The 81,380-nt window shown below is 68.8% G+C and carries 81 protein-coding genes and 1 pseudogene (1 of these 82 only partly in view); 50 read left to right on the top strand and 32 right to left on the bottom strand.

Features of this window, described 5'->3' with window-relative positions; translation table 11 throughout:
• Window positions 1-215: 215 nt before the first annotated feature.
• The 4 genes from SCNU_RS16165 to SCNU_RS16150 all read right to left on the bottom strand — a co-directional run bounded on the left by SCNU_RS16165 (window position 216) and on the right by SCNU_RS16150 (window position 5,767).
• Entirely contained in the window at window positions 216-1,142 is a 927-nt protein-coding gene (locus SCNU_RS16165) for an alpha/beta fold hydrolase (protein ID WP_009680474.1), read from the bottom strand.
• 38 nt (window positions 1,143-1,180) lie between these two features.
• Entirely contained in the window at window positions 1,181-2,881 is a 1,701-nt protein-coding gene (locus SCNU_RS16160; protein WP_009680473.1) for a PHA/PHB synthase family protein, read from the bottom strand.
• A gap of 3 nt (window positions 2,882-2,884) precedes the next feature.
• Window positions 2,885-4,390 carry a long-chain-fatty-acid--CoA ligase gene (locus SCNU_RS16155; RefSeq protein WP_009680472.1) on the bottom strand — a complete coding sequence of 502 codons (1,506 nt, stop codon included), beginning with the start codon at window positions 4,388-4,390 and terminating at the stop codon, window positions 2,885-2,887.
• A gap of 117 nt (window positions 4,391-4,507) precedes the next feature.
• On the bottom strand, window positions 4,508-5,767 hold the full coding sequence (locus tag SCNU_RS16150; protein ID WP_009680471.1) for a PucR family transcriptional regulator: 1,260 nt from the start codon (window positions 5,765-5,767) through the stop codon (window positions 4,508-4,510).
• 80 nt (window positions 5,768-5,847) lie between these two features.
• Here SCNU_RS16150 and SCNU_RS16145 point away from each other — a divergent pair, with 80 nt between their 5' ends.
• From SCNU_RS16145 to SCNU_RS16100, 10 genes are all read left to right on the top strand, one after another.
• A complete protein-coding gene (locus SCNU_RS16145) occupies window positions 5,848-6,654 on the top strand; it encodes a thymidylate synthase (RefSeq protein WP_009680470.1) in 807 nt (268 codons plus the stop codon).
• Window positions 6,655-6,671: 17 nt separating this feature from the next.
• On the top strand, window positions 6,672-7,166 hold the full coding sequence (locus SCNU_RS16140; protein ID WP_009680469.1) for a dihydrofolate reductase: 495 nt from the start codon (window positions 6,672-6,674) through the stop codon (window positions 7,164-7,166).
• On the top strand, window positions 7,163-7,891 hold the full coding sequence (locus SCNU_RS16135; protein WP_009680468.1) for a class I SAM-dependent methyltransferase: 729 nt from the start codon (window positions 7,163-7,165) through the stop codon (window positions 7,889-7,891). Before SCNU_RS16140 ends, SCNU_RS16135 begins: the two co-directional genes overlap by 4 nt.
• Complete coding sequence (locus SCNU_RS16130) at window positions 7,892-8,299, top strand: helix-turn-helix domain-containing protein (RefSeq protein ID WP_009680467.1); 408 nt, start codon at window positions 7,892-7,894, stop codon at window positions 8,297-8,299.
• Window positions 8,300-8,376: 77 nt separating this feature from the next.
• Window positions 8,377-8,784 (top strand): VOC family protein, encoded by a 408-nt coding sequence (locus SCNU_RS16125; RefSeq protein ID WP_009680466.1) that lies wholly within the window; start codon window positions 8,377-8,379, stop codon window positions 8,782-8,784.
• Window positions 8,785-8,817: 33 nt separating this feature from the next.
• On the top strand, window positions 8,818-9,165 hold the full coding sequence (locus SCNU_RS16120; protein WP_040518658.1) for a nitroreductase/quinone reductase family protein: 348 nt from the start codon (window positions 8,818-8,820) through the stop codon (window positions 9,163-9,165).
• The gene (locus SCNU_RS16115; protein ID WP_009680464.1) at window positions 9,165-10,412 is read left to right on the top strand and encodes a winged helix-turn-helix domain-containing protein; all 1,248 of its coding nucleotides are present in this window, start codon (window positions 9,165-9,167) and stop codon (window positions 10,410-10,412) included. The genes SCNU_RS16120 and SCNU_RS16115 overlap by 1 nt, the downstream gene beginning before the upstream one ends.
• Before the next feature lie 10 nt (window positions 10,413-10,422).
• Window positions 10,423-11,649, top strand: coding sequence for a CaiB/BaiF CoA transferase family protein (locus SCNU_RS16110; RefSeq protein WP_009680463.1), 1,227 nt, complete (start codon window positions 10,423-10,425; stop codon window positions 11,647-11,649).
• Complete coding sequence (locus SCNU_RS16105) at window positions 11,646-12,584, top strand: beta/alpha barrel domain-containing protein (RefSeq protein ID WP_009680462.1); 939 nt, start codon at window positions 11,646-11,648, stop codon at window positions 12,582-12,584. The genes SCNU_RS16110 and SCNU_RS16105 overlap by 4 nt, the downstream gene beginning before the upstream one ends.
• Window positions 12,585-12,675: 91 nt before the next feature.
• The gene (locus SCNU_RS16100; protein WP_009680461.1) at window positions 12,676-13,437 is read left to right on the top strand and encodes an HAD-IIB family hydrolase; all 762 of its coding nucleotides are present in this window, start codon (window positions 12,676-12,678) and stop codon (window positions 13,435-13,437) included.
• Between the two features lie 86 nt (window positions 13,438-13,523).
• On the opposite strand, the gene SCNU_RS16095 is transcribed toward SCNU_RS16100, so the two are convergent.
• Window positions 13,524-14,348 carry a tyrosine-protein phosphatase gene (locus SCNU_RS16095; protein WP_009680460.1) on the bottom strand — a complete coding sequence of 275 codons (825 nt, stop codon included), beginning with the start codon at window positions 14,346-14,348 and terminating at the stop codon, window positions 13,524-13,526.
• 114 nt (window positions 14,349-14,462) lie between these two features.
• On the opposite strand from SCNU_RS16095, the gene thyX reads away from it, so the two are divergent.
• The 6 genes from thyX (at window position 14,463) to SCNU_RS16065 (ending at window position 22,731) form a co-directional block, all read left to right on the top strand.
• Window positions 14,463-15,212, top strand: a complete 750-nt coding sequence (gene thyX / locus SCNU_RS16090; RefSeq protein WP_009680459.1) for an FAD-dependent thymidylate synthase — start codon at window positions 14,463-14,465, stop codon at window positions 15,210-15,212.
• 38 nt (window positions 15,213-15,250) lie between these two features.
• Window positions 15,251-16,156, top strand: a complete 906-nt coding sequence (gene dapA, locus SCNU_RS16085) for a 4-hydroxy-tetrahydrodipicolinate synthase (RefSeq protein ID WP_040518628.1) — start codon at window positions 15,251-15,253, stop codon at window positions 16,154-16,156.
• Entirely contained in the window at window positions 16,156-18,006 is a 1,851-nt protein-coding gene (locus SCNU_RS16080) for a ribonuclease J (protein ID WP_009680457.1), read from the top strand. The genes dapA and SCNU_RS16080 overlap by 1 nt, the downstream gene beginning before the upstream one ends.
• Window positions 18,003-18,635: a TIGR03085 family metal-binding protein gene (locus SCNU_RS16075; protein ID WP_009680456.1), complete on the top strand. Its 633-nt coding sequence runs from the start codon at window positions 18,003-18,005 to the stop codon at window positions 18,633-18,635. The genes SCNU_RS16080 and SCNU_RS16075 overlap by 4 nt, the downstream gene beginning before the upstream one ends.
• A gap of 84 nt (window positions 18,636-18,719) precedes the next feature.
• Window positions 18,720-21,563: a DNA translocase FtsK gene (locus tag SCNU_RS16070; RefSeq protein ID WP_139026062.1), complete on the top strand. Its 2,844-nt coding sequence runs from the start codon at window positions 18,720-18,722 to the stop codon at window positions 21,561-21,563.
• 190 nt (window positions 21,564-21,753) lie between these two features.
• Complete coding sequence (locus tag SCNU_RS16065) at window positions 21,754-22,731, top strand: TerC family protein (protein WP_009680454.1); 978 nt, start codon at window positions 21,754-21,756, stop codon at window positions 22,729-22,731.
• A gap of 36 nt (window positions 22,732-22,767) precedes the next feature.
• Here the strand turns inward: SCNU_RS16065 and SCNU_RS16060 are convergent, their stop codons facing one another.
• Window positions 22,768-23,046, bottom strand: a complete 279-nt coding sequence (locus SCNU_RS16060; protein WP_009680453.1) for a YciI family protein — start codon at window positions 23,044-23,046, stop codon at window positions 22,768-22,770.
• A gap of 42 nt (window positions 23,047-23,088) precedes the next feature.
• Window positions 23,089-23,622 (bottom strand): amino-acid N-acetyltransferase, encoded by a 534-nt coding sequence (locus tag SCNU_RS16055; RefSeq protein ID WP_009680452.1) that lies wholly within the window; start codon window positions 23,620-23,622, stop codon window positions 23,089-23,091.
• 74 nt (window positions 23,623-23,696) lie between these two features.
• Between SCNU_RS16055 and pgsA the strand changes: the two genes are divergently transcribed.
• The 7 genes from pgsA (at window position 23,697) to SCNU_RS16020 (ending at window position 28,848) form a co-directional block, all read left to right on the top strand.
• Entirely contained in the window at window positions 23,697-24,290 is a 594-nt protein-coding gene (gene pgsA / locus SCNU_RS16050) for a CDP-diacylglycerol--glycerol-3-phosphate 3-phosphatidyltransferase (protein ID WP_050792850.1), read from the top strand.
• A gap of 172 nt (window positions 24,291-24,462) precedes the next feature.
• A complete protein-coding gene (locus SCNU_RS16045; protein ID WP_009680449.1) occupies window positions 24,463-24,783 on the top strand; it encodes a helix-turn-helix domain-containing protein in 321 nt (106 codons plus the stop codon).
• A 43-nt stretch (window positions 24,784-24,826) separates the two neighbouring features.
• Window positions 24,827-25,651, top strand: coding sequence for a PspA/IM30 family protein (locus SCNU_RS16040; RefSeq protein ID WP_009680448.1), 825 nt, complete (start codon window positions 24,827-24,829; stop codon window positions 25,649-25,651).
• Between the two features lie 14 nt (window positions 25,652-25,665).
• Complete coding sequence (locus SCNU_RS16035; protein ID WP_050792849.1) at window positions 25,666-26,871, top strand: glycosyltransferase; 1,206 nt, start codon at window positions 25,666-25,668, stop codon at window positions 26,869-26,871.
• A complete protein-coding gene (locus tag SCNU_RS16030) occupies window positions 26,862-27,056 on the top strand; it encodes a DUF3046 domain-containing protein (protein ID WP_009680446.1) in 195 nt (64 codons plus the stop codon). Before SCNU_RS16035 ends, SCNU_RS16030 begins: the two co-directional genes overlap by 10 nt.
• Before the next feature lie 233 nt (window positions 27,057-27,289).
• Window positions 27,290-28,333, top strand: a complete 1,044-nt coding sequence (recA, locus tag SCNU_RS16025) for a recombinase RecA (RefSeq protein WP_009680445.1) — start codon at window positions 27,290-27,292, stop codon at window positions 28,331-28,333.
• A gap of 11 nt (window positions 28,334-28,344) precedes the next feature.
• Window positions 28,345-28,848: a regulatory protein RecX gene (locus SCNU_RS16020; RefSeq protein ID WP_175284115.1), complete on the top strand. Its 504-nt coding sequence runs from the start codon at window positions 28,345-28,347 to the stop codon at window positions 28,846-28,848.
• On the opposite strand, the gene SCNU_RS16015 is transcribed toward SCNU_RS16020, so the two are convergent.
• Genes SCNU_RS16015 through SCNU_RS16000 form a run of 4 tightly spaced genes read right to left on the bottom strand, consistent with a single transcriptional unit; the run spans window position 28,849 to window position 32,173 of the window.
• Window positions 28,849-29,748, bottom strand: a complete 900-nt coding sequence (locus SCNU_RS16015; RefSeq protein WP_009680443.1) for an amino acid ABC transporter permease — start codon at window positions 29,746-29,748, stop codon at window positions 28,849-28,851.
• A complete protein-coding gene (locus SCNU_RS16010; RefSeq protein ID WP_009680442.1) occupies window positions 29,745-30,428 on the bottom strand; it encodes an amino acid ABC transporter permease in 684 nt (227 codons plus the stop codon). The genes SCNU_RS16015 and SCNU_RS16010 overlap by 4 nt, the downstream gene beginning before the upstream one ends.
• Window positions 30,429-31,442 (bottom strand): glutamate ABC transporter substrate-binding protein, encoded by a 1,014-nt coding sequence (locus SCNU_RS16005; RefSeq protein ID WP_009680441.1) that lies wholly within the window; start codon window positions 31,440-31,442, stop codon window positions 30,429-30,431.
• A gap of 2 nt (window positions 31,443-31,444) precedes the next feature.
• On the bottom strand, window positions 31,445-32,173 hold the full coding sequence (locus SCNU_RS16000) for an amino acid ABC transporter ATP-binding protein (protein WP_009680440.1): 729 nt from the start codon (window positions 32,171-32,173) through the stop codon (window positions 31,445-31,447).
• Window positions 32,174-32,312: 139 nt separating this feature from the next.
• On the opposite strand from SCNU_RS16000, the gene miaB reads away from it, so the two are divergent.
• Together miaB and SCNU_RS15990 are read left to right on the top strand one after the other, a co-directional pair.
• Entirely contained in the window at window positions 32,313-33,878 is a 1,566-nt protein-coding gene (gene miaB, locus SCNU_RS15995; RefSeq protein WP_009680439.1) for a tRNA (N6-isopentenyl adenosine(37)-C2)-methylthiotransferase MiaB, read from the top strand.
• Entirely contained in the window at window positions 33,875-34,552 is a 678-nt protein-coding gene (locus tag SCNU_RS15990) for an Rv2732c family membrane protein (protein ID WP_009680438.1), read from the top strand. The genes miaB and SCNU_RS15990 overlap by 4 nt, the downstream gene beginning before the upstream one ends.
• A gap of 70 nt (window positions 34,553-34,622) precedes the next feature.
• Here SCNU_RS15990 and SCNU_RS15985 read toward each other — a convergent pair whose 3' ends face one another.
• Entirely contained in the window at window positions 34,623-35,987 is a 1,365-nt protein-coding gene (locus tag SCNU_RS15985; RefSeq protein ID WP_040518627.1) for a DUF349 domain-containing protein, read from the bottom strand.
• Between the two features lie 186 nt (window positions 35,988-36,173).
• Between SCNU_RS15985 and SCNU_RS15980 the strand changes: the two genes are divergently transcribed.
• From SCNU_RS15980 to hflX, 4 genes are all read left to right on the top strand, one after another.
• On the top strand, window positions 36,174-36,962 hold the full coding sequence (locus SCNU_RS15980; protein WP_040518649.1) for a class III extradiol ring-cleavage dioxygenase family protein: 789 nt from the start codon (window positions 36,174-36,176) through the stop codon (window positions 36,960-36,962).
• The gene (gene miaA / locus SCNU_RS15975) at window positions 36,959-37,867 is read left to right on the top strand and encodes a tRNA (adenosine(37)-N6)-dimethylallyltransferase MiaA (RefSeq protein ID WP_009680435.1); all 909 of its coding nucleotides are present in this window, start codon (window positions 36,959-36,961) and stop codon (window positions 37,865-37,867) included. The genes SCNU_RS15980 and miaA overlap by 4 nt, the downstream gene beginning before the upstream one ends.
• A 4-nt stretch (window positions 37,868-37,871) precedes the next feature.
• Window positions 37,872-38,774 carry a diaminopimelate epimerase gene (gene dapF / locus SCNU_RS15970; protein ID WP_009680434.1) on the top strand — a complete coding sequence of 301 codons (903 nt, stop codon included), beginning with the start codon at window positions 37,872-37,874 and terminating at the stop codon, window positions 38,772-38,774.
• A gap of 74 nt (window positions 38,775-38,848) precedes the next feature.
• Window positions 38,849-40,348 (top strand): GTPase HflX, encoded by a 1,500-nt coding sequence (gene hflX / locus SCNU_RS15965; RefSeq protein WP_009680433.1) that lies wholly within the window; start codon window positions 38,849-38,851, stop codon window positions 40,346-40,348.
• A gap of 18 nt (window positions 40,349-40,366) precedes the next feature.
• On the opposite strand, the gene SCNU_RS15960 is transcribed toward hflX, so the two are convergent.
• The 4 genes from SCNU_RS15960 to SCNU_RS15945 all read right to left on the bottom strand — a co-directional run bounded on the left by SCNU_RS15960 (window position 40,367) and on the right by SCNU_RS15945 (window position 44,474).
• Entirely contained in the window at window positions 40,367-40,627 is a 261-nt protein-coding gene (locus SCNU_RS15960; protein ID WP_009680432.1) for an HPr family phosphocarrier protein, read from the bottom strand.
• Between the two features lie 48 nt (window positions 40,628-40,675).
• A complete protein-coding gene (locus tag SCNU_RS15955; protein WP_009680431.1) occupies window positions 40,676-42,697 on the bottom strand; it encodes a PTS fructose transporter subunit IIABC in 2,022 nt (673 codons plus the stop codon).
• A 62-nt stretch (window positions 42,698-42,759) separates the two neighbouring features.
• The gene (locus SCNU_RS15950) at window positions 42,760-43,707 is read right to left on the bottom strand and encodes a 1-phosphofructokinase family hexose kinase (protein ID WP_009680430.1); all 948 of its coding nucleotides are present in this window, start codon (window positions 43,705-43,707) and stop codon (window positions 42,760-42,762) included.
• Entirely contained in the window at window positions 43,704-44,474 is a 771-nt protein-coding gene (locus tag SCNU_RS15945; RefSeq protein WP_009680429.1) for a DeoR/GlpR family DNA-binding transcription regulator, read from the bottom strand. The genes SCNU_RS15950 and SCNU_RS15945 overlap by 4 nt, the downstream gene beginning before the upstream one ends.
• Before the next feature lie 121 nt (window positions 44,475-44,595).
• On the opposite strand from SCNU_RS15945, the gene SCNU_RS15940 reads away from it, so the two are divergent.
• Window positions 44,596-46,308: a phosphoenolpyruvate--protein phosphotransferase gene (locus tag SCNU_RS15940; RefSeq protein ID WP_009680428.1), complete on the top strand. Its 1,713-nt coding sequence runs from the start codon at window positions 44,596-44,598 to the stop codon at window positions 46,306-46,308.
• 12 nt (window positions 46,309-46,320) lie between these two features.
• On the opposite strand, the gene lexA is transcribed toward SCNU_RS15940, so the two are convergent.
• Window positions 46,321-47,001: a transcriptional repressor LexA gene (gene lexA, locus SCNU_RS15935; protein ID WP_175284114.1), complete on the bottom strand. Its 681-nt coding sequence runs from the start codon at window positions 46,999-47,001 to the stop codon at window positions 46,321-46,323.
• Between the two features lie 161 nt (window positions 47,002-47,162).
• Here lexA and SCNU_RS20900 point away from each other — a divergent pair, with 161 nt between their 5' ends.
• Together SCNU_RS20900 and nrdR are read left to right on the top strand one after the other, a co-directional pair.
• A complete protein-coding gene (locus tag SCNU_RS20900; RefSeq protein ID WP_238526464.1) occupies window positions 47,163-47,843 on the top strand; it encodes a LysM peptidoglycan-binding domain-containing protein in 681 nt (226 codons plus the stop codon).
• Window positions 47,844-47,876: 33 nt separating this feature from the next.
• The gene (gene nrdR / locus SCNU_RS15925; protein WP_040518625.1) at window positions 47,877-48,326 is read left to right on the top strand and encodes a transcriptional regulator NrdR; all 450 of its coding nucleotides are present in this window, start codon (window positions 47,877-47,879) and stop codon (window positions 48,324-48,326) included.
• Here nrdR and hrpA read toward each other — a convergent pair.
• A complete protein-coding gene (gene hrpA, locus SCNU_RS15920; protein WP_009680424.1) occupies window positions 48,323-52,048 on the bottom strand; it encodes an ATP-dependent RNA helicase HrpA in 3,726 nt (1,241 codons plus the stop codon). The two genes, nrdR and hrpA, sit on opposite strands and share 4 nt — an antisense overlap.
• 36 nt (window positions 52,049-52,084) lie before the next feature.
• Here hrpA and SCNU_RS20895 point away from each other — a divergent pair.
• Window positions 52,085-52,543 (top strand): annotated as a pseudogene (locus SCNU_RS20895) (YdeI/OmpD-associated family protein); the annotation flags it as partial.
• A 12-nt stretch (window positions 52,544-52,555) separates the two neighbouring features.
• Window positions 52,556-53,002 (top strand): SRPBCC family protein, encoded by a 447-nt coding sequence (locus SCNU_RS20890; protein ID WP_040518642.1) that lies wholly within the window; start codon window positions 52,556-52,558, stop codon window positions 53,000-53,002.
• An 8-nt stretch (window positions 53,003-53,010) separates the two neighbouring features.
• Here SCNU_RS20890 and SCNU_RS15910 read toward each other — a convergent pair whose 3' ends face one another.
• Window positions 53,011-53,589 (bottom strand): TetR/AcrR family transcriptional regulator, encoded by a 579-nt coding sequence (locus SCNU_RS15910; protein ID WP_009680422.1) that lies wholly within the window; start codon window positions 53,587-53,589, stop codon window positions 53,011-53,013.
• Between the two features lie 74 nt (window positions 53,590-53,663).
• Here SCNU_RS15910 and SCNU_RS15905 point away from each other — a divergent pair, with 74 nt between their 5' ends.
• Window positions 53,664-54,350, top strand: a complete 687-nt coding sequence (locus SCNU_RS15905) for a DUF899 family protein (RefSeq protein ID WP_040518640.1) — start codon at window positions 53,664-53,666, stop codon at window positions 54,348-54,350.
• 293 nt (window positions 54,351-54,643) lie between these two features.
• Here SCNU_RS15905 and SCNU_RS15900 read toward each other — a convergent pair whose 3' ends face one another.
• The 3 genes from SCNU_RS15900 to SCNU_RS15890 all read right to left on the bottom strand — a co-directional run bounded on the left by SCNU_RS15900 (window position 54,644) and on the right by SCNU_RS15890 (window position 57,008).
• On the bottom strand, window positions 54,644-55,609 hold the full coding sequence (locus tag SCNU_RS15900) for a hypothetical protein (protein ID WP_009680420.1): 966 nt from the start codon (window positions 55,607-55,609) through the stop codon (window positions 54,644-54,646).
• A gap of 213 nt (window positions 55,610-55,822) precedes the next feature.
• Window positions 55,823-56,362 (bottom strand): alkyl hydroperoxide reductase, encoded by a 540-nt coding sequence (locus SCNU_RS15895; protein WP_009680419.1) that lies wholly within the window; start codon window positions 56,360-56,362, stop codon window positions 55,823-55,825.
• A 58-nt stretch (window positions 56,363-56,420) separates the two neighbouring features.
• On the bottom strand, window positions 56,421-57,008 hold the full coding sequence (locus SCNU_RS15890) for a peroxiredoxin (RefSeq protein WP_009680418.1): 588 nt from the start codon (window positions 57,006-57,008) through the stop codon (window positions 56,421-56,423).
• A gap of 142 nt (window positions 57,009-57,150) precedes the next feature.
• Between SCNU_RS15890 and SCNU_RS15885 the strand changes: the two genes are divergently transcribed.
• A complete protein-coding gene (locus SCNU_RS15885) occupies window positions 57,151-58,107 on the top strand; it encodes a hydrogen peroxide-inducible genes activator (RefSeq protein WP_009680417.1) in 957 nt (318 codons plus the stop codon).
• Here SCNU_RS15885 and SCNU_RS15880 read toward each other — a convergent pair.
• Together SCNU_RS15880 and SCNU_RS15875 are read right to left on the bottom strand one after the other, a co-directional pair.
• Window positions 58,091-60,175, bottom strand: coding sequence for a DEAD/DEAH box helicase (locus SCNU_RS15880; protein ID WP_040518623.1), 2,085 nt, complete (start codon window positions 60,173-60,175; stop codon window positions 58,091-58,093). The genes SCNU_RS15885 and SCNU_RS15880 overlap by 17 nt on opposite strands.
• Window positions 60,176-60,201: 26 nt before the next feature.
• A complete protein-coding gene (locus SCNU_RS15875; protein ID WP_009680415.1) occupies window positions 60,202-61,191 on the bottom strand; it encodes a proteasome assembly chaperone family protein in 990 nt (329 codons plus the stop codon).
• A gap of 142 nt (window positions 61,192-61,333) precedes the next feature.
• Between SCNU_RS15875 and SCNU_RS15870 the strand changes: the two genes are divergently transcribed.
• A complete protein-coding gene (locus SCNU_RS15870) occupies window positions 61,334-61,978 on the top strand; it encodes a hypothetical protein (protein WP_139026060.1) in 645 nt (214 codons plus the stop codon).
• Between the two features lie 100 nt (window positions 61,979-62,078).
• Window positions 62,079-63,188, top strand: a complete 1,110-nt coding sequence (locus SCNU_RS15865; protein WP_009680413.1) for a DUF4192 domain-containing protein — start codon at window positions 62,079-62,081, stop codon at window positions 63,186-63,188.
• 13 nt (window positions 63,189-63,201) lie between these two features.
• On the opposite strand, the gene SCNU_RS15860 is transcribed toward SCNU_RS15865, so the two are convergent.
• The gene (locus SCNU_RS15860) at window positions 63,202-63,882 is read right to left on the bottom strand and encodes an iron-dependent transcriptional repressor DtxR (RefSeq protein WP_009680412.1); all 681 of its coding nucleotides are present in this window, start codon (window positions 63,880-63,882) and stop codon (window positions 63,202-63,204) included.
• Between the two features lie 125 nt (window positions 63,883-64,007).
• Between SCNU_RS15860 and SCNU_RS15855 the strand changes: the two genes are divergently transcribed.
• Both SCNU_RS15855 and SCNU_RS15850 read left to right on the top strand, forming a co-directional pair.
• A complete protein-coding gene (locus SCNU_RS15855; RefSeq protein ID WP_009680411.1) occupies window positions 64,008-65,252 on the top strand; it encodes an acetoin utilization protein AcuC in 1,245 nt (414 codons plus the stop codon).
• A complete protein-coding gene (locus SCNU_RS15850; RefSeq protein ID WP_009680410.1) occupies window positions 65,245-67,986 on the top strand; it encodes a bifunctional acetate--CoA ligase family protein/GNAT family N-acetyltransferase in 2,742 nt (913 codons plus the stop codon). The genes SCNU_RS15855 and SCNU_RS15850 overlap by 8 nt, the downstream gene beginning before the upstream one ends.
• A gap of 46 nt (window positions 67,987-68,032) precedes the next feature.
• Here SCNU_RS15850 and SCNU_RS15845 read toward each other — a convergent pair whose 3' ends face one another.
• Together SCNU_RS15845 and SCNU_RS15840 are read right to left on the bottom strand one after the other, a co-directional pair.
• Complete coding sequence (locus tag SCNU_RS15845; protein ID WP_009680409.1) at window positions 68,033-69,031, bottom strand: sigma-70 family RNA polymerase sigma factor; 999 nt, start codon at window positions 69,029-69,031, stop codon at window positions 68,033-68,035.
• 122 nt (window positions 69,032-69,153) lie between these two features.
• Complete coding sequence (locus SCNU_RS15840) at window positions 69,154-69,720, bottom strand: TetR/AcrR family transcriptional regulator (protein ID WP_009680408.1); 567 nt, start codon at window positions 69,718-69,720, stop codon at window positions 69,154-69,156.
• Window positions 69,721-69,752: 32 nt separating this feature from the next.
• On the opposite strand from SCNU_RS15840, the gene zapE reads away from it, so the two are divergent.
• On the top strand, window positions 69,753-70,700 hold the full coding sequence (gene zapE, locus SCNU_RS15835; protein ID WP_083812622.1) for an AFG1/ZapE family ATPase: 948 nt from the start codon (window positions 69,753-69,755) through the stop codon (window positions 70,698-70,700).
• On the opposite strand, the gene map is transcribed toward zapE, so the two are convergent.
• Window positions 70,684-71,472 (bottom strand): type I methionyl aminopeptidase, encoded by a 789-nt coding sequence (gene map, locus SCNU_RS15830; RefSeq protein WP_009680406.1) that lies wholly within the window; start codon window positions 71,470-71,472, stop codon window positions 70,684-70,686. The two genes, zapE and map, sit on opposite strands and share 17 nt — an antisense overlap.
• An 82-nt stretch (window positions 71,473-71,554) precedes the next feature.
• Between map and SCNU_RS15825 the strand changes: the two genes are divergently transcribed.
• Entirely contained in the window at window positions 71,555-71,824 is a 270-nt protein-coding gene (locus SCNU_RS15825; RefSeq protein WP_040518621.1) for a helix-turn-helix domain-containing protein, read from the top strand.
• A 10-nt stretch (window positions 71,825-71,834) separates the two neighbouring features.
• Here SCNU_RS15825 and SCNU_RS15820 read toward each other — a convergent pair whose 3' ends face one another.
• Window positions 71,835-72,275: a DUF3099 domain-containing protein gene (locus SCNU_RS15820; protein WP_009680404.1), complete on the bottom strand. Its 441-nt coding sequence runs from the start codon at window positions 72,273-72,275 to the stop codon at window positions 71,835-71,837.
• Window positions 72,276-72,311: 36 nt separating this feature from the next.
• Here SCNU_RS15820 and SCNU_RS15815 point away from each other — a divergent pair, with 36 nt between their 5' ends.
• Window positions 72,312-72,542 carry a DUF3039 domain-containing protein gene (locus SCNU_RS15815; RefSeq protein ID WP_009680403.1) on the top strand — a complete coding sequence of 77 codons (231 nt, stop codon included), beginning with the start codon at window positions 72,312-72,314 and terminating at the stop codon, window positions 72,540-72,542.
• Window positions 72,543-72,548: 6 nt separating this feature from the next.
• Here the strand turns inward: SCNU_RS15815 and SCNU_RS15810 are convergent, their stop codons facing one another.
• Complete coding sequence (locus tag SCNU_RS15810) at window positions 72,549-73,622, bottom strand: YihY/virulence factor BrkB family protein (RefSeq protein ID WP_040518619.1); 1,074 nt, start codon at window positions 73,620-73,622, stop codon at window positions 72,549-72,551.
• Between the two features lie 138 nt (window positions 73,623-73,760).
• On the opposite strand from SCNU_RS15810, the gene SCNU_RS15805 reads away from it, so the two are divergent.
• The gene (locus SCNU_RS15805) at window positions 73,761-75,548 is read left to right on the top strand and encodes a DEAD/DEAH box helicase (protein WP_009680401.1); all 1,788 of its coding nucleotides are present in this window, start codon (window positions 73,761-73,763) and stop codon (window positions 75,546-75,548) included.
• A 55-nt stretch (window positions 75,549-75,603) separates the two neighbouring features.
• Here the strand turns inward: SCNU_RS15805 and SCNU_RS15800 are convergent, their stop codons facing one another.
• Together SCNU_RS15800 and SCNU_RS15795 are read right to left on the bottom strand one after the other, a co-directional pair.
• Window positions 75,604-75,789 (bottom strand): DUF7455 domain-containing protein, encoded by a 186-nt coding sequence (locus SCNU_RS15800; RefSeq protein ID WP_009680400.1) that lies wholly within the window; start codon window positions 75,787-75,789, stop codon window positions 75,604-75,606.
• A 110-nt stretch (window positions 75,790-75,899) separates the two neighbouring features.
• A complete protein-coding gene (locus tag SCNU_RS15795) occupies window positions 75,900-76,538 on the bottom strand; it encodes a TetR/AcrR family transcriptional regulator (RefSeq protein WP_009680399.1) in 639 nt (212 codons plus the stop codon).
• Between the two features lie 158 nt (window positions 76,539-76,696).
• Between SCNU_RS15795 and SCNU_RS15790 the strand changes: the two genes are divergently transcribed.
• From SCNU_RS15790 to SCNU_RS15765, 6 genes are all read left to right on the top strand, one after another.
• Window positions 76,697-77,464: an SDR family oxidoreductase gene (locus tag SCNU_RS15790; protein ID WP_009680398.1), complete on the top strand. Its 768-nt coding sequence runs from the start codon at window positions 76,697-76,699 to the stop codon at window positions 77,462-77,464.
• Window positions 77,464-78,282, top strand: coding sequence for an SDR family oxidoreductase (locus SCNU_RS15785; protein ID WP_009680397.1), 819 nt, complete (start codon window positions 77,464-77,466; stop codon window positions 78,280-78,282). The genes SCNU_RS15790 and SCNU_RS15785 overlap by 1 nt, the downstream gene beginning before the upstream one ends.
• The gene (locus SCNU_RS15780) at window positions 78,279-79,265 is read left to right on the top strand and encodes an NADPH:quinone oxidoreductase family protein (protein ID WP_009680396.1); all 987 of its coding nucleotides are present in this window, start codon (window positions 78,279-78,281) and stop codon (window positions 79,263-79,265) included. Before SCNU_RS15785 ends, SCNU_RS15780 begins: the two co-directional genes overlap by 4 nt.
• Before the next feature lie 79 nt (window positions 79,266-79,344).
• Window positions 79,345-80,100 (top strand): 3-oxoacyl-ACP reductase FabG, encoded by a 756-nt coding sequence (gene fabG / locus SCNU_RS15775; RefSeq protein ID WP_009680395.1) that lies wholly within the window; start codon window positions 79,345-79,347, stop codon window positions 80,098-80,100.
• Window positions 80,101-80,135: 35 nt separating this feature from the next.
• Window positions 80,136-80,588: a MaoC family dehydratase gene (locus tag SCNU_RS15770; RefSeq protein ID WP_009680394.1), complete on the top strand. Its 453-nt coding sequence runs from the start codon at window positions 80,136-80,138 to the stop codon at window positions 80,586-80,588.
• Window positions 80,588-81,380, top strand: the 5' portion of a protein-coding gene (locus tag SCNU_RS15765) for a phosphotransferase family protein (RefSeq protein ID WP_009680393.1). It continues 239 nt past the right edge of the window; only the first 793 of its 1,032 coding nucleotides appear in the window; its start codon is at window positions 80,588-80,590; the stop codon falls past the right edge of the window. The genes SCNU_RS15770 and SCNU_RS15765 overlap by 1 nt, the downstream gene beginning before the upstream one ends.

The following is an 81,380-nucleotide window of genomic DNA, read 5'->3' as shown; positions in this document are numbered from 1 at the left end:
GAGCACCCCACCGCCGCTTGACAAACATAGAAGCGTCTCGCTCAATCAACGGGGTGGACGTTCCGCTCGCTCAATCAACGGGGTGGACGCTCCGCTCGCTCAACCCGGGCGGACGCTTCGCTCGCAATCAACGGGGAGCCTAGAGACGCGTAATCCAGCGACGGATGCGTTGTCCGCCGGACAACGCGTCCGTCGCCGGATTACGCGACTGTCCGCTACCCGCCGGGCGTGAACTTCACGTCGGCGGTCTTGCTCCACTTGCGCCGGTGCGGTTTGGCCGGGCCCAGGAAGTCGTCGATGACCGGACCGAAGACCGCGGCGTTCATCAGCAGGTCGATGTGGCCGCCGCCGTGCGCGTGCAGCGTAGCGCGGGGGAGCAGGGTGTTCATGATGCGGGCGTTCACCATCGGCACGATCGGGTCGTCGGAGCCGGCGATGATCAACGTCCGCTGCCGGATGGCGGGCAGCGCGAACAGCGAGGTCCAGACGGACCCGGCCATGAGCTGGTGGACGTAGCCCTTGAACGACCCGGCGTGCAGCTGCCGGACGAACAGTTCGGCCACTTCCTGCCCGCTGTCCCGGACGACGCCGCCGTAGAGATCTGCGGCGATGGTGGCCCCGTACGACGGGTCGCTGAACCGTTTGGGCGTCACCATCTTCGACAGCACTCGGGGATGGCCGGGCACCATGATCGCGCCGGTGCCCGTGCCGACCAGGATCAGCCTGCGGCACCGTCGCGGGTTCTGGAAGGCGAACTGCTGAGCGAGCGCGCCGCCCCACGACAGCCCGAGCACGTCGACGGCGCCGATCTCGAGTCGGTCGAGCACGCGGCCGAGCACCCACGCCAGATACGGGAAGCCGTAGGGCAGCGGGGACGTCGGGGACTCACCGGTGCCGGGCACGTCGAAGCGCACGACGGGCCGATTCGGATCGAGGTGTTCGACGAGTGGGTCGAGGACTTCCAGGCTCGCGCCGATGCCGTTGCACATGACGAGCGGAATGCCGATGCCCGGCCGATACCGGACGCGGATCCGCTGACCGCCGGTCGCCAGATACAGGTCGTGGGGATCGGTGTCGGTCGGCTCGGTGTCGGACAGATCGGTGTCGGGCGGCGTCGCAGGGCTGGGGACGGTGGTGGCCATGTGGCCCTTTCTGGTCGGTTCGCAGCGGAAGTGTCGCGTCAGGCTTCGAGAACGTACGTTCCGGGGGCCGGCGCCAGCGGTTCGAATCCCGCGGTGCCGAGGGCCGACGGTGCGTCGATCTCGGCGCCGCCGTGCTCCGCCAGCCACTGGATATGGTCGGGCCACCACGAGTCACTCTGCTTCTCCGCGGTCTTCACCCACTCGTCGGCCTCGACCTCGGCGTCGACGGCCGCGGTGCGGAACGAGGCCTTCGGGTTGCCCGGCGGGTTCACCAGCGAGGCGATGTGTCCGCTGGTGGACAGCACGTAGCGGTTGTTCTTGCTGCCGAGCAGCGCGGCGCTGCGGTAGGTGGCCTGCCACGGGCAGATGTGGTCGGCGATGCCGCCGATCACGTAGGCGTCGCACTCGACGGCTCCCAGATCGACCGGGGTGCCCAGCATCGTGGCCTTGCCCGGCGTCACGAGGTCGTTCCCGACGCCCATCATCACCATGTCCTTGTGCAGGGCGGCCGTCATCCGAGTGGTGTCGGCATTCCAGAAGAGGACGTCGAACGCCGCGGGGGCGCGTCCCTGGATGTAGTTGTTGACCCAGTAGCGCCAGACGAGATCGGTCGGCCGGAGCCAGGCGAACATCTCGGCCATCGCCCGGCCGTCGAGGTAACCCTTGGCCGACGACTGCCGGATGGCCGCCTCGGCGGCGCGCTCGCTGGTCAGCGACGACGCGAAGCCGGCCTGGTTCTGGTCGAGCACGGTGACGGCCAGGGACAGCGAGTTGATCTTGTCAGCCTGGCCGACGGCCGCGAGATGCGCGGCGACCATGGCGGCGAGGATGCCGCCGGAGCACGTGGCGAAGACGTTGGTCCCGTCCGCTCCGGTGATGGTGCGCGTGGCGTCCAGGGCCTCGATGATTGCCTTGCCGTACTCGTCGAAGCCCCAGTCGCGGTGGCGTGCTTTGGGATTCCGCCAGGAGATGGCGAAGACCTGCTGGCCCGACGCGACGTAGTTCTCGATGAGGCTGCGGCCCGGCGCGATGTCCATGATGTAGTACTTGTTGATCACCGGGGGAACCATCAGCAGGGGCACCTCGCTGACCTGCTTGGTCTGCGGCGCGTACTGGATCAGCTCGAACATCCGGGTCTTGAGGACCACGGTGCCCTTCGACGTCGCCACTGTCTCGCCGACGCTGAAGGCGTCGGGTTCGACCATCGCGGGCACCCGGGGCTTGGACGCCATATCGCGCACGAAGGCCTTGAAGCCGCGGTACGCCGAGACGCCGCCGGTGTCGATCAGAGCCTTCCAGCCGAGCGGATTCAGAAGAATGTTGTTGGTCGGGGCGAGGCCCTCGATGATGTTGTCGAGAGCGAACCGGACCTTCTCGGCGTCACGCCACTCGAGGTCGGCGTCGTCGTAGAGCTTCTCGACGGTGTCGGAGGCGGCGAGGTAGGCCTGCTCGACGCGGTGGAGCAGGGGGTTCTGCGTCCACGCCGGGTCGGAGAAGCGCTTGTCGGAGCGAGCCGGCGCCCGGTTCGATCGGCCGACGGTGATGTCTCCCAGCTCTTTCGCGAGGCCCGCGCCGCGTTCGGCGAGGGTGATCGGCTGCTTGGCCAGCGACAGCCCGAAGCGGGCCATCGCCGCGTTCGGGGTCATCCGGCTGGCGAACGACTTGGTGGAGTTGATCAGCAGCAGGTCGAGCGGTGCGGCGATCTCGCCTGCGGCGGCTTGGTTGGTGGCGATGGTCATGGTTCAGGCCTCCCTGGTCGCAGCGGTGGGAACGGTGATGTCGCGCTTCTGGATCTTGCCGGTGGCGCCGGTGGGGAGCGCGTCCAGGAACCAGATCTGGCGGGGGTACTTGTAGGCGGCGACGCGCTCCTTGACGTACTCGCGCAGTTCGTCGACGGTGACCTCGACGCCGGCCTTGAGCTCGACGGCCGCGCCGATGTCCTCGCCGAGGCTCTCGTGTGGAATGCCGATCACGGCGGCCGCGGCGACCGCCGGATGCTCGTAGAGCACTTCTTCCACTTCGCGGGGGTAGACGTTCATTCCGCCGCGGATGATCATGTCCTTGGTGCGGTCGACGATCCGGTAGTAGCCGTCGGCGTCCTTGGCGCCGACGTCGCCGCTGGAGAACCAGCCGTCGGCGTCGATGGCCTCGGCGGTGGCCTCCGGCAGGTTCCAGTAGCCCTTCATGATGTTGTGGCCCTTGATCTGGACCTCGCCGGGCTCGTCGACTCCGGTCTCGTTGCCCTCGGCGTCGACGATCCGCATCTCGACGCCCTCGATCGGGGTGCCGATGGTTCCCGGCTTGCGGGGACGGTCGGGATGGTTGAAGCAGGCGACCGGCGACGTCTCCGAGAGGCCGTAGCCTTCGAGGATGGCGGCGTCGAACGCGGCCTCGAAGTCGACGATCACCTGGGCCGGCAGCGCGGCACCGCCCGACGCGCACACGCGCAGCGAGCTCGCGTCGTCGCCGGGACGACGGGCGGCGACGAGGGCCGAGTACATGGTGGGCACGCCGAGGAAGATCGTGACCTTGTCGGCGGCGATGGCCTCGAGAACGCTGATCGGCTCGAACCGGGGGATGAGCGTCAGGCTCGCCTGCGCGATCACCGATGCGTTCAGCCCGCAGGTCAGACCGAACACGTGGAACAGCGGCAGGCAGCCCATCATGACGTCGTCGGATTCGGCCCCGAACAGGGTGCGGACGCAGATCTCCGCGTTCCGATGCAGCCCGATGTGCGTCAGCTCGGCGCCCTTCGGCTTACCGGTGGTTCCCGAGGTGTGGAGGATGACGGCGGTGTCGAAGTCGTCGCGGGCGACCGGCTCGCTCTGTGCGGCGGCCGCACCGATCGCCGCCGTGAGTTCCGCGTCGGCGAGGACGCACGCCGCACCCGCGGCCTCGGCGCCCGCCTTCGCCTCGTCGGCGAACGCCGGGACGGCGAACAACAGCGACGCGGTCGTGTTCGACAGGTAGTACGCGATCTCGCGCGACTTGAGCAGCGGGTTCATCGGCACGGCGACGGCGCCGGCCCGCAGGATGCCGTAGAACAGGATTGCGAACTCGGGGACGTTCGGCAGCATCAGGCCGACGCGGTCGCCGGGCTCGATGCCGCGGTCGGCGAGCAGGGTGGCCACCTTGGCGGCGGCCTGATCGAACTCCGCGTACGAGTACGTCGCGTCACCGCACTTGAGGGCGGTGTGTTCGGGCCGCGAGGCCGCTGCCTCGACGAGGTTCAGACTGAGGTTCGCCACGATCGGTTCGCTTTCGGGTCGGGTGCAATTCCTACTCTTCAATGGTGGCGGTTCTCACTCCCCGAGGCCATGGTGTGCGCACTAACGTACCCACGAGTACGGTGTGCACACGCACAATCACTCGGTCGCGCCGTGCTCGGGAACCCGGAGTCGGGCGTCGACCTCGAAGGCCAGACAGAGTTCGGCGAGCTGCCTCGGCGACGACGTCGACCGACCGGTCAGCTCCTCGATCCGGCGCAGTCGATGCCGAACGGTGTTGCGATGGACGAACAGTTCCTCGGCTGTCGCGGTGACGTTGCCGTCCGCGGTGACCCACGCGCGGAACGTCTCGACGAGGGGGTCCCGATCCTCGGGGGTGAGCGCGTAGAGCCGCCCGAGGACCGATGTCGCGAGGTCGACGCTCACCTCCGGCGTGCTGACCGCGGCGATGCTGAGCACCGAGTCGTCGAATTGGGTGACGCCGGTGCCGGGACCGTTGAGGGAGACGCGGGCGTACTTGAGCGACTTCGCGGTGTCCCCGAGTTCGGCGAACGGGGCGCTGACGCCGACCCGGCCCGTGGCGAGGCGCGTCAGCAACGACATCGCCGCGGTGCGGGCCTGGGCCGACGGGGTGTGGATGAGGCCGATCTGCTGGTCGGGGAGGAGTCGCCAGGCCGAGTAGAGGTCGAGCCCGCGGAGTTTGCTCTCCACGCCGGGCAGGGGCTGACGGCCCACGGTGGTCGCCGCCGCGGCGACGGCGAGGTACGGGCCGCGGGTCGGCACCGGACGGACCCCGGGGGCCGCCAGCCGCAGCATCGACGCCACCTCCCAGAGGCTCGCCTCCGACGAGATGCGGCCCTCGAGGAGGTGCTCGGTGAGTGCGGCGCGTTCGGCGGCGTCGTCCAGGATCTGCTCGGTGGTGTGCTCGCGGTGCGCGTTCGCCACCTCGGTGGCGAAGCGGTCGTAGCCGTTCCAGATCCGCTCCGTGGCGGCGAGCACCGCGTGTCGCGAGAAGGAGGTGTCGGACTCGGCGACGGACCGGAACTCCCGCCACACCATCTGGAACGCGATCCGGTAGGCGTGCATCAGGGCGGGCAGCGGCACACCGAGCGCGGCTCTGGACGAGCCGGTGTGGCGGGCCGACTCGGTGTCGAAGTCCACGTCGGAGGTGATCGCGGCGATCACGTCCAGCAGGTTCATCCGCACGACCGTGGCGGTCCGCTCGCGCGGCACGACCTCCGCGGTGGCGTAGTAGTCGATGTCGTGGTGGATCGCCGCCGTGACCCGGTCGATGAGGTCGTCGACACGCAGGGAGAGGATCTCGCCGATGCGGGCGAGTTCAGCGGTCGTCTCGGGTGACTCGGGGCTGGGCGGCGAACGGTGCGGAGTGGACGTCACACAGATGATTGTGGCCGGTCGAGGTCGACGGGTGCGCAGCTTCCGAGGTTGCCGGCCGCCGGCTCGCTAGACTCGGTCACGTGAGCGCTCCGATCCCCACCCCGTACGAGGACCTGCTGCGACTGGTGCTGGAGACCGGCACTCCCAAGGCCGACCGCACCGGCACCGGAACCCGCAGCGTGTTCGGTCATCAGATGCGGTTCGATCTGTCGGAGGGCTTTCCGGTGATCACCACCAAGAAGGTCCACCTGAAGTCGATCATCTACGAATTGCTGTGGTTCCTGCGGGGCGACTCGAACGTGCGGTGGCTGCAGGATCGCGGGGTGACGATCTGGGACGAGTGGGCGTCGCCGGAGGGCGAGCTGGGGCCGGTGTACGGCGTCCAGTGGCGCAACTGGCCGACGCCGTCGGGCGAGCACGTCGATCAGATCGCCGTCGCCCTCGAGACTCTGAGGAGCGATCCGGACTCGCGGCGCAACATCGTGTCCGCGTGGAACGTCGGCGAGATCCCGCAGATGGCGCTGCCGCCCTGCCACGCGTTCTTCCAGTTCTACGTCGCCGGCGGCAAGCTGAGCTGCCAGCTGTACCAGCGCAGCGCCGACCTGTTCCTCGGTGTGCCGTTCAACATCGCCTCGTACGCGCTGCTCACCCACATGATGGCGCAGCAGGCGGGCCTGGAGGTCGGCGACTTCGTCTGGACGGGCGGCGACTGCCACATCTACGACAACCACGTCGAGCAGGTCCGCGAACAGTTGTCGCGCGACGCGCTGCCGTACCCGACCCTGCGCCTTCGCAAGGCCGACTCGATCTTCGACTACGACTTCGACGACGTCGAGGTCGTGGACTATCACTCTCATCCGGCGATCAAGGCGCCGGTGGCCGTCTGACCGAGGAAGGAGCCGACATGACCATCACCCTCGTCTGGGCGCAGGACCGCGCCGGAGCCATCGGTCGCGGCGGCACCATTCCGTGGCGGGTGCCCGAAGACATGAGGCGCTTCAAGGAGCTCACCGGCGGCGGCACCGTGATCATGGGCCGGAAGACGTGGGAGTCGCTGCCCGCCTCGGTCCGGCCGCTGCCCGGCCGTCGCAACATCGTCGTCACCCGTGCGGTCGGCTACCGCGCCGAGGGCGCCGACGTGGTGAACGGACTCGACGCTGCGCTCGACGCAGCGGGCCACGTGGCCGCCGTCATCGGCGGAGGCGAGATCTACGCCGCGGTGATGGACCGGGCGACGTCGTTGCGAGTCACCGAGATCGACGTGCTGGTCGACGGCGCCGACGCGTTCGCCCCCGCCGTGGACCCCGACCGGTGGGAGTCGGCGGAGACAGGGGAGTGGCTGTACTCGTCCACGGGCACCCTGTATCGCTTCGTCGACTACGTCCGGCGTCATCCGTGACCTGGTTCACCGACGGTTCCGACTACTCGGCGTATCGGCCGACCTACCCGGCCGAGATCGCCTCTGCACTCGCCGCCGCCGCGCCGCGAACCGACTCGGCGGTCGATGTCGGCTGCGGCACAGGCCAGCTGACAGTCCTTCTCGCGCAGCATTTCTCCCGGGTGCTCGGGATCGATCCGTCGGACGACCAGATCCGGAACGCGACGCAGGCCGCCGGAATCGAGTATCGAGTGTGCCCGGCCGAGCGGCTCGACGTCTCAGACGGGTCGGCGTCGCTGATCACCGTCGCGCAGGCGGCGCATTGGTTCGATCTGCCCGCGTTCTACGCGGAGGCCCGGCGCATCGCCGCCGACGACGCGTTACTCGCGCTCATCACCTACGGCGTGGTCCATCTCGACGACGACCTCGCCGAGCGGTTCGACGTCTTCTACCGCGACGAGATCGGACCGTACTGGCCGCCCGAACGGCGCCATGTCGACAACGGCTACGCCGACCTGGACTTCCCGTTCGACCGGGTCGAGATTCCGCCGATGGCGATCGAGCGATCGTGGACGCTGGCGGAGTTCGTCGGTTACCTCGGAACGTGGTCGGCCGCCAGGCGTGCCCACGAGGCCGGGGCGGGCGGACTGCTGGACGCCCTCGCCGAGGATCTGGCCCCGGTGTGGGGAGACGGGCGCCGCACGGTCCGCTGGCCCGTCACCGTCCTCGCGGGCCGGGTGGCGTGAATGGCCCTGCAGTCGCCGGAGACGCTCGCGCACCTGCGCCGGGCGCGCGACCTGATGGACCGGGAGTACGCCGAGCCGCTCGACGTCCCGACCATGGCGCAGCGCGCCCTGATGTCGACGGCGCACTTCAGCCGTGAGTTCAAGACCGCCTACGGGGAGACGCCGTACGGCTATCTCGTGACCCGTCGCGTCGAGCGGGCGATGGCGCTGCTGCGGTCGGGGATGAGCGTCACCGACGCGTGCGTGGCGGTCGGCTTCACCTCGCTGGGGTCGTTCAGCAGCACCTTCCGCCGACTGACCGGTGAGACACCGAGCGCCTATCGCGCCCGCGACCACGACAGCCTCGAAGGGCTGCCGTCGTGCATGACGAAGATTCTGGTGCGCCCCATGCCGTTCGGGTCAGGATGACGGCGACAGGGAGCCGATCTGGAGAACGAGCAGATATGGAGAAGCGCCCGACTCCGATCGGCCCTAGCGTTGAGGGCATGACAGACATCGAACTGACTTACTGCCCGATCACCGTCGACGACATGGAGGCCGCACTCGGGTTCTACCGGGACGCGCTCGGCCTCGAAGTGGTGCGCGACGTCGCCAACGGCGACCACCACTGGGTGACCCTCGGCCTGCCGGGCCAGCCCGCCATCGAGATCGTGCTGTCGCAGCCGGGCGGCGGACGGTCGCCGGAGGACGCGGACGCCCTGCATCGTCTCGTCGCCAAGGGGATGATGCCGCCGATCGTGTTCCGCACCGGCGACCTCGACGCGATGTTCGAGAAGGTGTCCGCGTCGGGAGCCGAGGTGCTTCAGGAGCCGATCGAACAGCCGTGGGGACCGCGCGACTGCGCGTTCCGCGATCCCGCGGGCAACATGGTGCGGATCAACGCCGCCGGGTGACGTCCGCGCACGGCCACCATTAGGCTCGTGGACGTGAACACGTTCCAGCGAGTCGCCCGCGGTATCAATAAGCTCGTCGCACCCCTCCTGACGGCTCCGGTCGTCGGCGGAGCGCTGTCGAAGTCGATGACCGAGATCACCTACACCGGACGGCGGAGCGGCAAGACCTTCTCGCTGCCCGTCTCCTATCAGCGGCGCGGTGCCGACGAGGTGATCGTCGGCGTGGCGATGCCGGACAAGAAGAACTGGTGGCGCAACTTCCAGCCCGGACCGTCGCCGATCGGGATCCGGCTGGACGGCGTCGACCGGACCGGGTCGGCCGTCGCCAAGACCGGGGAGAAGGGCACGGCGGTGTTCATCACGCTCGACCCCGCGTCCTGATGGCGGCGGCCCGCCCCGATCTGTCACTGCCTCAGGCCCGCCGGATCGCGCTCGCCGCACAGGGATTCACCGATCCGCTGCCCACGGGCGAACCGACTCGACGACATCTCGCGAGGGTCGTCGACCGCACTCGGCTGATCCAGATGGACTCGGTCAATGTTCTGGCCCGCGCTCATTACCTCCCGATGTTCAGCCGTATCGGCGCGTACGACGACGCCCTGCTCGACCGTGCCGCATGGCGGCCGACGACGCGGAGCCCGCGGCTGCTCGTCGAGTACTGGGCCCACGAGGCGGCGCTGGTGCCGATCGACGACTGGCCGCTGATGGGCTGGCGAATGGAGGAGTACCGCGACGGTCGGTACCGCCACTCGCGAGAGATTCTGCGCCGCAACAGGTCTCAGGCGCACGACGTGCTCGCCGTGATCGCGGACAACGGGCCGTCGATGCCGCGGGACATCGAGGCGGAGCTCGGCATCACCCGCTCGGCTCACGAGCGGGGCTCGTGGTGGGCGCGCGGCGAGGTCAAGCATCTGTGCGAGGCGATGTTCGCGGCCGGCACCCTCTCGGCGGTGCGGAGCGAGCACTTCCACCGCCGGTACGACCTCGCCGAGCGCGTGGTCGGAGCCGACCGCGTCGATGCCCGAGTCGATCGACGAGACGCGCACCGGGAACTGGTCGCGCGGTCGGCGGCCGCTCACGGAGTCGGCACCGTCGCCGATCTCGCCGACTATTACCGGCTCAAGACCGCCGACGTCCGCGAGGTGCTGCCCGATCTGATCGACGCGGGCGAGGTGAGCCTTGTCGGAGTCGACGGCTGGGCCGAGCCCGCCTATCTGCACTGTGACGCACGAACGCCGCGGGCAGTCCGACGCTCGGCGCTGCTCTCACCGTTCGATCCGCTGGTCTTCTTCCGTCCGCGGACTCAGCGACTCTTCGACTTCCACTACCGAATCGAGATCTACGTTCCGGAGCACAAGCGCGTGCACGGTTACTACGTGCTGCCGTATCTGATGGACGAGGAGCTCGTCGCGCGCGTGGATCTGAAGGCCGACCGCGCCGCGGGGACCCTGCGCGTTCTCTCCGCTCATCTCGAACCCGGCGCCGACCCGAGCGCGGTGTCGGACTCGCTCGCGTGTGATCTCGGGCGGCTGGCCGCGTGGCGCGGCCTCGACACCGTGGATGTCTCCGGCGGCGGCGATCTGGCGAAGCGGCTGACGGCTGCGGTCGCGGCGCAGCGGGACGCATAGGCTGAGCCGTATGAACTCCCGACAACCGCGTCGTCTCCCGCTCGACGGCGTCCGTGTGCTGGAACTGGGCAATTACATCGCGGCGCCGACCGCCGGGCGCATGCTGGCAGACTTCGGCGCCGAGGTCATCAAGATCGAGCGCGAGACCGGCGATGAACTGCGCAACTGGCGGCTGTACGACGGCGAGACGTCGATGCTCTTCCGCACCATCAACCGGAACAAGAAGTCCGTGGTGCTCGACCTGCGCACCGAGGAGGGCCGCGACGACGTGACAGCGCTCGCCGCACAGTGCGACGTCGTTCTGGAGAACTTCCGGCCGGGCACTCTGGAGCGGTGGGGGATCGGCCCGGAACAGTTGAGCGAGGTCAATCCCGACCTGATCTTCGTCCGCATCTCGGCCTTCGGCCAGACCGGGCCGTACGCGGAGCGCCCGGGCTTCGCGGCGGTCGCCGAAGCCTATGGCGGCTTCCGCGAGCTCGTCGGTGATCCCGATCGCCCGCCGGTGCGCGTCGGGGTGTCGATCGGCGATTCGATCGCCGGGCTGTACGGGGCGTTCGGCGCGGTGATGGCGTTGTACGAGGCGTTGCGCCGCAGGGATGAGAGCCGGGCCGACGGCGAGCCCTCGACGTCGCTGCCGCTGAGCGACCGCATCGTCGACGTCGCGCTCAACGAGTCGATCTTCTCGATGATGGAGTCGCTGGTTCCCGACCTCGGCGCGTACGGCGTCAAGCGCGAGCGCACCGGCGGCCGGATGGAGGGCATCGCACCGTCGAACGGATACCTCTGCCGGGACGGGAGTTCGGTGGTCGTCTCCGGCAACGCCGACGCGATCTTTCCGCGCTACATGCGGGCGATCGGCCGTGACGACCTCGCCGACGATCCGGACCTGGCGACCAACGACGGCCGGTGGCGCCGCCGCGACGAGATCGACGACGCCATCGGTGAGTGGACCGGTGCGCGGTCGCGCGAGGAGGTGCTCGCCGCGCTCGACGAGGCGGCCGTTCCCGCCGGTCCGATCTACACCGCCGCCGACATCGTCGACGACGAGCAGTACAAGGCGCGCAACATGATTCAGGAGTTCGACGTCGACGCGGGCGGCCCCGATCCACGTCGGGTCGCGTTCCCCGGCATCGTCCCCGTCCTCGGCGAGACGTCGCTGCCGATCCGTTCGGTGGGACCCGACCTCGGCGAGCACACCGACGAGATCCGCGAACGGTTTCTGGGAGGGCGACGATGACCGGCCGATCACCGACTGACTACTCCCGGGTGGACCTGCGTGATGTGACACTGCGCGACGGTCTGCAGCTCACCGGCAAGGCGCTCGACGTCCCGACCCGCGTCGCCCTGGCGCGCACATTGCTGGCAGCGGGTGTGCCGGAACTCGAGATCGGCTCGATGGCCCGGCCGGATCTGGTGCCGCCGATGGCGGGCTCGCTGGAGGTCGTCGCCGGGCTCACTCCCGAGGAGCTCGAACGCTGCTGGATCTGGGTCGCGACGCCGCGGCACGTCGCGGCCGCGGCCGCGGCCGGAGTCCGGAACTTCCAGTACTGCCTGTCGGTGTCCGACGCGCACAATCGGGCCAACATCGGCCGCACCGCCGAGGACAGCGTCGCCGCGATGCCGGAGGCCATCGCGGCGGCGAAAGAGATCGGCGGCCGGATTCAGCTGTGCCTCGCCACGGCGTTCACCTGCCCGTTCGACGGCCCGGTGGATCCGGACCGGGTGCGCGCGATCGTCGCCGATCCGCGCACCGCAGACGCCGACGACGTGGTCCTCGCCGACACTCTCGGGCAGGCCCATCCCGATCAGGTCCGGGACCTGTTCGCCTCGGTGGCGGCACGGGATCGTCGGCTCGTCTTCCACGGCCACGACACCTGGGGGATGGGCGTGGCGAACTCGCTGGCAGCGGCCGACGGGGGCGCAGTCCTGGTCGACGGCGCGCTCGGCGGGCTGGGCGGATGCCCGTTCGCGCCCGGCGCCAGCGGCAACACCGCGAGCGAGGATCTCCTGTTCGCCACGCGACCGGACTACCTGACCCCGGCCGTGCTCGCCGATCTGGTCCGCGCCGGAGAGAATCTCCTCGGCGAGCTGGGTGAGGCGTCGAGATCGCGGACGGCGCAGGGCGCGCGGTCGAAGGCGGACGCCTTCGCCTGGGTGATCGACGGACAGTAGCGCGGCGCCGGGTGCTCGGTGCCGGGTAGTGGGTGCTCAGTCCGGCGCCGGGCTAGACTTCTGCGCGCACACTAAACGGAAGGGTGGACAATTGTCCGTCACGCACAACGGCAAGACCTACGAGCTCGTCATGTTCGATCTCGACGACACGCTGGCGCCGTCGAAGACCGCGATGAGCGATGAGATGGTCGAACTGTTCCGCGAACTGCTCGCAGGCAGCCTCGGCTGCATCATCTCGGGCGGACAGTACGGCCAGTTCCAGTCGCAGGTGCTCGATCGCCTCGGGGACTTCCCCGACAGGGCGAACCTCCACCTGATGCCCACCAACGGCACCCGCTACGTCCGGTGGTCGGAGGACTGGGAGACCGTGTACGCCGAGGATCTGTCCGACGACCAGAAGGCCCGTGCGATGCGCGTCGTCGAAGAGGGCGCCCGCGAGCTCGGTCTCTGGGAGAGCGAGACCTGGGGGCCGATCCTCGAGGACCGCGGCAGCCAGATCACCTTCTCGGCCCTGGGCCAGTCGGCACCGGTCGACGCCAAGTCCGCCTGGGACCCGGACGGCCGGAAGAAGGAGTCGCTCCGCGCCTACGCCGCCGATCGACTGCCCGACCTCGAGGTCCGCAGCGGCGGCTCCACCTCGGTCGACATCACCGCCAAGGGCATCGACAAGGCGTACGGCGCACGGCGGCTGATGGAGATCCTGAACCTGACCACCGACGACATCCTGTTCTTCGGCGATCGCCTGGACGAGGGCGGCAACGACCGTCCCGTCGCCGAACTCGGCATCGAATCGATCGCCGTTCACGGGTGGGAGGACACCTACGCGAAGCTCGGGGCGATCGTGCGCGCCTGACCGCTTCGCACCACCAACGCGTCGAACGCCGAAAAGTCGGACATTCGCTCGAGAAGATTCGATATACGCGTTGGTAGTGCGAGCGATCAGTTCTGCAGCAGGCTGGTGCGCAGCGAGGAGATGTCGGCCTGTGTCAGGCCGAGACCCTTGGTGAGGTAGCCGTCCATCGAGCCGTACACCCGATTCGCGGCGGCGAATGCGGAGTTCAGCATCGAGATGTTCACACCGTTGAACGGGTCGTTCGGCGAGGCGTTCCGGTAATGGTTGGACGCCAGGTAGTCGGCGTCGATCGTCGCGCGGTCGACGCCCAGGATCGTGAGCAGGGTGGCCGCGGTCCAGCCGGTGCGGTCCTTGCCCGCCGAGCAGTGGAACAGCGTCGTCTTGCCCGACGCGGCGGTGGTCTTGATCTCGAGGAGGGCCTTGCGGATCTGGGTGCGTGCATTCGCATCGGTGACGAACGCCGGGTACGCGGAGCTCACGTCGACGAGGGTGAGCGGGGAGACCTTGCCCAGGACGTCCGTCGTCACCTGGCGCGCACCCGGCACGGCCTTGTTCGGCTGGAGGGTGCGCTCGATGTCGGTGCGGAGGTCGACGATCGTGGCGAGGCCGCGGCCCTGCAGCTTCGCGACGTCGGACGCGGTCAGCTTGGACAGATTGTCGCTGCGCAGGACCAGGCCGTTGACCTGCTTGCCCGCCGCTCCGCGGTACCCCTCGAGCGTTCGGGTGTTGGTGGTGCCGGCCAGGCCGATCTCGCGTCCCGGGGTGATGACCGTCGACGAGAGGGCGGGCGACGCCGTCGCGGGGGCCGCGGACGCGGGCGCGGCGAGCGCGGGTGCGACCGCCAGCGGGGAGAGGAGAGCGGTGGAGAGGGCGATGACCGCGACGCGGCGGCGGGAAGATAGGTGTCTCACCCCACCGATAATGCACCACCGGCCCGCGCGTCGCAGGACGAAGCGGGTGCGCGACAATCAGAGCGCGACGCAATCGCAGCAGCCGTCCGCCATCGTTCCGAGGAGTTGACCTGAGTGTCTGAATTGGTGCCGTTGAAGGTGCAGCTGGTCGCGGCGACGCAGTTCACCGCGCCGGAGGTGGACTGGGAGACCGACGTCGACGGCGGCGAAGCGCTCATCGAGTTCGCCGGCCGGGCGTGCTACGAGAGTTGGCACAAGCCGAATCCGCGCACCGCGACGAACGCGGGATACCTCAGGCATGTGCTGGAGGTCGGACACACGTCCCTTTTCGAGCATGCGACGTGCACGTTCTACATCACCGGGATCTCTCGCTCGTGCACCCATGAGTTGATCCGCCATCGGCACTTCTCGTACTCGCAGCTGTCGCAGAGGTTCGTTCCCGAGCACGATTCCAATGTGGTCGCACCGCCGGCCATCCGGGGCGACGCACGCCTCGAGGAACTGTTCGTCCAGGCGACCGACGCCGCACGGAAGGCCTACGGCGAGCTGCTCGCCGAGCTCGAGGCCAAGTTCTCGGATGTGCCGAACGCGATTCTGCGGCACAAGCAGGCCCGGCAGGCGGCACGATCGGTGCTCCCGAACGCCACCGAGACCCGCATCGTCGTCACCGGCAACTACCGGGCGTGGCGTCACTTCATCGGGATGCGCGCCACCGAACACGCCGACGTCGAGATCCGGCAACTCGCAGTCGAGTGCCTGAGGCAGCTCCGCGAGGTCGCGCCGACGGCGTTCGGCGACTTCGAAATCGGCGAGCTCGCCGACGGGACCGAAGTCGCCACTTCGCCGTTCGTATTCGAGGGCTGATCGAGGTATTCGTCATGCCAGGCGGTAGCCTGAGCGGCATGAACTCCGCTGATTCGCAAAGCGCGGAACACCCGTTCGGGACTGTTTCGGTGGCCATGGTGACGCCCTTCACTCCGGAGGGGAAGATCGACCTCGACAAAGCCGCGGAGCTCGCCACCCATCTCGTCGACAAGGGATGCGACGCGATCGTCGTGAACGGCACCACCGGCGAGTCGCCGACCACCACGGTGCAGGAGAAGAACGATCTGCTGCGTGTGACCCTCGACGCGGTCGGCGATCGCGCGAAGGTCGTGCACGGTGCGGGCAGTTACGACACGGCGGAGTCCGCGCGCCGGGTCCGGGAAGCCGAGGACATCGGCGCCGACGGCGTCCTGATCGTCACGCCGTATTACAGCAAGCCGCCGCAGTCCGGCGTCCTCGCGCACTTCCGCACCGTCGCCGACGCGTCGAGCCTGCCGGTGATGCTCTACGACATCCCGCCCCGATCCGTGATTCCGATCGAGACGGACACCATCCTGAAGCTCGCCGAGCATCCGAACATCAAGGCCGTGAAGGACGCCAAGAGCGATCTGCACGCCGCGTCGAAGATCATGGCCGCGACCGATCTGGAGTACCTGTCCGGAGAGGACGCGCTGAACCTGCCCTGGCTGTCGATCGGTGCGACCGGATTCGTCAGCGTGATCGGGCATCTGGTGCCCGACCGCCTCCGCGATCTCCGCGCCGCGACCCTGGCCGGTGACCTCGCCACCGCACGTAGGCTGGCGGACTCGATGTCGCCCCTGGTGGACGCGATGGGACGGCTCGGCGGAGTCTGCATGGTCAAGACGGCACTGCGTATCACCGGTCTGGAGGTGGGGGATCCGCGATTGCCGCAGGTCGCGGCGGAACCCGCACAGATCGAGGCACTCATCTCCGATCTGCGTGCAGCCGAGGTGATCTCCTGATGGCAGACAACAGCAGTAACGAGAAGAAGTCGGGCGGCGGTCGTCGTCGCGCCTCGCGGAAGGCCGGCCCGCCCGCTGACCAGCCGCAGAAGAAGGCCGGGAAGAAGCAGCTCCCGCCGCAGGTGGCCGCCGCGACCGGCTCCGGCGTCACCGGCGACGTGATCGACCGGCTGCCCGCGCCGCCGAAGCTCGCCAAGGGCGGCCTGCGCGTCGTGGCGCTCGGCGGAATCGGCGAGATCGGCCGCAACATGACCGTCTTCGAGTACGACGGCAAGCTGCTGATCGTCGACTGCGGAGTGCTGTTCCCGGAGGATCAGCAGCCGGGCGTGGACCTGATCCTGCCCGACTTCGGCTACATCGAGGACCGCGTCGACGACATCGAGGCGGTCGTGCTGACGCACGGTCACGAGGACCACATCGGCGCCGTGCCGTTCCTGCTGAAGCTGCGCGGCGACATCCCGATCGTCGGCTCCCGCTTCACTCTCGCGCTGGTAGCGGCCAAGTGCCGTGAGCACCGGCTGCGCCCCAAGCTCGTCCAGGTGGCCGAAGGCGACCGTCAGGACTACGGCGTCTTCGACTGTGAGTTCTTCGCCGTCAACCACTCGATCCCCGACGCGGTCGCCGTCGCGATCCGCACACCCGCGGGTCTGGTCCTGCACACCGGCGACATCAAGCTCGACCAGCTGCCGCTCGACAAGCGGCTCACCGACCTCGCGGGTTTCAGCCGCCTGGGAGACGAGGGCGTCGATCTGTTCCTAGTCGACTCGACCAATGCCGAGGTACCGGGCTTCGTCACCCCCGAACGCGAGATCGGCGGGGTCCTCGACACCGTCATCGGCAAGGCCCGCCAGCGCGTCATCGTCGCGTCGTTCGCGAGCCACGTCCACCGCATCCAGCAGATCGTCGACGTCGCGCACCGCCACGGACGCCGGGTCACCTTCGTCGGCCGGTCGATGGTTCGCAACATGCAGATCGCCCAGGACCTCGGTTACCTGACCGTCCCGGACGGCGTGGTGGTCGACATGGACACCGCGGCCACCCTGCCCGACCATCGACTGGTCCTCATCTCGACCGGATCGCAGGGCGAGCCGCTGTCGGCGCTGTCGCGCATGGCGCGCGGTGAGCACCGGCAGATCAACATCCGGGCCGACGACCTCGTGGTCCTCGCCTCGTCGCTGATCCCCGGCAACGAGAACTCGGTGTTCGCCGTCGTCAACGGCCTCGCGAAGCGGGGAGCCACGGTGGTCACCCAGGCCAGCGCCAAGGTGCACGTCTCCGGTCACGCGTCGGCGGGCGAACTGCTCTACCTCTACAACGCGGTGCGTCCGTCGAACGCGATGCCCGTCCACGGTGAGTGGCGGCATCTGCGCGCGAACGCGGCTCTCGCCGTCGCCACGGGCGTCCCGGAGGACCGTGTGGTCCTGGCCGAGGACGGCGTCGTGGTCGACCTGGTCGACGGCCGCGCCCAGATCACCGGACGCGTTCCGGTCGGATACGTGTACGTCGACGGCCTGTCGGTCGGCGATGTCGGCGAGTCGACGCTGTCGGATCGCCTGGTCCTCGGTGAGGGCGGCTTCATCGCCATCACCGTCGCCATCGATGCGGCGACCGGTGCCACGGTCAGCAAGCCGACGGTGTCCGGTCGCGGCTTCTCCGACGATCCGGGCGCGCTCGCCGCAGCGGCGGACCTGGTGAACAAGGCGCTCACCGAGCTCGCGAACGAGGGCGTCACCGATACGCATCGCATCGCTCAGGGTGTGCGACGCGCCGTCGGCCGCTGGGTGGGTGAGAAATACCGCCGTCGTCCGATGATCGTGCCGACCGTCATCGCGGTGGGGGAGAGCCGGTGAGCCTGGCCCGTTCGGAGCGGGCGGCGCTGGTCGCCACGATGCGGGCGACCGGGCCGGACGCCCCGACGCTGTGCGCGGGCTGGAACAACCGGGATCTCGCGATCCATCTGATCGTGCGCGAGCGGCGTATCGACGCCACGGCGGGGATCTTCGTCGGCTCGCTGTCGGGGCACACCGCCGCCGTCACCGAGAGTTACGGCGACAAGCCCTGGGACGAACTGCTGGTGATGCTGGCGGAGGGACCCCCGTGGTACTCACCCTTCCGGGTCGCCGACCGCTACGTGAATCTGGCCGAGATGTTCGTCCACCACGAGGACGTGCTGCGCGGGGGAGCGGACCCCGCCGGTCCGTTCATGCCCCGGCAGATCTCGGCCGACCTGCAGAAGGCGCTGGAGCTCCCGCTCCGTACCGTCGGGCGCCGGATCATGTCCACGTCGCCGGTCCGGACCACGCTGAGCACGGGCGACGGGCGCGACCTGATGACGGTCGGTCGCGGGGAACCGGTGGGCGTCTCGGGCACCGTCGGCGAACTCCTGCTGTTCGCGTTCGGACGCGCACCGGTCGACGTGGAGTTCTCCGGTTCCGCGGCCGCGGTCGCCAGCCTGCGGAGCACCAAGCGAACATTGTGAGTCGGTTACGAAATCGACACGACCGTGACCTCACGTGTGTTGCCAGTGTGACTGTAGTGATTGGTGGGCACTAGGCTGGGGGCCATGGCTTCCAATGCATCAACGCGCAGCCGCTCGTCCAGTGCTTCGACCGGGTCGAAGTCGGGCAACGGCGGCCGGTCGCGCAGCGGCGCCGCACGCGGGGGGACCAAGGCGGGCGCTGCGGCGCGACCGAAGTCCGGTCAGGGCGGCGGTGCCCGCAAGCAGCCCGCGGGTTCGACGTCACGGCGGCCCGCACACTCGCAAGACCTGAAGCGTCGTCCGGCGGACCGGACCTCGGTCGGTCGGGGGATGGGACGCGCCGCGGTGGCGACATGGAATCTCGCAGCGCGCGGGCTGGGCGGGCTGGCCCGGATCGGCGCACACCGAGAGGACGATCCCGCCCAGGCACGCGACGGAGCGGGACTGGCGCTCACGCTCACGGCCGCACTGATCGCGATCGGCGTGTGGTTCCACGCGCTCGGTCCCGTCGGAGCGTTCATCGACACCCTGGTCAGGGCCGGATTCGGCGTGCTGGCCTACGGCATTCCGGTGCTGCTCCTGGTGATCGCGGTGCTGGTGATGCGTTTCCCGGCGAATCCGGAACGTCGTCTCCGCAATGTCGCGGGCTCATTGCTGGTGGCGGTTCCGGTGCTGGCGCTGACCCATTTGATGCACGGTGCCCCCACCGGTTACGACGCCCGCGCCGATGCCGCAGGCTTCCTCGGCTACGCCCTCGCCTCACCCCTCACCAATGCGCTCACGGTCTGGGTCACGGTTCCGCTGTTCCTGCTGCTCGGCGCGCTCGGTGTGCTCGCGCTCAGCGGCCGGACGCTCGCGGAGGTCGCCGGAGCGGTGTCGGATTACCTCGGACTGGGCGCCGGCGGGTACGACTACTACGACGAAGACGACGAGTGGGATCCGGAGTACGACGATTACGACGACGATCCCGCAGACGGATACGAGGCCGCCGAGTCCTTCGACGACTACGACCCCGGGCCGCCCGCTGACCCGGCGCAGTCGCACACCGACGGCGACTACGGCGACCCGTTCCGGAACTACCCGCCCGATACCCGACGCCGCCCTCGGGCGACCGACTCGGCGCGGCGGCGGAGCACCGCGGGTGAGGACCGGGACGCGCGCATGCCGGACCTGGTCACCGAGCCGCTGATCGATTCGCCCGCGTTCGACGAGGCGCCGTTCGACGTGCCGGTCGACGAGAACCCGACGCTCCGGTTCGGCGACGAGGACGCCGACGAATTCGCGGCGGACGACTACACCGACCCTGCACCGGAACCCGAGCCCGCGCCCCGACCACGGCGCAGGCCGGCCCCGACTCCGGCCGCGGCACCGAAGCCCGCGGCCGAACGGCCGGCCGTGCCCGCGGGCGGGTCGTTCCTGGACCGGACCCCAGACTCCGACTATCTGCTTCCGCCCGCGGACCTGCTGGTGCAGGGCGAGCCGGCGAAGACCGGCACCTCGGCGAACGACGAGATGATCGATCGGATCAACAGCGTCCTCGAGCAGTTCAAGATCGACGCCGCGGTGACCGGATACACGCGCGGCCCGACCGTGACGCGCTACGAGGTCGAGCTCGGCCCGGCCGTCAAGGTCGAGAAGATCACCCAGCTGCAGCGCAACATCGCGTACGCGGTCGCGACCGACAACGTCCGCCTGCTCGCGCCGATCCCCGGCAAGTCGGCAGTCGGCATCGAGGTCCCGAACTCCGACCGCGAGATGGTCCGACTGTCCGACGTGCTCGCCGCGCCGTCGACCCGCAAGGAGAACCACCCGCTGGTGATCGGCCTCGGTAAGGACATCGAGGGCGACTTCGTCAGCGCGAACCTCGCGAAGATGCCGCACCTGCTGGTCGCCGGTTCCACGGGCTCGGGCAAGTCGAGCTTCGTGAACTCGATGCTGGTGTCGCTGCTGACGCGTGCCACCCCCGACGAGGTCCGGATGATCCTCATCGACCCGAAGATGGTGGAGCTGACGCCGTACGAGGGCATTCCGCACCTGATCACGCCGATCATCACCGAGCCGAAGAAGGCTGCGGCAGCCCTGTCGTGGCTGGTGGACGAGATGGAGCAGCGCTACCAGGACATGAAGGCGTCCCGGGTCCGCCACATCAACGACTTCAACGCGAAGGTCCGGTCGGGTGAGATCGCCACGCCACTCGGGTCCGAGCGCGTGTACAAGCCGTATCCGTACATCGTCGCGATCGTCGACGAGCTGGCTGATCTGATGATGACGGCGCCGCGGGACGTCGAAGAGGCGATCGTCCGGATCACGCAGAAGGCGCGCGCGGCGGGCATCCACCTGGTGCTCGCGACGCAGCGGCCGTCGGTCGACGTCGTCACCGGTCTGATCAAGACCAACGTGCCGTCCCGGTTGGCGTTCGCGACGAGTTCGCTGACCGACTCCCGCGTCATCCTCGACCAGCCGGGCGCCGAGAAGCTGATCGGCATGGGCGACGGTCTGTTCCTGCCGATGGGGGCGAACAAACCGATCCGCATGCAAGGCGCCTTCATCACCGATGAGGAGATCGCGGCCGTCGTCGAGTTCACCAAGGAGCAGTCCGAGCCCGACTACACCGACGGCGTCACGACGGCGAAGGCGGGCGAGAAGAAGGACATCGACGCCGACATCGGCAACGACCTCGACGATCTCCTCCAGGCCATCGAACTGGTGGTGTCCAGCCAGTTCGGCTCCACCTCGATGCTGCAGCGCAAGTTGCGGGTCGGGTTCGCCAAGGCCGGGCGGTTGATGGATCTTATGGAGACTCGCGGAATCGTCGGCCCGAGCGAGGGGTCCAAGGCCCGCGAGGTGCTGGTGAAGCCGGAGGATCTGGCGGGCGTCATCGCCTCGATCACGGGCGGAGGCGACGACGCGGCCGATCCGCTAGACTGACGGAGATCTTGGAGGGGAGTATCCCCGTCTCGCAGGCGTTCCCGTCAATACGGGCCCGCTCTGCCGCATCCGCCGATCGGATGCGGCCGGGCCGGTCCCGGGGCCGTCGCCGGCAGCGCCGATCAGGGCGCACCGCCGGTGGGAGAGACCTCCGACATCGTCGCTTCGTGCTACGTGTTGGAGGATTCTCATGACTGTCTCGTTGGCGACCTGGCTGATCACCGGAGCGGTGATCCTGGGTCTGTTCGTCTTCGACTTCTTCGCCCACGTGCGGACGCCGCACGAACCCACTCTTCGGGAATCGGGATTCTGGTCCGCCGTCTACATCGGCATCGCGGTGCTGTTCGGCGGCTTCGTCTGGTGGAAGTGGGGCGGAACCTACGGCGGTGAGTACTTCGCCGGCTACGTGACCGAGAAGGCGCTCTCGGTCGACAACCTGTTCGTCTTCGTCGTCATCATGACGAAGTTCGCCGTGCCGCGCGTGTACCAGCAGAAGGTGCTGCTGCTGGGCATCGTGATGGCACTGGTTCTGCGTGGCGTGTTCATCGCCGTCGGTGCGGCGGCGATCGACGCCTACAGCTGGGTGTTCTACCTGTTCGGGCTGTTCCTGATCTTCACCGCCGTCAAACTGCTCCGCGAGAGCGACGAGCCGGCCGAGGCCGAGCGTGAGCGCGAAGGCCGGATGGAGCGGATCGTCAAGAAATGGTTCCGTGCCGCCGACCACTACGACGGCGACCGGCTGACCACGAAGATCGACGGCAAGCGCTACATCACGCCGCTGCTGGTGGTCCTGATCGTCATCGGCTTCACCGACGTGCTGTTCGCGCTCGACTCGATTCCGGCCATCTACGGTCTGACGCAGCAGCCGTACCTGGTGTTCACCGCGAACGCGTTCGCGCTGATGGGCCTGCGACAGCTGTACTTCCTGCTGGGCGGTCTGCTCGACAAGCTCATCTACCTGTCGTACGGGTTGTCGTTCATCCTGGGCTTCATCGGTGTGAAGCTGGTACTCCACGCACTCCACGAGAACACCTTGAGCTTCATCAACGGCGGCATGCCCGTCTCGGTCCCCGAGATCAGCACGGCGCTCTCGCTGGGGGTCATCGGCGGCACCCTGGTCGTGACGACGGTCGCGAGCCTCGCGGTCAGCAGACGACGAGCGGGCTGACCGCCTGCTCTGTCCGGGCCCGATCCAGCGGCTCGCTCAGTACGGTCCGTAGACCTGCGTGAGCTCCCGGACGGATACCGCGGCGATGGCCGACTCGCGAGCGAAGGGATCTCCGGTCAGGAACTCGCGCGCCGAGTCGGCGTCGTCGGCGGTGATCATCAGGTGGGCGCCGCTGCCGTCGGCGAAGGGGCCGACGAACTGCAGCCGACCGGCCTCGTGCTGGGCGCCGAGCCAGCCGCGGTGCTCGGGCCGGAACTCGTCGCGGACCGCGGCGGCCTCGGGAGCATAGGTGTACTCGACGGCGAACAGCGCCATGGTGATGGTCCTTTCGAACTGTCGGGTGCGAGCTGTGATGAGTTACAGGAGCGCGAGCATGCGAGTGTTGCCGAGCGTGTTCGGCTTGACGAAGCTCAGGTCGAGGAACTCGGCGACGCCCGTGTCGTACGACCGGCACATCTCATCGAAGACCTCGCGCGAGACCGGTGTCCCGTCGATCTCGACGAATCCGTGCCGGGAGAAGAACTGGGTCTCGAAAGTCAGCACGAAGACCCGCTCGAGCTCGAGTTCGCGCGCCACGTCCATCAGGCGCCCGACGATCTTGTGCCCGATCCCGTGACCGGAATGGGTGGTGTCGACCGCGACCGTGCGGACCTCGCCCAGATCGGACCACATGACATGCAGCGCACCGCAGCCGACCACGAGGCCGTCGAGCTCGCCGACCCAGAACTCCTGGACCGACTCGTACAGCGTGACCAGGTTCTTCTCGAGCAGGATCTTGCCCGCGTAGATGTCGATGAGCTCCTTGATCCGGGGAACATCCGACGTCCGCGCGCGGCGCACGAGCACCGCGGGGGGCTCGTCGGTGCGGGAGTCGGCGTGTTCGCTCAGCATGGGAACGAGAGTAGTCGCAGGTCCGAATGCGCCCTTCGGTAGTCGGGGAAACGGGTGCCGTTAGGCTTAACGGCGTGACTGACCCTGTGCGCCGCGCGATCGGCGATGACGCGGCCCCGGTGCCGGTGGTGAACATCGCCAACGCACTGACGGTGTTCCGCATCGTCCTGGTGCCGGTGTTCGTGGTCCTGCTGTTCGTCGACGACGGACATTCGACGGCGTGGCGGATCGCCGCCTTCGTGGTCTTCGCGGTCGCCGCGTTCACCGACCAGCTCGACGGTCGGCTGGCCCGGGGAATGAACCTCGTCACCGACTTCGGGAAGATGGCCGATCCCATTGCGGACAAGGCCTTGATCGGCGCGGCGCTGATCAGCCTGTCGGTGCTCGGCGATCTCCCGTGGTGGGTCACGGTCGTGGTCCTCGCCCGCGAGGTCGGCGTCACCCTGCTGCGCTTCTGGGTGCTCCGCTACGGCGTCATTCCGGCCAGTCGCGGCGGCAAGCTGAAGACCCTGCTCCAGTCGGTCGCCATCGGTCTGTTCGTGCTGCCGCTCAGCGGGGCGTGGCACACCGCGGCGTGGGTCATCATGATCGCCGCCGTGGTGGCGACGGTGGCCACCGGGCTCGACTACGTGTGGCGTGCGCTGGCGATGCGCCGGGACGCGGAATAGCGCGGGGGAGCACACGCGTTGAACCCGTGGTGGCGATGCACATCGGTGGGTCGTCGGCGTTCGGATGTGAGCGGCGGGCGATCAAGAATTCGGCTAGGGTCGACGGCACAGGCTTTGACGGAATCGACCGCCCGGAACGGGGCGTGGAGGAGAATCGTGAGGAGGTCCGGACGTGACACTGCTCTTGCGTGAAGCGATCGGCGACGAGTTGCGCCGTGTTCGGAACGGTCAGGGACGCACGCTGCGCGAGGTCTCGACCGACGCGAGGGTGTCGCTCGGCTATCTCTCAGAGGTGGAGCGCGGACAGAAGGAGGCGTCCAGCGAACTGCTGGCGTCCATCTGCGAGGCCCTCGACGTGCCGATCGGTGACGTGCTGTTCCAGGTCGCCGGAGTGATGCGACCGAACGTCCCGGATACTCTTGTCGAAGTCATTGCCCCCCAGGATGATTCGGTGGACGGCGCGGGTGCGCCCGCGGCTCTCGCCGCCGCGTGATCGACCGACGACGCGACCCGCGCAACGAGGAGTTTGAATACCGATGGCCAATCCGTTTGTGAAGTTCTGGAACTACATGATGGCTCTGGGCAACTCGAAGATCGACGAGCACGCCGATCCGAAGGTCCAGATCCAGCAGGCGATCGAGGACGCGCAGCGGCAGCATCAGGCGCTCTCCCAGCAGGCCGCCGCCGTGATCGGCAATCAGCGGCAGCTCGAGATGCGGCTCAACCGGCAGTTGGAGGAGATCGAGAAGCTGCAGGGCAACGCCCGGCAGGCACTCACTCTCGCCGACCAGGCCGCCGCAGCGGGCGACACCGCGAAGGCGGGTGAGTACACGAATGCCGCCGAGGCCTTCGCCGCGCAGCTGGTGACCGCGGAGCAGAACGTCGAAGACCTCAAGGTGCTCCACGATCAGTCGCTGCAGGCGGCTGCGCAGGCCAAGCAGGCCGTCGAGCGCAATGCGATGGCGCTGCAGCAGAAGCTGGCCGAGCGGTCGAAGCTGCTGAGCCAGCTCGAGCAGGCCAAGATGCAGGAGCAGGTCAGCGCCTCGCTGAACCAGATGAGCGAGTTGTCGGCCCCGGGCAACACGCCGAATCTCGAACAGGTTCGGGACAAGATCGAGCGTCGCTACGCGAATGCCCTGGGATCGGCTGAACTGGCCAAGGGATCGGTTGCCGGCCGGATGCAGGAGGTCGAAGCCGCAGGGGTGCAGTTGGCGGGCCACGCGCGGCTCGAGCAGATTCGCGCGAGCATGAACGGCGGTTCCCTCGCCCCCGGTCAGTCGGCGGGCGCACAGGGCGCGGCGGCGCCGCAGGTGGAGCAGGGCGGCGCAGCTCCGGCTCCGCAGACTCCGGAACAGAACTGAACACGCAGGCGCCGCTGACCGTCGCCATCGTGGCCGGGTCCGACGCCGGACATGCGTTTCCGGCGCTGGGCCTGGCCACTGCGTTTCTCGCGGCGGGCGACCGGCCGATCGTGTACACGGGCGAGCGCTGGATTCCGGTCGCTGCGGAGCGGGGGATCGAGGTTCGGCCGCTGCCCGGCCTGGCCGCCCGGCCCGGTGAGGACGACGATGACGCCGGGGCGAAGCTCAGCGTCCGTGCGGCGCGGATGGCGCTCGAATTGGCGCCGGAACTGGCGCTGACCGGTGTGGATCTTGTCGTCAGCGACGTGATCACGATCGCGGGCGGTTGGGCCGCCGAGCTGGTGGGCGTGCCGTGGATCGAGCTGTCGCCGCACCCGCTGTACGAGCAGTCGTCGGGCCTGCCGCCCATCGGCGCGGGCCTGGCGGCGGGCGAGGGGTTCCGCGGCCGACTGCGGGACACAGTGCTGCGATCGAGTTCGGCTCCCGCCGTCGCGAAGGGCAGACGCCAGCGCAGGCGGGCACGGGCGAGCATCGGGCTGCCGGCCGAGCCGTCGCCGATCGCACGGTTCGTCGCGACCCTGCCGGGGCTCGAAGTGCCTCGCCCGGACTGGCCGGCCCGAACGCATCTGGTCGGGCCGCTGCTGTTCGAGCCGACCGCCGAGTGCTTCGACCGACCGGCCGGCGACGGCCCGCTGATCGTCGTGGCTCCGTCGACCGCAGCGACCGGTGCGGGCGATCTCGGTGCCGAGGCGCTGTCGGCGCTCGCGGAACTGCAGGCGCGCCGTCCGGTGCGCGTGGTCTTCTCCGCTCTGCAGCCACCGAACGCGGCGGAGGCCCCGCGAGGTCTGGTGGCCGCGACGGCCCGGCAGGACGAATTGCTGCCGGACGCCGATCTGGTGATCTGCGGTGCCGGGCACGGCATGCTGGCGAAGACTCTGCTCGCCGGTGTTCCGGTGGTGACCGTGCCGGGCGGCGGCGACCAGTGGGAGCTCGCCAGCCGCGTGCAGCGGATCGGCTGCGGCCTGCTGGTGCGACCGGCGACGGCTGAGGCGTTGGCGGCGGCGGTCGTCGAGGTGCTCGACGACGATCGCTACGCGTCAGCGGCGCGGAGGGTAGCGGACACGGTGGCAGGCGTCGTCGATCCGGTGGCGACGGCGCACCGGGCGTACGCGCGGGAAGCGGCGGCCGGGCAGTCGTGGAGAATGGACTCATGCGTCTGACAGAGTTCGCCGAACTCACCGAAGCGGAGTTCGGCCGGAAGCGGGCCGACGGCCTGCTGGCGGATCTGGTGCTGATGGAGTTGGGCGGCCGGACGGGCCGGGAGGCGATCGACCAGGGGGTCGACCCGAAGCTGGTCTGGCGAGCGCTGTGCCGGGAGTTCGAGGTCCCGCCGGAACGCTGGTGACGGCGGGTCTGATCCAGGCTCCGGCGTGTCGAATTGCCATCGAACATCTGTTCGCTCATCATGAATGGGGAACCGGAGTGCGCTCTGGTGCGTCCAACTCAATGACCGCGCGAAGCAGAATTGTCAGACCCTGCTCCTAATGTGTGGTCACGACAGCGGAAACGTGTAAGACCACAGCAACGTTCGAACCCACAGCTTCACACCACACAGCAGAGCACCCGGAGGAGAGACCGATGGCACCCGTGACTGATCGGCAGAAGGCACTGGATCTGGCACTTGCTCAGATCGACAAGAATTTCGGCAAGGGCTCGGTGATGCGACTCGGTGAGGACGCCCGCCCGCCCATGGAGGTCATTCCGACCGGCTCGGTCGCCCTCGACATCGCGCTCGGCATCGGCGGTCTTCCGCGCGGCCGCATCGTCGAGGTCTACGGCCCGGAATCGTCGGGTAAGACCACGGTCGCCCTGCACGCCGTCGCGAACGCGCAGGCCGCGGGCGGCATCGCCGCGTTCATCGACGCCGAGCACGCACTCGATCCCGAGTACGCCGCCAAGCTGGGCGTCGACATCGATGCCCTGCTGGTCTCACAGCCCGACACCGGTGAGCAGGCCCTGGAGATCGCCGACATGCTGATCCGCTCGGGCGCGCTCGACATCCTGGTCATCGACTCGGTTGCGGCGCTGGTGCCGAAGGCCGAGATCGAGGGCGAGATGGGCGACAGTCACGTCGGCCTGCAGGCACGACTGATGAGTCAGGCGCTCCGCAAGATGACCTCGGGCCTGAACAACTCGAACACCACGGCCATCTTCATCAACCAGCTGCGCGAGAAGATCGGCGTGATGTTCGGTTCGCCGGAGACCACGACCGGTGGTAAGGCCCTCAAGTTCTACTCGTCGGTGCGTCTGGACGTGCGCCGTATCGAGACGTTGAAGGACGGTACCGACGCCGTCGGCAACCGGACTCGAGTCAAGGTCGTCAAGAACAAGGTCGCCCCGCCGTTCAAGCAGGCGGAGTTCGACATCCTGTACGGCCACGGCATCAGCCGTGAGGGTTCGCTGATCGACCTCGGCGTGGCCGAGGGATTCATTCGGAAGTCGGGGTCGTGGTTCACCTATGAGGGCGACCAGTTGGGGCAGGGCAAGGAGAACGCCCGCAAGTTCCTGATCGCCAACCCGGATGTCGCGAACGAGATCGAGGACAAGATCAAGGACAAGCTCGGCATCGGCCGTCCGCCTGCCGACGCGGACGAGATCGCGCCCGAGCCGGTCGATTTCTGATCGGGGACGCATTGACCGGTGGCCCGGCCCGGTCCGGACCGTCTCCCTGGGACGCCGCTCTGCGGCTCCTGGGGACGCGTGCCCGGAGCCGGGCCGAAATGCGTGAACGGCTCGTCGCCAGGGGCTTCACTCCGGACGAGGTGGATCAGACCATCCAGCGACTGGACGAGTGGAAGCTGCTCGACGATGCTGAGTTCGCCTCGGAGTGGGTGCGGTCCCGGCATGCGCACTCCGGCCGGGGCCGCTTGGCGCTGCAGCGGGAGCTGCGCACCAAGGGCATCGCGGAGGAGACGGCGTCGGAGGCGCTGGCGCAGATCGATCCGGACGCTGAGCGGGAGGTGGCCGTTCGACTCGCCGAGAAGAAGTTGAACGTGTCCGGAGAGCAACTACGGGATCACGAGGTGCGCGCCAAGGCGTATCGCCGCCTCGCGGGTGCGCTCGGCCGCCGCGGATTCCCGCCGGACGTCGTCGGTTCGGTCGTCAAGGAAGTCTTGGAGCGGGCGCGCGCCGAATGATCACCGACCGAGACCGGTGAGCCCGGGAAGGTTCTCCATGGTGTCGATCTCGGTGATCTCGGCGGCGGCGACCGCCGTCTTCCGGCGGCCCCGTCGCAGCCGTCCTTCGAGGTAGTTCGCGAGAGCCGTGAGGCAGAAGTTGATCGTGATCATGATCGCTGCGACCACCAGCAACGACGGCAGATAGTTGCCCCAGTACGACGCCGAGACGATGCCCGACCGGACGACTTCGATGTAGCCGAAGGCATAGCCGAGCGCACTGTCCTTCAGCGCGATGACCATCTGCGAGATCAGCGCGGGCAGCATCGCGGTCACCGCCTGCGGGAGCAGGATCATCCGCATCATCTGCGACTTCCGCAGCCCGATCGAGGAGGCCGCCTCCGATTGCCCCTTCGGTACCGCGAGAATGCCGGCGCGGAGGATCTCGGCGATCACCGAGCCGTTGTAGAGCGTCAAGCCGAACACGACCGCCGCGAACGACAGCTGAGACGACGGGACGACGGCGTACTTCGCGAAGAGGTAGTACGCGAAGAACATCAGGATCAGCACCGGGATCGCGCGGAAGACCTCGACGATGACTCCCGAGACGACCCGTACCCACCGGTGGTCCGACAGCCGCCCGATCCCGAGCAGGGCACCGAGGATCAGGGCGAGGACGATTGAGACGAATGCCGCCTTGATGGTGCCCCAGAGTCCGGGGAGCAGCCAGGTGGTCCAGGTGCCCGCGACCGTGAACGGGCTCCACATGTCGGCGTCGAGCTGCCCGTTGTCGGCGAGCACCTTGATCACATAGGCCGCGATCGCCACCAGGATCGCGATGAACACGACCGCCGTGATGAGATTGCGCCGCCGTGCACGCGGGCCGGGGGCGTCGTACAGGACTGTCGACTCGTCGCTCATCGCTTGACCGCCCATCGTTTGGCCGCCCAGCCGAAGACGGCGCCCTCGGCAAGGGTGATGATCATGAAGCCGACCGCGATGATCGCGAAGATCAACATGATCTGGTCACCGTGGGTCTCGAGTTCGGACTTCATCAGCAGCGACGCCTCGGCGACGCCGATCACGGATGCGATCGTCGTGTTCTTGGTCAACGCGATCAGCACAGACCCGAGCGGCGCGATCACGGTGCGCAGTGCCTGAGGCAGGACGATCAGCCCGAACACCTGAGTGAACGACAGTCCCAGCGACCGAGCCGCCTCTGCCTGACCGATCGGCACGGTGTTGAACCCGGACCGGAGGGTCTCGCAGACGAACGTCGCCGTGTAGAGGATGAAGGCCAGAACCGCGAGCCGGAAGTTGTTGGTCGCGATGAAGCTCGAGTTCTCCGGCGCGAGCGTGAGACCGAGGTTCTGGTAGAGCCCGATCGAGCAGAAGAGGACGATCAGCGTGAGAGGGGTGTTGCGGACGATGTTGACGTACGCGGTAGCGAAGCCCCGCATCACCGGAACGGGCGAGACCTTCATCGCGGCCAGCAGTACACCCCAGAGCAGCGCGCCGATCGCGGAGTAGAAGGTCAGCTTGATCGTGGTCCAGAAGGCGGGCCAGATCTGCGGGCCCATGCTCTGCCAGAGTTCATACATCTAGGCTCCTCCTTCGCAGGTGGTCGACGGAGCGGTGAGGAAGTCGAGATCGCCGACGTCCGGGTAGAGCTTGTACTTGGAGCCGGGTGCGTTCGCCCGGTCGATCCAGGTGTCGACGATCTGATCGCCGAGAGCCGAGCGCAGGTCCGTGCTCCATTCCGACTGATCGCTTCCGGGGAGCGGCGCGAGCATCGACTCGATCGCCTCGTTGACCGCGGCCACGGAGTCCGGATAGTCCTGTGCCATGCCGATGCCGTAGCGCTCGGTGGAGAACGGCTGGCCCTGCTTCTTCAGCGCGCCCTTGACGCAGGCGTCTTTCGGATACGTCATCGAGACGAGCTTGAACTCGCCGGGGTAGCGGTTCGCATAGCCGGCGAGGATGGTCTCATCGGTGGTCAGCGCGTCCACCTTGCCGCGGCGGAGGGCCTCGACGCACGAGGAGTAGGAGTCGTACTCCTGGAGCTGAACGCCGGGCAGCTGTGCCTTGACGTTCTGGGCCGGGGTGGAGCCGCTCACCGAGCACAGCTTCTTGCCGTTGTTCAGATCGGTCAGCGAGTTCAGCGTCGAATCGTCGGCCCGGACCAGCAGCCCCTGGTAGGTGACCAGATACGGGCCGGCGAACGAGACCTTCTTCGCCCGGGCCTCGTTGATCGAGTAGGTCGCGGCGATCATGTCGACCTCGCCGTTGCCGATGAGCGTCTCGCGCTGCGCCGACGGGGTCTCCCGCCAGGTGATCTCCGGGTGCGGGACGCCGAGCTTGTCGGCGATGTGGTCGACCACGTACTCCGACACCGAGGGATCGAATCCGACCACCGAGCCGTCGGGCTGCTGGAGGCCCAGTCCGGGCTGGTCGTACTTGGTGCCCAGGACGACCTTCCCGGACTTGATCGATTCGACGAGGTTGCGGGGTTCGGTGCTGCCGCACGCGGCGAGGACGCCTGCCAACAGTGCGACCGCCGCGGCCAGCGCGAACAGGGCGCGCCTGCGGCGTGGCGCTTGAGCTGAATCGGTCACGGTCAGTCTCCCAGGATCTTGGAGAGGAAGTCTTTGGCGCGGTCGGACTTCGGCGCGGTGAAGAAGCTCTCCGGATCGGTGTCCTCGACGATCTGCCCGTCGGCCATGAAGATCACCCGGTCGGCGGCACGCCGTGCGAAGCCCATCTCGTGGGTCACGACCATCATCGTCATGCCCTCCTTCGCGAGGGAGACCATGACGTCCAGGACCTCGCTGACCATCTCCGGGTCGAGTGCGGAGGTGGGCTCGTCGAAGAGGATCACCTTGGGGCTCATCGCGAGTGACCGCGCGATCGCCACGCGCTGCTGCTGACCGCCGGACAGCTGCGCCGGGTACTTGTCCTTCTGAGTCCCGATGCCGACGCGGTCGAGCAGTTCCTCGGCGCGTTTGCGCGCGTCGGCCTTCGACGTCTTCCGCACCTTGATGGGTCCGAGCGTCACGTTCTCCATGATCGTCTTGTGGGAGAACAGGTTGAACGACTGGAAGACCATGCCGACATCGGCGCGCAGTCGTGCCAGGTCGCGGCCCTCCTCGGGCAGCAGCTGTCCCTCCACCCGGATCTCGCCGCTGTCGATCGGCTCGAGGCGGTTGATCGTGCGGCACAGGGTCGACTTGCCGGAGCCGGACGGACCGAGCACCACGACGACCTGCCCGCGCGGCACTTCGAGGTCGATGTCGCGGAGGACGTGGAGGTCGCCGAAGTGCTTCTGCACGTTCTTCATCGAGATCATCGGTGTGGCGTTCGTGTCGGGCATACTCACAACGTAGTTGTGACGCCGGTCGCCGGTCGGCTTCTTCCGCACATCCAGCGTGTCGCCCGCGCGGTGAGTGTGACGCGGGCGGATTTGCCTCGGGACGTAACCTGGTCATGTGAGTGTTGAGGCCCCAGGCGAGGCGACGATCGAGGACGCGACCGGCGGTGTCCGCTCCTATTCGGTCCGGACCTTCGGATGTCAGATGAACGTGCACGACTCCGAGCGGATCGCGGGTCTCCTCGAGGACGCCGGTTACGTCGCCGCGGTCGACGGCGACGACGCGGACCTGGTGGTCTTCAACACCTGCGCGGTCCGTGAGAACGCCGACAACAAGCTGTACGGCAATCTGTCGCACCTCGCACCGGTCAAGGCCGACCGGCCCGGCATGCAGATCGCCGTCGGCGGATGTCTGGCGCAGAAGGACAAGGACACCGTCCGCAAGCGGGCACCGTGGGTCGACGTCGTGTTCGGCACCCACAACATCGGCTCGCTGCCGGTGCTGCTGGAACGCGCGCGTCACAACGACGAGGCCCAGGTGGAGATCCTCGACTCGCTGGAGCGCTTCCCGTCGACGCTGCCCGCCCGGCGCGACTCGGCGTACTCGGGCTGGGTCTCGGTGTCCGTCGGCTGCAACAACACCTGCACGTTCTGCATCGTCCCGTCGCTGCGCGGCAAGGAGGTGGACCGTCGACCCGGGGATGTGCTCGCCGAGGTGCAGGCGCTCGTCGACCAGGGCGTACTCGAAGTGACCCTGCTCGGTCAGAACGTGAACGCGTACGGCCAGTCGTTCGCCGATCCGGAGACGCCGCGCAATCGTGGCGCGTTCGCGGACCTGCTGCGCGCCTGCGGAACGATCGAGGGCCTGGAGCGAGTCCGCTTCACGTCTCCTCATCCGGCGGAGTTCACCGACGACGTGATCGCCGCGATGGCCGAGACCCCGAACATCTGCCCACAGTTGCACATGCCGCTGCAGTCGGGCTCGGACCGCGTGCTGCGCGCCATGCGGCGCAGTTACCGCCGCACCAAGTTCCTCGGCATCCTCGACCGGGTCCGCGAGGCGATGCCGCACGCCGCCATCACGACCGACATCATCGTCGGCTTCCCGGGGGAGACCGAGGAGGACTTCGCCGAGACGCTCGACGTCGTGGAGAAGGCGCGATTCTCGAGCGCGTTCACGTTCCAGTACTCGCCGCGGCCGGGGACTCCGGCCGCCACGATGCCGGACCAGGTGCCGCCGGAGGTGGTCACCGAGCGTTACCAGCGGCTGATCGCCCTCCAGGAGCGGATCTGTCTCGAAGGCAACACCGCGCTCGTGGGGACCGAGGCAGAGCTGCTGGTGGTCGCCGACGAGGGGCGGAAGAGTTCGTCGACCGGCCGGATGACCGGCCGTGCACGCGACGGCCGGCTGGTCCATTTCCGTGCCGATTCCCGATCGCAGGTCGAGCCGGGCGGAATCCGGCCGGGCGATCTGGTGACGGCGGTCATCACGGACGCGGCTCCCCATCATCTGATCGCTGACGCCGGGGTGCTGACGCATCGTCGCACCCGCGCCGGCGACGCGCACGAGGCGGGCACGCTGCCCACCACACCACCCGTCGGCGTCGGACTCGGGATGCCGTCGATCGGAGCGCAGCCGGTCCCTGAGTCGACGAGTGCATGCGGAACTGGAGGTTGTTCATGAGCAACAAGGACGATCTGGAGACGTTCGACAAGTACGAACGTGAACTCCGGAAGGCCGAGAAGAAGGTCGCGGGCGAGATCGATCCGGGCGCCCGCGCCGTGGTGGTCGCGATCTGCGTCCTGCTGGCGATGGTCTCGCTGATCCTGCCGCATGCGGGCGACGCCACCGGCCTCGACGTGCTGATGATGTCGGACAAGGCCCATGCCGAGCACATCAAACTGCCGTCGGAGGTCTTCGTCTACCTGCTGGTGATCTTCGGCATCGGGTTCTCGACGTTGGCCCTGGTGACTCGCCGCTGGGTGCTGGCATGGATCGCGTTGGCCGGTACGGCGGTCGACGCGGTCGCAGGCATGCTGGCGATCTGGACGCGCAACACGGTCGGCGTCGACGAGACGACGACGCCGTCGAGTGCCGGGGCGGGCCTGCTGCTCGGCTGGGCGGTGTCGATCGTGCTCGTCTTCCACTGGGCGCGCGTGGTCTGGAACCGCAACACCTATCAGCTGGCGTTGGAGCAGGAGCGGCGTGCCGAGGCGGCCAACCGTGAGGCCTTCGGAATGTCGTTGCAGCGTCCGGTGGCGCCGAGCGACAAGGCGGCGAAGGCCAAGCGGGCGCAGTCGGCAGGGGACGACAAGACGGGCGACGACAAGACCGGCGACGACGAGACCGGCGACTGAGAGTCGCCCACCCGGTGACACAAGCGAAGGGGCGACCGACTGGAAAGTCGGTCGCCCCTTCGCCTGCGGGCTAGCGGTCGGTCAGCGCCGAGTGGGCGGCGTTGGCCCACTCGCGCCACTGGTCGGCCTGCTGACGGAAGTCGGCCGCGTCGCGGTCCTTGCCCGCCGCGGCGGCCTTCTCGGCCTGCTCGTCGAGCTTCTCGGCACGCTCGGTGAACTGGGCGGCCCGGGCCTGCGCCTCGGGATCGGTCCGCGCCCAGTCGGCGTCCTCCTCGTCGCGCAATCGCTTCTCCAGAGCCCGCGCACGGCTCTCCAGCTTGTGCATCTGCTCGCGCGGAACCTTGCCGATCTCGTCCCACTTCTCGCGGAACGTCCGGAACTCGCGGCGTGCGGCCTCCAGGTCGGCGGTCGGATCGATCTTGGCCTCGGCCTCGTCGAGCAGCGCGATCTTCGCCGTGGCGTTCTCCGCGAACTCGGCGTCCCGCTCGGAGTTGACCGCGTTGCGGGCCTGGAAGAAGACGTCCTGGGCGGCCTTGAACCGGAGCCACAGCGCCTCATCGGTGTCGCGCGGTGCTCGCCCGGCGGCCTTCCACTCGGTCAGCAGATCGCGGAACTTCCCTGCGGTCGGACCCCAATCCGTCGAGTTCGACAGTGCCTCCGCCTCGGCGATCAGCTCCTCCTTGCGGGCCTTGGCGCCTGCGCGCTCGCGGTCGAGCTCGGCGAAATGAGCGCCTCGCCGCCGGTTGAACGCATCACGCGCCTTGGAGTACCGCCGCCACAGGGCGTCGTCGGTCTTCCGGTCGATGCCCTTGATCGTCTTCCACTCGTCCAGGATGGCGCGGAGGCGGTCGCCGCCGGCCTTCCACGACGTGCTGTCCGCGCCGATGCTCTCGGCTTCGGCGGCGAGCTGCTCCTTGCGTTCGATGGCCGACGAGCGGGCCGACTCGCGCTGGTCGCGAACCTCCTGCGCCACGTCGTCGGCACCGGAGACGATCACCGTCAGCCGTGCGGCCAGGCCGTCGACGTCACCGAGCACCTGGGCGTCGGGAAGGTCGGCCAGCAGGTGCGCCGCGCTGGCCTGAGTCTTCCTCGGGTCGCCGGAGCGGGCGGTGAGCCGTTCTTCGAGGATCTCGACCTCGGTCGCCAGATCCGCGAACTTGCGCGAGAAGTGAGCGAGTCCCTCTTCGACGGTGCCCGCCTGCCACGAACCGATCTGGCGTTCCCCCGACGAAGTCTTGAGCCAGACGGTGCCGTCGGCGTCGATCCGGCCGAACTCGTGCGGATCACCGACGGGCACCGGATGCACCGGCACCGCGGGCGTGGGACCGCCGACGGCGGGAGTGGTGGGACCTGGCCGAGGACCCGGACGCGGGCCGGGCTTGGGTCCCGGCTTGGGCGCGGGCACGGGAGCGTTCGAATCGGATGGGTTCGTCATGCGTCTACCTCTTGAATAGTCTTCGCCGCGCGTCACGGCTGCCAGATCACTACGTCGTTCATTCAAGCAGGCAACGGGACGCTTGTGGGCGCGGCCTGCAACATTCGCGCCGACATTCGTCGCGCGGCCCGTCACGCTCGCGCCCCGAACCGGCTGCGCCAGGCGGCGGGCGGTAGCGTCGACGGCGTGTTGTCCCTGGTTGCGATAGTCCCGAGCGCGCCCCTGCTCGTCCCCGAACTGGCCGGTCCCGAAGCGGTTGACGCCGACCCGGTGCGCGCCGCGGTCGTCGCTGCGGGCGAGCGCCTGGCCGCTGCGGCGACGTCGTGGATCGCCGTCGGTGCGGGAGAGCTGCCCCGATCCGGCATGGATTTCCGAACCTACTGCGGCGCAGGTGATTTCGGTGCGTACGGGGCGCCGGTGGAGATCTCGCTGGGCAATTCTCCGGGCACGCGACCGACCGGCGGGGCGGTATTGCCGCTGTCGATGCTGGTGGCGGGCTGGGTGCGCGGCCGGGCCGATCGGGACGATCGAGGAGTCGCGGTGACGCCCTGCGTCGTCGACCCCGGCGCGACACCGGGCGAGTGCGCCGCGATCGGCGCGGAGCTCGCCGGGCAGTTGAACGCCCTCGACGAGCCGGTGGGGCTGCTGGTGGTCGCCGACGGAGCCACCGCACTCACTCCGAGTGCGCCGGGCGGGGGCGAACGCGCCTCGGCGATCGAACTGCAGGCGCGGGTCGACGACGCGCTCGCGCACGCGGACACCGCGGCCCTCGCCGCACTCACCGCTGCCGAGTGCGCGGCCGAGGGCATGGCGGGACGGGCCGCCTGGCAGGTGCTCGCGGCAGCGTACGCCGCGGCCGGACCGAAACCGGGCGGAGCCGGGGGCCCGGGGGACGCAGTGGACGTCCTGTACCGCGCGGCACCGTTCGGCGTCGGCTACACGGTCGCACTCTGGAAGCCGGAGGCGACGTCGTGACGACCGCGCCGATCGCGGTCATCGGTCCGACGGCCGCCGGGAAGTCGGAACTCGCTCTCGATCTGGCCGAGCACTTCGGCGGCGAGATCGTCAACGTGGACGCCATGCAGCAGTACCGGGGCATGGACATCGGGACCGCGAAGCTCACGGTCGAGGAGCGGCGCGGGATCCCGCATCATCAGCTCGACGTTCTGGACGTGACGGAGACGGCGACCGTCGCCGCCTACAAGGCGGCGGCCACCGCGGACATCGAGGCGCTGCTGACCGCGGGCCGGACCCCGGTGATCGTCGGGGGATCGATGATGTACATCCAGGGTCTGCTCGACGACTGGGAGTTTCCGGCGACGGACCCCGACGTCCGCTCGCGATACGAGGCGATGCTCGCCGAGATGGGTCCGCTCGCGCTGCATCGGCGGTTGGCCGACGTCGACGCGCAGGCGGCGGCGACGATCCTGGACTCGGACGGCCGGCGGATCGTGCGTGCTCTCGAGGTGGTGGAGATCACCGGACAGCCGTTCGCCGCGTCGGCTCCGACGATCGGCGCGCCCCGCTGGGGGACGCGGATTCTGACCCTCGACCGCGACCGCGATGCGCTCGACGAACGGATCCGGCTCCGCACCGCCGCCATGTTCGACGGCGGCCTGGTCGAGGAGGTCGAGTCACTGTGCGAGCAGGGCCTGCGGTCCGGCCGGACGGCGTCGCAGGCGATCGGCTACGCACAGGTGCTTGCCTGCCTGGACGGCGTGTACGACGTGGCCGAAGCGCAGGAGCGCACCTTCTTCGGGACTCGACGGTACGTGCGGCGCCAGCGCTCCTGGTTCCGGCGCGACCCGCGGGCGGTCTGGCTGGACGCCGCCGACCCCGACCTGCTGGAGCAGGCGCTCCGGGCGCTCCGCGTAGCCTGATGGGGTGAAGAACTCTCCGGCGCTGGCCTTCGTCAAGGGCCACGGCACGCAGAACGATTTCGTGATCCTCCCCGACCGGCAGGCCCAGATCGAACTGACCGAGGAGCTGACCGCGGCGCTGTGCGACCGGCAGCGGGGGCTCGGCGCCGACGGCGTGCTCCGAGTGGCGACCGCGGGCTCGCTGGTCGCCGAGGGCGTCCTCGAGCGATTGCCGGACGGCGTCTCGGGTGTCGACTGGTTCATGGATTATCGCAACGCGGACGGCTCCATCGCGGAGATGTGCGGCAACGGGGTGCGGGTGTTCGCGCACTTCTGCCGCGCCGAGGGCCTCGTCGACAGCGACGAGTTCACCGTCGGGTCGCGCGCGGGCGCACGGCCAGTCCGGATCCACTCCGCCGACGAGACCGATGCGGAGGTGAGCGTCTCGATGGGGCCGGTGGTCCTGGAGGGAGCGGGCCGAGTCGGGATCGCGGGCCGGACCCTGACCGGTGAGGCGGTGGACGTCGGGAATCCGCATCTGGCCTGCGTCGTCGACGGATTGACGGTGGCCGACCTGGCCGGACTGGACCTGACCACCGGTGCCGAACTCGATGCGGCGCAGTTCCCGCACGGGGCGAACGTCGAGATCCTCACGCCGCTCACGGCGGCGTCCGACGGCGGATCGGCCGATTTCCACGCCCACATGCGGGTCTTCGAGCGCGGGGTCGGGGAGACGCGGTCGTGTGGGACCGGCCTGGTCGCGGCCGCCGCGGCGGCCCTGTCCGGCGCCGGACGAGAGTCGGGTGCCGTCGCGATCACCGTCCCCGGCGGCGACGTGCTGGTGACGGTCGCCGACGGCTCGGCGGTCCTGCGCGGCCCGTCTCGGCTGGTCGCCCGCGGCGAGTTGCTGGCGGGCTGGGCCGACTGAGGTCGTGCCGGAGCGCCGTCCGCCGGTAATGCGGATGCGTTCGACCGGGCGACGGGGGCACAATGGACCTACATATGACTGAATTGACCAATGACTCAGCACTGACCGAAGACGCAGCACTGACCGAAGAAGCAGCGACTGCCGACCGACCGACGGCGTCGCGGTTCTCCGTTCGCGACCTGTCGTCCGGCCCGACCACCGGCGAACTCCAGCTCGACGACCGTGCGTCACTGCAGCGCGTCGTCGGACTGTCGACCGAGCTCGAGGACATCACCGAGGTCGAGTACCGCCAGTTGCGGCTGGAGCAGGTGGTGCTCGTCGGCGTGTGGACGTCCGGCAGCGTGGCGGCCGCCCACGCGAGTATGGCCGAGCTCGCGGCGCTCGCCGAGACCGCCGGTTCGCAGGTGCTCGAGGCCCTCATCCAGCGGCGAAGCAAACCGGACTCGGCGACCTACCTGGGGTCCGGCAAGGCGGAGGAACTGCGCGAGGTGGTGCTGGCCACCGGTGCCGACACGGTGATCTGCGACGGTGAGCTGACGCCCGCCCAGCTGACGGCCCTGGAGAAGGTCGTCAAGGTCAAGGTGATCGACCGGACTGCGCTGATCCTCGACATCTTCGCGCAGCATGCGACGTCGCGCGAGGGCAAGGCCCAGGTGGCGCTGGCCCAGATGGAGTACATGCTGCCGCGGCTGCGCGGCTGGGGCGAGTCGATGTCGCGCCAGGCGGGCGGTCGTGCGGGGAGCAACGGCGGCGTCGGCCTGCGAGGTCCCGGCGAGACGAAGATCGAGACCGATCGACGCCGGATTCGTGAGCGAATGGCCAAGCTGCGCAAGGAGATCCGCGGCATGAAGACGGCGCGGTCGGTCAAGCGCGCGGCGCGGCGGCGCGGCGGCGTGCCCGCGCTCACGGTGGTCGGCTACACGAACGCGGGCAAGTCGAGCCTGGTGAACGCGATGACCGGTTCCGGGGTGCTCGTCCAGGACGCGCTGTTCGCGACGCTCGACCCGACGACCCGCCGGGCCCAGCTGGCCGACGGCCACGAGGTGGTCTTCACCGATACGGTCGGATTCGTCCGCCATCTGCCGACGCAGCTCGTCGAGGCGTTCCGATCCACGCTGGAGGAGGCGGTGGACGCGGACCTCCTGGTGCACGTGGTCGACGGTGCCGATCCGTTCCCGGCGAATCAGATCTCGGCGGTCCGCCAGGTCCTGGGCGACGTGCTCGCCGAGGAGAAGCGCCCGGCACCGCCGGAGATGTTGGTGATCAACAAGATCGACGCCGTCGACGGGCTCACCATGACCGCCCTCCGTGGCGAGTACCCCGATGCGCAGTTCGTCTCGGCCCGCACCGGGGAGGGGTTGGACGGTCTCTTCGCGGCGATCACCGAGTTCCTCCAGCGCGACGACGTGGACGCGGTACTGCAGGTGCCGTTCTCGCGGGGCGAGGTGATCTCACGGCTGCATCAGCAGGCGCATGTGATCGACACCGAGCACAACGAAACAGGCACCCGCATGCGAGTGCGGATGCCTGCTGCGCTGGCCGCCGAGTTCAGTGATCTGGTCGCGTCGGACTGAACTCCCCGACCGCGGGGTTCACTCGGCGTCGAGGTCCTGGGCCACGAGCGCCGCGATCTGATCGACGGCGGACTGATCGTCGCTCTCCACGGTGACCGCGGTGCCCTTCTCAGCGCCGAGGGTCATGATCATCAGCGCGCTGCCCGCGTCGACCGGGTCCCCGCCGTCGACGGACAACGTGACTGCGACGCCGAGGGCGGTCGCCGCCTCGGAGATGACGGACGCCGGACGGGCGTGCAGGCCGACGGCGGATCCGACGGTGACGGTGGTGCTTGGCATGGTGTGCCTCTCTCGTTTCATACGGGGGTTCGGTGCTGCTGGTGGAGCTCAGACCGTGGCGGGTTCGGGGGCCTTCTCCGCGTTCGGCTGGTACTGCTTGGCGGCCAGGACCGCGACGGCGGAGACGATCACACCCGCCACGATAGCGATCAGGAACTTCCACCACGTGCCGTTCATCGCGAACAGAACGAACACACCGCCGTGAGGTGCCCGGCACTGGACGCTCATCGCCATGGACAGAGCGCCGGTGACGGCGCCGCCGAGCATCATGGAGGGGATCACGCGCAGCGGATCGGCGGCGGCGAAGGGGATCGCTCCCTCCGAGATGAATGACGCGCCGAGCAGCCATGCGGCCTTGCCGTTCTCTCGTTCCGGCTCGGTGAACGCCGACGGGCGGAGAGTGGTGGCGAGAGCGAGCGCGAGCGGTGGCACCATGCCCGCGGCCATCACCGCGGCCATGATCTCCCACTGCGCGACGCCCGCGCCGGCCAGTCCGAGTCCGGCGACGCCGAACGCGTATGCGGCCTTGTTGACGGGACCACCGAGGTCGAAGCACATCATCAGGCCGATGACGATGCCGAGCGCCACTTTGGAGCTGCCGGACATCGAGTTGAGCCAATCCTCGAGCGAGGTGTTCACCCAGGCGAGCGGTCGTGCCAGGAGCGCGAACATCACGAACCCGGTGATCAGGGTGCCGACCAGCGGGATGATCACCACGGGCTGGAGTCCTCGGGCCCATTGCGGAAGCGGGATGCGGGACAGCCACAACGCAACCACGCCCGCGAGTAGACCACCGACCAGACCGCCGATGAAGCCGGCGTCGACCGCGACGGCGATCAGTCCCGCGGTGAAGCCGGGTGCGAGTCCTGGCCGGTCGGCGATCGCGTACGCGATGTAGCCGGCGAGGACGGCGACCATCAGGCCGATCGCGAGATTGCCGATCGCGAAACTGACGCCGCCGAGGTAGGCCATCAGACCGTCGGGCGGCAGATCCCACAGGCTGTAGTGCAGCGCGTAGTACATGCCGTCCGACATGCCCTTCTGGACGGTCGAATTGGCGATCTCGTAACCGGCCAGCAGGAAGCCGAGGGCCATCAGCAGGCCGCCGGCGGCCACGAACGGGATCATGTAGCTCACGCCCGTGAGCAGTGCCTGTTTGAGCTGTCCGCCGATGCCGACGCGCGACGCGGTCGGCGCGTCCGAGGCGGCGGCGCCGTCGCCGGAGACGGTGGCGGCGTCCGGGTCGGCGGCGGTTCGCACCGCCTCGGCGATCATGGCGTCCGGCTCATTGATCGCGCGCTTGACGCCGGAGGCGACCACCGGCTTGCCGACGAAGCGGTCTCGGCCCTTCACTCCGACGTCCGTGGCGAAGACCACGACGTCGGCCGCCGCGATCGTCTCGGGGGCGAAGGGGGTGGAGCCGGTGGACCCCTGAGTCTCGACCTCGAAGTCCACGCCCGCGCGTTCGGCGGCGAGTTTCAGCGCATCGGCCGCCATGTAGGTGTGGGCGATCCCGGTCGGACAGGCGGTGACCGCGAGGATCCGGGTGGTCGGCGCAGCCGCCGGAGCGGCGTCCTGACCGGCCGCGGCCGTGGCCGTGGCGGCAGGCCTGGGTCCACCGTCGACCGCGGTCTGGACGAGCTCGACGACGGCGTCGGCGTCGGGCGCGTCGCGCAGGGACGAGACGAACTCCGGCCGGACGAGGGCCCGGGCCAGCGAACTGAGGACCTTCATGTGCTCGCCCGCCGCACCGGCCGGTGCGGCGATGAGGAAGACGATGTCGGCCGGACCGTCCGGGCCGCCGAAATCGGCCCGCCGGCTCAGCCGGGCCATCGCGAGGGTCGGCGCGGTCACCGATTCCACGCGGGCATGCGGGATCGCGATCCCGCCGGGCAGTCCGGTCGCCGACTTCTCTTCACGCTCTCGTGCGGCGGCGGCGAGCTGGTCGGGATCGGTGCAGCGTCCCGATCTCGCGACGAGTGCGGCGAGTGCGGCGATCACGCTCGCCGAATCGGGACCGGCATCGGTGTCGAGCAGGACCAGCTCCGGGGTGATGATGGGTTCGGACATGATGGCTCCATCGGTTTCGAGATCAGTCGGTGGTCGGGATCGGCGGGTTCGGGACGGATCGGTCAGGAGAGGCGGGTGACGGCGATCCCCGTCTCGTCGACGAGGTCGGGTGTCGGCGGCGTGGTTCCGGGCAGCGCGGCGGCGGCGGATCCGTGGGCCACCGCGCTGCGAAGCAGGCCTTCTTCGTCGGCGCCGCGCAGGCTCGCGATGAGCAGGCCGGCCAGCGAGGCGTCGCCGGCGCCGACGGTGCTTCGCACGGCGACGCGCGGGGCGGAGGCGAACCAGACACCCGCCGGCGTGGTGAGCAGCGCGCCCGCCCCGCCGAGGGTGGTGAGCACCGACCCTCCGGTTCGATCGGACAGTGCACGCGATGCGCGGACGGCGCCTCCGGGATCGCCGTCGGCGGCCTCTCGTTCCATCGCCGTCGGATCGGCTCCGGTGAGTTCGGCCAACTCCTCGGCATTCGGCTTGAGGAGGTCCGGGGCCGCGTCGACCACGGCGGCCAGGGGAGCGCCCGAGGTGTCGACGGCGACCCGGCACCGGAGCTCGGACGTCGCGGTCAGCAGTTCGGCGTACCAGCCGTCGGGCAGCCCGGGGGGAAGCGAGCCGCACAGCGCGAGCCAGTCGGCGGATTCCGCCCGCGCCACGATCGCCGCGAGCAACTCGGCGGCGGTGGTGGTCGAGACGACGGTGCCGGTGTCGTTGATCTTGGTGGTCGTGCCGTCGGGTTCGGCGATCGTGATGTTGGTGCGGACGGAGCCGTCCACCGGGACCGCCTGGTGCGGCAGTGCGACTCCGCGGAGCCGATCGATGAACGGATCGTCTGCGCGCGAGGGGAGCACGGCCAGCGTGGGGAGCCCGGCGGCCCGGATCACCCGCGAGACGTTGATCCCCTTGCCGCCCGGCTGATCCACGACGCGGACGGCGCGGTGCACCTCACCGCGTTCGAGCCGGCCCGGAAGTTCGACGGTTCGATCGGTGCTGGGGTTGGCGGTGACGGTGACGATCATGCGATCACCACCTCGATCTCGCGAGCGCGCAGTTCGTCGGCGAACCCGCGATCGATCCCGCCGTCGGTGATGAGGACGTCGAAGTCGTCGAGACCGCCGAAGCTCATGAGTTCCTCCCGATTGATCTTCGATGAGTCGGCCAGCACGATGGTGGTCGCACAGGCGGCGAGCATCGCCCGTTTGGTCGCGGCCTCGTCGGGGTCCGGGGTGGACAGGCCGTGGGCCACCGACAGGCCGTTCGTGCCGAGGAAGCCGACCGATGCGCGCACACGGCCCAGCATGTCCACGGCTTCGGACCCGACCGCGGCACCGGTCTTCGGACGGAGTCGGCCGCCGGTGAGCAGCACCCCGGCCCCGGGGAGGTCGGCGACCACCCCGGCGATCTGGACGCTGTTGGTCACGTAGCTCAGCCGGGTGTCCGCGTGGATCGCGAGGGCGAGCTGCAGCGTGGTGGTCCCGGCGTCGATCAGAACGGAACCGCCGTCGGCGGGCAGGAATGCGACGGCGGCGGCGCCGATGGCGATCTTCTCGGCCCGGTGAGTCTCTTCGCGCACCACGAGGTCCGGTTCATCGACCACGGCGGCGACGTCGTGTCGCACGGCGCCGCCGTGAACGCGGACCAGGTGTCCGCTGCGCTGGAGGATCGCGAGGTCGCGCCGGACCGTCTCGCCGGTGACGGAGAATCGAGCGGCGAGATCGGCCACGGACACGCGTCCGCGGGACCGGACTTCGGTTGCGATCGCCGACTGGCGTTCTTCGGCGTACATCAGGCCTCCCGGTCGTGTGCCGCGCCACAGAATGTGGATATCTGTGGAATTAAGTTGATCTGTTTCTTTGTTTACATGGTTCCTTGTTGACGAGTCAAGGACTTCTTGTAATCTGTCTCACATGACCGAGGTGACATCCCGCGTGCAGGCCGACAACCCCTACGGAGCCGAAATGATCGTCTCCGGCACACCGGTCGTCGGAGGACTGGCGTACGGCCCGATCATCCGACCCGGCGCCCGCCCGGAGTTCGACGGAATCGACGACGCCACGGTGGTGGAGGATCTCCGCGAGGCCGAGATGCAGCGCTTCGCGGCCGCCGCCGGTGCGGTCGCGGATCGCTTGGCCGAGCGCGCCTCGCACAGCACCGGCGTGGCTGCCGAAGTCCTCACCGCGACGGCGGGTCTCGCTCGGGACCGCGGGTGGGCGTCGGCGGCGGAGAAGTCGATCAAACAGGGAGTGCCCGCACCCCTCGCGGCCATCGCCGCCACCGAGCAATTCGTCGAGATGTTCACCAAGCTCGGCGGACTGATGGCGGAGCGGGTGACCGATCTGAAGGACGTCCGCGACCGAGTGGTCGCCGAGATGCTCGGCCTGCCCGAGCCCGGCATCCCCAATCCCGAGGTGCCGTCGATCCTGCTGGCCGACGACCTCGCGCCGGCGGACACCGCCGGACTCGATCCGGAGCGGGTCATCGGGCTCGGCATGCGGCTGGGCGGCCCCAGCAGCCATACTGCGATCATCGCGCGCCAGCTCGCGATTCCCTGCGTGGTCGCGGCATCCGACCTCGACGAGATTCCGGCGGGTGGCCTCGGATACGTCGACGGCGACGCCGGCACGGTCGGCCTCTCGCCCGACGGTGCGGTCATCGCGGAGGCGGTGACCCGGGCTCGGGAGACCGCGGCGAGGATCTCCGCGTGGCGGGGACCGGGTCGGACGTCGGACGGGCATCCGGTCGCGATCCTGGCCAATGTGGCCGACGGAGTGTCCGCGCGGTCGGGTGCGCAGGCGCCGGTGGAGGGCGTCGGTCTCTTCCGCACCGAGTTGGCCTTCCTGGACCGGGCGTCGGAGCCTGCCCTCGACGAGCAGGTGGCGCTGTACCGCGAGGTCATCGATGCGTTTCCCGGCCAGAAGGTGGTGATTCGCACGCTCGACGCGGGGTCGGACAAACCATTGAAGTTCGTCAACCACGCCGAGGAGCCGAACCCGGCGATGGGTGTGCGTGGCAACCGGATCGTGCAGACGTATCCCGCGATCCGGAACAATCAGCTCGACGCCCTGGCCGAGGCCGCCCGGGGTGATGGTCGTGCCGTCCCGTGGGTGATGGCGCCGATGATCGCGACTGTGGACGAGGCGCGCGAGTTCGCGGCGCAGGTCCGTGACCGCGGGCTGATTCCGGGCGTGATGGTCGAGGTGCCGTCGGCTGCCATCCTCGCCGAGGCGATTCTGGGCGAGGTCGACTTCGTCTCGATCGGAACGAACGATCTGACGCAGTACACGATGGCCGCGGACCGGATGTCACCGGATCTCGCCGCGCTGACCGACCCGTGGCAGCCCGCCGTCCTCGCCTTGATTCAGCGAGTCGGCGACGCGGGGGTGAAGCTCGGCAAGCCGGTCGGCGTCTGCGGCGAGGCCGCAGCCGATCCGTTGCTCGCCTGCGTGCTGATCGGCCTCGGTGTGACCTCGTTGTCGGCGGCGCCCGCGGCTGCGGCCGCCGTCGGCCTGCGTGTCGGTGGTGTCAGCGTGGAGCAGTGCCGAGCCGCCGCGGTCGCCGCGGTCGCCACGGTCGATCCGGCGTCGGCGCGCGCTGCCGCGAGGTCGGTGCTGGACGTCTGAGTCGATCCGCCGTCAGATGCGGCGCATCACCGTGACGACCTTGCCGAGCACGGCGGCGTCGTCGCCCGGGATGGGTTCGAAATGCTCGTTGTGCGGCATGAGCCACACGTGGCCGTCGACGCGCTTGAACGTCTTGACCGTCGCTTCGCCGTCGATCATCGCGGCGACGATGTCGCCGTTCTCCGCGACGTTCTGCTGACGGACGACGACCCAGTCGCCGTCGCAGATCGCCGCGTCGATCATCGACTCGCCGACCACGCGCAGCATGAACAGCGAACCGTCGCCCACGAGCTCGCGCGGCATCGGGAAGACCTCTTCGACAGCCTGTTCGGCGAGAATCGGACCGCCGGCCGCGATCCGGCCCAGCACGGGAACAAAGGTCGGGGTGGGAAGTGCGTCGCCGTCGACCTCGGCGGCGCCGGCCGGTGGAGTCCGCTGATCGTCGCGCACGTTCACCGCACGCGGACGATGAGGATCGCGCTTGAGCAGTCCGCGGCGTTCGAGGGTGCGGAGCTGATGCGCGACCGACGACGTGGAGGTCAGGCCGACGGCCTCGCCGATCTCCCGGATGCTCGGCGGGTAGCCGCGCTCGCGGACCGACTTCCGAATGACCTCGAGCACCTCCCGCTGACGCTGAGTGAGCGACGCCTCCAGGGTGGCGGTCGAGAGCAGCGGATCGGGCGTGTCGGTCACGGTCGGGCCTTTCGTCAGCTGTGTTCGATCGATGTCCAAAGGTTAGTTGAGTAGGTCACAAAACTCAAACAATTGTTCGACGCGTGTCGGCGGTTGTCGGGCCCCTGGTGTTAACTATCGAACAAGAGTGCTTCGAACATATGAGCGATTGGAGACGAGTGATGAGCACCAGGACTGCGACAGCCCCGGCCCGACGGTCGGCTCGTGTGACTGCGGGTCGTCGTTCGACGGAGATCTCGCCGACGGAGGCGGCCATGACCTGCGATATTCCGGTGGTGGCCCTGCGGGATTCCGCCACGCCGGCAAGCGCCGCGGGGCAGGAGGTCTGCTTTCCGACAGGTCGGTCGGAGCGTCGCCAGGGCGGTGAACGACGCCGCCCCGTCGAGGTGCGGCGGAGCGTTCGTGTCGATCGTTCGAACTACGTCGATACCGTTCGCGTGTTCGAAGCGGAGAACGAGCGCACTGCATCCGAGGCGTTCACTGCTGCGCAAGTGTTCGATACGGCGAAGGCGCAGCGGCGGAGTCTTGTCGCACCGGAGTCCGTGGCGGTCTACCGCCGGCGCCGCTGGGTCGGCGCGCTCGTCGGCGGCGGGGTACTGGCGGGCATGGTGTGGTTGCTGGCAATCGTGGGAGCCGGCTACCAGGATGCGGCCACCCCGGCGACGCCCGGCGCGACGCAGGTGGTCTATGTCAGATCCGGTGAGTCACTGAGCGCACTGGCAGAGCGGATCGCGCCGAGCCTGCCCACCGACGGCGTCATCGCGCAGCTGCGTGAACTGAACGGACTCGAGACGTCGGGTCTGCATGTCGGACAGGCGATCATCGCGCCCCAGTACGGCTGAGGCCGGCGTATGGCGTGCGGGTATTCTCTTGGCATGCGCTGCCCGTTCTGCAAGAACGACGACACTCGTGTGGTCGATTCCCGAGTCGCCGATGACGGCCAGGTGATCCGTCGCCGCAGGTCGTGCAATGAATGCGGCCGTCGTTTCAGCACAGTCGAGTCGGCGGTGCTCTCCGTCGTCAAGCGCAACGGAATCTCGGAGCCTTTCAGCCGTGAGAAGGTCATGAAGGGTGTGCGGCGTGCATGCCAGGGCCGCCAGGTCGATGAGGACGCTCTCGCGAAACTCGCTGTGCAAGTGGAGGACACGGTCCGGTCGTCGGGATCTGCGGAGATTCCGAGCAATGAAGTGGGGCTCGCGATTCTCGGACCGCTGCGAGATCTCGACGAGGTGGCCTACCTCCGATTCGCGTCCGTGTACCGCTCGTTCGAGTCGGCGGACGATTTCCAGCGTGAGATCGACGATCTCCGGCGCGACCGGCACTAGAATTTCGCGATCGCCTTCACGATGCGCTGCTCGGAGACCGCTCCGCTGGTGCCGAGCTGCTGTGCGAACAGGCTGACCCGAAGCTCTTCGAGGCGCCACTGCACCATCTCGTTCAGGTCGTCCTGCCGCCCGGCGGGAACCTGGGCGGACCGTTGATTCCAGGCGACGATCACCCGGTCGATCGCGGCCATCGCGTTGTTGTCGCGGGAACCCGCGGACGGGAGCGCCTCCAGACGCAGTCGTGCTGCGGTCAGATAGCGGGGGAGCGACCGTAGATGTTCGAGCGGAGTCGCACCGACGAAACCGTCGAAGATCAAGTTCGCGAGCTGATCGGCGACGTCGTCGGCGGCGAGCGTTCCGGTGCGCGCGTCGATGGCCCGCCGCACTGGGCTGTACTCGGCGAGGGCGGCGACCGCGGCGTCGAAGTACTCCGGTGCCCGGGAGCGGACCACCGGTGCTACTCGCGCGGACAGCGCGTCGAAGTCGGCCGGCGTCCGGAGGTCTCCGACTGCCGTCTCGCCAGCCAGCACGTCATCGACGGCGCGGCCCGTGCAGTCCGACAGCAGGGCGTCGACGTCCGGGTACGGACTCTGGCTGAGCGACAGCTTGGCGGCCGGCGGAAGACTCGAGGCGACCTTACGGCTCAGAGGCGCGATGTTCTGCCGCAGCAGTTCGGCGGCGGCGGCACGGATCCCCGCGTCGCGTTCGGCGGCGCCGGCAGCCGTGGTGACCCGGACGCCTTGCCCGGGCACGACCGTCAGGGTCGGATACCGCGTGATGGTCTGGCCGGCGACCGTGGCGGTCTCCGAGTCGGCGAGCGTGCCGAGTCCCTCGGCATTCCAGACGCGGTGCGTCGGCGCGGCCTCTGTGCGGCCGGAGTCGCCCGAGAGCTCGTCACGGAGCGCCGCGAGGCGGTCTCCGCGGGCGATGATGGCGCCCTTGTCGTCGGTCACCGCGAAGTGCATCCGCAGGTGGGGCGGAAGCGAGCTCAGGTTGAAGTCGCGAGGAGCGAGGCTGACGCCGGAGATCGCCGACAACTCGCGTGCCAGTCCGGTCGTGATGGGCTCACTGCGGGCGGAGAGCCTGCCGAGGGCGAGGTCCGCGTACCGGGAAGCGGGCGACATCGATTTGCGCAGGCCCTTCGGCAGAGACTTGATCAGGGCGGTGGCGAGTTCGGCTCGCATTCCCGGCACGAGCCAGTCGAAGCCGCTGTCGCGGACGTGAACCACCAGCGGCCGCGGGATCACGACGGTGACGCCGTCGTCCGGCGCGCCGGGCTCGAAATTATAACGGAGCTCGAGTCGGGCCTCGCCCTGTTGCCAGGCGGCCGGGTAGTCGGCGGCGACCGGCGCATCGTCGGACTGCAGGTCCTCGGGTCGGAGGTTCAGCAGGGTCGGGTCGGTGCGCCCGGCCTTCTTCCACCATGAGTCGAAGTGCCTGGTAGACACCACATTCGACGGGACTCGCGCCGAGTAGAACTGGTGGAGGTCCTCGTCGGAGATTCGCAGATCCCGTCGTCGTGCGCGGTGTTCTGTCTCCTCAGCCTCGCGAAGCAGGTCGGCGTTGTGCGCGGCGAAGGCGTGCCTGTTGCGCCACCGGCCGGCCACCAGCGCCTCCCGAATGAAGATCTCGTGGGACGTCTTGGGGTCGATCGGGCCGTAGTTCACGCGGCGCTGGGCGACGAGCGGTACGCCGTAGAGGCTGACTTTCTCGTACGCCATCACCGCACCGCGTTTGGTGGACCAATGCGGTTCTGAGTAGGTGCGGGTGACGAGATCGCCGGCGATCTCCTCCACCCACGCGGGGTCGACCGACGCGACGGTGTGCGCGAAGAGCCGCGAGGTCTCGACGAGTTCGGCGGAGACGACGAACGCGGGAGGCTTGTTCGAGAGGAACGAACCGGGGAAGATCGCGAACTTGGTGCCGCGCGTCCCCAGGTAGTCGCGGGTATCGCCCTGCCGTGCACCGACATTCGTGAGCAGTCCGGACAGCACGCTGCGATGGACCGCCGCCGGATCGACTTCGGTCGCCGGTGTCTGCCACTTGAGATCGCCGACGGTTCGCTTGAGCTGGCGGTGCAGGTCGAGCCATTCGCGGATCCGCAGGTAGTGCAGGAACTCTCGCTCACACATCTTGCGGAACTGATTGCCCGAGAGCTCTGCGCGCTTCTCGGCGAGGTACTGCCAGAGCTTGACCTGCCCGAGGAACTCCGATCCGGGCACCGCGTGCCTACGGTGCGCCGTGTTCGCGGCTTCCCGTTTCTCGCTGGGGAACTCACGAACGTCGGGCAGCGCGAGCGCCGCGGTGATCACGAGCATGTGGTCGAGGCAACCGTTGTCGTGACCGGCCACCAGCATGCGTCCGAGGCGGGGGTCGACCGGCAGCCGGGCGAGTTCCTTGCCGACCTTCGTCAATCGAGCCGTCGCCGAGTCGGTCTCGGTGACCGCACCGAGTTCGGACAGCAGCGCCATACCGTCTCGAACGGCGCGGGGATCCGGAGCCTGGACGAACGGGAAGTCGTTGATGTCGCCCAATCGCAACGACAGCATTGAGAGGATCACCGCGGCGAGGTTGCTGCGCAGGATCTCCGGGTCGGTGTATTCGGGGCGACCGTCGAAGTCGTCCTCGGAGTACAGCCGGATGCAGATGCCCGGAGCGACACGACCGCAGCGGCCCGCGCGCTGGCGGGCACTCGCCTGCGAGACCCGTTCGACGGGAAGTCGGGTCACCTTGGTACGCGTCGAGTACCGCGAGATTCGAGCGGTGCCCGCGTCGATGACGTAGCGGATGCCCGGGACGGTCAGCGAGGTCTCTGCGACGTTGGTCGCCAACACGATCCGCCTGCCGTTCGAGGGTGCGAAGACCCGCTGCTGCTCGGCGACGGAGAGCCGTGCGAAGAGCGGGACGATGTCCGCGTCGGTCCGTCTGCGGAGGGCGTCGGCCGTGTCGCGGATGTCGCGCTCGGTCGGTAGGAACACGAGGATGTCGCCGCGGTCGTGCGACCAGAGTTCGCCGACGGCGGCGTCGATCGCGGCGATCTGATCGAGGTCGTCGTGGTCGGTGTCGGGGTTCTCGCGGGGGCGGTAGCGGATCTCGACCGGGTATGTCCGGCCGGAGACCTCGAGGATCGGCACACTCTGCTCGGCACCGGCGAAATGACGTGCGAATCGGTCCGGTTCGATGGTCGCCGAGGTGATGATCAGCTTGAGATCAGGACGGCGGGAGAGGAGCTGCTTGAGGTAGCCGAGGAGGAAGTCGATGTTGAGGCTGCGTTCGTGCGCCTCGTCGATGATGATCGTGTCGTATCCGCGCAACTGCGGGTCACGGCCGATCTCTCGCAGCAGGATGCCGTCGGTCATCACCTTGATCTTGGTGTTCTTCCCGGCCTTGTCGGAGAAGCGGACCTGATAGCCGACCGCGTCGCCGATCTCGGTGCCGAGCTCGTCGGCGATCCGGTTGGCGACGGACGTCGCGGCGATGCGCCGGGGCTGCGTGTGTCCGATCGACGTCCGTCCCAGCTCGAGGCAGATCTTCGGCAGCTGGGTGGTCTTGCCCGACCCGGTCTCGCCCGCGATGACGACCACCTGGTGCGTGGCGATCGCCTCGGCGATCTCGTCGCGGCAGGCGCTGACGGGCAGCTCCGGCGGGTACGAGATGTTGAGTGATGGTGCCGGGGACGACGGGGCCGGGGACTCGGCCGGTGACGAGATCGGGGAAGACATGGTGACTTCGATTCTACGGTGGACCACAATGCAGTTATGACCGACGAGACCGCTGTGCCGGATGGGAGCGCCCGATCGGGCGGATTGCGCATCGCCACCACGCTGGGGACGGTCGGACCGGCCACGGCGGTGGAACTGACCGACGATCAGGTCATCGAGCTCGGCGGCGGTCGTCGAGCCGCGGTCCGCGTGACCGTCGACGGCCGAACGGCCCGCCTGCGGCTGGCGCGGATGGGCGGACGCAATCTGATCGGCCTGTCGAAGGCGGCGCGTGCCGAGCTCGGCGTCGAGATCGGCGATCGGGTCGAGGTGCTGATCGAGCTCGACGACGTCGAGCGGACCGTCGAGGTGCCACCGGAGCTGGCCGCGGCGCTCGACGCACGGGGTGTGCGGTCGGCGTTCGACGGGCTGTCGTACACGCGGCGCAAGGAGATCGCGCGCGGTGTCGCCGACGCGAAGAGACCCGAGACGGTTCAGCGACGTCTGAGTGCGGCCGTCGACGCGCTGATCGCCGACCTGCCGCGGGTGGTGAGCGTCGAGCGGGTGATCGCCGCGCCGCGCTCCTCGGTCTTCGAGCTCATCGCCGACCCGGCCCGGCAGCCCGAATGGGACGGCAACGACAACCTGGCCGAGGCCGATCCCGGACAGCGCGTCCGCGCCGTCGGCGACGACTTCGAGATGCATCTGACGAAAACGGGCGCCGTGCGTGCGAATCGGGTCGTCGAGTTCGACGAGGGACGCCTGATCGCCTGGCGGCCGTCGGAGCCCGGCCGGCCCGAGCCGGGGCATCTCTGGCGCTGGGAGCTGTTCGACGTCGACGAGGGCGTCCGGGTGGTGCACACGTATGACTGGACTGCACTGCACGAGGAGAAACGCGAGGTCCGCGCTCGGGCGACGACGCCGGACCGGCTCGCCGCATCGATCGACCGGCTCGCGGCACTGGCCGAACGCTAGGTGTGATGTCACGGCGCGCAGACGCCGCGGATGATCGCGTCGACCGTCGCCTCGGCGTGCGACCACAGCTCGTCGCGGTCGGTCGTCTGCAGGGGCCCGCGCAACGCGAGTTCGGCGAAGCCGTGGACCGCCGACCAGCAGGCCCATCCCGCGGAGCGTCGGCGGTCGGCGGGGAGTTCGCCGGTGTGAACGAGGAGGTCCAGGCTCGACGTCAGCGCGCGGAAGGGCGGGGTGGCGGCGAGCTTCTGGCCGCCGGGCACGCCGTCGCCGAAGAACGACACGGAGAACCATCCGGGCTCGGTGAGGGCGAACGCGATGTAGCCGAGTCCGACGCCGCGGAGGCGTTCACGCGGTCCGAGTCCGGGGTCGGCGGCCGCCATCGCGTCGGCCATCCGCTGCTGCACGGCGTCGGAGACCGCGTCGAGGAGCGCGGACCGAGCGGGGAAGTGGCGGTAGGCGGCGTTGGGTGACACGCCGACCATCCGGGTCGCCGACCGGATGGTGAGCGCGTCGGGCCCGCCGGTGCGGGTGGCCTCCAGGCCTGCCTCGATCAGCGCGCGGGCCAGATCTCCGTGGTGATACGCCATTCGTTGCCTCGGGACTCGAGAATGTATACGCTGTGAACATAACAGATGTGGACGACGTGAACATGGAGGCCGAGATGACTGCACTGCCTCCGGTCGTAGACCGGGCCACCTGGCAGAACGATCTGGACGAACTGCGAATCCGAGAGAAGGCGGCGACGCGTGAGCTCGACGCGATCGCCGCACAACGACGACGAATGCCGGTGGTGAAGCTGCCGGAGTACCGGCTGACCGCCGAGGACGGCAGCGAACTCTCACTGGCCGAGGTGTTCGACGGTCGATCGCAACTGATCGTCTACAACCACATGTGGACCGACGGCAATGAATGGCAGTGTCCGGGGTGCACCGGCTTCACGTCGCAGTTCACCAGGCTCGACGCGCTCGACGCGTGGGATGCGCGCTTCGTGATCGTGAGCAACGGCCCCATCGACGAACTGGTCGCGTACAAGCGCCGCGTCGGGAACCGGATGACCTGGTACTCGTGCGCAGGGTCGTCGTTCGGCACCGAGGTCGGAGCGGCGCCCGGCGGCGGCTTCGCGCTCAACACATTCCTGCGGGACGGCGACGACGTCTATCACTCCTGGCAGACGTTCAGCCGCGGCATCGAGCAGGTGAGCCCGCTGTTCGGTCTGCTCGACACTCTGCCGTACGGCAGGCAGGAGGTGTGGCAGGACAGCCCCGACGGATGGCCGCAGTCGGCGACGTACTCCAAGTGGGCGTCGAGCAAGCAGATCGCGGATCTCTACGGCGAGAAGCCCCGATAAATCCGTTGCGACCACTCCGACGTGCGGCGTAGCGTTCGTGTCGTCAAGGGAAAGGAGGTGGTCCGAGAAATGATTTCTTTCAGGACTGAGGAGGTGGCCGCCGTCTGACTGACAGATTCTGTCAGGCGACGGTCGCCCACCTGAAGTAACGACAGGCCCCGAGAATGCGTGAGGTTCACGCGCTCGGGGCCTGTTCGCGTTCGAGGGCGAGGTTCTTACGCGCATCCGCGTAACTCGCCGTCAGAAGCTGCGTTCGGGACACAGCTTCTGACGGGTAGCTACGCGGATACACGTCACTGCCGAGAAGTCGGGAACTTCGCCGGGTGGACGTCGCCGTCTGCGAGCAGGCCGCTCTGAATGTCGCTGATGATTTGGTCTGTGAGTTCTTGGTGCGAGCCGACGGCCCAATCGAAACGATCGGTCGCCCAGAACCGCGCGTTCGTGGTTCCGCCGGGGTGGGTCCAAGCCTCGATGGACCTCGTCCGCCGCGCGAGGGTGAAGTGAAAGGCACCGTTCTCTGCGCTGAACTGAGCCTCGATGCTCTCGTCGTCGTGGCTCGTTCGCAGCCGGTCGGGACGGACCGTTGCGGTCAGATGCAGGGTGATCGGTTCCGGTGCGAGGTTCCGTCGAGCCCATTCGGCATCGTGCCGCCGCTTGGCTTCGAACTCTTCGCGGAGCCGTGCACTCCGATCTCCGCTTGATTCGCACGGGCCGTCCCACACGAAGAAGGTCACGTCGCGATGGGTGTCGACGGCGAACTCGGTGAACGAGACCGACGCGCCGTACGCGTCGTTCCGCCATTGCAGGGTCGCACCGGTTTCGGTGTCGACGACCATCTGCATGGGCGCAGGCTTGTGCGGCGGCGGCGCGAGCTCGACGTTCCAGCATTCGCGGCCGAGATACTCGCCGATCGTGATCGGCGAGTCGGTCGGGCGGGTGAAGTCGTCCCGTTTCCGGTCCATCGGGGACCGGATCGTGAGGATCTCGGCGCCCGGCCCGCGGTAGCCGAGGTGCGTGATCGGGTCCGACAGGAACTGCAGTCGACGATCGCGACTCCATCCGGTGATTCCGTCGCTGAGATAGCGGATCTCGCCGTCGGCGTCCTCGACGCGCATGCGGTGTCCGTCGCGCCAGACTGCGACGCGCTGTTCGTCGATCGGCCCGCGGCCGTCGGTCGCCGTTCGCGACACGATCGTGCCGCGGATCGGTGCCGTCGGTGGATCGAGCAAGCGGTACAGGATCTGATTCCACGTCACCATCGATACTCCTGGCGGACTCGTCGTTGCGGTGTCCGCCCGACCCTAGCCGCGTGGACTGACGTATCCGCGTAACTCGCCGTCAGAAGCTGTGTTCGGGACACAGCTTCTGCCGGGTAGTTACGCGGATACGACCGGCGCGATTTGGCGGCGTCGGATGAGACAGAAGTGCCCCACCGGAAACCGGTGGGGCACTTCTTGTTCTGGGGCTGCAGATCAGACTGCGGCGCCGGCGAGAGCCTCGGCGGCGGTGATCGCCTGGCCGACGCCTGCGACGATCGACGCGACCTTGAGGGCCTCGAACACGACCTCGCGGTCCTGGCCGCCCTCGCGGACGACGGCCTCGTGGGCGCCGACGCAGTGCTCACAGCCGTTGATCGCCGACACGGCGAGCGACCACAGCTCGAAGTTCACCTTGTCCACGCCGGGGTTGCCGATGATGTTCATCCGCAGACCCGGGCGCAGGTCGTCGTACTTGCCGTCGAGGAAGCCGCGGCCGCGGTAGAACACGTTGTTCATGCCCATGATCGACGCGGCGCCGAGAGCGGCGTTGTAGGCCTCCGCCGACAGATTGTCGGCGGCCTCGTCGGCGATCTCACGCAGCACCGTGGCGTTGCGGGTGGCTGCGGCGGTGGCCAGCAGCGAGCCCCACAGCTGCTCCTCGTTCAGCACCGTGGTGCGGCTGATCGAGGAGAGGTTCAGCTTGAGATCCTTGGCGTACTCGGGGAGTGCGTTCTTCAGGTTGTCGATGCTCATATCGATCGAGTCCTTCGAGTGTGTGAGACGGCTGGGGTGATCGAGGGAGGGCCCTGGATCAGACGCCCGCGCTCATGAGCTCGCCGGCGTTGATGGTCGGGTCACCCTTCTTCCAGTTGCAAGCGCACAGCTCGTCCGACTGCAGGGCGTCGAGGACGCGCAGGACCTCGTCGACGTTGCGGCCGACCGAACCGGCGGTGACCGAGACGAACTGGATCTCGTTGTTCGGGTCGACGATGAAGGTGGCGCGATCGGCGACGCCGTCGGCGTTCAGCACACCGGTGGCCTCGACGAGCTCACGCTTGAGGTCCGAGAGCATCGGGAAGGGAAGGGTCTTGAGCTCCTCGTGCTGTGCGCGCCACTGGAAGTGGACGAACTCCGAGTCGATCGAGGCGCCGAGGACCTGGGTGTCGCGGTCGGCGAACTCGTCGTTCAGCTTGCCGAAGGCGGCGATCTCGGTGGGGCAGACGAAGGTGAAGTCCTTCGGCCAGAAGAAGACGACGCGCCACTTGCCCGCGTAGTCGTCGCTCGTGACGGTGGTGAAGTAGTCGTCGGGCTGCTGTGCGTCGACCTTCGACAGGTCGCCGCCGATGACAGCGGTGAGGTTGTATGCCGGGAACTGGTCGCCGATGGTCAGCAGAGCCATGTAAATACTCCTTCAATGCGGGGATTGTGCTGCTACAGAAAGAATTCGGGCGGGAGGGCGGTGGCCTCTCCGGCCTGCACCATCTATTCTGCCGCAAACCCAGTGAAAAGCAAATGCGATAGTAGTCACTATATTGATAGGCATGAGCGATCAAAGTTATCAGCCGCCGCTGAATGCCCTGCGGGCGTTCGTGTCCGTTGCGAAGCATCTCCACTTCGGTTCCGCCGCAGCCGAACTCGGGGTCAGTCAGCCCTCCTTGTCCCAGGCCCTGGCAGGTCTCGAGAACGGGCTCGGCCTCAAGCTCGTCGAACGCACGACGCGCCGGGTCATGCTGACCGCGGAGGGGCGTCGACTGCTCGGTTCGGCGATCGCCGTGTGCGACACCGTGGACGACTTCCTGCTCGACGCGGCAGGCGATCTCGACCCGCTGTCGGGCACGCTGCGACTCGGACTCATCCCGACGATCGCGCCCTACATCCTGCCGCGCGTGCTGCACGGTCTCGCCGCGCGGCGCCCGGCGCTCGACCTGCTCGTCGTCGAGGACCAGACCGACCGGCTGCTCGGGCAGCTGCGCGACGGTGCACTGGACGCGGCCGTCCTCGCGCTGCCCGCGAACGCGTCGGGGATCGGTGAGATCCCCATGTACTCAGAGGATTTCGTGCTGGCCCTGCCTCAGGGGCATCCGCTGGCCGGGAGGAAGCGACTGGCGCCGAAGACCCTCGAGGATCTGCCGCTGCTGCTGCTCGACGAAGGTCACTGCCTCCGGGATCAGGCGCTGGAGGTGTGCCAGCTCGCCGGCGTGTCCCCGGACCTCCGGCAGACGCGCGCGGCGTCGCTGACGACGGCGGTGCAGTGCGTCGAAGGCGGTCTCGGCGTGACCCTGATTCCGCAGACCGCCGTCGCGGTCGAGACGGCGGCGGGCTCGCTCGCGACCGCCGAATTCGCCCACCCGCGCCCGGGACGGAAGATCGGCCTGGTGTACCGCGAGTCGTCGGGCCGCGGCGAGGCCTATCGGGCGCTCGCCGCCGAGATCGCGGAGCTGGTCGGGGAGAGCGGCGCGGTGACTCCGACGGTGCAGCCGCTCACGCCTGCGACGTGAGGGCCTCCCACTCGTCGATCAGACTCGAGTCGACGCCGCGGATCAGCTCGCCGAGTTCGTCGGTGATGTCCTCGATCTCGTCGGTGACGGCGGACATCGGCAGCCCGCTGTTCAGCGCACGGTAGCAGTCCGTCAGGTACCGCAGGACCACGCCCTCGCTGCGGGCGACGCCGAGGTCGGAGACCAGTTCGGCGAAGGTCATCGACCGTTCGCGCATGTAGCGCAGCACGGACTTCGGGGACGGCGGGGTGTTCGCCAGCCACGGGTGCCCGCGCCGATACGTCTCGTATGCGAAGCCGATCTCCTCGGCCAGCGGCTGCGGCCAGGTGATCTCCTCGAGCCGCTCCATCCGCTCCTCGTACTCGATCCCGTCGGCCTTCATCTCGGCGATGGCCGCGTCGCGAGCCTGTTTGCGCTGTGCGACGAGGATCGGACGGGGATCGTCGAGGGTGCACTCGAGGATTGAGATGACGTCGAGCGCGTAGGTGTCCGAGTCGGTGTCGAGCAGTTCGAAGGCGGCCACCGCGAACGCCGACAGCGGATTGGTCAGTGCGAAGTTCTCGGGGAGGTCGATGGACAGTTCGACGTGCTTGCCGTCGGCGGCCGGCTCATCGAGCTTGGTCACGATCCCCGTCTCGCACAGGTCGCGGTAGAGGGCGATCGTGTGCTTGATGTGCCGGAGCTGTCGCGCTCGCGGCTCATGATTCGACTCCAGCAGATGCCGCAGCGCGGCGAAGCAGTCGCCCGGGCGCTCCAGGACCTCCATGAGCATCGCGGTGGTCATCCGGAAATGGGACTTCAGCTCTTCGTCCGGTGCGTCGATCAGAGTCTCGAAGGTCTTCTCGCCCCAGCTGACGAAGCCTTCGGGGGCCTTGCGGCGCACCACTTTTCGCAACTTCTTCGGGTCGTCGCCCGCCTTGGCGACGGCCCGCGCGTTGTCGACGTCGTGCTCGGGGGCCTGCGCGACGACGTAACCGACGGTGTCGTACCCGGCACGCCCCGCGCGCCCGGCGATCTGATGGAACTCCCGCGCGCGCAGTCGTCGCACGCGATGCCCGTCGTACTTGGTGAGACCGGCGAACAGCACGGTCCGGATCGGCACGTTGATGCCGACGCCGAGCGTGTCCGTGCCCGCCACGACCTTCAGCAGGCCGGCCTGCGCGAGCCGTTCGACGAGCCTGCGATACCGCGGGAGCATGCCCGCGTGATGGACGCCGATCCCGGCACGCAGCAGTTTCGAGAGAGTGTTGCCGAAGCCCGTGCGGAACTGGAAGTCGCCGATGGCCTCGGCGATCGCCGCCTTCTCCTCCTTGGTGCAGATCTTCGCCGAGAGCAGTGCCTGCGCGCGCTCGACGGCCTGCTGCTGAGTGAAGTGCACGACGTACACGGGTGCCTGGCCCGCGTTGATGAGCTCCTCGATCGTCTCGTGGATCGGGGTCATCGCGTACCGGTGCTGCAGCGGCACCGGACGTTCGGCGCCGGTCACCGGAACGGTGGGGCGCCCGGTGCGTCGCGTGAGGTCGTCGATGAAGAAGTCCATGCTGCCGAGCGTCGCCGACATCAGCAGGAACTGAGTGTGCGGCAGCTCGATGAGGGGGACCTGCCAGGCCCAGCCGCGGTCGGACTCGCCGTAGTAGTGGAACTCGTCGGCGATGAGCACGCCGACATCGGACTCCGGGCCGTCGCGCAGCGCGATGTTGGCGACGATCTCGGCGGTGGCACAGACGACGGGAGCATCGGCGTTGACCGAGGCGTCGCCGGTCAACAGCCCGACGTTCTCCGCGCCGAACTGGTTGCACAGATCGAAGAACTTCTCACTGACCAGCGCTTTGATGGGCGCGGTGTAGTAGGCGCGCTGCCCGCGGCCGAGGGCGAAGTACACCGCGCCGGACGCGACGAGCGACTTGCCGGAGCCGGTCGGCGTGGCCAGGATGACGTTGCTTCCCGAGACCAGCTCGAGGAGGGCCTCCTCCTGGTGCGGATACAGGTCGATCCCGCGAGACGCCCACCACGTCGTGAATCGCTCGAATGCGAGGTCCTCGTCGGTGGTGGGCGTCAGGGGAGCGATGTCGCTCGGATCGGCCTCCGGTGCGGTCAGCTCAGATCACGTCCTCGGGTGTCGTCGTCGGGTTCGGTGTTCTCGCCGAGACCGTCGAACTCGGCGGCGTGCTCGGCCAGGAACTTCTCGAACTCCGCGCCCAGTTCGTCGCCGGAGGGCATCTCCTGGTCGGCCGCCAGCAGCGAGGCCTGTTCGTTCTTGGCGCGCATGTAGGCGTCGTACTGGTTCTCCAGCGAGGTGACCACCGATGCGACCTCCGCGTTCGATGCGACCTCGCCGTCGATCTGCGCGCGCATCTCCTCGGCGGCGTTCTCCAGCGCGGTCACGGGCAGGTCCAGTCCGGACGCCTGCCCGATCGCCTCCAGGAGCGCGGCGGACGCGCCCGGGTAGTTCGACTGCGCGAGGTAGTGCGGCACGTGGGCCGACAGGCCGACGGTCCGGTATCCGGCCTCGCCCAGCCGCAACTCGAGCAGCATCGACACGCTCGCGGGCAGCTTCATCGGATTGCCCCAGCGATTGAGGTCGCCGATCGAGTCCGAGTCGTTCCCGTGCGCGGTGATCGACGCGGGGCGGGTGTGCGGAACGGCCATCGGGATCGAGTTGAGTCCGACCACCTGCGAGACGTTGAAGCGCTCGGCGAGCGCGCTGATCGCCGTGGTGAACTGCTCCCAGCGCAGGTCCGGCTCGGGGCCGTCGAGCAGCAGGAACGGCACGCCCGAGTTGTCGCGCACCGCGTGGACGGTGAGCTGGTGCATCTCGATGCCGTCGAACTTCTCGCCGCTGAACGAGATCGTCGGCCTGCGGGAGCGGTAGTCGATCAACTCGTCGGCGTTGAACGTCGCCACCAACTCGGATTCGAGCGCTTCGCGCAGGTGCGTCGCAGCCAGTGCGACCGCGTGGCCCGCGTCGGCGTAGCCCTCGAGGGCGTGGATCAACACCGGACCGTCGCCGTCGGCGCTGTACACGGCGGGAGCCGGGAACTCGAGATCGTAGAGCTCGCGGGGGTCTTGGGACCGCTCGTCCATGGTCTCTCCCTTCGGATATGACTTTCTATTGTCCCGTACGGGACTCGACAGGTTCAACACGGCCCCGCGGCGGGTCATTCCCGGATCGGGCCTCCGCGAATGGCACAGTGGAGATGTGCGTCTTGTTACTGGTGTGAAAGCCGTGGCGGCTGTGATCGTGGTCGCCGCCGTCGCCTCGGCCTGTTCGGTCTCCGGCGAGGCGGTGCCGACCCCCGACCTCTCGTCCAAGGCCGTGCCGAGCTCCGACTTCCCGTACGGAGCCGGCCAGCCGGTGCCATCTGCGCAGGTACCGGGGATTCTCGCGGACATCACCTTTCGGCCGATGCGTGGCCGCAACGATCCGGCGGACTGCACCCCGGCGGCGGTCGACACCGCAACCGCGCAGGTGCGGGTCGGTCCGGGCGGACCGGCGCAGGGCACTTTGACGGCGATGGTCGTGCGCGCGACGGACAGCTTCGACGACTTCCTCTCCGAGGCCCGCCGGTGCACCGAGTTCGCTCTCGGCGGAACCGTGGGCACCGCCGTCGCGACGACGGTCGACGCCGCCGATCCGTCTGCGGGCACGGTCCAGCTCGAGCGCCGCCTGCGGATGGGGCCCGCACCGTCGGCGCAGGATCAGTCGGCGCAGCCGCCGAGCTCGTCGGTGACCGAGTTCGTCGCCCAGCAGGGCGACGTCCGCGTGTACGTCCAGAACCGGCGTCCGGGCGGTACCGCGCTGGGGGCTGACGAACTCGCCGCGACGCGCACGTTGTTCGACGCCGCCCGCGCGAGTGCCTTCGGCGGCTGATCGCGCATCGCCGCTGGTGGAATTGTGGATCGCCGCGCTCCCCATCAACAGTGGGCCGGGGCGCCTACCGGTCCGGCCGGCCACGGCTCAGCCTTGAGCCATGACGAACTCGCTCAGCATTCCCGCAGGTGGCCAGACCAACGGACGCCACGACCCCGACAAGCTGCTCGCCGCGGTCCCCGGACTCCTCGGCTTCGTGCCCGAGCGGTCCATCGTCCTCCTGGCGTTCAGCGGCGAACGCACGGTGGCCGCGACCATGCGGCACGACCTCTGTCTGACGAAGGCCGGTGCGCCCTCCGCGGGTATGCGCCAGCTCTTCATCCGGCTCGGCGCCCTCGCCGCCTCCTATCGGACGATCGGTACGGTTGCGGTGATCGTCGACGACCGGTTCCCGCCCGACGACCAGCGTTATCGGCGGGTGGCCGCCGCCGCGCACAAGGGGTTCCGGCCGGCAGGCGGTCTGTCGGCGGCGTTCGCGATGGCAGAGGCCGTCGCCGGAGCGGACTGGCACACCATCTGGCGTCCGCAGTCCGGCACGCCGCCGCATCCCTTCCCGGGTTCGGTGCCGGACCGCGGACTGCTCAGCGATCCGAATGCGTCACCGACGGCGCTGGAACGCGCCGTGAACTCCGGCCGGCGGATCCTGTCGCGGCGATCCGAGATGGAGGGGCTGCTCTCGCCGGTCCCACACTGCGCAGATCTGCTGTGCCACGCGGAGTTCCCGGTTCCGGTACGGCACCAGCCGGGTCGCGAGGACGCTCGTGGGCTGGAGATCGTGTTGGCGGCGGTCGATCGCTTCGGCGCGGGAGACCTGGATCTGCCGTGCGACGAGGTGAACCGCCTCGCGGCCGCGCTGGTGTCGGTGCACGTCCGGGACGCGCTTCTCGGACTGTCCCTGACGGCACGACGCGGCGCGGCCGAAGACCTGTGGCGGGCACTGACCCGTCGTCTGTCCGGACACGCGCGGGCCGCGGCCGCGACGTTGCTCGGCCACGTGCACTACATGGCGGGCGAGGGGGCATACGCCGGAGTCGCCCTGCGCGTCGCGCAGGATGCCGACCCCGACTACAACTTGGCGAACCTGCTCGACACCGCGCTCGCCAACGGCATGCGTCCGCGTGAGCTCGGCGGGCTCGCCGAACTCGCCTACGACATCGCCGAAGCGCTCGGCACCCGGCTGCCACCGCCGCTCTTCGAGGCGGCCGGGTGATCCGAGGGCGAGATCAGCTCTTGTTCACGAAGATCGCGTGCGAGATCTCCGATGAGAGGGTGAGTCCCTCGTGTCCGGGAGTGGTGATGATGACGGCCCGCGGGGTCACATTCACCGACACGCGAGCGTTCGGGACCACGCCTGCCTGACGCAGCTCGGAGATCAGTTCCGGATCGGCCTGCGCGTGCTCGGACATCCGCGCCACGACCACCGTGCTGTCGCCCTGGGGCAGGTCGACGAGCCGGACGGACTCGTCCTCCCGTGCGCTGAACTCGACGCCGAGCTGTTCGAGCCCGGGGATCGGGTTGCCGTACGGCGAAGTCGTCGGATTGTCGAGGACCGCGACCAGGCGTCGTTCCACGTTCTCGCTCATCACGTGCTCCCAGCGGCAGGCCTCGTCGTGGACCTCGTCCCAGGGCAGCCCGATGACGTCGACCAGCAGCCGTTCGGCCAGGCGATGCTTGCGCATCACGGACACCGCCAGATTGCGACCCTTGTCGGTGAGTTCGAGATGGCGGTCGCCCGCGACGCGGAGCAGCCCGTCGCGCTCCATCCGGGCCACCGTCTGTGAGACCGTCGGTCCACTCTGTTCGAGGCGCTCGGCGATGCGAGCGCGCAGCGGGATGATCCCCTCCTCCTCAAGGTCGTAGATCGTCCGCAGATACATCTCTGTGGTATCGACAAGATCGTTCACGAAGCCTCAATCCTTTCGCCTGCATACAGGCTACCCGGAAGGCGCTGCGGGCGGGGCACCCGATGCCGTGCCCGGGTGGCGTGAAACCGATAGCGTGACAGGGTGATGCGGAATGAGGCGAGGCGATGAGCGCGGCGATCATCTGGAGTGAGCACTTCATGGACTACAAGTGGGCGTACACCCACCCGATGAGTCCGGTCCGCCTGGCGCTGACGATGTCGCTGGCACGCAGTCTCCAGGTGCTCGACGACGTCGAGACCGTCGAGCCGCTGCCGGTGGACGACTCGGTGCTGAGAACGGTGCACACGCAGGGATACATCGAGGCCGTCCGGGCGGTGAGCTCGGGTTCGGCGTCGATGAACGCGCCGGTGCTGGAGCGGCTGTTCGGGCTCGGCAGCGCCGACAACCCGATCTTCGAGGGCATGCACGACGCCGGGTCCATGCTGGTCGGCGGATCACTGGCCGCGGCGCAGGCCATCACCTCGGGTCGGGTGACGCGCGCGGTCAACATCGGCGGCGGCATGCACCACGCCATGAAGGGCCACGCGGCGGGTTTCTGCATCTACAACGACTGCTCCATCGCGATCCGGTGGCTGCTGGAGAACGGCTACGACCGGATCGCCTACATCGACGTCGACGCGCACCACGGCGACGGCGTGCAGACGGAGTTCATCGGCGATCCCCGGGTGATGACCGTGTCGCTGCATCAGCACCCGGCCACCCTGTGGCCGGGCACCGGGTGGGCGACGGAGATCGGGGAGGGCGACGCGACCGGGACCGCGGTCAACGTCGGCCTGATGCCGGGGCTGCCGGACAGCTTGTGGCTGCGCGCCTTCCACGCGATCGTGCCGTCGATGGTGGAGGCCTTCAAGCCGCAGATCCTGGTGACGCAGATCGGCGTCGACAGCCATCGGGCCGACCCGCTCACCGACCTGGCGCTGACCGTCGACGGTCATGCCGCCGCGATCCGCGCGCTGCGTGATCTCGCCGATCGTCACTGCGAGGGCCGCTGGCTGGCCGTCGGCGGGGGCGGCTACGGCGTCGTCAACGTGGTGCCGCGGAGCTGGACGCATCTGATCGCCGCCGCGTTGGACCGCGACGTCGACCCGTCGACGAGGATCGGAGACGACTGGCTGGCCGGTGCGCAGGACCTGGCCAAGACCGTCCACCCCGACTACGCGCGCCCGCCGGAGGCCACCATGGGCGACGGGGGCGTCACCGACTTCGTCCGCTGGGACGGCGACGGCAGTGCCCAGCCGCCGCCCGGGGTCTCGGAATCGGCTCAGCGGCAGACCGACAAGGCCATCATCGCCACCCGCCGTGCGGTGTTCCCGCTGCACAGCCTGGACCCGGAGGATCCCCGTGACTGACTCGAACGACCTGCCGCGCGAGTACCCCCGGCAGTGGGCCGCCGACGTGCTGGCCTCGGACGGCGGCGTCGTGCACATCAGGCCGATCGTCCCGGCGGACGCGGACCTGCTCGTCGAGTTCCACAACGGGCTGAGCGAACGCACCCGGTACATGCGCTACTTCGGGCCGACGCCGACGCTCCCGCCTCGCGAGGTGGTGCGGATGACGACGGTCGACTACCGCAACCGCGTCGCGCTGCTGGCGTTCCTCGGCGACCGGGTGATCGCGATGGGCCTGTACGAGGGCCTGGCCGCGGATGGAAAGCCGACCTCGGCGGAGGTCGCCTTCGTGGTGGCCGACGACCATCAGGGCCGCGGTCTGGGACCGATCCTGCTCGAACACCTCGCGGGCGCGGCGGCGGAGAACGGCTTCACCCGATTCGAGGCGGAGGTGCTCTCCGAGAACCCGAACATGGTCGCCGTGTTCCGGGACGCGGGATATCAGATCAGCCGGGCCTTCGACGGCAGCACCGTCCACGTCGAGTTCCTGATCGACCCGACCGAGGCCCTGACCGTGGTGCGCAACGCCCGCGAGCGCGCCTCCGAGGCGCGGAGCATCGCGAATCTTCTTCGGCCGCAGTCGGTCGCGGTGATCGGTGCGTCGACCGACTTCAAGAAGGTCGGCAACGTCCTGCTCGCCAATGTGCTCGCCGCGGGCTTCACCGGCCCGGTGTTCCCGGTCAACGGATCCGGTGTGGCGCCCGAGCCGGACGGTGCCGCGGTCCGCGCCGGACATCGTCCCGGTCGTCCCGAGCGCACCCCACCGCCGTCGGTGCGCGGCATCCGGTCGTACCCGACCGTCCGCGACATCCCCGACCCGGTGGACCTGGCGGTCATCGCGGTGCCCGCGGAACGCATCGACCAGGTGCTCGACGACTGTCTGGCGAAGGGCGTCCGGGCCCTCGTCGTGGTGTCCGCCGGCTTCGGCGAGCGCGGTGAGGCGGGACTGGAGAACGAGAAGCGACTGGCCGAGCAGGTGCGTGCGCACGGGATGCGGCTGGTCGGACCGAATGCCCTCGGGGTGGTGAACAACCATCACGACATCGCGCTGAACGCCTCGCTGGCACCGCGTATCCCGGGCCCCGGGCGGGTCGGCTTCTTCTGCCAGTCCGGCGCCCTCGGCATCGCGATCCTGGACACCGCGGCGCACCGGCAGCTGGGACTGTCGACGTTCGTCTCCGCGGGCAACCGCGCCGACGTCTCGGGCAACGACGTGCTGCAGTACTGGGACACCGACGACGACACCGATGTGGTGCTGCTCTACCTGGAGAGTTTCGGCAACCCGCGGAAGTTCGGCCGGATCGCTCGACGGGTGGCGTCGCGGAAGCCGATCGTCGCGATCAAGTCGGGCAGCGGTGCGATGTCGCCGGTGCACGCGCAGCGGACCGGTCCGGTGCAGGACGACCGCGTGGCGCAGATGGTCCTCGAACAGGCGGGCGTGATCCAGGTCGAGACGATCGCCGAGCTCTTCGACTGCGCGACGGTGCTGGCCTATCAGCCGTTGCCCGCCGGGCCGCGGACGGCCATCCTCGGCAACTCGTCGGTGATCGCATCGCTGGCGGCGAACACGGCGCGGTCGTCGGGACTCGACGTGGTGTCGATCGTGGACCTCGGTCCGGCGGTGACGCACGACGAACTGACCGGTGCAGTCGGCGCTGCGATGACCGACGACTCGATCGACGCGGTGATCGTGGTGTTCGTCCCGCCGGTGGCGGTCGACTCCGCCGACTACGCATTCGGTCTGATGGAGGCCACGCGGCCGGCCGACGGCGGGGACGTGCCCGCCAAACCCGTCGTCACGACCTTCCTCGCCGTCGAGGGCGTGCCGCCCGGGCTGTCGCGCACCGGGCCGGACGGCGTGCCCGTCCGCGGCTCGATCCCGTCTTACCCGACGCCGGAACGCGCGGCCAGCGCCCTGGCCCAGGCGTGGCGGTATGCGCGGTGGCGGGCCCGGCCCGACGCACAGCCCGCGCCGATCCCGGACGCCCGTCCGGAGGATGCGCGCAGCTTCGTCCGCGAGGCCATGGCCGACGGGCCCCGTGTGCTGACCGCGCGTGAGGGGTCGTACGTGCTCGGCAATTACGGCATCGAGGTGGTGCGGTTCCGTGACGTCTCGACGATGCACGAGGCGTCGGCGGCCGCCCGCGAGATGGGCTTCCCGGTGGTCGTGAAGTCGACGTCGCCCGATTGGGTGGGCCGCGTCGACCGGGAGGGCGCGCGCCTGGACCTGTCGGACGCGACCGCCGTGATCACGGCGTTCAACGAGCTGACCGCGCTGACCGGCGACACGTCGCTGCAGGTGCAGCGGATGGCGCCGAAGGGCGTCGGGATGTACCTGCGGGTGGCGGACAGTCCGTCGTTCGGCCCGCTGATGTCGTTCGGGCTGTCGGGCAGGCTCTTCGAGGCGCTCGGCGACCGCAGCTTCCGGTCCGTGCCGCTGACCGAGTACGACGCGCGTGAACTCGTCGAGGACCCGAGCGTGCAGACGCTCCTGGCCGAGGACCGCACCGAGCCGGATGCGCTGGTCGAGTTGCTTCAGCGGGTGTCGGCGCTGATCGACGACGTTCCGGAGATCCGCGAGCTGACGCTCGACCCGATTCTCACCTCGCCGGACGGCATCGCCGTGCTCGGATCGCAGATACGCGTAGGCCCGGTGCCCACGTTGGCGGACACCGGGCCGAGGCGGCTGGGCTGACTCGGGGGATCATCGAGCCCAGCCGCCGGTCTGGGACGCGGATGCGTCAGCTGGCGTATGCGCGGAGCTTCTCGGCGCGGTCGCCCTGGCGGAGCTTGCCCATCACCTCGCGCTCGATCTGACGGACACGCTCACGCGACAGCCCGAACGCGCGGCCGATCTGATCGAGGGTGCGCGGCTGGCCGTCGTCGAGGCCGTAGCGCATGGTGATCACCTGCATCTCGCGCTCGTCGAGCGTCGAGAGCACCGAGCGGATGTCGGAGTGCAGCAGGTTCGCGATCACGACGGTCTCGGCCGACGTGGCCTCTGCGTCCTCGATGAAGTCGCCGAGCGGCGCCTCCTCGTCGTTGCCGACCGGCATGTCGAGGCTCACCGGGTCGCGGCTGTGGTCCATCAGATCGGCGATCTTCTCGGCCGGGATGCCGGACTCGAGGGCCAGTTCCTCGTCGGTGGCCTCGCGACCGAGCTGCTGGTGCAGCTCTCGGCGGATGCGGGCCAGCTTGTTGACCTGCTCCACGAGGTGGACGGGGAGACGGATGGTGCGGCTCTGGTCGGCCATGCCGCGGCTGATCGCCTGGCGGATCCACCAGGTGGCGTACGTGGAGAACTTGTAGCCCTTCGCGTAGTCGAACTTCTCGACCGCGCGGATCAGACCGAGGTTGCCCTCCTGAATCAGGTCCAGCAGCGGCATGCCGCGGCCGGTGTAGCGCTTGGCGAGCGAGACGACCAGGCGCAGGTTGGCCTCGAGAAGGTGCGCGCGGGCCTGCTCGCCCTCGCGGACGAGGATGGCGTAGTCGCGCTTCTTCGCGGGGGTGAGCCGCTTCTTGGTCGCGAGGAGATGCTTCGCGTACAGGCCGGCTTCGATGGCCTTGGAGAGATCGACTTCCTGCTCGGCGTTCAGCAGCGCGGTGCGGCCGATGCCGTTGAGGTAGACGCGGACGAGGTCGGCCGAAGGCGACTGTGCATCGAGATCCTGCTCGGTGAGAGCCGGACGAGTGCGAGTGGAACGAGCTTCGGACGGGCGGGCAATCGTCGAGTGAGCCATGCGACCTCCTGGAGATGCGAATTCATCAGTGCGTTCACCAGGTCCAACGCGGAGGGTGCCGGAAAGGTTCCCCGGCGTTGCTGAGAAGTTGCTTAGGATACGCGTCCGGCGCGCACTTCGCCTTATTGGACCAGGTCAGGAAAACAACGACCGACCGATTCGGATAGTTCCCGACGCCCGGTGGCGGACCCCGAGAACAGGGCGACAGCGGCGACGCCCTCGCAATAGACGACGAGATCGGCGGCCGATCCGGCCGGGTCCGCCGCGCCTCGTTCGGCGAACAGGTCTCGGGCGGCGACCGGGGAGAACAGGCAGTCGCGCAGAGCGGACGACGAGCCGAGGGCGGCGGCATCGGGGGCCAGTGCGAATCGGGCCCGGACGTCGCGGATCCGCCGGGTGGTGAGGTCGTGCAGGTACCCGGCGACGACGACGGCCGGTGCGTCGCCGCCCGATGCGGTACCGGCGAAGGAGTCGCGTGAGATCAGTGTCAGGTGCGCCACCGCGGCGGCCAGGAGGGCGACACGTGTGCGGAAGTAGTACGACGTCGAGCCCTTCGGGAGATCGAGGGCGCGATCGATCGCCGTGTGGGTCACCGCGCGGTTACCGCCGGTGGCGGCGAGGTCGAGTGCGGTCTCGCAGATCGCCGAACGGCGGTCGCGCTTCGGGGTGACGTCGGGCACGGTCTCCATTGAAGCAGACTCTATGAACGTAGAGTCGGGTCATGTGGCGACGTCATCGACGGGCAGGGGACGGGCGGCGGTCAGCATCGGGCACGACCGCCGCGGTACGGAAGTGGGCGGCTGTACACGGGGTGTCGCTGACCCCGGAGCAGAACGCGGCGCTCGACGTGCTCGCCGCGGGCCGGAACGTGTACCTGTACGGGCCGCCGGGGCGAGGGAAGACCCTGCTCGTCGACATCTTCGCGGCGGTGATCGGCGCTCGCCGGCGGCATCTGCAGGAGTTCTTCGAGGAACTGCACGAGGGGATGGCGCAGACCGGTCGGCTGCCGCTCGCCGTCGCGCGTCTGGTCGATGGGGTCGCAGTCCTCTGCCTCGACGAGTTCACGGTGCACGATCCGGCCGACGGCGTCTTCCTCGACCGGGTGTTGCGCGAACTCGATCGGCGCGGAGTCCGGGTGGTGGCGACATCGAACCGCGCCCCGGCCGAGCTGATGCCGAATCCGCTGTTCCATCCGGGATTCGAGCCGACCATCGACGTGATCGAGCAGTTGTTCTCGGTGATCCGGCTCGACGACGGACGCGACCTGCGCGAGGCGTCGGTCTCGCCGTCGCGCAGCGGATTCGGTGCGGGTCGGTGGATCGTCGGCGGCCGGCCGCGGGACGATGTCGACGAGGCGATCGCGAGCTTCCGATTCGACGATCTGTGCGATCGGCCGGCGCACGCGTCGGACTATCGGCGGCTGGCCCGAGACTGTCCACGGTGGCGGATCGTCATGCCGGGGATGTGCGTGGCGCACCCCGACGCACTGACCCGATGGGCGGCGCTGCTGGACGTCGCCCACGACCTCGGCGTCGAGGTGACGGTGTACGCCGACTATCCGCCCCAGCCGTTCGCGGACCTGCTCTGGGCGAATCTCCCGGACGCGGCTCGCGCGGTGAGCAGGATGGGAGCGTGGCCGGTGATCGGCTGCGCTACCCGCGCGAAGTGAGGACCAGCGGACCGTCGTCGGTGATGGCGACGGTGTGCTCGGAGTGGGCGGTCCGGCTGCCGTCGGCGGAGCGGATGGTCCAGCCGTCGGGGTCGTACACGATGCGGTCGGTGCCCGCAGCCCACCACGGCTCCAGTGCGAGGACCATGCCGGGACGAAGTCGCAGGCCGCGACCGGCGCGCCCGGCGTTCGGCACATGCGGGTCCTCGTGCATGGTCCGGCCGAGCCCGTGCCCGCCGAAGTCGGTGTTCACGCGATAGCCGTCGGCGGCGGCCACGGCGCCGATCGCCGCGGACACGTCCCCGAGTCTGCCTCCGGGGACGGCGGCGGCGATTCCGGCGTCGAGTGCGCGGCGAGTCGAGTCGATCAACCGAGCGTCGGGGTCGTCCGGGCGCGCGGCGACGTCGTCGTCGAATCCGACCTGGACGGTGACCGCGGAGTCGGCGACCCAGCCGTCGATGGACACTGCGAAGTCCATCGTCAGCAGCTCGCCCGGCGCGAGAACGTGGGGTGCCGGAAGGCCGTGCAGCACCGCATCGTCGACCGACAGGCAGATGACGTTTCGGAACGGGCCGCGGCCGAACGAGGGTGAGTAGTCCCAGTAGCAACTCTCGGCGCCACGGTCGGCCACCATCGCGCGGGCCCGGTGCTCGAGGTCCATCACGTCGACGCCGGGCCGGGCGAGTCGCGACAGTTCGGTGAGGACTTCGGCGACGAACCGTCCGGTCACCGCCATCTTCGCGATCTCGGCCGGTGTCTTGATCTCCATCATGGCGGGCTCCCCAGACTCATTGGTATTTTTATACCGACAACGGTAGCACTTCCCGGTATTCAAATACCGGTATGCTCGGGTCATGGTTCGGTTGCCCTTGAGTCCAGAGCAGGTCGCCGCCGGTCGCCGCCTCGGCTCACTGTTCCGCACGGCCCGCGGCGATCGAGATCCGGTGGACGTTGCGAACGCGGCGGGGATCTCCCCGGAGACGCTGCGCAAGATCGAGTCCGGCCGGATGCCGAGCCCGAGCTTCGGCACGGTGGTCGGGCTGTGCGAGGCGCTGTCGCTGTCGGTGGACGATGCGGTGGCGACCTGGCGGGCGGACGCGGCCGGCGGGCGCGCCGCGGGCTGAGAGTCCGGTCCTACTTCGAGTCGGTGTCCGGACCCGGTTCGTCATCGGGTCGGTCCCGGTCCGTCTCGTCGACCTCGGCGTCGATCACCGGATGGTCGGCGTCGTCGTCGTACCTGTCGCGATGCGGTTCGGTCGAGATCTCCGGCTGCACGGTCCGCGTGCTTCCGTAGTGATACATCGGGACCTCGCCGTGCTTGCGCGGCTCGCGGTCGTTGGCCTTGAGGACGGCGATCCACGGGATCGGGATCGAGACGACGATGATGGCGAGTGCGATCCAGCCGTTCTGCGTGACGCCGTAGACGATGGACGCGATGATCAGCGCCGGGATGCGGATCGACATCATGATGAAGTAGCGGCGTCGACGGGCCCGGTACACGGCGTCTTGATCGGGTTCAGCACTGGTGATCAGAAAACTGTCGCTGTTCCCGTCGTGTTCCCGTCTGTCCGCCATAGCACCTATTTTCGCACAGTGGGTCACAATGGATTCATGGCTACTCAGACGATCGAACGCCCGGACATCGACGAACGTACCGAACAGGACGACGACACCCCGAAGGTCTTCCACTACGTGAAGAAGGACCGGATCGCCGAGAGCGCGGTGATGGGCACACATGTCGTCGCACTGTGCGGCGAAGTGTTTCCGGTGACCAAGTCCCCGAAGCCGGGCTCGCCGGTGTGCGAGAAGTGCAAGAAGATCTACGCGAAGATGAAGAAGTAGCGCCCGTCACCGGTCGGTCGGGGCGTGGCCGTCGGAGTCGCCACCGCCTCGACCGTTGAGCGCCCGGTTGCGCAGCGTATCGGTCAGCTCCGTGGTCTGGCTGGTGACCCAGTTGCGCACGACTCCGCCGCCTCCCCGTGCCGGCCACAGCTCCTCGATCGACGCATTCATCTCCGCGCCGAGCACGATCGCGAAGCCGAGGAAGAACGTGAACAGCAGGAATGCGATCGGGGTCGCGAGTGCGCCGTAGGTGTATCCGGCGCGGGTGAGCGCGGTCAGGTAGAAGCGCAGCACGTATGTCGCGATCCAGAAGAAGACCCCGGCCAGGAGCGCGCCCGGGAGCAGGCGGTGCCACGGCATCGGATACGGCAGCGCGAAGCGGTACAGCGTGACGAGCGCGCCGATCAGCAGCACGCCGACGAACGGGAAGTAGCCCCAGTCCACGAGATCGCTCACCGCCGGATCCCATGCGTCGGGGAGTATCTCGTGGAGATAGGTGGGACCGAGCGCGACAAGTGGCAGCACGAGCACGCCGGAGACCAGGAAGACCATGTAGATCAGCAGCGCGAAGATCCGCTGCCAGACCGGATGCCGGATCTCGTGCTGCCCGTGTGCGTGGACGATCGACGACACGAAGCACGACATCGCCGACGAGCCGGCCCACAGCGACATGACGAAGCTCACGGACATGATGGTCACGCGCCCGCGACCGAGGACGTTCTCGACGGTCGGCTCGATCAGGTCGTTGACGACGCTGGGGGTGAAGGCGTGCGTCGAGAACGAGATGATCCGCTGCGTGATGATCTCCACGGTGTCGGGGCCGAACCAGCCGCCGATGTAGCCGAGGCTGCCGAGCACCGCGAGGAGCAGCGGAGGCAGCGACAGGGCCTGCCAGAACGCGGCCTGCGCCGCCCAGCCGATGATCGAGTCGTCCCAGGACTTCACCGTGGTCCGCCACGCGAGGCGGGGGACTCCGCGGACCACTTCACGCAGGCTCGGCCGGGTGTAGCGGTCGTCCTGATTCGCGGGTTCTCCGCCCTCGGGCGGTGTCGGGTCCTGGGTGTCGATGCCTATAAGCATGAAGGATGCGCGACGCGCCGGGCGCGAGTGCCCCACGGACGGGCGTGGCGGCAGGCGGGGTCCGCGAAGGTCCGGTGATGTCCGATCGGCGGGATAGACTCGTGGAGGTTTTTCTCGCGAGGAGGGTGCAGGAGCAGGGTGACCAGCGCGGAGTTGGAGAACAGCACGGGGTCGGAGAACGAAACGGTCGACGACGGCACCGCCCGGCGAGTCGGTTCGGGGGCGCCGCTGCGCGCCTGGCAGCGGCGAGCGCTGACCAAGTACCTCACGAGGCGGCCCAGGGACTTCCTGGCGGTCGCCACGCCCGGGGCGGGCAAGACGACGTTCGGCCTGCGGGTGGCGTCCGAACTGCTCGCCGACCGGACCGTCGAGCGGATCACGGTGGTGGCACCGACCGAGCACCTCAAGCACCAGTGGGCGCAGGCCGCGGCTCGGGCGGGTATCGCGCTGGACTCGAACTTCTCGAATTCGACGGGGTCCACGAGCGCGGACTTCGACGGCGTCGTCCTGACCTACGCGCAGGTCGCCGCACACCCGTTCAAGCATCGGGAGCGGACTGTCGCGTACCGCACGCTGGTGATCCTCGACGAGATCCATCACGGCGGCGACGCGAAGTCGTGGGGCGACGGCATCCGCGACGCCTTCGACGAGGCCGAGCGCAGGCTGTCGCTGACCGGAACGCCGTTCCGCTCGGACGACTCGCCCATTCCGTTCGTGACCTACGAGCCGGAGCCCGGCGGCGCCCAGCGGTCGAAGGCCGATCACTCGTACGGCTACGCCGACGCGCTGCGCGACGGCGTCGTGCGGCCGGTGGTCTTCCTCGCGTACTCGGGCCAGGCGAGCTGGCGGACGAGCGCGGGGGAGGAGTTCACCGCCCGGCTCGGTGAGCCGCTCTCCGCGGAGCAGACGTCCCGGGCCTGGCGCACGGCGCTCGACCCGCACGGCGACTGGATCCCCGCGGTGCTCAGCGCGGCGCATCGCCGCCTGATGAAGCTGCGGGACTCCGGTGTCCCGGACGCCGGCGGACTCGTGATCGCGACCGATCAGCAACACGCCCGCGACTATGCCGAACTGCTCCATTCGATGACCGGCAAGCGGCCTGCGCTGGTGCTGTCCGACGACCCGAAGTCGTCGTCGCGCATCGCGGAGTTCGCGGCGAGCCAGGACGAGTGGATGGTCGCGGTCCGGATGGTGTCCGAGGGTGTCGACGTGCCGCGACTCGCGGTCGGCGTGTACGCGACGAATGCGTCGACACCCCTGTACTTCGCGCAGGCGATCGGGCGCTTCGTGCGATCGCGGCGTCCCGGAGAGACGGCCAGCGTCTTCCTGCCGTCGGTGCCGGTGCTGCTCGACCTCGCCAGCAAGCTGGAGGCCGAGCGTGATCACGTGCTCGGCAAACCGCATCGCGAGTCGGAGGGGCTCGAGGACGGACTGCTGGCGGATGCGAACAAGCGCGAGGACGAGCTCGGCGAGGACGAGAAGACCTTCGAGTCCCTGCACGCGGACGCCGAACTGGATCAGGTGATCTACGACGGGTCCTCGTTCGGCACGACCACCCTCGTCGGTTCGGACGAGGAATCCGACTACCTCGGTCTGCCCGGGCTGCTCGACGCCGAGCAGGTGCGGACCCTGCTGCAGCAGCGGCAGGCGGATCAGGTGACGCGGCGCAGTGCGGCGGCCAAGGCCCGCCCGGCAGGCGACGAGCAGGCGCAGGCCGCGCCCAATGCGGCCGAGCGGCAGACCGGCGAGAACCTCCACGCGCTCCGAAAGGAGCTGAACACCTTGGTGGCGCTCCATCACCATCGGACCGGCAAGCCGCACGGGCAGGTGCACAACGAGCTGCGCACCCGGCTGGGTGGACCGCCGACGGCGATGGCGACGGCCGATCAGCTCCGCGAAAGGATCAAAGCCCTGCGGACCTGGTGAGGTCCGCAGGGCTTCGACGGGTGAGGCCGACGGTCGGCCGATCGGTTGGGGGAGGTCAGTCGACCACCGCTCCGATCTCGACGAGACGAGCCTCGTGGTCGTTGTAGTGGTGGAGGCAGAAGAGCAACTCTCCACCGGTAGGCAGGGTGGCGCGCACCTTGGCGGCAGCACTGCAGCGATCGCAGCGGTCAGCGGCCGTGAGCGGCTTCCGTGCGGGTGCGGTCGTGGCGATCTGGCTCATGTCGTCCTCCGTCCCATAGCCGGCGAACCGCGAATCGGTTCGTCGTCCTTCACTGTGTCAGACGAATACCGGCCTCGAAATGTTCCCGCGCCGTACCGGTGTGTCGCAAATCATTTGTTCGACTGGTCGTTCGTCGACTTCGGTGGGTAGCTCTCGGCGGCACCGACGATCCGCAGTGCGAGGCTCGCGTAGAAGTCGCCGATCTGCTGCGGATCGAGCGGGCCGCGATCGGAGTACCAGCGGGCGATGTCGATGCCCATCGACAGCAGGGAGTTGGTGGTGGTGCGCGGGTCGTCCACGTCGAAGGCGCCGGCATCGACGCCCGCATCGACGATCGCTCGAACGCGTCGGGTGATGTCGCGACGCAGTTCGACGATCTCGCTCCGATGGTCCGGCGCGAGCGCGGCGAGTTCGTAGTTCACGATCCGCGCGCTGGTGTGGCCCTCGGCGTGCCGTTCGGCGAAGGCTCGAATCACCGAGGAGAGTCGCGTCGCGGGTTCGGCGCCCGGCTCGTCGGCGCGCTCGACGGTCGCGATGGTCGCGAGGTGCCCGGTGCGGCAGAGTTCGAAGAGCAGGTCTTCCTTGGATCGGTAGTGGACGTAGACGGCGGCCGGACTCATCCCCGCGGCAGACGCGATGTCACGGGTGGTGGTGCCGTGGAAGCCGCGTTCGGCGAAGGCTTCGAGCGCGGCGTCGAGCAGCCTGCGCCGGGTGAGTTCGGATCTGGACGCGGTCGTTTCGTCGGTCACGTGGTCCTCCTGACGGGTTGCTCGTGGCTCGATCGACTATGAGTCGGATCTCTTGGCCGCACACTGTTGACGTGCGTCTCATTCTGGTGCAAGGTGGATCCTAACAGCTAAGCAAGCGCTTAGTCAGTGTTCAGAGTAGACCATCCGAAGGAGTCTTCGTGGTACAGATCGACCCCCGCCGGTTCGCCGGCCAGGCCGCCATCGTCACCGGAGCCAGTCGCGGCATCGGCTTCGCCATCGCCGAACGACTCGTCGCCGAAGGTGCGAAGGTCACGATCACCGCCCGCAAGCAGGAAGCGCTCGACGAGGCGGTCGCGAAACTCGGCGGCCCCGACGTCGCAATGGCGGTGGCCGGACGCGGCGACGATCCCGAGCATCAGGCGGACACGGTCGCCAGAACCATCGAGAAGTTCGGCAGCGCCGACCTGCTGGTCAACAACACCGGCATCAACCCGGTCTACGGTCCGCTCATGGACATCGATCCGGACGCAGCGCGCAAGATCATGGACGTGAACGTCATCTCCGCGCTGCGCTGGGTGCAGGCGGTGAACAAGGGCTGGCAGGGCGAGCACGGCGGCGCGATCGTGAACGTCGCATCGATCGCGGGCCTCCGTCCGGCGCCGGGAATCGCCTTCTACGGTGTCTCCAAAGCCGCCGTCATTCACCTCACCGAGGAGCTCGCGTGGGAGCTCGGGCCGAACATCCGCGTGAACGCGGTGGCACCGGCCGTCGTCAAGACGCGATTCGCGACAGCGCTGTACGAGGGCCGCGAAGAGCAGGTCGCGTCCGCCTACGCGCTCAAGCGCCTCGGCGAGCCCGATGACATCGGCTCGGTCGTCGCCTTCCTGCTGTCGGCCGACGCCGGCTGGATGACCGGCCAGACGCTGGTCGTCGACGGCGGTGTGCTGCTGGGCGGCGGCGTCTGATGCCGGCGTTCGATCCGGCGGGAAAGACGGTCGTCGTCACCGGCGCGGGCAACGGCATCGGTGCGGGTCTGGCCGTCGCGATGGGTGCACGCGGAGCGAACGTGGTGGTCGCCGATCTGGACGCCGCGGGCGTCGAGCGGACCGTCGCGTCGATCACCGGCGCGGGCGGCAGCGCGGTGGCGGCGCCCGGCGATGCGGCGTCGCAAGCGGGCGTCGACGCGCTGATCGCGAAGGCAGAGGACGCGTTCGGCCCGATCGACGCCTGGTTCGCCAACGCGGGCGTCGACCGTGGACGGGGCCTGGAGGCCACCGATGCCGACTGGGATCTGTCCTGGAACGTCAACGTGCTGGCGCACGTGCACGCCGCGCGCCGACTGGTGCCGCAGTGGGTCGAGCGCGGCGGGGGACGCTTCGTCGTCACCGCGTCGGCTGCAGGTCTGCTGACGATGCTCGGCGCCCCCGCGTACTCGGTGACCAAGCACGGAGCCGTCGCATTCGCCGAGTGGCTGTCGGCGACGTACCGGCACCGCGGCGTGGTCGTCCAGGCGATCTGCCCGCAGGGCGTCCAGACGCGGATGCTCGACGACTCCGGTCCCCTCGAGGAACTCCTGAGCCACGACGTCGCGCTGACCGTCGAGGACGTCGCCGCAGCCGTCGAGCGGGCTCTCGAGGGCGAGGACTTCCTGATCCTGCCGCATCCGGAGGTCGCCGGGTACTACCAGGCGCGAGCGACCGCGCCGGATCGCTGGCTGACCGGGATGAACCGACTCCAGCAGCGGCTCGACACGAAGCTCGCCGCGGAAGGAGACGACCGATGAAGGCATGGCAGGTGACGCGGCTCGGTGAACCCGCCGACGTCCTGGAGCTGGCGGACCTCGCGGTCCCGGCTCCGGCCACGGGGCAGGTGGTGGTGCGGGTGCTCGCGTCCGCGGCCAACTTCCCGGACGTGCTGATGTGCCGCGGGCAGTATCAGGTGCGGCCCGATCTGCCCTTCACTCCAGGGGTGGAACTGTGCGGCGAGATCGTCGAGATCGGTGACGGCGTCGACGGACTGTCGGTCGGCGACCGCGTGCTCGGAGGAGCGGCGCTGCCGCACGGCGGGTTCGGCGAGTTCGCGGTGATGGCGGCGGCCGAGGCGTTCGGGGCACCGGAGTCGCTCGACGACGCGCAGGCCTCGTCGCTCTTCATCGGCTACCAGACGGGCTGGTTCGGACTGCACCGACGGGCGAACCTCCAGCCCGGCGAGACACTCCTCGTGCACGCTGCCGCGGGCGGTGTGGGCAGTGCCGCCATCCAGCTCGGCAAGGCGGCGGGCGCCCGAGTGATCGGAGTGGTCGGCGGTCCGGCGAAGGCGGAGATCGCCCGTGCGCTGGGCGCCGATGTGGTGGTCGACCGGCACGCGCAGGACTTCGTCGAGGTGGTCAAGGCCGAGACCGAAGGACGTGGAGCGGACGTGATCTACGACCCGGTGGGCGGCGAGACATATCTCCGGTCGACCAAATGCATCGCCTTCGAAGGTCGGATCCTGCTCATCGGCTTCGCGGGCGGCACGATCACCGAGACCGCGCTCAACCACGCACTCATCAAGAACTACTCGATCGTCGGCCTGCACTGGGGCCTGTACAACAAGTTCGCGCCGGAACTGGTGAGCCGCTGCCATGCGGAACTGACCGCACTGGCCGACTCGGGTGCGATCGCTCCGCTGGTCAGCGAGCAACTCGCCCTCGGCGATATCCCGGACGGGCTGCAGCGACTGGCGGATGGAAATACCGTCGGACGCGTCGTCTATCAGGCTGACTGACTGTTTCACCGGTCGCCGTGCGGCGACCGATCCCGATCTGACCGATGTCAGATTCGACAACCGTTGAAGGAGAACATTCATGACCACCCAGCGCATCGCGATCGTCACCGGCGCGGCTCGAGGCATCGGCGCGCAGGTCGCCCGCCGACTGGCGGACGACGGTCACGCCGTCGCGGTCTTCGACCTCGACGAGGCGGCCTGCCAGGCCGTCGCCGATGAGATCAACGCTGCCGGCGGTAAGGCGATCGGCGTCGGCGTCGACGTCTCCGACGAGGTGAAGGTCGAGGCAGGCGTCAGCCGGGTCGCCGCAGAGCTGGGCGCGCCGACCATCCTGGTCAACAACGCGGGCATCATCCGCGACAACCTGCTGTTCAAGATGACGTTGTCCGACTGGGACTCGGTCATGGCCGTGCACCTGCGCGGCGCCTTCCTGATGGCGCGCGAAGTGCAGCAGTACCAGACCAAGGAGGGCTGGGGCCGCATCGTGAACCTGTCGAGCACCTCGGCGCTCGGCAACCGCGGTCAGGCCAATTACTCGGCGGCCAAGGCAGGCATGCAGGGCTTCACCAAGACCCTGGCGTTCGAACTGGGACGGTTCGGCGTCACCGCCAACGCGATCGCCCCCGGCTTCATCGCCACCGAGATGACCGCCGCGACCGCCGAGCGCATGGGGATCACGTTCGACGACTTCAAGGCGGCTATCGCCAAGGAGACCCCCGTCCAGCGCGTCGGGGAGCCGGACGACATCGCGCACGCCGTCAGCTTCTTCGTCAGCGAGGGCGCGGGCTACGTGTCCGGTCAGGTCCTGTACGTGGCCGGCGGGCCCAAGGCCTGACGACCCAACCCAACCGGAAGATCAGGAGAGACATCATGGCTGACATCAACAGCGCCGAGGATCTCGTCGCGGCGGTCGGGCAGCACCTCGGCTACTCCGACTGGTATGAGGTGACCCAGGAGAAGGTGAACCTGTTCGCCGACGCCACCGGTGATCACCAGTGGATCCACGTGGACCCGGAACGGGCCGCGGCGGGTCCGTACGGCGGGACCATCGCTCACGGCTATCTGACGCTGTCGCTGATCCCGGTGCTGCGTCAGACCGCCTGGCGTTCGGAGAACGTGAAGATGGGCGTCAACTACGGCGCCAACAAGGTGCGTTTCCCCGCACCGGTGCCGGTTGGCTCGAAGGTGCGCGCCGGCTTCGAGCTCCTCGAGGTGAAAGCGGGCGCCGCCGGTCACCGGGTGATCGAGAAGGTCACCGTCGAGATCGAGGGCGGCGACAAGCCCGTCTGCATCGCCGAGACCGTCTCGGTGCTGGTGTTCTGATGAGCGCCGCGGAGTCCGGTGCACGCGAGCTTCCGGGTCTGGACCTGGACCGTCTCACCCCGTGGTTCATCGAGCACGTCGCGCCGATCGAGGGACCGCTCGACGCGGAGCTGATCGCCGGCGGGAAGTCGAACCTGACCTACCGCCTCACCGACGGTTCCAGTCGCTGGATTCTGCGGCGACCACCGGTCGGCAAGCTGCTGGCCACCGCCCACGACATGGGACGCGAGTTCACCATGATGTCGGCCCTGGCCCCGACAGACGTACCGGTGCCGCAGATGCACGCCATCTGCGACGACACCGACCTGCTCGGCGCCCGCTTCTACGTGATGGAAGCCGTCGACGGCACGCCGTACCGGAAGGCCTCCGACCTCGAGAAGCTGGGACCCGAGCGGACCCGGACCATCTCGGAGCGACTCGTCGACACCCTCGCGGCCCTCCACCGCGTCGACCCGGCTCAGGTCGGGCTCGGCGAGTTCGGTCGGCCGGAGGGCTTCCTGGCGCGTCAGGTCGCACGGTGGCGCAAGCAGTTCGACGCCGCGCACACGCGGGATCTGCCGGAGATGGAACGGCTGCACGCGCTGCTCGCCGATCGGGTGCCGGCCGACGCCGCGCCCGGCATCGTGCACGGCGACTACCGCCTCGACAACGTCCTCGTGGACGACGACGATCAGGCGCGCGCGGTGCTCGACTGGGAACTCTCGACGATCGGCGACTCACTCACCGATCTGGCCCTGATGTGCGTCTATCACCGGCTCGGCGAGGCGGGCGGCGCGGTCACCGACGTGTCCG

This window comes from Gordonia neofelifaecis NRRL B-59395, assembly GCF_000192435.1.
GTDB classification, from domain to species: domain Bacteria; phylum Actinomycetota; class Actinomycetes; order Mycobacteriales; family Mycobacteriaceae; genus Gordonia; species Gordonia neofelifaecis.
This window is presented reverse-complemented; position numbering and strand designations above follow the sequence as displayed.

Excerpts from the sequence above, each read along its gene's own strand:
- SCNU_RS15780 (WP_009680396.1), top strand. The coding sequence starts at position 78,279 with ATGAAGGCATGGCAGGTGACGCGGCTCGGTGAACCCGCCGACGTCCTG.
- dapA (WP_040518628.1), top strand. The coding sequence starts at position 15,251 with ATGAACTCCGCTGATTCGCAAAGCGCGGAACACCCGTTCGGGACTGTT.
- SCNU_RS15985 (WP_040518627.1), bottom strand. The coding sequence starts at position 35,987 with ATGACGAACCCATCCGATTCGAACGCTCCCGTGCCCGCGCCCAAGCCG.
- hflX (WP_009680433.1), top strand. The coding sequence starts at position 38,849 with ATGACTGAATTGACCAATGACTCAGCACTGACCGAAGACGCAGCACTG.
- SCNU_RS15950 (WP_009680430.1), bottom strand. The coding sequence starts at position 43,707 with ATGATCGTCACCGTCACCGCCAACCCCAGCACCGATCGAACCGTCGAA.
- map (WP_009680406.1), bottom strand. The coding sequence starts at position 71,472 with ATGATGGAGATCAAGACACCGGCCGAGATCGCGAAGATGGCGGTGACC.
- SCNU_RS16105 (WP_009680462.1), top strand. The coding sequence starts at position 11,646 with ATGACCGGCCGATCACCGACTGACTACTCCCGGGTGGACCTGCGTGAT.
- SCNU_RS16055 (WP_009680452.1), bottom strand. The coding sequence starts at position 23,622 with ATGCTGAGCGAACACGCCGACTCCCGCACCGACGAGCCCCCCGCGGTG.
- SCNU_RS15885 (WP_009680417.1), top strand. The coding sequence starts at position 57,151 with ATGAGCGATCAAAGTTATCAGCCGCCGCTGAATGCCCTGCGGGCGTTC.
- SCNU_RS15910 (WP_009680422.1), bottom strand. The coding sequence starts at position 53,589 with ATGGCGTATCACCACGGAGATCTGGCCCGCGCGCTGATCGAGGCAGGC.
- recA (WP_009680445.1), top strand. The coding sequence starts at position 27,290 with ATGGCACCCGTGACTGATCGGCAGAAGGCACTGGATCTGGCACTTGCT.
- SCNU_RS15875 (WP_009680415.1), bottom strand. The coding sequence starts at position 61,191 with ATGGACGAGCGGTCCCAAGACCCCCGCGAGCTCTACGATCTCGAGTTC.
- SCNU_RS15990 (WP_009680438.1), top strand. The coding sequence starts at position 33,875 with ATGAGCAACAAGGACGATCTGGAGACGTTCGACAAGTACGAACGTGAA.
- SCNU_RS15905 (WP_040518640.1), top strand. The coding sequence starts at position 53,664 with ATGACTGCACTGCCTCCGGTCGTAGACCGGGCCACCTGGCAGAACGAT.
- SCNU_RS15800 (WP_009680400.1), bottom strand. The coding sequence starts at position 75,789 with ATGAGCCAGATCGCCACGACCGCACCCGCACGGAAGCCGCTCACGGCC.
- SCNU_RS15960 (WP_009680432.1), bottom strand. The coding sequence starts at position 40,627 with ATGCCAAGCACCACCGTCACCGTCGGATCCGCCGTCGGCCTGCACGCC.
- SCNU_RS16015 (WP_009680443.1), bottom strand. The coding sequence starts at position 29,748 with ATGAGCGACGAGTCGACAGTCCTGTACGACGCCCCCGGCCCGCGTGCA.
- SCNU_RS15845 (WP_009680409.1), bottom strand. The coding sequence starts at position 69,031 with ATGGCTCACTCGACGATTGCCCGCCCGTCCGAAGCTCGTTCCACTCGC.
- SCNU_RS15820 (WP_009680404.1), bottom strand. The coding sequence starts at position 72,275 with ATGGCGGACAGACGGGAACACGACGGGAACAGCGACAGTTTTCTGATC.
- SCNU_RS15855 (WP_009680411.1), top strand. The coding sequence starts at position 64,008 with ATGAGCGCGGCGATCATCTGGAGTGAGCACTTCATGGACTACAAGTGG.
- SCNU_RS15815 (WP_009680403.1), top strand. The coding sequence starts at position 72,312 with ATGGCTACTCAGACGATCGAACGCCCGGACATCGACGAACGTACCGAA.
- SCNU_RS16140 (WP_009680469.1), top strand. The coding sequence starts at position 6,672 with ATGACCATCACCCTCGTCTGGGCGCAGGACCGCGCCGGAGCCATCGGT.
- SCNU_RS16160 (WP_009680473.1), bottom strand. The coding sequence starts at position 2,881 with ATGACCATCGCCACCAACCAAGCCGCCGCAGGCGAGATCGCCGCACCG.
- SCNU_RS16040 (WP_009680448.1), top strand. The coding sequence starts at position 24,827 with ATGGCCAATCCGTTTGTGAAGTTCTGGAACTACATGATGGCTCTGGGC.
- SCNU_RS16080 (WP_009680457.1), top strand. The coding sequence starts at position 16,156 with ATGGCAGACAACAGCAGTAACGAGAAGAAGTCGGGCGGCGGTCGTCGT.
- zapE (WP_083812622.1), top strand. The coding sequence starts at position 69,753 with ATGTGGCGACGTCATCGACGGGCAGGGGACGGGCGGCGGTCAGCATCG.
- SCNU_RS15940 (WP_009680428.1), top strand. The coding sequence starts at position 44,596 with ATGACCGAGGTGACATCCCGCGTGCAGGCCGACAACCCCTACGGAGCC.
- SCNU_RS15825 (WP_040518621.1), top strand. The coding sequence starts at position 71,555 with ATGGTTCGGTTGCCCTTGAGTCCAGAGCAGGTCGCCGCCGGTCGCCGC.
- SCNU_RS16030 (WP_009680446.1), top strand. The coding sequence starts at position 26,862 with ATGCGTCTGACAGAGTTCGCCGAACTCACCGAAGCGGAGTTCGGCCGG.
- SCNU_RS16165 (WP_009680474.1), bottom strand. The coding sequence starts at position 1,142 with ATGGCCACCACCGTCCCCAGCCCTGCGACGCCGCCCGACACCGATCTG.
- SCNU_RS16010 (WP_009680442.1), bottom strand. The coding sequence starts at position 30,428 with ATGTATGAACTCTGGCAGAGCATGGGCCCGCAGATCTGGCCCGCCTTC.
- SCNU_RS16060 (WP_009680453.1), bottom strand. The coding sequence starts at position 23,046 with ATGGCGCTGTTCGCCGTCGAGTACACCTATGCTCCCGAGGCCGCCGCG.
- SCNU_RS15895 (WP_009680419.1), bottom strand. The coding sequence starts at position 56,362 with ATGAGCATCGACAACCTGAAGAACGCACTCCCCGAGTACGCCAAGGAT.
- SCNU_RS15900 (WP_009680420.1), bottom strand. The coding sequence starts at position 55,609 with ATGGTGACGTGGAATCAGATCCTGTACCGCTTGCTCGATCCACCGACG.
- SCNU_RS15865 (WP_009680413.1), top strand. The coding sequence starts at position 62,079 with ATGACGAACTCGCTCAGCATTCCCGCAGGTGGCCAGACCAACGGACGC.
- SCNU_RS16125 (WP_009680466.1), top strand. The coding sequence starts at position 8,377 with ATGACAGACATCGAACTGACTTACTGCCCGATCACCGTCGACGACATG.
- SCNU_RS16115 (WP_009680464.1), top strand. The coding sequence starts at position 9,165 with ATGGCGGCGGCCCGCCCCGATCTGTCACTGCCTCAGGCCCGCCGGATC.
- SCNU_RS15785 (WP_009680397.1), top strand. The coding sequence starts at position 77,464 with ATGCCGGCGTTCGATCCGGCGGGAAAGACGGTCGTCGTCACCGGCGCG.
- SCNU_RS15840 (WP_009680408.1), bottom strand. The coding sequence starts at position 69,720 with ATGGAGACCGTGCCCGACGTCACCCCGAAGCGCGACCGCCGTTCGGCG.
- hrpA (WP_009680424.1), bottom strand. The coding sequence starts at position 52,048 with ATGTCTTCCCCGATCTCGTCACCGGCCGAGTCCCCGGCCCCGTCGTCC.
- SCNU_RS16070 (WP_139026062.1), top strand. The coding sequence starts at position 18,720 with ATGGCTTCCAATGCATCAACGCGCAGCCGCTCGTCCAGTGCTTCGACC.
- SCNU_RS15955 (WP_009680431.1), bottom strand. The coding sequence starts at position 42,697 with ATGTCCGAACCCATCATCACCCCGGAGCTGGTCCTGCTCGACACCGAT.
- fabG (WP_009680395.1), top strand. The coding sequence starts at position 79,345 with ATGACCACCCAGCGCATCGCGATCGTCACCGGCGCGGCTCGAGGCATC.
- SCNU_RS16065 (WP_009680454.1), top strand. The coding sequence starts at position 21,754 with ATGACTGTCTCGTTGGCGACCTGGCTGATCACCGGAGCGGTGATCCTG.
- SCNU_RS16000 (WP_009680440.1), bottom strand. The coding sequence starts at position 32,173 with ATGATCTCGATGAAGAACGTGCAGAAGCACTTCGGCGACCTCCACGTC.
- SCNU_RS16110 (WP_009680463.1), top strand. The coding sequence starts at position 10,423 with ATGAACTCCCGACAACCGCGTCGTCTCCCGCTCGACGGCGTCCGTGTG.
- SCNU_RS15810 (WP_040518619.1), bottom strand. The coding sequence starts at position 73,622 with ATGCTTATAGGCATCGACACCCAGGACCCGACACCGCCCGAGGGCGGA.
- SCNU_RS15945 (WP_009680429.1), bottom strand. The coding sequence starts at position 44,474 with ATGTACGCCGAAGAACGCCAGTCGGCGATCGCAACCGAAGTCCGGTCC.
- SCNU_RS15770 (WP_009680394.1), top strand. The coding sequence starts at position 80,136 with ATGGCTGACATCAACAGCGCCGAGGATCTCGTCGCGGCGGTCGGGCAG.
- nrdR (WP_040518625.1), top strand. The coding sequence starts at position 47,877 with ATGCGCTGCCCGTTCTGCAAGAACGACGACACTCGTGTGGTCGATTCC.
- SCNU_RS16130 (WP_009680467.1), top strand. The coding sequence starts at position 7,892 with ATGGCCCTGCAGTCGCCGGAGACGCTCGCGCACCTGCGCCGGGCGCGC.
- SCNU_RS15890 (WP_009680418.1), bottom strand. The coding sequence starts at position 57,008 with ATGGCTCTGCTGACCATCGGCGACCAGTTCCCGGCATACAACCTCACC.
- SCNU_RS20900 (WP_238526464.1), top strand. The coding sequence starts at position 47,163 with ATGAGCACCAGGACTGCGACAGCCCCGGCCCGACGGTCGGCTCGTGTG.